Genomic DNA, 113783 nt, shown 5'->3' with positions numbered 1-113783 from the left:
GAAGAAGCGGAAGCTGACGTGGCCTATTATCAGGCGCTGGCGGCAGAGAAACGCCGTGAGGCAGGCCGCCGTAACCAGTTAGGTATTCAGGCTATGTCCCGCGAAGAGATCGACCAGTCCAATAACGTGCTGCAAACCGTGCTGCACCAGATGGCCAAAGCGCAAGCGACGCGCGATCTGGCAAAGCTCGATCTGGAGCGCACCGTGATCCGCGCGCCAGCCGATGGCTGGGTCACTAACCTTAATGTCTATGCCGGTGAATTTATCACCCGTGGCTCAACGGCCGTGGCGCTGGTTAAACAGAACTCCTTCTACGTGCTCGCTTATATGGAAGAGACCAAACTGGAAGGCGTACGTCCGGGTTATCGTGCTGAAATTACACCGCTTGGCAGTAACCGCGTCTTTAAAGGTACCGTCGACAGCGTCGCGGCAGGGGTGACCAACGCCAGCAGTTCTAAGGATGCAAAAGGGATGGCGACAGTGGACTCCAACCTGGAATGGGTGCGTCTGGCTCAGCGTGTGCCGGTGCGTATCCATCTGGACGAACAGCAGGGGAATGTGTGGCCTGCGGGTACCACGGCGACGGTGGTGATTACCGGCGCTAAAGACCGGGATGCCAGCCAGGAGTCGATCTTCCGTAAAATTGCCCACCGTCTGCGCGAGTTTGGCTAATCGCTATGGGTATCTTCTCCATCGCCAACCAACACATTCGCTTCGCCGTGAAGCTGGCGTGTGCCATCGTGCTGGCACTGTTTGTTGGCTTCCACTTCCAGCTTGAAACCCCGCGCTGGGCGGTGCTGACGGCGGCAATTGTCGCGGCTGGTCCGGCATTTGCCGCCGGTGGTGAACCTTACTCTGGTGCGATCCGCTATCGCGGGATGCTGCGTATCATTGGGACGTTTATCGGCTGTTTCGCGGCGCTGACCATTATTATTTTGATGATCCGCACCCCACTGCTGATGCTGATGGTGTGCTGTATCTGGGCGGGCTTCTGCACCTGGGTCTCGTCTCTGGTGAAAGTGGAAAACTCCTACGCCTGGGGACTGGCGGGTTACACCGCGCTGATTATCGTCATTACTATCCAAAGCGAGCCGCTGCTTGCGCCACAGTTCGCCGTGGAGCGTTGCAGTGAGATTGTGATTGGTATTGTTTGCGCGATTGTTGCTGACCTGCTTTTCTCCCCTCGCTCTATCAAGCAAGAGGTGGATCGCGAGCTGGATGCGTTGATTGTGGCCCAGTACCAGCTGATGCAGCTCTGCATCAAGCATGGTGACAGTGAAGAGGTGGATAAGGCCTGGAGCGGTCTGGTACGTCGCACGCAGGCGCTGGAAGGGATGCGCAGTAACCTTAATATAGAGTCTTCGCGCTGGGCCCGGGCGAATCGTCGGCTTAAAGCCCTCAATACGGTCTCCTTAACGCTGATTACCCAGGCGTGCGAAACCTATCTGATCCAGAACACGCGCCCCGAAGCGGTCACCGATACGTTCCGCGAGCTGTTTGCCGAGCCGGTGGAAACCGTGCAGGACGTGCATAAGCAGCTTAAGCGCATGCGGCGGGTCATTGCCTGGACAGGGGAACGCGACACACCAGTGACCATCTACACCTGGGTCGGGTCCGCGACGCGTTACCTGCTGCTGAAACGCGGCGTGGTTAGCAATACCAAAATCAGCGCGACGGAAGAAGAGGTGCTGCAGGGAGAAGTGGTGATTAAGGCGGAATCTGCCGAGCGTCATCACGCGATGGTCAACTTCTGGCGCACGACGCTCGCCTGCATGCTCGGTACGCTGTTCTGGTTGTGGACAGGCTGGACGTCCGGCAGCGGTGCAATGGTGATGATTGCCGTTGTGACTGCCCTGGCGATGCGTCTGCCCAACCCGCGTATGGTCGCCATTGATTTCCTGTATGGCACCATTGCCGCCCTGCCGATAGGCGCGCTCTATTTCCTGGTGATCATCCCGTCCACGCAACAGAGCATGTTGCTGCTTTGCATAAGCCTGGCGGTGATGGCGTTCTTTATTGGCATAGAAGTGCAAAAGCGCCGTCTGGGATCGTTGGGGGCGCTGGCCAGTACGATTAACATCATTGTGCTGGATAACCCGATGACCTTCCATTTCAGCCAGTTCCTCGACAGCGCATTGGGTCAGCTGGTGGGGTGTTTCCTGGCAATGATGGTTATTCTGCTGGTGCGCGATAACTCACAGGCAAGAACGGGCCGTGTATTGTTGAACCAGTTTGTTTCCGCTGCCGTGTCGTCGATGACCACCAATACCGCACGCCGCAAAGAAAACCACTTACCGGCGCTCTATCAGCAGCTGTTTTTACTGCTTAATAAGTTCCCGGGTGACATCGCTAAGTTCCGGCTGGCATTAACCATGATCATCGCGCACCAGCGTCTGCGTAACGCGCCTGTGCCGATCAACGACGATCTGTCGGCTTTCCACCGTCAGCTACGCCGCACTGCCGACCATGTACTTTCCGCGACCAGCGATGACAAACGCCGTCGTTACTTTACGCAACTGCTTGAAGAGCTCGATATCTACCAGGAGAAGCTTAAAGTCTGGGAAGCTCCGCCTCAGGTAACCGAGCCAGTAGGGCGGCTGGTGTTTATGCTGCACCGCTACCAGAATGCCCTCACAGATAACTGACTGAAGTAAAAAAGCCGACGCCAAAGCGTCGGTTTTTTTGTGGCTATACTTAATTCCAGCACGTTCTTACATTCAGAAAGGGAGGACACATGACGACTGAGAAGCTTCAGGACCACATCCTTTTTCAGACCGGTTATCTGGTTAATGGCATCTGGAAAACGCTGGACACGACGTTTGATGTACTTAACCCGGCGACCGGCGAGGTCATCGCTAAAGTCGCGAAAGCGGGTAAAGCGGAAACCGAAGCTGCGATTGCCGCAGCCACCAACGCTTTCCCGGCATGGCGAGCCAAAACCGCGAAAGAACGCTCGGCCATCCTTTACCGCTGGTACGAACTGATTATTGAAAATAAAAGCTGGCTCGGGCGGTTAATGACCACCGAGCAGGGCAAGCCTCTGAAAGAAGCGGAAGGAGAGGTGGAGTACGCGGCCAGCTTTATCCAGTGGTTTGCCGAAGAGGCCAAGCGCGCTAACGGGGAAATTATTCCGCCGATCAAACCCGGTTCCCGCATTCTGGCAACCCGCGAGCCCATTGGTGTGGTCGCGGCGATTACACCATGGAACTTCCCGATGGCGATGCTCACCCGTAAATTAGGCCCGGCGCTTGCTGCGGGCTGTACCGGGGTGATCAAACCGGCCAATAACACGCCGCTCAGTGCTTTTGCGCTGCTTACCCTGGCTAAACAGGCCGGTGTGCCCGACGGTGTTCTCAACGCCGTGGCCGGGAATACCCATGAAATCAGCGATGCGATCATGGCCAGCCGGGACGTGCGTAAAATCTCCTTTACCGGTTCGACCTCCGTCGGCAAAACGCTGGTGCGTAACGCCGCAGACACCATGAAAAAAGTCTCAATGGAGCTGGGGGGAAATGCCCCATATATCGTTTTTGAGGATGCGGATATCGACGCAGCGGTTAAGGGTGCTATCGCCAACAAATTCCGCAATGCCGGGCAGGTCTGCGTGAGCGTTAACCGTTTCTATATTCAGGAAACCGTCTACGACAAGTTTGTGAATAAACTTGCCGATGCGGTAAAGGCGCTGAAGGTGGGGAATGGTCTTGAAGAGGGGGTTGTCGTCGGACCGCTGATTGAACCTGCTGCGGTCAACAAGGTGCGTGAGCATGTCGACGATGCCGTTGCCCGCGGGGCAACCGTGCTGGCAGGGGGGAAACCCCATTCGCTTGGCGGGAATTTCTGGATGCCAACCGTACTGGGTGACTGCCATGAAGGCATGAAGCTGGCAGAAGAAGAGACGTTTGGACCGGTTGCGGCGTGCTTCCGTTTCACTTCAGAAGATGAGGTCATCCAGCGTGCCAACAACACGCCTTATGGCCTGGCGGCTTACTTCTACACCCAAAACCTTTCACGCGTTTTCCGTGTTTCTCAGGCCATCGAGAGCGGGATGATTGGCATTAACGAGTGCGCCGTCTCTACGGAACTGGGGCCTTTTGGCGGGGTAAAAGAGTCAGGCCTTGGACGCGAGGGCTCCGTGCTGGGGCTGGAAGAGTATCTGGAAGTCAAAACCCTGCATATTGGGGGATTATAATAGACAGGGCGGCAACTGCTGCTCGCCTGGACTGGGTGGCTGGCAATGAAAACCTATACGTTTGATTTTGACGAGATCGACAGTCAGGAAGACTTCTATCGTGAATTTATCCGCGTGTTTGATCTTGAACGGGAAAGCGTGACGAATCTGGATACCCTGTGGGACGTGGTGACCGGCAGTCTGTTGCCACTCCCGCTGGAGATTGAGTTCATTCATTTACCCGATAAGCTGCGCAGACGTTTTGGCGCACTGATATTACTGTTCGATGAAGCGGAAGAAGAGCTGGAAGGGCAACTGCGTTTTAACGCGCGCCATTGAATGACATAAAAAAAGCCCCTGACCAGCAGGTCAGGGGCAAGTCGTATGATGAAATACGACGAGGGTTTATTTATACAGTTCTGCCGTAGCATGCCAGTGGTCACCCTGATTCAGTTCGGTGACACGATAGCTGCTGGCACCTGCTTTTTCAGCTTTTGCGGCCAGTTCGTGACGAATATCCATTGGTGAACCAGTGACAGACGTTACGGATACACTGCCCATAGGCTGCAGATTTTGTGCCTGGTCGGCATTCACTTGCTGTACGGCTGCACTTGCGCCGAAAGAGAGAACTGAGGCCAGACCGAGGGTTGCGATGATCAATTTGGTTTTCATAGTCTTTACTCCTGAATAGGGTTGTTGCTCAACGGCGAGAAGGGTTAAACAGCTATTTTTATGCCTGGTGCCGTTGAGTGGAGATTTATGTCTTCAGTTATTGCTAAAACTTATTTGTACAGCTCAGCAGTAGCGTGCCAGTGGTCACCTGAACGAGCTTCAATGATGCGGTAGGATGATGCACCCTGTTCTTCCGCTTTCTTGTTCAGCATCTCATGCATGTCCATCGGGGACGTACCGATTGCACCGACAGAAACCGTACCGATTGCCTGGCGGGATTGCGCCTGGTCAGCATTGATTGAATCAGCAGCGAAAGCACCGAATGACAGGACAGACAGGACGCTCAGCGCCGCTACAGTAGTTTTAATGTTCATGATTTTTACCTCGTCGAATTTTTTCGTGGGGTCTTGTTTCGTGACCCTCATCACAAAATCAAGTATACACTAATAACCAAAAAAATTAATACCAGACTAATTGTTACTATTGTTATTACGTGTTAACCCGTTCGTTTTTTATAACCAAATTGCATAATATTGGCTATTTATCGTCCACTTCGTGCAGTTATATCTAATAAAATCATATTGATATCAGCTTTTGATTTTTTGTGCGATTTTTTGATTTAGCATTCACTGGGTGAATGTTAATGGGTGGTAAAAAGCATTATTTGTCAAAGTCAGGGCAGTGGAATCGAGTGGGAAACGCAGCGGGAGCAGAACGATCCCCGCAGCGGTGCTGCGGGGAGGGGGGATTAGAGTTCCTGTTCGAACAGAACCAGAATTGCCTCGTAGAGGTCTTTGACGGAGAAACCATTTGCCGGGGTGGTAAAGATGGTGTCGTCCCCAGCGATTGTACCGAGAATACCTTCCGCTTTACCTAAGGAATCCAGCAGGCGAGCAATCAACTGCGCAGCGCCAGGGCTGGTGTGGATCACTACGACGGCGTCGTTATAGTCGATATCCAGAACCAAATTCTTCAGCGGGCTGGAGGTCGTCGGCACGCCAAGTTCAGCTGGCAGGCAATAGACCATCTCCATTTTGGCGTTACGGGTACGCACCGCGCCAAATTTGGTTAACATGCGGGAGACTTTCGACTGATTGATGTTATCGAAACCTTGTTCCTGTAACGCCTGAACAATTTCTCCCTGAGAACTGAATTTCTCTTCTTTGAGTAGCGCTTTAAACGCCTTTACTAATTCTTCTTGCTTAGACGAGCTTCGCATAAGTCACCCGGAATATGACGATAGAAACAACATTATTATGCATGTGGATGAATTTTTATGCAAATTATCTACCGGGAGGTAGTCTGAAATAATGTTATGAAAGGGAGTGATTTTATCAGATTTCGTTATCAGAAAACATGCCTGGGTCACGCCACGCAAATAAGCTTAAAAGTAAATTAAATGTTATCAAAATGATGTTGTTTTGGTGGCGGGGCAGGGTGTATTGTAACCACCTCTTAATTCGTTGCCGTCTGTCGTCAGATAGTCTTCTGGTGAGAGATAAAGCCGCGTGACCTCAAATTCTTTAGCTACGAAAATTGTAATTATTTACTCGCTGAATTATGGTCGCCGCAACGGAGTTACAGATACTTAAGTTAACCATAATAAGGAGTTTAGGATGAAAGTCGCAGTCCTCGGCGCTGCTGGTGGTATCGGCCAGGCGCTTGCCCTACTACTGAAAACTCAACTGCCTTCAGGCTCAGAACTCTCCCTGTACGATATTGCTCCGGTAACCCCAGGTGTGGCGGTTGACCTGAGCCACATCCCGACAGCTGTGAAAATCAAAGGCTTCTCCGGTGAAGATGCGCGTCCTGCTCTGCAGGGTGCCGACGTGGTGCTGATTTCTGCAGGCGTGGCGCGTAAGCCCGGTATGGATCGTTCAGACCTGTTCAATGTCAACGCTGGCATCGTGAAAAACCTGGTGCAGCAGATCGCTGAAATCTGCCCGAAAGCGTGCATCGGTATCATCACTAACCCGGTGAACACCACTGTTGCTATCGCGGCAGAAGTGCTGAAGAAAGCCGGTGTTTACGATAAAAACAAACTGTTCGGCGTGACCACGCTGGATATTATCCGTTCCAACACCTTTGTTGCTGAGCTGAAAGGCAAACAGCCAACAGAAGTGGAAGTTCCGGTTATTGGTGGCCACTCAGGCGTCACCATTCTGCCTCTGCTGTCGCAGATCCCTGGCGTTAGCTTCACCGAGCAGGAAGTGGCTGACCTGACCAAACGTATCCAGAACGCGGGCACCGAAGTGGTGGAAGCGAAGGCGGGTGGCGGTTCTGCAACTCTGTCTATGGGCCAGGCGGCTGCACGTTTCGGTCTGTCACTGGTTCGCGCTCTGCAGGGTGAGAAAGGCGTTGTTGAATGCGCTTACGTTGAAGGCGACGGCGAACACGCTCGCTTCTTCTCTCAACCGCTGCTGCTGGGTAAAAATGGTATCGAAGAACGTCAGCCTATCGGCAAACTGAGCGCGTTTGAACAACACGCGATGGAAGGCATGCTGGATACCCTGAAGAAAGATATCACCCTGGGCGAAGAGTTCGTTAACAAGTAAAACGAACCGTCTCTCGTAGGCCGGGTAAGCGTTAGCGCCACCCGGCAAAAAAAACCGAAGCACTCACTGGCTTCGGTTTTTTTATGGCTGTCAGTTTGTTGCCGGGTATTCCTGAACCGTCACCTGCAGCGTGAGTTTCTTATCATTGCGCATGACTTCAACAGGGATAATAGAGCCCGGTCGGATCTCTGCGACCTGGTCCATGGTCTCCAGTGCCGAGACCGCTGGCGTACCATTAACTGACACAATGACATCGTTAACCTGAATTCCCGCGTTGTCTGCCGGGCCGCCAGGTGATACCTCGTTGACCACGATGCCCTGAATCTGATCAATACCGCCGCCCTGGTTATGCATTGGTGCAATTTCACGGCCACCTATTCCGATATAACCACGGATCACCCGTCCATCACGGATCAGTTTATCCATAATTTTGGTCGCCAACTGGAACGGAATGGCAAAGCCGATCCCTTCCGGTGTCTCGCCGTCGTTGCTCTTGTCGAACGAGAGGGTATTGATACCCATCAGCTCACCCAGTGAGTTAACCAGCGCACCGCCGGAGTTACCGCGGTTGATCGACGCATCGGTTTGCAGGAAGTTCTGCCGCCCGGAGGGGTTGAGGCCAATACGACCCGTCGCACTGATAATTCCCTGGGTAATCGTCTGGCCCAGGTTATAAGGGTTACCGATAGCCAGGACGACATCGCCAATGTGAGGGGTACGTTTACGATTAATGGGAATGATCGGCAAACCTCCCGTGGCGTTGATTTTCAGGACGGCCAGGTCGGTCAGGCTGTCAGACCCCACGAGTAATGCCTCAAACACGCGGCCATCCTGCAGGGCAACGATAATCTGGTCGGCATCGTTAATCACGTGCTTGTTGGTAATAATGTAGCCGCGCTCGTCCATAATCACCCCGGAGCCGAGGGTGCGGATCTCCAGTTGGTTATGGGTTGAGCTATTAAGGCCGCGGTTATAGACATTAACCACGGCAGGTGCTGCACGGCGAACGGCCTGGTTGTAGGTGGCCGGCGTTTCATCCGTACTGTCGAACTGGGGAGCCGTCAGTTTATTAAACTGACGTAAAGACGGCATTGCCGCCAGCAGCAGGCCAGCGACAATCAAACCGATGACAATTGAACGTAAGAGCTTTAAAAGCATGATGCGCGTGTCGTTAAAAAAGGGACGATTTGCAGCATAACATGAGTTATCCGGACATCACACGCAGCGGTGATGTCCGGCATCGCAAATGCTTAGCGCAACAGAATATAGATAGATTCATTGCCACGCATAACCTGCAGGGCAATAACCGCCGGTTTACTTTCCAGCACCTTGCGCAGCTCGGCAATGGATTGCACGCGATTACGGTTTACGCCAATGATGACATCATCCTGATGTAATCCTGCTTGCGCGGCAGGGCTGCTCTTCTCAACGGTGTCGATGCTAATGCCCTTCGTTCCGTCTTTCAACTGCCCATCGCTTAACGTTGCCCCTTGCAGCGCTGGGGCGATAAGCTCCGCACTGGCAGATGACGAGGTACTCTTATCCAGCGTGACTTCAACGTCCAGTGGCTTGCCGTCACGAATCAGGCCCAGCTTCACTTTGGCGCCAGGTTCTGTCGTGGCAATGCGTGAACGTAGCTCTGCGAAGCTGCTCAACGGCTTGTCATTCAGGCTGACGATCACATCGCCCGATTTCACGCCGGCTTTTGCCGAACCGGAGTTTGGCAGGACTTCACTCACAAATGCGCCCCGCTGCACGTTGATGTTGAACGCTTTGGCGATATCCGCGCTCATCTCCATTCCCTTGATCCCCAACAGCCCGCGCTTGATTTCACCGAACTGGATCAGCTGCTGGGCAAGCGTTTTGGCCATGTTACTGGGGATGGCAAAACCAATTCCAATGCTGCCGCCGCCAGGGGCCAGAATAGCCGTGTTAATCCCAATCAGCTCGCCATTCAGGTTGAGCAATGCCCCGCCGGAGTTCCCACGGTTGATGGAGGCATCCGTCTGAATAAAGTTTTCCAGCCCCTCCAGATTCAGGCCGCTACGTCCCAGCGCCGAGACGATCCCGGAGGTGGCGGTCTGCCCTAAACCAAAGGGGTTACCCACGGCAACGGCAAAATCACCGACACGCAGTTTGTCGGAGTCCGCAATGGTAATCTGAGTCAGGTTGCTCGGGTTCAGCACCTGCAACAGCGCGATATCGCTCTGGTCATCGCCGCCAATCAGTTTGGCATCAAATTCACGTCCATCATTAAGCTGTACGCTGATTTTATCGGCCTGGCTGATGACATGGTTGTTGGTCAGAATATAGCCTTTGGCCGCATCAATAATGACGCCTGAACCCAGACCTTCAAAAGGCTGAGCCTGCTGGTCGGGAGCTTCATCGCCAAAATATTTTTTCAGTTCTTCCGGTACGCGTTGGCTTTGTACAGCCGTACCCTCAACCTGTACGCTGACGACCGCAGGCAACACTTTTTCCAGCATCGGTGCGAGGCTTGGAATGGCTGCCTGACCGGGCACCTGAGAGGGGATGGCGGCAAGGGCAGGGAAGGACGCCGAGAGAGATAACCCGACACTTAACGCGATAGCGCTCAACAGCTGGTTTTTTTTCTTCATCGATGTTGACTCTCGTAACCTGGAATAAAGGAAAAACGGCCCCAAAAACACGTTGATGTTATTGAATTTTAAACCGCTGAACAATGAGGTGCTTAACTAAATGATAGCTGGGGTCATGAAGAAAGGACGGGCGCAATCGCTGCGCCCGTAAAATAAATTCAGGTTGTGCGATTAATCGCGTTTTACACCGCCACGCAGCAGGCCTGACGCGCCATCTGAATAGTCACGAGGCATCTGGACGGGCGCCTGATCGTTACCGGCTTCAGAGTCTGCCAGACGGTTGCGGAACGGATTGGTTTCCGCGGTCATTTCCGGCAGCAGGCTGCTGGAGCTTTTTGCCATATGTTGATACAGCTGACGATAGTCGGTCGCCATGTTGTCCAGCAGCTCGGCGCTACGGGCAAAGTGGCTGACCAGCTCTTCACGATACTCTTCCAGTTCCGCTTTGTTCTTTTCCAGTTCGTACTGCAGTGACTGCTGCTGACGCAATTTGCGATTACCGAAACGCATGGCCACAGCACCGATGACGATGCCGACGACTAAACCGATTAGCGCATATTCCCAGGTCATGAACTTCTCCCGTTGTCTTGTTGTTCCGTAGGGTGTTGGCTCGGCTCCTGCCTGTGCCTGATAATGCCACTATAACCGCTATTTCTGTAGAAGTGGAATCCTGACGTATCATCGCGTAGTGTAGAACGGCCTTTTTTTCATCAGTCACGGCTGCTGGTGAGGTTTAATTGAAGGAATAACAATAAGATTATGCAAAACCTGTCCCCTGCATCGCGTTATCAACTGGCCCTTAACGACGGCACTCATCAAGCTGATGACGTTCAACGTGAGGCGGTAAGCCGTCTGGAGATGATTTATCAGGAACTCACGGCAAAACCCGCTGAAGTCGAACAGAATGGTGGGCTAAAGGCGGCATTTGGGCGGTTGCTCGGTAAAAAAGCACCACAGGCTCATGCTCCTGTACGCGGCTTATATATGTGGGGCGGCGTAGGGCGCGGAAAAACCTGGCTGATGGATCTGTTTTATCTGAGTCTGCCGGGCGAACGTAAGCAGCGTCTGCATTTCCATCGTTTTATGCTGCGGGTTCATGAAGAGCTAACTGCACTGCAGGGCAAAAGCGATCCGCTTGAGATTGTGGCCGACAGGTTTAAGGCGGAAACGGACGTGCTTTGCTTTGACGAATTTTTTGTTTCTGACATCACCGATGCCATGCTGCTGGGCGGCCTGATGAAAGCGCTGTTTGCACGCGGGATTACGCTGGTTGCCACATCGAACATCCCGCCGGACGAGCTGTACCGCAACGGTCTGCAGCGCGCACGTTTCCTGCCTGCCATCGACGCCATCAAGCAGTATTGTGACATTATGAATGTGGATGCCGGGGTGGATTACCGGCTGCGTACGTTGACCCAGGCGCACCTGTGGCTCTCACCGCTGAACGCCGAGACAACCCATCAAATGGATAAACTCTGGCTGGCGCTGGCGGGGGCAAAACGTGAAAACGCTCCGGAGCTTGAGATTAACCACCGCCCGTTGCCCACGCTTGGCGTAGAGAATCAAACGCTGGCCGTCTCCTTCACAACACTTTGTGTGGATGCCCGCAGCCAGCACGACTATATTGCGCTTTCACGCCTGTTCCATACCGTGATGGTGCTGGACGTTCCGGTCATGACGCGGCTGATGGAGAGCGAAGCACGACGCTTCATTGCGCTGGTGGATGAATTTTATGAGCGGCACGTCAAGCTGGTGATTAGCGCTGAGGTACCTTTATATGAGATCTACCAGGGAGAGCGGCTGAAGTTCGAGTTCCAGCGTTGCCTCTCGCGTCTGCAGGAGATGCAGAGCGAGGAATACCTCAAGCTTGAGCATATGCCATAAATGCCAGCCTCTCCCTGTGGGAGAGGAACTGGGGGAGGGCACCAGACCGCGCAATACCTCCCCCCGAAAAACCCATTCCAAATCACATTTAAGGGTCGATCTTTGACCTCAACTTCTCTATAATCTTGCGACCCCACGTTACGAGAAGGTTTTTTTCCCGAAACTTTCTATGTGTCGGCATGTGCTATTCGAAGGGGTAGGTTTGCCGGACTTTGTCGTGTGAACCTCAACTGACTAAACGTTTGGGTGTTCACCAACGTGTAACTTATTATTTGGGTAAGCTTTTAATGAAAACTTTTACAGCTAAACCAGAAACCGTACAGCGCGACTGGTATGTTGTTGACGCGACCGGTAAAACTCTGGGCCGTCTGGCTACTGAACTGGCTCGTCGCCTGCGCGGTAAGCATAAAGCGGAATACACTCCGCACGTTGATACCGGTGATTACATCATCGTTCTGAACGCTGATAAAGTTGCTGTAACCGGCAACAAGCGTACTGACAAAATGTACTACCACCACACCGGCCACATCGGTGGTATCAAAGAAGCGACCTTTGAAGAGATGATTGCTCGCCGTCCTGAGCGTGTGATTGAAATCGCGGTTAAAGGCATGCTGCCAAAAGGCCCGCTGGGTCGTGCTATGTTCCGTAAACTGAAAGTTTACGCAGGTAACGAGCACAACCACGCGGCACAGCAACCGCAAGTTCTTGACATCTAATCGGGATTATAGGCAATGGCTGAAAATCAATACTACGGCACTGGTCGCCGCAAAAGTTCCGCAGCTCGCGTTTTCATCAAACCGGGCAGTGGTAAAATCGTAATCAACCAGCGTTCTCTGGAACAATACTTCGGTCGCGAAACTGCCCGCATGGTAGTTCGCCAGCCGCTGGAACTGGTTGACATGGTAGAAAAACTGGATCTGTACATCACCGTTAAAGGTGGTGGTATCTCCGGTCAGGCAGGTGCGATCCGTCACGGTATCACCCGCGCTCTGATGGAGTACGACGAATCCCTGCGTTCTGAACTGCGTAAAGCTGGCTTCGTTACTCGTGACGCTCGTCAGGTTGAACGTAAGAAAGTGGGTCTGCGTAAAGCACGTCGTCGTCCACAGTTCTCCAAACGTTAATCATTTTCTGCTTACGCAGAACGATTGGCGAAAAACCCGCTTCGGCGGGTTTTTTTATGGATAATGTGCAGGTTATCCACAATATAAATTCATATATCTCCTCTTTTTCCACATTTCCAGAATCCCCTCACCACAAAGCCATCAAAATCTGGTAAACTATCATCCAATTTTCTGCCCAAATATCGGTGAATACTCGATTTTTGTTCGATTCTTGAACAATGTGTTTTCTCTGGGATGGGCGATACAACATCTGGCTGGCCCCTGTTGGGCCGGTAGCAGTAAAAATTCTGAATATACCTGGAGGTTTTCATGGCTGTCGCTGCCAACAAACGTTCGGTAATGACGCTGTTTTCTGGTCCTACTGACATTTATAGCCATCAGGTTCGTATCGTGCTGGCCGAGAAGGGTGTCAGTTTTGAGATCGAGCATGTGGAAAAGGATAACCCACCTCAGGATCTGATCGATCTCAACCCGAGCCAAAGCGTACCGACGCTGGTGGATCGCGAGCTGACCCTGTGGGAATCCCGTATCATTATGGAATATCTGGATGAGCGTTTCCCACATCCGCCGTTGATGCCGGTTTACCCTGTCGCGCGTGGTGAAAGCCGCCTGTACATGCAGCGTATCGAGAAAGACTGGTACTCGCTGATGAACGTTATCGTTAGCGGTTCCTCTTCTGAAGCCGACGCAGCACGTAAGCAACTGCGTGAAGAGCTGCTGGCAATTGCCCCTGTGTTTGGTCAGAAGCCATTCTTCCTGAGCGATGAGTTCAGCCTGGTGGATTGCTATCTGGCACCGCTGCTGTGGCGTCTGCCGACTCTGGGCGTAGAGTTCAGCGGTCCGGGTGCGAAAGAGCTGAAGGGTTACATGACTCGCGTATTTGAACGTGATTCATTCCTGGCATCGTTAACTGAACCTGAACGTGAAATGCGTCTTGGCCGAGGCTAATGACTGTGGAAATGTCACAACTTACCCCACGCCGTCCGTATCTGCTGCGCGCCTTCTATGAATGGCTGCTGGATAACCAGCTCACGCCGCACCTGGTTGTGGATGTGACGTTGCCGGGCGTGCTGGTTCCTATGGAATATGCGCGTGACGGACAGATCGTGCTGAACATCGCGCCGCGCGCGGTGGGCAACCTGGAACTGGCCAACGACGAAGTGCGCTTTAATGCGCGCTTTGGCGGTGTGCCGCGTCAGGTGTCCGTTCCTCTGGCTGCGGTACTGGCGATCTACGCGCGTGAAAACGGCGCAGGCACGATGTTTGAGCCGGAAGCAGCATACGACGAGGATGTTGCCAGCCTGAATGATGACAACGCATCCGATGAGCGCGAAAGCGACACGGTGATGTCGCTTATTGATGGCGATAAACCCGATCATCATGACGACAATGATCCTGATGACGATCCGCCTCCGCGCGGTGGTCGTCCGGCTCTTCGCGTCGTCAAATAAAAAAACAGGCCCAATCGGGCCTGTTTTTTTACACTTCCAGGTAGTTCAGTATACCGTCTGCCGCCTTACGACCCTCGGCAATCGCGGTGACCACCAGGTCAGAACCGCGAACGATATCGCCACCGGCGAAGATTTTCGGATTGCTGGTCTGGAAAGCATTGTCGCTGCCTTCAGGTGCAATGACGCGGCCCTGAGAGTCCAGCTCCACGCTGTGCTTCGCCAGCCACTCCATGCTGTGAGGGCGGAAACCGAACGCCATCACGACGGCATCGGCCGGGATCACATGCTCAGAACCGGCTACGATCTCGGCGCGACGACGGCCTTTCGCATCCGGCGCACCCATCTCAGTACGCGCCATCTTCACGCCGCTCACTTTACCGTTGGCATTCACTTCGATACCCAGAGGCTGGATGTTGAACTGGAACTCCACGCCCTCTTCACGCGCGTTTTTCACTTCGCGTTTAGAGCCCGGCATGTTCTCTTCGTCACGACGGTAGGCGCAGATCACGTGCGCGGCATTCTGACGAATAGAGGTACGCACGCAGTCCATCGCCGTATCACCACCGCCCAGTACGACAACGCGTTTGCCTTCCATGCTGACGAACGGCTCATCGGCGGTTTCGCCGTAGCCCATGATCTGCTTGGTGTTAGCAATCAGGAACGGCAGAGCGTCGTAAACGCCCGGCGCGTCTTCGTTCTCCAGACCACCGCGCATGGACTGATAGGTGCCCACGCCCAGGAATACGGCATCGTAATCTTTCAGCAGATCGTCGAGCTGCACATCGCGGCCTACTTCCACATTCAGTTTGAACTCGATACCCATGCCGGTAAAGATTTCACGACGACGGGTCATGACCTCTTTTTCCAGCTTGAAGGCCGGGATACCGAAGGTCAGCAGACCGCCGATCTCCGGATGACGGTCAAAGACTACCGCCTTCACGCCGTTGCGGGTCAGCACGTCCGCACAGGCCAGGCCCGCCGGGCCCGCGCCGATGATTGCCACGCGCTTGTCGGTTTGCTTCACGCCGGTCATATCCGGACGCCAGCCCATCTCAAACGCTTTATCGTTGATATAACGCTCAATGTTACCGATGGTCACTGCGCCAAACTCGTCGTTCAGCGTACAGGAGCCTTCACACAGACGGTCCTGAGGACACACGCGGCCGCACACTTCCGGCAGGGTGTTAGTCTGGTGAGACAGCTCGGCGGCTTCAAAGATACGCCCCTCGTTGGCCAGCTTCAGCCAGTTCGGGATGTAGTTATGTACCGGACATTTCCATTCGCAGTAAGGGTTACCGCAGGACAGGCAGCGGTCTGCCTGTGCTTTGGCCTGGCCTTCTGAAAACGGCTCATAGATTTCGACAAATACAATTTTACGGATTTTCAGCGGTTTCTTTGGCGGATCAACACGCTGCAGGTCGATAAACTGGTATACGTTCTGACTCATCTGAATTCCTTACTGCGCCTGCACACGCAGCTCTGCTGAGCTACGACTACGGTGACCCAACAGTGCTTTAACATCGCTGGACTTCGGTTTAACCAGCGCGAATTTCGCAGAGAACGCCGGCCAGTTCGCCAGGATCTCTTCGCCGCGCGAAGAACCGGTATGCTGCACGTGTTCGGTAATCAGACCGCGCAGGTGTTCTTCGTGGATAGCCAGCGTGTCAACGTCCAGCACTTCCACCAGCTCCGGGTTCACGCGTTTGCGGAACTCACCGTCTTCATCCAGGACGTACGCAAAACCACCTGTCATGCCTGCGCCGAAGTTCACGCCGGTTTTACCCAGAACGCAAACAATCCCGCCCGTCATGTATTCACAGCCGTTATCGCCAATGCCTTCCACCACGGTGATTGCACCGGAGTTACGCACCGCAAAACGCTCGCCCGCACGGCCCGCTGCAAACAGACGACCGCCGGTCGCGCCGTACAGACAGGTGTTTCCGATGATGCTGGCTTCGTGGCTGCGGAAAGCTGAACCGACAGGCGGACGCACCGCCAGCAGACCACCCGCCATGCCTTTACCGACGTAGTCGTTGGCATCGCCGGTCAGATACAGCTCAACGCCGCCTGCGTTCCACACGCCGAAGCTCTGGCCCGCAGTACCGCTGAAGTGCGCGGTAATCGGATCAGCAGCCAGCCCCTGGTCACCGTGCGTCTGCGCGATGTAACCGGAGAGGGAGGCACCCACGGAACGGTCGGTGTTGCGAATATCAAACCAGAACGTTTTGCTCTGCTTGTCGTCAACATACGGTTTCGCCTGCTGCAGCAGTTGCGCGTTCAGCACGCCGTTATCAAACGGCGGGTTGTTCTCGGTGCAGTAGACCGCTTTGCCAGGATGCGGCTGCGCGGTTTCCAGCAGCTTGCTCAACTCCAGCTTCTGCTGCTTGGCGGTGAAGCCTTCCAGCTCTTTCAGCAGGTCGGTACGGCCGATCAGGTCTACCAGACGCTTCACGCCCAGCTGTGCCATCAGCTCGCGGGTTTCGCGGGCGATGAACTCAAAGTAGTTGGTCACTTTGAACGGCAGACCGTGATAGTGGTTCTTACGCAGTTTCTCGTCCTGGGTTGCAACGCCGGTTGCGCAGTTGTTCAGGTGGCAAATACGCAGGTATTTACAGCCGAGTGCAACCATTGGACCGGTGCCAAAGCCGAAACTTTCCGCACCCAGAATCGCCGCCTTGATGATGTCGAGGCCGGTTTTCAGACCGCCATCTACCTGCAGACGGATCTTGTGACGCAGACCGTTAGCCACCAGCGCTTGCTGAGTTTCCACCAGCCCCAGCTCCCATGGACAACCCGCATATTTCACGGAGGAGAGTGGGCTTGCACCGGTACCACCGTCATAACCGGCGATGGTGATGAGATCCGCATAGGCTTTTGCTACGCCCGTTGCGATGGTACCGACGCCCGGCTCAGAAACCAGCTTCACGGAGATCATCGCTTTCGGGTTGACCTGTTTCAGGTCGAAAATCAGCTGCGCCAAATCCTCGATAGAGTAGATATCGTGGTGTGGTGGCGGAGAGATCAACGTCACGCCCGGTACGGAGTAGCGCAGTTTGGCGATATACGGCGTGACTTTATCACCCGGTAACTGACCGCCTTCGCCCGGTTTTGCACCCTGAGCGACTTTAATCTGGATAACGTCGGCGTTGACCAGGTACGCTGGCGTGACGCCAAAGCGACCGGATGCCACCTGCTTGATACGGGACACTTTGTTGGTGCCGTAACGGGCAGGATCTTCGCCGCCTTCGCCGGAGTTCGAGTTTCCGCCGATGCTGTTCATGGCTTCAGCCAGCGCTTCATGGGCTTCCGGACTGAGAGCACCGATAGACATTGCTGCAGTATCAAAGCGTTTGAACAGCTCAGTGGCTGGCTCAACGTCATCAATACTGACTGCATCATCCCCTGGATTCAGTGCCAGCAGATCGCGCAGCGTCGCTGCCGGACGGCTGTTTACCAGCTCAGCATATTGCTGATAATCACTGTATTCGCCGCTCTGAACCGCCTGCTGCAGCGTGCGCACCACGTCCGGGTTATAGGCGTGGTATTCGCCACCGTGAACGTATTTCAGCAGACCGCCTTGATCCAATGGCTTACGTGCCAGCCAGGCGCGTTTCGACAGGTTTACCAGATCCTGCTGGAAGTCAGCAAAACCGGCACCGCCGATGCGGCTGACCACGCCCTGGAAGCAGAGGTTGGCGACCTCGTCATGCAGGCCGACCGCTTCAAACAGCTTCGAGCAGCGGTAGGAGGCAATGGTCGAGATGCCCATTTTGGACATGATCTTGTACAGACCTTTGTTGATGCCGTTACGGTAGTTCAGCATCACTGCACGGTAGTCTTTGTCGATCGCGCGGGTATCGACCAGACGAGCCAGTGTTTCGTAGGCCAGGTATGGATAAATCGCCGTCGCACCAAAGCCTAACAGCACGGCAAAGTGGTGCGGGTCACGTGCACTTGCGGTTTCAACAATGATGTTGGCGTCGCAGCGCAGGCTCTTCTCTACCAGACGGGTCTGGATAGCACCGACTGCCATTGGTGCAGGCACCGGCAGGCGATTCTTCGCGATATTTCGGTCAGACAGCACCAGCAGAACGGTACCGTTACGCACCATCTGTTCGGCTTTGTCACACAGGGCATTCACGGTCTCTTCAAGGCTCGCTTCGGCCACGTCGAAGGTGATATCGAGCGTGTCAGCGCGGTAGTGCTCCTCTTTCATGGTGGTGAGCTGTTTGAAATCGGAGTACAGCAGGATCGGCGATTTAAAGGTCAGGCGGTGCGCCTGGCCTTCGGCCTCGCAGAAGACGTTCATCTCGCGGCCGATGCTGGTCGCCAGCGACATCACGTGGGCTTCACGCAGCGGGTCGATTGGCGGGTTGGTGACCTGCGCAAACTGCTGACGGAAGTAGTCGTAAATGATGCGTGGCTGGCTGGAGAGCACGGCAAACGGGGTATCGTCCCCCATGGAGCCCACGGCTTCCTGGCCGTTTTCACCGAGTACGCGGATGACGGAATCCAGCTCTTCAGCGCTGTAGTTAAACTGTTTCTGGAAGCTTGCGAGGGTGTCGTCGTCCATCTCGCGGTTGCCTACTTCTTCGTCTGGCAGATCTTCAAACGGCACCAGACGACGCACGTTTTTCTCCATCCACTCTTTGTATGGATGGCGGCTTTTCAGGTCGTTATCGGTTTCAGCGGAGTGCAGGATACGCCCACCGCGGGTGTCGATAACCATCAGCTCACCCGGGCCGACGCGGCCCTTCTCGACCACTTCGTCAGGCTGGTAATCCCAGATACCGACTTCAGAGGCGCAGGTGATGAGCTTGTCTTTGGTGATGACGTAGCGCGCAGGACGCAGGCCGTTACGGTCCAGGTTACAGGCAGCAAAACGGCCGTCTGACATAACGATGCCCGCCGGACCATCCCACGGCTCCATATGCATGGAGTTAAAGTCGAAGAACGCGCGCAGCTCCGGATCCATATCCGGGTTGTTCTGCCAGGCAGGCGGCACGAGCAGACGCATGGCGCGAACGATGTCCATCCCGCCCGCCAGCAGCAGTTCCAGCATGTTATCCATGGAGCTGGAGTCCGAGCCGGTTTCGTTTACGAACGGTGCGGCATCGTGCAGGTCAGGGATCAGTGGCGTCTGGAACTTATAGGTACGGGCGCGGGCCCACTGGCGGTTACCGGTGATGGTGTTGATCTCGCCGTTGTGCGCCAGATAGCGGAACGGCTGAGCCAGCGGCCAGCGTGGAACGGTGTTGGTGGAGAAGCGCTGGTGGAACAGGCAAATGGCCGATTCCAGACGCAGATCCGCCAGGTCCAGGTAGAAGCGCGGCAGGTCAGCCGGCATACACAGACCTTTATAGATGTTCACCAGGTTCGAGAGGCTACAGACGTAGAACTCTTTATCGTCCTGGAGACGCTTTTCAATGCGGCGACGGGCAATGAACAGACGGCGTTCCATATCGCGTGGACGCCAGCCCGCAGGCGCGTTAACAAAAATCTGTTCAATACGAGGCAGCGAGGAGAGGGCGATTTCACCGAGCACCCCTTCGTTGGTTGGCACATTGCGCCAGCCGACAATCGACAGGGTTTCACGTTGAAGTTCTTCTTCGACGATGCGGCGTGAGGCGGCAGCTTTTTCAGGATCCTGGTTCAGGAACAGCATACCGACAGCGTAGTTTTTGGCTAAACGCCAGCCGCGTTCTTCCGCAACGATACGGAAGAAACGATCGGGTTTTTGCAGCAGCAGACCGCAACCGTCGCCGGTTTTACCATCAGCAAGGATGGCACCACGGTGCTGCATACGGGCCAGTGCGTGAATGGCAGTACGCACTACCTTGTGGCTAGGTTCGCCTTCTATGTGGGCGATCAGGCCGAAACCACAGTTATCCTTCTCAAGGGATTTATCGTACAACATATCAGTGAACCTCCCCAGGCTCGTCGGGCTTCCCACTGAACTTTACCGTGGCGCACAGGCACAGAAAGAGCATGGCGACGGGGTTTACGTTTCATACGCGGACCTCGCATTCGCCCTCTTTTCATCCTTTCGCGCAGGTAAACAAGTTTGAGGACTTGCTTCAGAGGGAATCTCAATTACTGCATAAATATGATGAGCAGGCCGCTCATCCAGAAAGCTTCCAGCGGATTTCCAACTTATCGGGAATTGGTACACAGGTCAAATGGCAATCTTATTTATACAAAAATGTGCTAAAGAGAGTTTATCTGATTGTAATTAAAGGGTATTTAACTATTTTTACATTGATTGTATGCCCTGACAGGACGCAGCGGAGTGTGATCTGACTCACTATATGAAAGCGGTATTATCAATGTAGCGTGCTGAATAGCAGTTTTATAGCAGAATAATAATCTGACATTGGCTGCAAACCCGCATAAAGCCACTGTTTTTAAGTGGTGGCGCTATAAATGAAAAAAACAATCAGAACATAAGGAAAAGTAATCACGAGAGTTGTGAATGAAATTGCAGTAATCCTGAGTATTTATTCATATAGATAAAGGCCGTCCAGGGCGATTGATCCAGGTCATCGCCGACAGAGGCTAAAAATGGCAGGCTTGTCCCCTTTCTCCGGGACGGTCTATCAGATTATGCAGTTACAGAAATTAGTCAATATGTTTGGTGGGGATCTTTTGCAACGCTATGGGCGAAAGGTTCATAAGCTGACGCTGCATGGCGGCTTTAGCTGCCCGAATCGCGATGGCACCATCGGGCGTGGTGGCTGCACGTTCTGTAACGTTGCGTCGTTTGCTGACGAAGCCCAGCAGCATAAATCTATCGCTGAACAGCTTGCCCATCAGGCGAGCCTGGTGAACCGCGCAAAGCAATATTTGGCCTATTTCCAGGCCTATACCAGCACGTGGGCTGAGGTGCAGGTACTGCGCTCTATGTATCAGCAGGCCGTCAGTCAGGCTAACATCGTTGGGCTGTGCGTGGGCACGCGCCCGGACTGCGTACCGGAGGCGGTGTTGGAGCTGCTCAGCGAGTACAAAGAACAAGGTTACGAGATCTGGCTGGAGCTGGGCTTGCAGACCGCACATGACAAAACGCTGCACCGAATCAATCGCGGCCATGATTTCGCCTGCTACCAGCGCACCACGCGGCTGGCCCGTGAGCGTGGGCTGAAGGTCTGTTCGCACCTGATTGTCGGTTTACCGGGGGAAGGGCGACAGCACGGTCTGGAGACGCTGGAAAAGGTGGTTGAGACCGGCGTGGACGGTATCAAGCTGCACCCGCTGCATATCGTGAAGGGCAGCATTATGGCGAAAGCCTGGGAGGCCGGGCGGTTAAGCGGTATTGAGCTTGAGGACTATACGGTGACGGCGGGGGAGATGATTCGCCACACACCGCCGGAAATTGTCTACCACCGTATTTCGGCCAGCGCTCGCCGTCCAACGCTTCTGGCACCGCTATGGTGTGAGAACCGCTGGACGGGGATGGTAGAAATCGACCGCTATCTACAGGAGAACGGTGTACAGGGTTCGGCGCTTGGCCGCCCGTGGGTTCCCCGTCTACCGGCGACGGCCGCCTAGCAGGCTTCCCAGCATGCCGCGCACTATCTGATTAGTGACCTGTCGCGCGGCGCTTTTCGCCATGGTTTGTACAACGCCATCACGCTTGCCGCCGCGCGGACCGGTGCTGCCGAACAGGATGTCTTTGAGCCCCCCGAGAATACCGTCATCCACGGCGACAGACTGCCCTTTAGCGGCAGGCGCATCCTGCGATTCCGTTGTCGCCTGGACCCCTTTTTGCAGCATCTCGAATGCGGACTCGCGATCCACCTCGTCTTCGTATTTCCCGTACACCGGAGAGTGGTTAATCAGACCGTTACGCTCATCGTCGGTCACCGGCCCCATGCGCGAGCAGGGTGCGATCACCATGGCGCGTTCCACCACGGACGGGCTGCCCTTCGCATCCAGGAACGAGATCAGCGCTTCACCGGTGCCTAACGCCTGAATCGCCGCTTCGGTATCAAAGGCCGGATTGGCGCGCATGGTTTGCGCGGCGGCCTTAACGGCTTTCTGATCTTTCGGCGTAAAGGCGCGTAGGGCGTGCTGCACGCGGTTACCAAGTTGCCCGAGCACGTTGTCCGGAATATCTGACGGATTTTGCGAAACAAACCAGACGCCAACACCTTTGGAACGGATCAGGCGGATAACCTGTTCAATCTTGTCCAGTAGTACCTGTGGGGCATCGTTAAACAGCAAGTGTGCTTCGTCAAAGAAGAACACCAGTTTGGGCTTTTCCAGGTCACCGGCTTCGGGTAGCTGTTCGTAGAGCTCAGAGAGCATCCACAGCAGGCTGGCGGCGTAAAGCTTCGGCATCTGATAGAGCTTCTCAGAACTCAGAATGTTGATGATGCCTTTGCCGTTGCTGTCGGTGCGCATCCAGTCTTTGATATCCAGCATCGGCTCGCCGAAGAAGTGTTCGGCCCCCTGTTGCTCCAGGGTCAGCAACCCACGCTGAATGGCGCCCACCGAGGCGCTGCTGATATTGCCGTACTGGTTCTGGAAGGATTTAGCGTTATCGCCGATGTATTGGGTAATGGCGCGCAGATCTTTGAAATCGAGGAGCAGTAGCCCCTGGTCATCGGCAATACGGAAGATAATATTCAATACGCCGGACTGCACGTCGTTGAGGTTAAGCAGACGGGCCAGCAGCAGCGGGCCGAGATCGGAGACGGTCGCGCGCACCGGGTGGCCTTTCTCACCGAAGATATCCCACACCACCACCGGATTGTTATGCGGCGTCCAGTCCGTGATGCCAATATTCTTCAGCCGTTCGAGCAGTTTTTCAGAGGCCGTCCCTTCCTGAGCGACACCGGTTAAATCGCCTTTCACGTCAGCCATAAAGACCGGTACGCCAATCTCCGAAAGCGACTCCGCCAGCTTTTGCAGAGTCACGGTTTTCCCCGTCCCGGTCGCGCCGGTGATCAAACCGTGGCGGTTCGCCATCGCGGGCAGTAAATACAGCTCTTTTTCCAGCGTCCTGGCAATTAACAATGGTGTACTCATAATGCGCTTCCTCTCTTAGTCCTGGGTGGAGTATAGGCAACCTGGTCGCAATTTGGTTGAGTAAATTCCTGACTTTGCGGCGCATTATCCAGCGCGGACTATGCTTTTGCATACGGTTCACAAAATAGTGGGAAACTATGTCCAGATTCTTCTTTAACGATCGCAAACAGCTGGTCAACGATGCCATTGAAGGCATACTGCTTTCTGCGCCACACGCGAATCTCGTCAAACTTGATATCGATCCGGCCATCAGGATCGTCGCGCGCGGCGACTGGGACAAAAGCCGCGTAGCGGTGATCTCCGGCGGTGGCTCTGGTCATGAGCCTGCACACGCCGGGTTTGTCGGCAAAGGCATGTTGACGGCGGCGGTGTGCGGCGATCTGTTTGCTTCGCCGAGCGTGGATGCGGTACTGAACGCCATTGTGGCGGTAACGGGCGATCGCGGTTGTCTGCTGATCGTCAAAAACTATACCGGCGACCGCCTGAACTTCGGTCTGGCAGCGGAAAAGGCCAAACGCTATGGCCTGAAGGTGGAGATGGTGATTGTTGCCGATGACATCGCGCTGCCGGATAACAAGCAGCCGCGCGGCATTGCCGGTACGGCGCTGGTACATAAGATTGCAGGTTATGCGGCGGAGCACGGGAAATCACTGAGTGAAGTGCGGGATATTGCGCAACAGGCCTGCGATAATCTCTGGAGCCTGGGCGTTGCGATGCAAACCTGTAACCTGCCAGGCAGTGATGATGGAGAAGGGCGAATTAAGCAAGGTCATGTGGAACTGGGGCTCGGTATTCACGGGGAGCCGGGAGCTTCGGTGGTTGATACGCAAAACAGCAAAGCCATTATCGACACGCTGGTAACACCGTTACGCGAGCAGGCGGGAGAGGGGCGCTTTGCAGTGCTGATTAACAATCTTGGCGGCGTGTCGGCGCTGGAGATGGCGCTGCTCACCAAAGAGCTGGCGCACTCGGCTCTGAAAGAGCATATCGCGTACCTGATTGGCCCCGCGCCGCTGGTGAGTGCCCTGGATATGAAGGGCTTTTCCCTGACGTTATTGAAGCTTAACGACCTCTTTGAAAAAGCGCTCCATGAAGAGGTTGAGACGCTGGGCTGGCAAAAACCAGTGGCGTTTGCCCCCTTGCGTGTACAGGAACATAGCGCGCTGCATGACCGCGTGGAATATACCCCATCTGCTAACGCAGAGGTGGGCGAGTATGTCTCCCAGGTAACAACCACGCTGATTAAGCTTGAAAATCGGCTCAATGCACTGGATGCCAAAGTGGGGGATGGCGATACCGGCTCTACCTTTGCGCAAGGAGCGCGAGACATTGCGCAGCGCCTTGAGGAGCACAAACTGCCTCTGGATGATATCCCAACGCTGCTGTTGCTGGTAGGCGAGCGGTTGGCCACGGTGATGGGCGGATCGAGTGGCGTGCTGATGTCGATCTTCTTTACGGCGGCCGGACAAAAGCTGCATGACGGGAAGCCGTTGCCGGAAGCCCTACTGAGTGGGCTGGCGCAGATGAAGCAGTACGGTGGGGCTGATCTTGGCGATCGTACGCTGATCGACGCGCTGCAGCCCGCGCTGGAGGCGTTGCTGAAAGGCGATCTTCACGCGGCGGCGCAGGCTGCGCGGCAGGGTGCCGAAGCGACCGCGAAAATGCAGAAAGCCGGAGCGGGGCGTTCGTCGTATGTGAATAAAGAGAATCTGGATGGAGTAATGGATCCGGGGGCGGTCGCGGTGGCAGAGGTGTTTGCTGCGCTGGCTCGGTAGTGTAGAAATGCCGGGTGGCGGCTACGCCTTACCCGGCCTGCAAACATGATGTCCGCGTGAAAATCAAAAATCCGCTTTCAACACCACGCGATAACGGGCTTTGCCGTCACGCACGTGCTGGATCGCTTCGTTGATTTTTGACATCGGATACAGCTCAGTAGTCGGAGCCACTTTGGTGCGTCCGGCAAACTTCATCAGTTTGCGCAACTCGAATGGCGTACCGGTGGCAGAGCCGGACACGCTGCGATCCCCGCCAATCAAGGTAAACGCCGGAACGGGCAGCGGCTTCATCACGGCACCTACGGTGTGGAAGTTACCGCCGTAGGCCAGCGCTTCAAAATACGGCTGCCAGTCGAGATCGACGTTGACGGTGTTGATGATGAGATCAAACTGGCCTGCCAGCGCGTTCAGCGCATGCGGATCGCGGCTGTTCACTACCTTGTCTGCACCCATCGCCAGCACTTCTTTCTCTTTCGCCGGGTTTGAACTGAACGCTGTGACTTCACAGCCCATCGCGTGCAGCAGTTTGATGGCGATATGCCCCAGTCCGCCAATACCGATGACGCCCACGCGGCTGGTGGCAGTGATATGGTGCATCAGCAGAGGTTTGAAGACGGTAATACCACCACACAGCAATGGACCGGCGGATTCGATATCAATGCTGTCCGGCAGTGGAATGACCCATTGCCAGTCGGCGCGCAGCTTATCGGCAAAACCACCTTTGTTAAGTATGGTAGGAACGGCGCCTTCGAGGCAGTTGATCTGATTACCGCTGATACAGGCATCGCAGTGGCCACAGCTGCGTGCTGTCCAGCCAATGCCCACGCGTTGACCCACTTTCAGTCCTTTGTCCTGCGCGGCGCTACCGAGCGCCACGACGCGGCCAATCACTTCGTGTCCGGCAACCAGCGGGTAGCTGGAGAAGCCCCATTCGTTGTCGATCATCGAGAGATCCGAGTGGCAGATCCCGCAGTAATCAACCTGTACTTCGACGTCTTCTGCTTTTAGTTCGCCCGCATCGTACTCGTAAAGCTCAAGTTCTGCACCCGCCTGCGGTGCGGCGTAGCTTTTTATCTTCGACATCGTGTTTCCCCCGTTGTGGTGTGAACTGAGAGTGTAGAGCATTCAGTTCAGCACCGCTTAACAGAAGAGGGCGGCAATATTATTTACAGATTTTTCAGCATCCTGACTTCGCAATCGACGTGGCCGGTACAACCAAGCGGTGCACCAATATGCTCAAAGCCCAGATGTTCATACAGGCCGATGGCCTCTTTGAGGAAGGCGGTTGTTTCGAGGTAACAGCGCGTAAAACCCTGCTTACGTGCGTGTTCCAGGGCCATCAGTGCCAGCTTTTTCGCCAGTCCTTGCCCGCGTGCAGTTGGGAGGAAATACATTTTCTGTAGTTCGCAGATATCCGGCTCGCTACAACTGAGTGGCGCCACGCCGCCGCCGCCCACAACCAGACCATTTTGCTCGATTACCCAATAGGCATGCCCTGGCTGGCTGTAGAGCTGAAAAAGCTCATCCAGATTTGGGTCTGCAACCGTGTAGCCTTTGTCAGCCGTCAGGCCATATTCGGCAGAAACGGTGCGGATAACGGCGGCAATAGCCGGGTTATCCTGCTCAGTGATCCGACGCATCGTCGTCGCGACGGGGGTAATCACGCTCATAGCATTACTCATTACAAAAATTGACACATAACTGCTGTTAATAGCACCGCAGAAAGGGGAGTGCAAGCGAGGAGTTTTCAGGAAGGTTACCCCTTACGCCCTGAAGCGTAAGGGGTAAAAGCATTACAGGGCGGCAATCACTGCCTGCTGCTCAATCAGTTTGGTCTTCGCATCGGCGAAAGCAACCAGACGCTCACGCTCTTTGGCGATGACCGCTTCCGGCGCGCGGGCCACAAAGCCTTCGTTCGCCAGCTTGCTTTCGATTTTGCCAATTTCCACGTCGACTTTTGCCACTTCTTTCGCCAGACGAGCCAGCTCGGCGTCTTTGTCGATCAGGCCCGCCATCGGGATCAGCAGCTCTGCGCCGTCGATGATTTTAGTCACGGATACCGGACCTTTATCATCTGCAGGCAGCACAGTGATGCTTTCCAGACGCGCCATGGTTTTCAGGAAGGTGTTGTTCTCGGTGACACGACGAACAGCAGCTTCACTGCAACCACGCAGCAGCAATTCCAGCGGTTTACCCGGAGCGATGTTCATTTCTGCACGAATGTTACGTACTGCAACGATCGCCTGTTTCAGCCATTCGGTATCTGCTGACGCAGCGTCATCAACCTTCGCCGCATCGAATTCCGGGAATGGTTGCAGCATGATGGTGTCTGCGTTGATGCCAGCAATCACTTTCACACGCTGCCAGATGGTTTCGGTGATGAATGGAATGACTGGATGCGCAAGACGCAGCAGACCTTCCAGCACGGTAATCAGCGTGTTGCGCGTGCCGCGCAGCTCCGCCTCAGAACCGCCGTTCATCACTGGCTTCGCCAGCTCCAGGTACCAGTCACAGAACTGGTTCCAGGTGAATTCGTACAGGATGCCTGCCGCGATATCGAAGCGGTAGCTGTCCAACGCTTCGCGGAATGCTTTCACCGTCTGGTTGAATTCCGCCAGGATCCAGCGATCCGCCAGAGACAGAGTCATCTCGCCGCCGTTAAAACCGCAATCCTGATCTTCGGTGTTCATCAGCACGAAGCGGCTGGCGTTCCACAGCTTGTTACAGAAGTTACGGTAACCTTCCAGACGCTTCATGTCCCAGTTGATGTCACGGCCAGTAGAAGCCAGTGCCGCCAGGGTGAAACGCAGGGCGTCAGTACCGTGAGGCTCGATCCCGTTCGGGAACTGTTTCTCGGTACGCTTGCGGATTTTCTCAGCCAGCTGCGGCTGCATCATATTACCGGTGCGTTTTTCCAGCAGCTCTTCCAGAGAGATACCGTCAACCATATCCAGCGGGTCAATCACGTTACCCTTGGATTTGGACATCTTCTGGCCTTCGTCGTCACGGATCAGACCGGTCATGTAAACGGTATGGAACGGAACCTGTGGTTTACCGTCTTCATCTTTGATGAAGTGCATGGTCATCATGATCATGCGGGCAATCCAGAAGAAGATGATGTCGAAACCGGAAACCATTACGCTGGTCGGGTGGAACTGACGCAGCGCGTCGGTGTTTTCTGGCCAGCCGAGGGTGGAGAAGGTCCACAGCGCGGAAGAGAACCAGGTATCCAGCACGTCTTCGTCCTGGCGCAGCGCAACGTCAGCGCTCAGGTTATTTTCCTGACGAACCTCGTCTTCCGTGCGGCCAACGTAGACATTGCCTTCGTTGTCGTACCATGCCGGGATGCGGTGACCCCACCACAGCTGACGGGAGATACACCAGTCCTGAATATCACGCATCCAGGAGAAGTACATGTTTTCGTACTGCTTCGGCACGAACTGGATGCTGCCGTTTTCAACCGCTTCAACAGCCGGTTTCGCCAGTACGTCAGCACGCACGTACCACTGGTCGGTCAGCATTGGCTCGATAACCACACCGCCGCGGTCGCCGTACGGCACGGTCAGATCGTGAGGTTTGATCTCTTCCAGCAGGCCGAGTGCGTCAACGGCAGCCACAATCGCCTTACGCGCGGCAAAACGTTCCATTTTCTGGAATTCTGCCGGGATAGCGTTTGAGTAAACGTCAGTTTCTTCGCCTTTGGTATCGTACACTTCTGCGCTTTCACGGATATCACCGTCGAAGGTCAGAATGTTGATCATTGGCAGGGCGTGACGACGACCGACTTCGTAGTCGTTAAAGTCGTGCGCCGGGGTGATTTTCACGCAGCCGGTACCTTTTTCCATGTCGGCGTGTTCGTCGCCCACGATCGGAATACGGCGGTTAACCAGCGGCAGCACCACGAATTTGCCGATCAGATCTTTATAACGTGGATCTTCCGGGTTAACAGCCACGCCGGTATCGCCCAGCAGGGTTTCCGGACGAGTCGTCGCGACCACCAGGTAATCTTTACCATCGGCGGTTTTTGCACCGTCAGCCAGCGGATAGCGGATATGCCACATGGAGCCTTTAGACTCGCGGTTTTCCACTTCCAGGTCAGAAATTGCGGTGCGCAGTTTCGGATCCCAGTTTACCAGGCGTTTGCCACGGTAAATCAGGTCTTCTTTATACAGACGGACGAAGACTTCTTTAACGGCGTTGGACAGGCCTTCATCCATGGTGAAGCGCTCACGCTCCCAGTCCACGGAGTTGCCAAGACGACGCATCTGACGGGTAATGGTGCCGCCAGATTCCGCTTTCCACTGCCAGATTTTGTCGATGAACGCGTCGCGACCGTAGTCGTGGCGAGTTTTACCTTCTTCCGCGGCAATTTTACGTTCAACCACCATCTGGGTCGCGATACCCGCGTGGTCAGTACCCGCTTGCCACAGGGTGTTTTTGCCCTGCATGCGCTGGTAGCGGATCATGGTGTCCATGATGGTCTGCTGGAAAGCATGACCCATATGCAAACTGCCGGTGACGTTCGGCGGCGGGATCATGATGCAGAAGGACTCTTTGCTTTCGTCGCCGTTAGGCTTGAAATAGCCCTGCTGTTCCCAGTGCTCGTAAAGCGGCTGTTCGATATCGCGTGGGTTATATGTCTTTTCCATTATTTCCAGGTTGCCGTATTCAGGTTAAAACCAGCCAGGCGGTACGCTTTATAGCGTTCGCGCGCCAGTTGTTTCAAAGATTCTTCGTAAGGGACAAAGTCTACCACTTCTGTGAAAGCGGTGGCAAAATCTGCAAAATCTATCCGCAGGCTAATCAGAATATCGCGCGCGCTGCTGTTGCGCTTTTGCGGCCAGGCAATTTCGACCGGCGCACCGCCGCGCGGACCTTCGCCAGACAGGTTATGCGGCACGAAACTCTCAGGCGGACGTGCCCACAACGCTTCATCAAGCCGTATAGCCTGCTGTTCATCTTCGCAGGCAATCAAAACGCGCTTGCCTGCTCGCCAACGTTCTGCGGCAATTTCACACACCAGCTGTTCGACGGCGCTGAGGCCATCCTGATGGGTGTCGTTGTCCAGAAGGTAGAACGTTGCATTCTTCATATATGGGGCTTCTTGTCATGGATTTAAATGCAAAGCCGGGTAAGCGTAGTGCCACCCGGCGTTTTACATCACTCGTCGCCGTTAAACCCAGCGCGATTCAGCAGGAACTGCGAGAGTAACGCGACCGGACGACCGGTTGCGCCTTTGGCTTTACCGGAACGCCATGCGGTGCCCGCGATATCCAGGTGTGCCCAGTTGTACTTGCGGGTGAAGCGTGCCAGGAAGCAACCTGCGGTGATAGCACCACCAGGACGGCCGCCGATGTTCGCCATATCCGCAAAGTTAGACTCCAACTGCTCCTGATACTCATCACCCAGCGGCAGACGCCATGCGCGGTCACCAGCTTGTTCCGAGGCACCAATCAGTTCGTGTGCCAGCGGGTTGTGGTTCGACATCAGGCCAGTAATGTGATGGCCCAGCGCGATCACGCAGGCACCGGTCAGAGTAGCCACGTCGATGACCGCTTCAGGTTCGAAACGCTCAACGTAGGTCAGCACGTCACACAGCACCAGACGGCCTTCGGCGTCAGTGTTCAGGACTTCAACCGTCTGGCCAGACATGGTGGTCAGGACGTCACCCGGACGATAAGCGCGACCGCCAGGCATGTTTTCGCAGCCTGCCAGTACGCCAGTGACATTAATCGGCAACTGAAGTTCTGCGACCATACGCATCACGCCGTATACGGCTGCTGCGCCGCACATGTCGTATTTCATCTCGTCCATGCCTTCGGCAGGTTTGATCGAGATACCGCCGGAGTCGAAAGTCAGGCCCTTGCCGACGAGCACGATTGGACGTGCATCTTCGGACGGGTTGCCCTTGTATTCGATGACTGACATCAGGGATTCGTTCTGAGAGCCGTTACCGACGGCCAGATATGAGTGCATCCCCAGCTCTTTCATCTGCTGTTCGCCGATAACGCGGGTGATGACATTCTTGCTGTAGGTATCAGCCAACTGGCGCGCCTGGGATGCCAGATACGCGGCGTTACAGATATTAGGCGGCATGTTACCGAGATCTTTCGCCGCCTTAATGCCAGCCGCAATCGCCAGACCGTGCTGAATAGCGCGTTCGCCGCTGGTCAGTTCGCGACGGGTTGGCACGTTGAAGACCATTTTACGCAGCGGGCGACGCGGCTCGCTTTTATTGGTCTTCAGCTGATCGAAGCTGTACAGGCTCTCTTTTGCTGTTTCGACAGCCTGGCGAACTTTCCAGTAGGTATTACGGCCTTTGACGTGCAGTTCTGTCAGGAAGCAGACAGCTTCCATTGAACCGGTATCATTCAGCGTATTGATCGTTTTCTGAATCACCTGCTTATACTGGCGTTCATCCAGCTCGCGCTCTTTACCACAGCCAATCAGCAGAATGCGCTCGGACAGTACGTTCGGAACATGGTGCAGTAACAGCGTCTGCCCAGGTTTACCTTCCAGTTCGCCACGGCGCAGCAGGGCGCTAATGTAGCCGTCACTGATTTTATCGAGTTGTTCGGCGATCGGGGAGAGTCGGCGTGGTTCAAAGACGCCCACAACGATGCAGGCACTCCGCTGTTTCTCCGGGCTACCGCTTTTTACACTGAACTCCATGCACTACGCTCCTGAATCTTAAAGACAACGGCGGCAGCTACAGATAGAATTGAAAGCTTTCGTAACTCATGTCCGCTGTTGTGGTGACTTCGTGTTAATCTTACGTTATTACGGTTTCGACACGTCAGAAAAAAGTCCTGAAGCGTGAATCCGCCGGGTGTTTTAATCTTAGCGATGATTTCGACGACTCAAGAGAATAAATGACGTTTAAGCCATGAAACAAGCGATTTTCCAGCAAAGAGACGGGTTTTTACGGGCGTATTTAAAGTGATAATCATAAGATATCTGGTGCGGGAGACGCTCAAAAGCCAACTGGCGATCCTCTTCATCCTGCTGCTGATTTTTTTCTGTCAGAAGTTGGTTAAGATCCTCGGTGCGGCCGTTGACGGCGAAATTCCAACGAATCTGGTGCTTTCCCTGCTTGGTTTAGGGATCCCGGAAATGGCGCAGCTTATCCTGCCGCTAAGTCTTTTCCTTGGTCTGCTCATGACGCTTGGTAAGCTCTACACCGAGAGTGAAATCACGGTGATGCATGCCTGTGGTCTGAGCAAAGCCGTGCTGGTGAAGGCCGCGATGATACTGGCGCTGTTCACCGGTATCGTTGCGGCGGTGAATGTAATGTGGGCAGGTCCCATGTCCTCCCGTCATCAGGACGAAGTGCTGGCCGAAGCGAAAGCGAACCCCGGCATGGCGGCATTAGCCCAGGGGCAGTTCCAGCAGGCGACTGACGGTAACTCTGTGCTGTTTATTGAGAGCGTAGACGGCAGTAAATTCAACGACGTATTTCTGGCGCAGCTGCGTACGAAAGGTAACGCACGTCCGTCGGTGGTCGTCGCCGACTCTGGCCAGCTTGCTCAGCGCAAAGATGGTTCGCAAATTGTGACGTTGAATACAGGTACCCGTTTTGAAGGTACCGCGATGCTGCGTGACTTCCGTATCACGGACTTCCAGAACTACCAGGCCATTATTGGTCATCAGGCTGTGGCGCTCGACCCATCGGATACCGAGCAAATGGACATGCGTACGCTGTGGAATACCGATACCGACAGAGCGCGCGCTGAGTTCCACTGGCGAATTACTCTCGTCTTTACGGTGTTTATGATGGCATTGATTGTGGTTCCGCTGAGCGTGGTCAACCCTCGCCAGGGACGTGTGCTCTCCATGCTGCCGGCGATGTTGCTGTACCTGATCTACTTCCTGCTGCAAACCTCGATTCGCTCAAACGGTGCTAAGGGTAAGCTGGATCCCATGGTCTGGACATGGGTCGTCAACAGCTTGTACATCTTACTGGCGCTGGGATTAAACCTGTGGGATACGGTGCCAGTGCGCCGCATACGTGCCCGATTCTCGCGTAAAGGAGCCATCTAATGCAGGCGTTTGGCGTTCTTGATCGCTATATCGGTAAAACCATTTTTACTACCATCATGATGACGTTGTTCATGCTGGTGTCGCTCTCCGGCATTATCAAATTTGTCGATCAGCTGAAAAAAGCCGGGCAGGGGAGCTATGACGCGATGGGCGCGGGGATGTACACCCTGCTCAGCGTGCCGAAAGATGTGCAAATCTTCTTCCCGATGGCAGCACTGTTAGGTGCGCTGCTGGGGCTGGGGATGCTGGCCCAGCGCAGCGAGCTGGTCGTCATGCAGGCATCGGGCTTCACCCGTATGCAGGTTGCGCTGTCGGTAATGAAAACCGCGATCCCTCTGGTGCTGCTGACCATGGCGATTGGCGAGTGGGTGGCACCGCAAGGTGAACAAACGGCGCGTAACTACCGTGCTCAGGCGATGTACGGCGGCTCTCTGCTTTCCACTCAGCAAGGTCTGTGGGCTAAAGACGGAAAAAGCTTCGTCTACATTGAACGCGTAAAAGGCAACGATGAGTTAGGCGGCGTGAGTATCTACACCTTCAACGACCAGCGTCGTTTGCTGTCTGTCAAACACGCCTCATCGGCGAAGTTTGATCCCGAACATAAGCAGTGGCGTTTGTCACAGGTAGATGAGTCTGACCTGACAGACCCGAAACAGATCACCGGTTCTCAGACGGTTTCCGGCACGTGGAAGACGAACCTAACGCCGGATAAGCTCGGTGTTGTGGCTCTGGATCCAGATGCGCTCTCTATCAGCGGTTTACACAACTATGTGAAATACCTGAAGTCGAGCGGCCAGGATGCCGGACGTTATCAGCTCAACATGTGGAGCAAGATCTTCCAGCCAATGTCCGTGGCGGTGATGATGCTGATGGCGCTGTCGTTTATCTTCGGCCCCCTGCGTAGTGTGCCGATGGGTGTACGTGTGGTAACCGGTATCAGCTTTGGCTTTGTATTCTACGTGCTCGACCAGATCTTCGGCCCGCTGACGCTGGTTTACGGCATCCCACCGATTATTGGTGCGTTGCTGCCAAGCGCCAGTTTCCTCCTGATCAGCCTCTGGCTGCTTCTGAAACGCTCCTGATTGACCTCTCCTCGCTTCCGGTTAACCGGGAGCGAGGCTAATCTCCTGTTTCACCCCGCACTTTTTCTCACAACCTTCAACGCCCCGCCGCGAATTTGAGTATTATTGAGCGATAAAGTCGTGAAGGGATCCTCTATGAAGCAAATTCGAATGCTTGCCCAGTACTACGTCGACCTGATGATGAAGCTCGGGCTGGTGCGTTTCTCCATGCTGCTTGCGCTGGCACTGGTCGTTCTGGCCATCGTTGTGCAGATGGCCGTCACCATGGTTTTGCATGGTCAGGTTGAGAGTATCGACGTTATCCGCTCCATCTTCTTTGGCTTGCTCATTACCCCCTGGGCGGTCTACTTCCTCTCCGTGGTGGTTGAACAGCTGGAAGAATCCCGTCAGCGCTTGTCAAAACTGGTCGATAAACTGGAAGAGATGCGCGAGCGCGACCTGAAGCTCAATGTTCAGCTCAAAGATAACATTGCGCAGCTGAACCAGGAGATTTCAGATCGTGAGAAGGCGGAAGCCGAACGTCAGGCCACACTGGAGCAGCTTAAAATCGAAATGAAAGAGCGTGAGGTGACGCAGATCCAGCTTGAGCAGCAATCCTCTTTCCTGCGTTCGTTCCTCGATGCTTCACCGGATCTGGTTTTCTACCGTAACGAAGACAAAGAGTTCTCCGGCTGTAACCGGGCGATGGAGCTGCTGACCGGGAAAAGTGAAAAGCAGCTGATTCACCTGAAACCTCAGGATGTCTATTCTGAGGAGGCGGCGGCCAAGGTCATGGAGACAGATGAAAAAGTCTTCCGCCACAACGTCTCGCTGACCTATGAACAGTGGCTGGATTACCCGGACGGGCGCAAAGCCTGCTTTGAGATCCGTAAAGTGCCTTACTACGACCGTGTCGGGAAACGTCATGGCCTGATGGGCTTTGGTCGCGATATTACCGAGCGTAAGCGCTATCAGGATGCCCTGGAGCGTGCCAGCCGCGATAAGACCACCTTTATCTCCACCATCAGCCACGAACTGCGTACGCCGCTTAATGGCATTGTCGGTCTGAGCCGTATTTTGCTGGATACCGATCTGACCGCGGAGCAGGAAAAATACCTCAAAACGATCCATGTCTCGGCGGTCACGCTGGGGAATATCTTCAATGATATTATCGACATGGATAAGATGGAGCGCCGTAAAGTCCAGCTGGATAACCAGCCGGTTGATTTCACCAGCTTTATGGCCGATCTGGAAAACTTGTCCGGTCTGCAGGCACAGCAGAAGGGGCTGAGTTTTGTGATGGAACCCTCCCTGCCACTGCCGCATAAAGTGGTTACGGATGGTACCCGCCTGCGCCAGATCCTGTGGAACCTTATCAGTAACGCCGTGAAATTTACCCAGAAGGGGCAGGTTGCGGTGCGCATCCGCTATGACGAAGGTGACATGCTGCACTTCGAGGTGGAAGACTCCGGGATTGGTATTCCGCAGGAGGAGCAGGACAAAATTTTCGCGATGTACTACCAGGTGAAAGACAGCAACGGCGGGAAACCTGCCACCGGTACAGGCATTGGCCTGGCGGTATCTAAACGGCTTGCGAAGAGTATGGGCGGGGACATTACGGTAACCAGCCAGGCGGGCAAAGGCTCGACCTTCACGCTGACGGTACATGCGCCAGCGGTGGCTGAAGAGGTTGAGGATACCTTTGAAAACGATGATATGCCGCTGCCCGCGCTGCACGTCCTGTTGGTGGAAGACATCGAGCTGAACGTGATTGTGGCACGCTCGGTGCTGGAAAAACTGGGTAACAGTGTGGACGTGGCAATGACCGGTAAAGCCGCGCTGGAGATGTTTAAACCGGGTGAATATGACCTCGTCTTGCTGGATATTCAACTGCCGGATATGACCGGGCTGGATATCTCGCGTGAACTGACGAGCAAGTATGCCGCTGACGATCTGCCGCCGCTGGTCGCGCTGACGGCGAACGTGCTGAAAGACAAAAAAGAGTACCTCGATGCCGGTATGGATGATGTGCTTAGCAAACCGCTGGCGGTGCCTGCCCTGACCGCCATGATCAAGAAGTTCTGGGATACCCGTGATGAAGAGGAGAGCACCATGACGTCTGTTGATAGCGCAAAAGCCCAAACGATACTCGATACCGCGATGCTGGAGCAGTATATCGATCTGGTTGGTCCAAAACTGATTACCGACGGTCTGGCCGTGTTCGAAAAGATGATGCCTGGCTATCTGAGTGTGCTGGAATCAAACCTGACGGCACGAGACCAGAAAGGCATTGTGGAAGAAGGGCATAAAATCAAAGGTGCGGCCGGCTCGGTTGGCCTGCGTCACCTGCAACAGCTGGGACAACAGATTCAGTCGCCTGATTTACCTGCATGGGAAGATAACGTGGGTGATTGGGTCGAAGAGATGAAACAAGAGTGGCAAAACGATGTTGCGGTACTTAAAGCCTGGGTCGACGCCAGAAAAAAATGACCCCGGCTTAACCGGGGTGCGCGAATACTGCGCCAACACCAGGGAAATCTTGGCTGCGCCTGTTTTTTCAAGTTATTTTCGAATGGGCGCCGCCTGAAAAATTTAGGCCGCACGCAGATAAGATAGCAAATCTTAAATGGTTTGTTACATGAATCAGTGAAATGTGTGAAGCATAGCGTTTTAATCAAAATTATTAATGTGCTTCAGCGAGTTGCAAAGAAGGAACCTGATGATGAAAAAGATTGGTGTCGTGCTGAGCGGATGCGGTGTTTACGACGGTTCAGAGATTCATGAAGCCGTCATCACATTGTTGGCGCTTTCCCGAAACGGAGCTGATGTTGTCTGCTTCGCGCCGGATAAAAGCCAGACTGATGTAATTAATCATTTGACCGGCGAGCCGATGGCGGAAACTCGTAACGTGCTGATTGAAGCGGCACGCATTGTTCGCGGCGATATTCACCCTCTTAATCAGGCTAATGCTTCAGAGCTTGATGGGTTAATTGTGCCAGGCGGGTTTGGCGCAGCGAAAAACCTGAGCAGCTTTGCTTCCCAGGGGGCAGAGTGCCATGTTGATCCGGATTTAAAAGCGCTGTCACGTGCGATGCACGCTGCGGGTAAACCGCAGGGTTTTATCTGTATTGCCCCGGCGATGCTGCCGAAAATTTTTGATTTCCCACTGCGCCTGACCATTGGGACCGACATCGACACTGCTGAAATTGTTGAGGATATGGGCGGCGAACATGTGCCGTGTCCTGTCGATGACATCGTGGTGGACGAAGACAATAAAATTATTACCACACCTGCATACATGCTGGCGCAGAATATTGCTGAAGCAGCCACGGGCATTGAAAAGCTGGTGGACAGAGTGCTGGTGCTTGCTGAATGAGTCGTAAGTTCAGTCCCGGTGCAAGGTTAAAGCGTATCCTGCTGAGAGCTCTGCTCGTACTGGCGGTCTTCTGGGGCGGCGGGATTGCTTTATTCAGCATCGTACCGGTCCCTTTCTCTGCTGTGATGGTTGAGCGCCAGATTGGCGCATGGCTTTCTGGGGATTTCCGCTATGTTGCCCATTCCGACTGGGTAAGCATGGACGAGATTTCACCGTTCATGGGGCTGGCAGTCATCGCGGCAGAGGATCAGAAATTCCCGGAGCACTGGGGGTTCGACGTGGCGGCCATTGAGAAGGCGCTTGCTCATAACGAACGCCACGAAAATCGCGTGCGCGGTGCGTCGACGTTGTCGCAGCAGACGGCCAAAAATCTGTTTTTATGGGAGGGTCGAAGCTGGGTGCGAAAAGGGCTGGAAGCGGGGTTGACCCTGGGGATGGAAACGGTCTGGAGTAAAAGACGCATTCTGACCGTCTATCTCAATATCGCTGAGTTTGGCGACGGCGTATTTGGTGTGGAAGCCGCTGCGCAGCGTTATTTCAATAAGCCTGCAAGCCGTCTAAGTATGTCAGAAGCTGCGCTATTGGCCGCTGTTTTACCTAATCCCATCCGTTTTAAAGCCAGTGCCCCATCAGGCTACGTGCGAAGCCGACAGGCGTGGATTATGCGCCAGATGAATCAACTGGGCGGGGAGGGTTTTATGCAGCGTAATAATCTCATGTAGGGCGGGTAAGCACAGCGCCACCCGCCGAAGGGACGAACGTTAGTCTTCGTCAAAACCGGCGTTAAACAGCGCAATCACCGCCGCCAGCGCTTCCTCTTCCTGGGGGCCGGTGGCTTCTACTTCAATCTGGCGTCCTTTGGCTGAGTCCAGCATCAGCAGTGCGATCACGCTGTTCGCTTCCGCTTCTGTGCCTTCATCATTACGCAGCAGAACTTCTGCATCGAACCCCTGCATCAGCTCAAACAGCTTCATCGCCGGGCGTGCGTGCATGCCCAGCTTATTGGTGATCTCAACAGTTTGTTTTACGGTCATGTTTTACGTTTTTCCAGCGTGCGATGACGGGACTGAACGTTCTTTCCGCGTGAACGGAAATAATCGGCCAGCTGTTCGGCGATGTAGACCGAACGATGTTTACCGCCGGTACAGCCAATCGCCACTGTCAGGTAGCTACGATTGTTTGTTTCCAGCATAGGTAACCATAGCTCAAGGTAGCTTCGCGTCTGGTAGATAAAATTGTGAACTTCTGTGTGTCGGTCGAGGAAGGCCGCGACGGGTTTATCCAGACCTGTCATTGGACGCAGTTTCGGATCCCAGTGCGGGTTCGGCAGGAAACGCACGTCGAAAACATAATCCGCATCAATGGGGATACCGTGCTTAAAGCCGAAGGACTCGAACACCATCGTCAGTTCACGCTCGCGCTTGCCCAACAAACGGGTACGCAGCATTTCCGCCAGCTCATGAACGGACATCTCAGAGGTGTCGACGATCAGGTCAGCACGAGAACGAAGCGGCTCCAGCAGATCGCTCTCTTCGTCGATAGCGCTCTCCAGAGAGAGGTTCTTACTGGAAAGCGGATGCAGACGGCGGGTATCGCTGTAGCGGCGGATCAGGGTATTACGATCTGCATCCAGGAACAGCAACTGAGGTGAGAATTCCTCAGGCAGGTTACTCATCGCCTGCTCAAAAATTTCTGGCGATTCAGGCATATTACGAACGTCGATACTGACGGCGGCAGAGGTTTGTCTTTCCGCAAGCGTCCGAGCCAGATCGGGTAACAACACGACCGGCAGGTTATCTACGCAGTAAAAACCCATGTCTTCCAGCGCGCGCAGAGCAACGGATTTCCCCGACCCTGAACGGCCACTGACAATCATCAGTACCATGTTCCGTTTCTCCTCAGGACAACAGATGTGAAAGCCATCTCCTGGTTATGCATCATCCTGATTGCCTTCTGCTTCAGTGATAATTTGATAGAGCTCTTCATCACTTTGGGCTGAGCGCAGTCGACGGCAAATGGTTTTATCAGCCAGGCGTTTTGCGACCAGAGAAAGCGTATGCAGGTGGGTTTTCGTCTGGTCAGCAGGCACCAGCAGCGCGAAGAGGAGATCGACGGGCTGGTTATCAATGGCATCGAAGGCGATAGGGGTTTCCAGTTGCACAAACACACCGACGGCACGCAAGGTGTCTTCTTCCAGTTTGCCATGCGGGATCGCGATGCCATTGCCGATGCCGGTACTGCCCATCTTTTCACGGGTCAGGATAGCTTCGAACACTACCTGCGGTGGCAGGCCCAGCTGTTTTGCGGCCAGTTCACTGATGATCTCCAGCGCACGCTTTTTGCTCTGGCAGTGAACTGCACTGCGGGTACATTCCTGGTTAAGGACATTGCTCAGTTGAAGAGCGGAATCGTTGTTCATCATAATTTCACCTAAGCGCTAACTGTACAAATGGCCCGTTGTGTTTCACAACAGGCCGTCCTGCACCCGTTAACTGCCCGGACAATTAGTGTTGTTTCAGTTTATCTTTATGTTTATTAAGCTGTCGCGCAAGCTTATCAATCAAGCCGTCGATAGCCGCATACATGTCTTGCCCTTCCGCACTGGCATGGAGTTCACCCCCGTTGACGTGCAGGGTTGCATCCGAGATATGAGTCACTTTCTCCACTTTCAACACAATATAGACCTGATTGATCCTTTCGAAATACTGCTCGAGTTTGGCAAACTTCGCGTTCACGAAGTCGCGTAAAGCCTCAGTAATTTCGACGTTTTGTCCAGTGATGTTGAGCTGCATAGTGTCTTCCTTATCGGTTGTGTCAAACCAGCTGCTTACGCTGGTTGGACGGCGGAATGGATAAAGACTCTCGATACTTCGCAACAGTACGACGTGCCACCATAATACCCTGGTCGGACAGCATGGTGGTTAACTTACTGTCACTCAGTGGCTTCGCGGGGTTCTCCGCGGCGATCAACTTCTTCACCAGTGCGCGAATTGCCGTTGACGACGCTTCACCGCCGCCCTCGGTATTCACATGACTGGAGAAGAAATACTTAAGCTCAAAAATACCGCGTGGACTGTGCAGATACTTCTGCGTGGTGACGCGGGAAATGGTTGATTCATGCATCTCGACGGCCTGGGCAATATCTGCCAGTACCATCGGTTTCATATACTCTTCGCCCTGCTCAAAGAAAGCCTGCTGCTGTTCGACAATACAGCGGCTGACGCGGAGCAGCGTATCATTTCGGCTCTCCAGACTTTTGATCAACCATCGCGCTTCCTGCAGATTGCTACGAATATATTGGTTGTCAGAGTCGTTTCGTGCGCTGGTGCACATGGAGGCATACTGCTGGTTGATTTGCAGGCGAGGGATGCTGTCAGAGTTCAGTTCAACGACCCAGCGGCCATTGTGTTTTCTGACCAGCACATCCGGGATCACGTACTCAGGTTCGCTGGTCTGGATCGACTGTCCGGGGCGTGGATCGAGCGACTGGATCAGATTCACCGCTTCTTTCAGCACCTCTTCTTTCAGGCGCGTGACGCGCATCAGGGTGCGGAAATCGTGGTTAGCCAACAGATCCAGATGATCGCTAATGATAACGCGTGCCTCATCAATCCATGGCGTCTCTTTGCTGAACTGAGAAAGCTGGATCAGCAGGCAGTCGCGTAGATCTTTTGCCGCCACACCGACCGGATCGAAACGCTGGATACGCTTCAGAACCGCTTCAATCTCTTCGAGTTCAATCTCTTCGTCGCCCATGCTTTCCAGAATATCGTCCAGCGTGAGGGTCAAATAGCCCGTGTCGTCAACGGCATCGACAATTGACGTGGCAATCGCGCGGTCGGTATCGGAGAAGGGGGTCAGTTCCACCTGCCACATCAGATAATCCTGTAGCGACTGGGTGGTTTCACCCTGATAGACCGGTAGCTCATCATCCTGGTAGTCTGCACGCGTACCGGAAGGGGTTCCGGCGGTGTAGATTTCATCCCAGCTGGCATCCAGCGGAAGCTCGTCCGGCATCTCTTTTTGTTCGAGTGCATCAGCGGTATCGAGCGCTTCTGTATCCTGCGACTGCTGGGTATCTACCTCGTCATGAAGATCGGTTTGTTCCAGCAGCGGATTGCTGTCCAGCGCCTGCTGGAGCTCCTGCTGGAGTTCTAACGTGGACAGTTGCAACAGGCGAATTGCCTGCTGTAGCTGCGGCGTCATCGCCAGTTGTTGGCTGAGCCTTAATTGCAAACCTTGCTTCATGTTCAGAGCATTTTTCTCCGGTTCGGCGTTACGTTACCTCTACCCTATCAGAGTCTGAAGTCTTCCCCAAGATAGACGCGCTTAACATGATCATCTTCGAGGATCTGCTGCGGCGTACCGTGGGCGATCAGATTGCCCTGGCTCACAATATAGGCGCGTTCACACACGGCCAGCGTTTCACGCACGTTGTGGTCAGTGATCAGTACACCAAGCCCGCTGTCGCGCAGGTGTTCAATGATACGTTTAATGTCGATAACGGAGATTGGGTCAACGCCCGCAAACGGTTCATCCAGAAGGATAAATTTCGGGTTTGCGGCCAGCGCACGCGCGATTTCAACGCGGCGACGTTCACCCCCGGAGAGCGCCTGACCGAGGCTGTCACGCAGGTGCTCAATGTGGAACTCTTCCATCAGCTCGTTGGCACGATCCTGTCGCTGTTCGCTGGTCAGGTCGTTACGAATTTGTAGAACCGCCATCAGGTTATCGTAAACGCTAAGACGACGGAAAATAGAGGCTTCCTGCGGCAGATAGCCGATTCCGCGACGCGCGCGAGCGTGCAACGGCAGAAGACTGATGTCTTCATCGTCAATAACAATGTTGCCGGCATCGCGCGGCACAATGCCAACGACCATGTAGAAGGTTGTGGTTTTACCCGCACCGTTAGGGCCAAGCAGGCCTACAATTTCGCCGGAGTTGACGGTCAGACTGACATCTTCTACGACACGGCGGCCCTTATAGGCCTTCGCGAGATTTTTTGCAGTTAATGTTGCCATAACGAATTAGTTACTCTTCTTCTGTGCCGGGGCCTGGCCTTTACCTTTGTCCTGCAGCTGCGACGGAACCAGCACGGTGGTTACGCGTTTGCCTTTCTCGCTGGAGGCCTGCATTTTTTGCTCTTTCACCAGATAGGTGATCTGGTCGCCGGTAATATTGCTGTCCAGCTGTTCCAGATAGGCATTACCCGTCAGGATGACCAGATCCTTCGCCAGCTCATAGTGCATGTGCGTGGCGTGGCCCTTCACCGGCTTGCCGTTGTCCTGCATCTGGTAGAAGGTTGCCGGGTTGCCGTAGCCATCAATAATCTCTTTGCCCTGCTCACCACCCGGACGGGTAACGACCACTTTGTCGGCGTTGATTTTGATGGTGCCCTGGGTCATGACGACATTACCTGTAAAGGTGACGACGTTACCCTGCATATCAAGAGACTGCGTGTCTGACTCGATATGGATCGGCTGGTCGGTATCGCCCGTTACAGCAAGCGCGGGGAGACTGGTCGCCAGCATCGCACTGGCGATAATTACTTTAAGGCTGAGTTTGTTTGTTTTGAATTTCATAGGAGGTTCTAACCTTTTCAATCAGCTCGGCGTTTTTGCTGCGTAAGTTCCCGCGCATTCTTAAACCGCTGGAATTAAATGTTGTGCCATACAGTGTGACCAGATCCTGCGACGTCACATCCTGGGTCACCAGGTTGATCTGGGCATTATCCGTCGTAATTTTTCGCAGTTGCGAGTCAGGCGTCAGAGCGTTGACTTCAACGTGGCCATATAGATAAAGCATACGGTCATTTGTCAGTTTTGCCCGGTCTGACTTGATTGACCACGTCGGGACTTTGTCCTTATCAAACGTCGTCATGACAGGTTGGGTAAACCACGAAATACCGTCATCTGAAAAATATTCAACATGCTGGGCAATCAGGCGATAGTTCAGTGCCCCTTCCGGGCTGTAGACCACTGTGTCGCTGTGATCGCTTTTATAGGTTGGATCGTTATTGTTGATCACTTCCGTTTGCGTATCGTCGCGATCGGCAATATTCACGCCAATCAATACCAGTGCGACAAGCGAAAGCAGAATGATAACCCAACGTCTGGTTTTACTCATATTGATTGCCCTTTGGCCTCATCAAGCTTGCCTTGCGCCAGCAGAAGCAGATCGCAGACTTCACGTACGGCACCGCGGCCGCCATTGATGTGGGTAACGTAGTCAGCGCGTGGGAGCAACAGCGGATGCGCATCGGCAACAGCGATACTCAGGCCGACCTCAGCCATTACTGGCCAGTCAATCAGGTCATCCCCGACATAAGCCACGTTTTCCGGTGCGATTGCCAGTTTACCCACTAAATCATTGAATGCCGCCATCTTATCGGATTGTCCCTGATACAGATGGGTAATGCCCAGCGTTTCACAGCGATCTTCTACCAGTTTAGCTTTTCGCCCGGTGATGATCGCTACCTCGATACCCGAGGTGAGGGCACAGCGGATACCGTAACCGTCGCGAACGTTAAACGCTTTCAGCTCTTCACCATTATTGCCCATGTAAATCAGGCCATCGGAGAGGACCCCATCCACATCCAGGATGAGCAGGCGAATCTTTTCTGCCTTCGCCATCATATGGGTACTGACCGGACCATAACAGGTTGCAAGGGATGCACCCGCATTACTCATTGTCTTATCCTTCATTACACTACGCCTGCGCGCAGCAGATCATGCATATGTACCACACCCAGCAACTGGTCGCCATCGGCAACCATAACGGAGGTGATATGACGGGACTGCATCAGGTTCAGCACATCCACTGCCAGCGTACCCGGGCGAACGCGGATGCCGCCAGGTGTCATCACATCGGCAATGCCAAGCGTTCGGACATCTACACCCATATCAAACACGCGACGCAGGTCCCCATCGGTGAAGATCCCCTGAATTTTCATCAGATCATCGCACACGACCGTCATACCCAGATTCTTGCGGGTGATTTCCAGCAGCGCATCGCGCAGGGAGGCCGCTTTACTGACGTGAGGGATTTCATCCCCGGTGTGCATAATATCGTTGACCCGCAGAAGCAGCTTGCGCCCAAGCGCACCGCCGGGATGAGAAAGTGCGAAATCTTCAGGGGTAAAACCGCGGGCTTCCAGCAGCGCTACGGCAAGCGCATCACCCATGACCAGTGCAGCGGTGGTGCTGGAGGTCGGAGCCAGGCCCAGAGGGCAGGCTTCTTTGGGAACCTTAACGCACAGGTGAATATCGGCCGCCCGCGCCATGCTACTTTCCGGGCGACTGGTCATGCAAATGAGGGGGACCTGCAGTCGCTTCAGTACCGGGATCAGCGCCAGGATCTCATTGGATTCACCGGAATTTGACAGTGCGATGACGATATCTTGCGGTGTGACCATCCCCAGGTCGCCGTGTGCGGCTTCCCCCGGGTGTACAAAGAAAGAAGAGGTTCCGGTGCTGGCAAACGTCGCGGCCATTTTGCGGCCAATATGACCGGACTTGCCCATCCCCATTACCACGACTTTACCGGCACAGTAGAATATCTTCTCACATGCCAGACTAAAATCCTGATTAATGTACTGATCTAACTGCGCCAGACCTTCACGTTCAATCTCCAGAACGTCTTTGCCTGCTTTCTGAAAGTCAAAACCCGGCTGCAATTCTATTTGCGACATAATGCGTTTCCGTTTACCCAGAGAGAAGAGGCGAGAGCCAGTACAGCATCGCCATCCATACGATAAATCCACCCGTCAACAGCGCGCCTGCGCCTTTGCCGATCTGGCGTTGCCGCCGCCAGCAGAGCAGGGCAAATATCACGCTGACCAGCAACATCACACCGTAATCGCGTGAAAACGCCAGGGGGTTAAAAGGCCCGGGCGTTATCAGGGCCGGCAGGCCCATCACAATCGCGATATTAAAAATGTTGGAACCGATGATATTGCCAATGGCAATGTCATCTTCACCTTTACGTGCTCCCGCAATGGCCGTGGCCAGCTCCGGCAGGCTGGTGCCGATGGCAATGACCGTCAGGCCAATGGTCAGTTCACTGATGGCAAAATAGTTCGCCAGTACTGTCGCGTTGTCGACGACCATGCGCGTTGCCATTGGCATGATGATCAGCGCGACGCCAAGCCAAAGTAGTGCTACAGGCAGCGTGCCCTCCCGCGGGAGTTCGGCAACCTGCTCCCGAGTCAGGCTATCCTGACCCAGCTTTTCAGCCTGGCGGGCGATTTTAACACTATACAGCAGCCAAATGACGGCCAGCGCCAGCAAGAAAATGCCGTCGCTGTAGCTCAGTACGCCATCATAAAATACGCACCCTGCCAGCAGGCTTACGATTAACATTAGCGGCAATTCACGGCGCAGAACATCGGAATGTACGCGAAATGGGTGGAGCAGTGCCGCCAGGCCTAAAATCAGTAATATATTGACGATGTTCGAGCCAATCGCGGTGCCAATAGCCAGGTCTACCTGACCATGCAGCGATGCTGAAACAGAGACGATGATTTCAGGAAGCGACGTTCCAACACTGACAACGGTCATCCCGATGACAACAGGCGGTACGCCAGTCAGACGACACAGGATAGATGCAGCAAACACTAAACGGTCAGCACTGTAGACCACCAAAAGTAAACCAATTATTAACAGTGCTGTTGCTAAAAGCATCAAAAGTCCTTTCTTCAGGTATACTCGTCGGTCCATCGCGCGGGAATGGCTGGACTGCATACTGTCTGAGGCGTAACGAATTCCTAATTTTGACTTTATGCGCCGGAAAAGTAAAACAAATGCCAGCTTTCGCTAACCTCAACGGCTATTATTCTGTAAAAATGCTGAGTTTGGGGCTGATTCAGGCTGCATGCCTTAATGTGAGCAGGGTAAGAAAGGAACAATAAATGAGCCAAACGATGGCGAATTTAGTCGATGTTCGCGGTGTGAGTTTTTCTCGCGCCAACCGATTGATATTTGATGATATTTCGTTGACCGTACCGCGTGGCAAGATCACTGCCATCATGGGGCCGTCCGGGATCGGTAAAACGACCCTGCTGCGCCTCATTGGTGGGCAGATCCCACCTGATAGCGGTGAAATCCTCTTTGATGGCGAAAACATCCCGGAGATGTCGCGCTCGCGCCTGTATACTGTCCGTAAACGCATGAGCATGCTCTTTCAGTCGGGGGCTCTGTTCACCGACATGAACGTCTTTGATAACGTGGCCTATCCGCTGCGCGAGCATACCAGCCTGCCGCCTGAACTGCTGAAAAGCACGGTGATGATGAAGCTTGAAGCCGTCGGTCTGCGAGGGGCTGCAAAACTGATGCCTTCGGAACTGTCCGGTGGGATGGCGCGACGCGCTGCACTGGCGCGAGCCATTGCACTAGAACCTGATTTAATCATGTTCGACGAACCGTTTGTCGGACAGGATCCTATCACGATGGGTGTGCTGGTGAAGCTCATCTCTGAGCTGAACAGCGCGCTCGGCGTTACCTGTATCGTGGTTTCTCACGATGTACCGGAAGTATTGAGCATTGCCGATTACGCCTATATCGTGGCGGACAAAAAGATCGTCGCACACGGTAGCGCCCAGGCGCTGCAGGAAAATTGCGATCCGCGCGTGCGGCAGTTCCTTGACGGTATTGCAGATGGCCCTGTGCCGTTCCGCTACCCGGCGGGCGACTATCGTGACGATTTACTGGGAATAGGGAGTTAAGCCACTCATGCTGTTAAATGCGTTGGCCGCTCTCGGACACCGTGGCATAAAAACCATCAGGACGTTCGGGCGCGCCGGATTGATGTTATTCAACGCGCTGGTCGGCAAGCCGGAATTCCGCAAGCACGCACCGTTGCTGGTGCGTCAGCTCTATAATGTCGGCGTGCTGTCGATGCTCATCATCATTGTTTCCGGGCTGTTTATCGGTATGGTGCTTGGGCTTCAGGGCTACCTTGTTCTGACAACCTACAGTGCAGAAACCAGCCTCGGGATGCTGGTGGCGCTCTCACTGCTGCGTGAACTGGGGCCTGTTGTGGCGGCACTGTTGTTCGCCGGGCGCGCGGGGTCGGCATTAACGGCTGAAATTGGCCTGATGCGTGCGACCGAGCAGCTTTCCAGCATGGAGATGATGGCGGTTGATCCGCTGCGTCGCGTGATCTCGCCGCGTTTCTGGGCTGGGGTGATTTCGTTACCGTTACTGACTATTCTGTTTGTCGCCGTGGGTATCTGGGGCGGCTCGCTGGTTGGCGTCCACTGGAAAGGCATTGATGCCGGTTTCTTCTGGTCTGCCATGCAGGACGCCATTGATCTGCGAATGGATCTGGTCAACTGTCTGATTAAAAGCGTGGTCTTTGCTATTACGGTCACCTGGATTGCATTGTTCAATGGTTACGATGCCATCCCGACGTCGGCGGGCATTAGCCGTGCAACAACGCGTACAGTCGTACATTCGTCGCTGGCCGTACTGGGTCTGGATTTTGTGCTCACCGCACTGATGTTTGGGAATTGAGTTCATGCAAACGAGAAAAAATGAAATTTGGGTCGGCGTGTTCCTGTTACTGGCACTGCTGGCGGCGCTGTTTATCTGCCTGCGAGCGGCGGATATCACATCTGTCCGCACCGAGCCGACATATCGTATTTATGCCACCTTCGATAATATCGGCGGGCTGAAGGCGCGTTCACCGGTACGTATTGGTGGCGTGGTGATCGGCCGTGTGTCGGACATTACGCTTGATGAGAAAACCTATCTCCCACGCGTCGCGATGGATATCGAAGAGCGTTATAACCATATTCCGGACACCAGTTCTCTTTCGATCCGGACTTCCGGCCTGCTGGGTGAACAATATCTGGCGCTTAACGTCGGTTTTGAAGACCCAGAGCTCGGAACGACTATCCTTAAAGACGGCAGTGTTATCCAGGATACGAAGTCCGCAATGGTGCTGGAGGATATGATTGGTCAGTTCCTTTACAACAGTAAAGGGGATGAGAAAAAATCCGATGCTGCCCCTGCGCAGACTGAAGATCACACCAACGTCGCACCGACATCTGGCACGACGAATTAATTTCAGGAGAAGTCATTCATGTTTAAACGACTGTTAATGGTTGCCATGCTGGTCATTGCCCCTCTCACCGCAGCCCACGCTGCGGATCAGAGTAACCCGTACAAACAGATGGACGAAGCGGCCAAGAAGACTTTCGACCGTCTTAAAAACGAGCAACCTAAAATTCGTGCTAATCCTGATTATCTGCGTGATGTTGTCGATCAGGAACTGCTGCCGTATGTGCAGATCAAATATGCAGGTGCGCTGGTGCTGGGACGTTATTACAAAGATGCGACCCCCGCGCAGCGTGATGCTTACTTTGCCGCGTTCCGTGAATACCTGAAACAGGCTTATGGCCAGGCGCTGGCGATGTACCATGGTCAGACCTATCAGATTGCGCCTGAGCAGCCGCTGGGCGATGCGACCATCGTACCTATCCGCGTGACCATCAACGATCCTAACGGCCGTCCGCCGGTTCGTCTGGATTTCCAGTGGCGTAAAAACAGCCAGACGGGGCACTGGCAGGCGTATGACATGATTGCCGAAGGGGTAAGCATGATCACCACCAAACAGAACGAGTGGAGCGACCTGCTGCGTACCAAAGGTATTGATGGCCTTACCGCGCAGCTGCAGTCTATTTCTCGTCAGAAAATTACACTGGATGAGAAGAAGTAATGTCTCAGCAACTCAGCTGGTCGCGTGAAGGCGAGACATTAAAGCTGTCCGGTGAACTTGATCAGGATCTGCTGAACCCATTGTGGGACAAACGTCATGAAGCGATGCAGGGTGTGACGCTCATCGACTTAACCGAGGTCACACGGGTTGATACAGCAGGTATTGCGCTGCTCGCCCATCTGGTTGCCGTGGGGAAAAAGCAGGGGCAAAGCGTCAAGCTTCACGGCGCGAGTGATAATGTCGTTACCCTCGCGCAGCTCTACAATCTCCCTCACGACGTGCTGCCTCGTTAGTATTTTCAGTGCGTTACTTCTGAAAGCCCTGACAGTTTCATCGTCGGGGCTTTTTGCTTGTTTAAGACGACGTCACTTTGCTCTAAGATGTTGGGCTTGTTTTCACTATCAGATGATTAAGAGCCCATGGAAAATCATGAAATCCAGACAGTGCTGATGAATGCACTCTCCCTTCAGGAAGCCCACGTCACTGGCGATGGCAGTCACTTCCAGGTTATTGCTGTGGGTGAGATGTTCGACGGTATGAGCCGTGTGAAGAAGCAGCAGGCTGTGTACGCGCCGCTGATGGAATATATTGCGGATAACCGCATCCACGCCCTGTCGATTAAAGCGTTCACCCCGCAAGAGTGGGCACGCGATCGCAAACTAAACGGTTTTTGAGCTGAGGGCGACAGGCCCGCAGCACGGTTGAATTTATAAGAGAACACACAATGGATAAATTTCGTGTACAGGGGCCAACGCGTCTCCAGGGCGAAGTCACAATTTCTGGCGCGAAAAACGCCGCTCTGCCAATCCTCTTTGCTGCGCTGCTCGCGGAAGAGCCGGTAGAAATTCAGAACGTACCAAAGCTGAAAGATATCGACACCACCATGAAGCTGCTCACCCAGTTGGGAACCAAAGTTGAGCGTAATGGTTCCGTCTGGATCGATGCCAGCAATGTGAACAACTTCTCTGCGCCGTACGATCTGGTGAAAACCATGCGTGCGTCCATCTGGGCGCTTGGCCCGCTGGTGGCGCGTTTTGGACAGGGGCAGGTTTCACTGCCGGGCGGCTGTGCAATCGGCGCACGCCCGGTTGACCTGCATATCTTTGGTCTGGAGAAACTGGGCGCAGAGATCAAACTGGAAGAAGGTTACGTTAAAGCGTCCGTGAATGGTCGCCTGAAAGGCGCGCACATTGTCATGGACAAAGTGAGCGTAGGCGCAACGGTCACCATTATGTCTGCGGCAACGCTGGCAGAAGGGACCACCATTATTGAAAATGCCGCGCGCGAACCGGAAATTGTGGATACCGCAAACTTCCTCGTCGCGCTGGGTGCGAAGATCTCCGGTCAGGGTACCGACCGTATCACCATCGAAGGCGTTGAGCGTCTGGGTGGCGGTGTCTATCGCGTTCTGCCGGACCGTATCGAAACCGGTACCTTCCTGGTCGCTGCGGCGATCTCTGGCGGTAAGATTGTTTGTCGTAACGCTCAGCCGGATACGCTGGATGCGGTGCTGGCGAAGCTGCGCGATGCGGGTGCTGATATTGAGATCGGTGAAGACTGGATCAGCCTCGACATGCATGGTCAGCGTCCAAAAGCGGTGAATGTGCGTACTGCACCACATCCGGCGTTCCCGACGGACATGCAGGCTCAGTTCACGTTGCTAAACCTGGTGGCTGAAGGTACTGGCTTCATCACTGAAACCATTTTCGAGAACCGCTTTATGCACGTACCGGAGCTGATCCGTATGGGTGCACGTGCTGAGATCGAAAGTAATACCGTGATTTGCCATGGCGTTGAGAAGCTGTCCGGTGCTCAGGTGATGGCAACCGATTTGCGTGCGTCCGCAAGCCTGGTGCTGGCGGGGTGTATCGCGGAAGGTACGACGGTTGTGGATCGTATTTACCACATCGATCGTGGCTATGAGCGTATCGAAGATAAACTGCGCGCGCTGGGTGCCAATATCGAGCGTGTGAAGGGCGAGTAATCGTTCCGGCAGCCCCCTGCCAGCAATGACCGGGGGGTTGCTGTTCCTGTCAAAAATCGCATTATTCCTGCGGTTTTTTCTTTGCTTTTTTCTGGCGAATCATGCGCGATCTGTCGATAAATTCATGGGTAATGGGATCGTGGTAACGCGAGGGCCAGATCACCCACGGATGCGTATCCAGCGCCGTTGCGATAATTAATTCTCCCTTTGGCCAGGGACGAGTCAGGGCGTTTGCCAGGGTAGAAGAACTCAGGCCATTGCGGCGAGATTCAGCTGCCAGTGAAGTGCCTTTTTTGCGCAGTGCCGCAATGATATCTGCCGTGTGCCAGTCGATAAATTTCGTATCCATAACGCTGTCCTTAAGTTCGGATTTACTCACGCCGTTTCTTCTGAAACGACAGGCTTACTATACCCATTTCAAACTCTTGTTCTAAAAAGTTCGCGTTACTGGAAGGGATATTCAGAATAAGGCATGGCTTTATTCATGCGGCCTTTAAACCGATGAATTTACATGGACACGGAATTTACAGGTGTGTGCTGGAATCTCCCCGCGATGGCCGCAGGGAGATGCAGGAGGGATTAACGGTCTCGCTGAACGGCGATGTGGGCCAGCGCAATCAGTGCATCGCGCCATGGGCTGTCGGGAATGACCTGAAGAGCTTCGATGGCTTTGTCGGCTTCTTCTTCCGCACGTTGGCGTGTCCATTCCAGCGATCCGCAGATTGCCATGGTTTCCAGCACAGGTTCCAGCAGATGACGGCCATTTCCCTGCTCAATCGCTTCACGGATCATTTTTGCCTGTTCGGCTGAACCGTTACGCATAGCATGAAGCAGTGGCAGGGTGGGTTTGCCTTCGTTCAGGTCATCACCCACGTTTTTGCCGAGCGTTTCGCCGTCAGCACTGTAGTCCAGCAAATCATCAATTAACTGGAATGCGGTCCCCAGATAACGACCGTAATCCTGCAGGCCTTTTTCCTGTGCTTCGGTACAGTCCGCCAGAATACCGGAGCACTGGGCAGCTGCTTCAAACAGGCGCGCGGTTTTGCTGTAAATCACGCGCATGTAGTTTTCTTCGGTGATGTCAGGGTCGTTGACGTTCATCAGCTGCAGCACTTCGCCTTCAGCGATCACGTTAACGGCCTCAGACATCACTTCCAGTACTTTCAGAGAGCCCAGGCTGGTCATCATCTGGAAGGCGCGGGTATAGATAAAATCCCCCACCAGAACGCTGGCTGCGTTTCCGAATGCAGCGTTTGCCGTGGCTTTACCACGACGCATATCCGATTCATCCACAACGTCGTCATGCAGAAGCGTCGCCGTGTGAATAAATTCGATAAGTGCTGCGATAGTCACGTGGGCATTTCCCTGATAGCCAACGGCTCTGGCAGCCAGAATAGCAATCATCGGGCGAATGCGTTTACCGCCGCCGCTGACGATGTAATAGCCCAACTGATTGATCAGTTGAACATCAGAGTTGAGTTGCTCCAGGATTGCTGCATTCACACCCGCCATATCTTGCGCGGTTAACTCGTTGATTTTTTCTAAATTCATCGCAAAAGCCGGGCTTTTTATCCTGTTGATCCCATCTTCAATGGGGTAACGAAGGGTTTCGGTTTATCAATAGTAGTGCTGATTGTACTGAAAAAACGGCTCAGATAAACGTTACCGTACGTGTTGTGTTTTTTTTCTTCATGTATTGACGGTAGCACTTGTCAAAGGCTCGCGTTTTGCGTAATATTCGCGCCCTATTGTGAATATTTATAGCGCACTCTGATTCATACGAGGACGTGCGCGGAAGCGGAGTTTATATGTACGCGGTTTTCCAAAGTGGTGGTAAACAACACCGAGTAAGCGAAGGTCAGACCGTTCGCCTGGAAAAGCTGGACATCGCAACTGGCGAATCTGTTGAATTCGCTGAAGTTCTGATGATCGCAAACGGTGAAGAAGTCAAAATCGGCGTTCCTTTCGTTGATGGCGGCGTTATCAAAGCTGAAGTTGTTGCACACGGTCGTGGCGAGAAAGTTAAAATCGTTAAGTTTCGTCGTCGTAAGCACTACCGTAAGCAGCAGGGCCACCGTCAGTGGTTCACTGATGTGAAAATTACTGGCATCAGCGCCTAAGACCTGAGGAGAGATTTAAATGGCACATAAAAAGGCTGGCGGCTCCACACGTAACGGTCGCGATTCAGAAGCTAAACGCCTGGGCGTTAAGCGTTTCGGTGGCGAATCCGTTCTGGCGGGTAGCATCATCGTTCGTCAACGTGGTACCAAATTCCACGCTGGCAACAACGTAGGTTGCGGTCGTGACCACACTCTGTTTGCTAAAGCAGACGGTAAAGTGAAATTTGAAGTTAAAGGCCCGAACAACCGTAAATACATCAGCATCGTTGCTGAGTAAGGTTTTCTCGGTCCGGTAACGGATTAAAGCCCCGCACCCTGTTGCGGGGCTTTTTACATTGGAAACCCGGTAATTTTTTCTGTAGGGAAAACGGGCATGAAGCAGCAGGCCGGCATCGGTATTCTTTTGGCGCTCACCACCGCAATGTGCTGGGGTGCCCTGCCAATTGCAATGAAGCAGGTACTGGAAGTGATGGAGCCGCCTACGGTGGTCTTTTATCGCTTTCTGATGGCAAGCATCGGTCTCGGGGCCATCCTGGCTGTCAAAGGTAAGCTTCCTCCCTTGCGGCTCTTCCGTAAACCGCGCTGGCTGGTATTGCTGGCTATCGCGACGGGCGGTCTGTTCGGTAACTTCATCCTGTTCAGCTCTTCCCTGCAATATCTCAGCCCCACGGCGTCGCAGGTGATTGGTCAGCTTTCACCGGTGGGCATGATGGTCGCCAGCGTCTTTATCCTCAAGGAGAAGATGCGCGGTACGCAGATTGTCGGGGCGAGCATGCTGCTATGCGGTCTGGTGATGTTCTTCAACACCAGTCTGATAGAGATTTTTACCCGGCTGACGGATTACACCTGGGGTGTGATCTTCGGCGTAGGAGCAGCAGCGGTCTGGGTGAGTTATGGCGTCGCGCAAAAGGTGTTATTGCGACGTCTGGCCTCACAGCAGATCCTCTTTTTGCTGTACACTTTGTGTACAATAGCATTGCTGCCATTAGCAAAGCCGGGTGTGATTGCCCAGCTTAGCGACTGGCAACTGGCGTGTCTCATTTTTTGTGGACTGAATACGCTGGTCGGTTATGGCGCGCTGGCCGAAGCGATGGCGCGCTGGCAGGCAGCACAGGTGAGCGCGTTAATCACGCTGACTCCGCTGTTTACGCTGTTATTTTCAGATTTGTTATCAATGGCCTGGCCCGATGTCTTCGTCAGACCGATGCTCAACTTGTTGGGTTATCTCGGTGCGTTTGTCGTGGTTGCGGGCGCGATGTATTCCGCCATTGGTCATCGTCTTTGGGGACGTTGGCGCAAAAATGAAGCGGTTGTAGTAGTCCCCCGCTCAGGCGAATGAGTTACGGAGAGTAAAATGAAGTTTGTTGATGAAGCGACGATCCTGGTCGTGGCTGGTGATGGCGGCAACGGTTGCGTGAGCTTCCGCCGTGAAAAATATATCCCACGTGGTGGCCCTGATGGCGGTGACGGCGGGGATGGTGGTGACGTTTGGCTGGAGGCGGATGAGAACCTCAACACGCTGATCGACTACCGTTTCGAAAAATCATTCCGCGCTGAACGTGGCCAGAATGGCCAGAGCCGTGACTGTACCGGTAAACGCGGTAAAGATGTCACTATTAAGGTTCCTGTCGGTACGCGTGTTATCGACCAGGGTACCGGTGAGACCATGGGTGACATGACCAAACACGGTCAGCGTCTGATGGTCGCAAAAGGTGGCTGGCACGGTCTGGGTAACAGCCGTTTTAAATCTTCTGTTAACCGTACTCCACGTCAGAAAACGATGGGGACGCCTGGCGATAAGCGCGATCTGCAACTGGAGCTGATGCTTCTGGCAGACGTGGGCATGCTGGGTATGCCAAATGCCGGTAAATCGACGTTTATTCGCGCCGTGTCTGCCGCGAAACCTAAAGTGGCGGACTATCCGTTTACCACACTGGTACCAAGCCTGGGCGTTGTCCGCATGGATAACGAGAAGAGCTTTGTGGTTGCCGATATTCCGGGCCTGATTGAAGGTGCTGCTGAAGGTGCCGGTCTGGGTATCCGCTTCCTGAAACACCTTGAGCGCTGCCGCGTATTGCTGCACCTCATTGATATCGATCCTATCGACGGTTCCGATCCGGTTGAAAACGCCCGAATCATCATCGGCGAGCTGGAAAAATACAGCGAAAAACTGGCGAATAAACCACGCTGGTTGGTCTTCAACAAAATTGACCTGATGGACAAAGCCGAAGCGGAAGCGAAAGCTAAAGCGATTGCTGAAGCGATGGGTTGGGAAGAGAAATACTACCTGATCTCTGCAGCAAGCCAGGTTGGCGTGAAAGACCTCTGCTGGGATGTGATGACCTTTATCATCGAGAACCCAATTGTTCAGGCCGAAGAAGCGAAACAGCCTGAAAAAGTCGAATTCATGTGGGATGACTACCACCGTCAACAGCTCGAAGAGCTGGAAGCGGAAGAGGAAGAAGACTGGGATGATGACTGGGATGAAGACGACGAAGAAGGCGTCGAGTTCATCTACAAACACTAATATCAGTTCAAAGCCCCTCGTTCGAGGGGCTTTTTTTATTCCAGCGTTGAGGGCAACCAACAGCTGGCGATTAAACCGCCCTCAGCACCGTTATCAAGCGTCAGCTTGCCACGGTGGAGTTGCACGATGCGCTGAACAATACTCAGCCCCAGACCGCTACCACCGAAACGCTGATCAAGACGGCGGAACGGTTCAGTGATTGATTGTCGGTGCGCTTCAGCAATACCCGGTCCCTGGTCGATAACGCTGACCTGGGTACCCCCCTCGACCTCGTTTAATGACACTTTAATGGTTGTTCCTGACGGGCTGTAACGACCGGCATTCTCCAGCAGGTTACGCAGCATCAGACGCAGAAGCACGGCGTCTCCCTGAACCGTGAGCGCACTTTTAGCAGGCCATATCACGGTATGTTCTTTGGCTTCATGCTCAAGGCTGAGTGGGGTGATGATATTGTCTGTCCAGTTCACCGTTTCGTAATGGCCGCTGGCCATTGCTTGCCCGGCTCGGGCCAGCATCAGCAGTTGCTCAACGGTGTGCATGAGTTGGTCAATACGGCTAATTAACGTCGCGGCCTGAGGAGAACCAGATTGCGCCATGAGTTCCAGATGGAGTCTGATACCGGCAAGGGGCGTCCGCAGTTCGTGTGCGGCATCTGCGGTGAAAAGACGCTCCTGTTGGATGGTATTATCCAGCCGGGCGAGCAACTGATTCAGCGAGGTGGTGACGGCACCAATTTCTTCCATGTCGGAATACATTGGAAGCGGCGTTAAGTTATCTGCCGAACGGTTAGCCAGGCTGGCACGCAGTTTATTCAGGGGTTGGGTTATCCAGGTCACTGCCCAGAAAGAGAAAAGCAGCGTAAAGCCAACCATCACCAGAGAAGGGACCAGCAGAGAGGCAATCGCTTCACGGATCTCTTTTTCAACGTGATTATTCCGCGCTTTTGCCGACAACGTCTCACTGACCAGAAAACCAATCTGTTCACGGCTTTCATGCCACAGCCAGATCACGCTTATCAGTTGGAAAAATAACAGAATGACCGCCAGCAGCACCATCAATCGCCGACGCATGCTGTTCATTTCTGACTCTCCAGGCGGTAGCCAACGCCACGGACGGTTTTGATCCGGTCCTTGCCAAGCTTACGACGCAGGTTGTGAATGTGGACTTCAAGGGTATTGGACCCCGGATCGTCCTGCCAGGAGTAGATATCCTGTTGCAGGGTTTCTCTGTGTACCGTTTGCCCGCTGCGCATAATCAGGCGCGTCAGCAAAGCAAACTCTTTTGGTGTCACCTCAATCGGCTGGGACTGACGTAGTACCTGCTGGGTTTGCAGATTCAGCGTAATATCGCCATCAGTCAGTAAGTTATCGCTATGACCCTGATAACGGCGTATTAACGCCCGGACGCGGGCCTGAAGCTCTGCCAGTGCAAAAGGCTTCACCAGGTAATCATCTGCGCCAGCATCGAGGCCAGTGATACGATCTTCAATGGCATCGCGTGCTGTCAGGATCAACACTGGATTAGCGATCCCGCGGCGTCGCCACTGACTGAGCAGCGTGGCACCGTCTTTATCAGGTAAGCCCAAATCGAGGATCACCAGACTGTATTCGCCGCTCTGGATCAGAGCATCCGCCTCTGCCGCTGTGCCAGCACAGTCGAGGGCATACCCTTCATTGGCCAGCCCCAGCGCCAGCCCTTCCTGTAATAACAGATCGTCTTCAACTATAAGTAGTTTCATCGCTAGTTATTCTGGTAGATGTCCTTATAAAGCCTGCTTTCGAATCGAACAAGCGGAATACGACGATTGCGCTGGTCGGTTGGTTCGACGGCATAGCCGGAAAGATACTGCACGAATGCCATGCGTTGTCCGCTGGCGGTGGTGATGAAGCCTGCAAGGTTGTAAACCCCCTGCAATGAACCTGTCTTAGCGGATACTTTACCATCCACACCGGCTGCGTGAAGCCCGGCGCGGTACTGCAGCGTGCCATCCTGCCCGGCAAGTGGCAGCATAGAAATAAAGTTTAGCTCAGTGTCATGTTGTGCAATGTACTGAAGCACTTGCATCATGCTGGCCGGGGAGATCAAATTATGGCGTGATAACCCGGAGCCATCGACGGCGATGGTATTACCCAGGTCGATCCCTGCCTGTTGTCGCAGGATCTGACGAACAGCATCTGAACCCGCGCGCCAGGTACCTGGCACGCCAAAGCGCGCGTGACCAATCATGCGGAACACGGTGTCGGCAATCATGTTGTCAGACTTTTTCAGCATAATTCGCAGCAAATCGTGCAGCGGTGGCGACTGTTTGCTGGCGATGACCGTGCCGGGTTGATTGACCTGCGTCTGACGAAGCAGCGTGCCGGAGTATGTTATTCCCGCTTGTTTCAGCTCATCTTTCAGAATGGCACCCGCATAGCTTGCCCCATCCTGTATCGCAAAGGCCAGCGGCAGCGGATCGGCGCGCTGCGTGAGGCAGCCCGTCAGCGTGAAGCGGTTAAGATCGCCTGGTACCACGTCCAGTTCGCAATACTGCGCATCCGGTGAGCCCTTGGCCAGCGTGCGTACCTGACTAAACATGGTGACCGGGTAGTAGGACGCCACGCGGATAAACGCTAAATCATCTGGCTTTGGTGCGCTGTAAAGCGAAACAGAGAAACAGTTACGGTCAACAATCGCGGCGGCGGGCGGGGCGCTAAAGCACTGCGTCATGTCGTTCCACGGCCAACCTGGAGCCTTATCGTGGCTGGCAAAAATGGAGGTGTCGATCAGCACATTGCCATCAATCTTCTGCACACCCGATTTTTTCAGCACCGCAACCATATTGCGGATATCCTGGCGTTTAAATGTCGGGTCACCCCCGAAACGGGCGATAAGATCGCCTTTCAGTTCACCGCCCACGACGTTGCCTTTGGTCTCAAGGGTGGTGGTAAAACGAAAATCAGGCCCGAGCTGAAGCAGGGCGGCGAGCGCAGTGATCACCTTCTGGGTACTGGCGGGCAGCGCCATTTGTTGACTGTGGTAGTCAATTTCTGGCGTCGGCGCTCCGACCTTCTGCACCATCAATGCAAGGTTGGCACCTGCGGGCAGTTGATTAATATACTCATCAACATTCGCAGCCTGAACGCTGAACGTTATACTGGTAGTCAATCCGATGATAAAACTGGAAAATCGCATAATCTCGCGCTAACAACCCGAAAACAAACCGTCATACTACGGTGCATAGCACTGCAAAGTAAACGATGACCCATAGTGAACTTCGGGGTAAAATGCGTATCAAATTGAAAATTGCTGCTGACCTGGGGCCTGACCCCGGGTCGGTTTTCTTTTTGCTTCTGGCCTGCTAATGCGGCTGGGGCAGGGAACACTGCTCCCAACAGGAATGTTTAAGAGGTATAACAAATGCAAGCTATTCCGATGACCTTACGTGGTGCCGAAAAACTGCGCGAAGAGCTGGATTTCCTGAAATCCGTTCGCCGCCCTGAAATTATCGCCGCTATCGCGGAAGCGCGTGAGCATGGCGACCTGAAGGAGAATGCTGAATATCATGCGGCGCGTGAACAGCAGGGCTTTTGCGAAGGGCGTATTAAAGATATCGAAGCCAAGCTGTCTAATGCGCAGGTTATCGACATCACAAAAATGCCAAATAATGGCCGCGTGATCTTCGGCTCAAGCGTTACTGTGCTGAACCTGGACAGCGACGAAGAGCAGACTTACCGCATCGTGGGCGATGATGAAGCCGATTTTAAACAGAACCTGATTTCGGTGAACTCGCCAATTGCTCGCGGCCTGATTGGCAAAGAGCAGGATGATGTTGTGACTATCCGCACCCCAGGTGGTGAAGTGGAGTACGAAATTATCAAGGTCGAGTACCTGTAATTCGCCTCTCTGCTAAGATGTTGATACATTGTAAAGAAAAGAAAAAGGCCGCGTAGCGGCCTTTTATCAACTCAAGGAGCGTGGCATTTTGCTCACTTGCTGACAGAAATCCCTCGTTTTACACAGTAAATGTGTTCGATTCAGGATATCCTTAGCGTGGCAGCGAGATTTTACGCTCTTTAGATGGGCGGTAGAGCACCAGCGTTTTACCGATGACCTGTACATTACAGGCGCCGGTTTCGCGCACGATGGCTTCCACGATCAGGTTTTTAGTGTCTCTGTCTTCAGAGGCGATTTTCACCTTGATCAGCTCGTGGTGTTCCAGCGCTTGTTCAATCTCGGCAAGCACCCCTTCGGTCAAACCATTGTTGCCAAGCATGACTACAGGCTTGAGCGGATGTGCCAGACCTTTAAGGTGCTGTTTTTGTTTAGTACTCAGATTCATCGTATATTTTTGCTTACGTTGGGATTGAAAACGGTTCATTCTACCGCCATCTCCCTTATATCGCCAAATAGCTGCGTAGAAATTTACGTCACAGGCAAGCAACGATGAACCAGGACGGAAATGTTAAATGACAGGTAAAAAGCGTTCTGCCAGCTCCAGCCGCTGGCTTCAGGAACACTTTAGCGATAAATATGTTCAACAGGCGCAGAAAAAGGGGTTGCGATCCCGCGCCTGGTTTAAACTTGATGAAATACAGCAAAGTGACAAACTTTTTAAGCCGGGGATGACGGTTGTTGACCTCGGTGCGGCACCTGGCGGATGGTCCCAGTATGCGGTAACGCAGATCGGCGGAACCGGCCGAATCATCGCGTGCGATCTTTTACCAATGGATCCCATCGTCGGTGTCGACTTCCTTCAGGGCGATTTTCGTGATGAATTAGTGCTGAAAGCGTTACTTGATCGTGTTGGTGATAGTAAGGTCCAGGTTGTCATGTCGGATATGGCACCAAATATGTGTGGAACACCGGCGGTGGATATCCCCCGCGCCATGTATCTGGTGGAGCTAGCGTTAGAAATGTGTCGTGATGTACTAGCGCCTGGTGGTAGTTTTGTTGTGAAGGTGTTTCAGGGCGAAGGTTTCGAGGAGTATCTTAAGGAAATTCGCTCCCTGTTTGCGAAGGTCAAAGTTCGTAAACCGGACTCTTCCCGGGCGCGTTCCCGTGAAGTGTATATTGTAGCGACCGGGCGAAAATGATAACCGGTGGATTTCAGGCGAAAGTTTGAATGAAACTGGATATAGAGTATCCTGACGCTGTTTTTAACACAGTTGTAATGTGAGGTTAATCCCTTGAGTGACATGGCGAAAAACCTAATTCTCTGGCTGGTCATTGCCGTTGTGCTGATGTCAGTATTCCAGAGCTTTGGGCCCAGCGAGTCGAATGGCCGCAAGGTGGATTATTCTACCTTCCTGCAGGAGGTCAATCAGGACCAGGTTCGCGAAGCGCGTATCAACGGACGTGAGATCAACGTTACCAAGAAAGATAGTAACCGTTACACGACTTACATCCCGGTGAACGATCCTAAGCTGCTTGATAACCTTCTGACTAAAAACGTCAAGGTGGTAGGTGAGCCGCCAGAAGAACCAAGCCTGCTGGCTTCTATCTTCATTTCCTGGTTCCCGATGCTGCTTCTTATCGGCGTTTGGATCTTCTTTATGCGTCAGATGCAGGGCGGCGGTGGCAAAGGTGCCATGTCGTTCGGTAAGAGCAAGGCGCGTATGCTGACGGAAGACCAGATCAAGACCACGTTCGCTGATGTTGCCGGGTGCGACGAAGCGAAAGAAGAGGTCGGTGAACTGGTTGAATACCTGCGCGAGCCGAGCCGTTTCCAGAAACTGGGCGGTAAGATCCCGAAAGGCGTCCTGATGGTTGGCCCTCCGGGTACCGGTAAAACCCTGCTGGCGAAAGCTATCGCGGGTGAAGCGAAGGTGCCGTTCTTTACCATTTCGGGTTCTGACTTCGTAGAAATGTTCGTGGGTGTCGGTGCATCTCGTGTGCGTGACATGTTTGAGCAGGCTAAGAAGGCGGCACCGTGCATTATCTTCATCGATGAAATCGACGCCGTTGGCCGCCAGCGTGGCGCGGGTCTGGGTGGCGGTCACGATGAACGTGAACAAACGCTGAACCAGATGCTGGTTGAGATGGACGGTTTCGAAGGTAACGAAGGTATCATCGTTATCGCGGCGACTAACCGTCCTGACGTACTTGACCCTGCGCTGCTGCGTCCAGGCCGTTTCGACCGTCAGGTTGTGGTGGGTCTGCCAGATGTTCGCGGTCGTGAACAGATTCTGAAAGTCCATATGCGTCGCGTACCGCTGGCGCCAGATATCGACGCGGCAATTATTGCGCGCGGTACCCCGGGCTTCTCCGGTGCGGACCTGGCTAACCTGGTCAACGAAGCAGCACTGTTTGCCGCTCGCGGTAACAAGCGTGTTGTGTCGATGGTGGAGTTCGAGAAAGCGAAAGACAAAATCATGATGGGTGCGGAACGTCGCTCCATGGTGATGACCGAAGCGCAGAAAGAGTCCACGGCGTACCACGAAGCGGGTCACGCGATTATCGGCCGCCTGGTACCGGAACACGATCCGGTGCATAAAGTAACGATTATTCCGCGCGGTCGAGCGCTGGGTGTGACCTTCTTCCTGCCTGAAGGTGACGCGATCAGTGCCAGCCGTCAGAAACTGGAAAGTCAGATTTCTACCCTGTACGGCGGTCGTCTGGCGGAAGAGATTATCTACGGTGCGGAACATGTTTCTACCGGTGCGTCTAACGACATTAAAGTCGCGACAAACCTGGCGCGTAACATGGTGACTCAGTGGGGCTTCTCTGACAAACTCGGTCCACTGCTGTATGCAGAGGAAGAGGGTGAAGTATTCCTGGGTCGTTCTGTGGCAAAAGCGAAACATATGTCCGATGAGACTGCACGTATCATCGACCAGGAAGTGAAAGCGCTGATTGAACGTAACTACGGTCGCGCACGTCAGATCCTGAACGACAATATGGACATTCTGCATTCGATGAAAGATGCGCTCATGAAATATGAGACCATTGATGCTCCGCAGATTGACGACCTGATGGCCCGCCGCGAAGTGCGTCCGCCAGCAGGCTGGGAAGACCCAGGTGCTTCCAACAATTCTGACAACAATGGCACCCCGCGTGCGCCGCGTCCGGTTGATGAACCGCGTACGCCAAACCCGGGCAACACCATGTCAGAACAGTTGGGCGATAAGTAAGTCACTGCTGTTGAAGCGTTTGTCTGTACCTCAAACCCTGGAGCTTGCTCCGGGGTTTTTCTTTTCTGTTTAACCTTGAAAATACCAGGGATTTTGCCATGAAACTATTCGCTCAGGACTCGCATCTCGACCTCTCACATCCCCATGTGATGGGGATCCTGAATGTTACCCCTGATTCCTTCTCCGACGGTGGTACGCATAACACGCTCATCGAGGCGGTTAAGCACGCAAATTTAATGATCAATGCAGGTGCAACGATCATTGACGTTGGCGGCGAATCGACGCGTCCTGGTGCGGCGGACGTTTCTGTGGAAGAAGAGCTGGCGCGCGTAGTACCGGTGGTGGAAGCGATAGCACAGCGATTTGAGGTCTGGATCTCTGTTGATACATCCAAGCCAGAAGTGATTCGTGAAGTGGCGAGAGTAGGTGCTCACATTATCAATGATATCCGTTCGCTTACCGAACCTGGCGCACTTGAAGCCGCTGCGGAAACCGGCTTGCCGGTTTGCCTGATGCATATGCAAGGGCAACCGAGAACCATGCAGGAAGCGCCAAAGTATGATGATGTGTATGCCGATGTGAATCGCTTCTTTATTGAGCATATTGCTCGCTGCGAACGTGCAGGTATCGCAAAAGAGAAATTGCTGCTCGACCCGGGGTTCGGTTTCGGTAAAAATCTCTCCCACAATTATGCATTGCTTGCGCGCTTATCGGAATTTCATCACTTTAACCTGCCGCTGCTGGTGGGGATGTCGAGAAAGTCGATGATTGGTCAGTTACTGAATGTGGGGCCAGGGGAACGCCTGAGTGGTAGTCTGGCCTGCGCGGTGATTGCGGCGATGCAAGGTGCGCACATTATCCGTGTCCATGACGTCAAAGAAACAGTAGAAGCCATGCGTGTGGTGGAAGCCACACTGGCAGCGAAGGAAAACAAACGCTATGAGTAATCGTAAATATTTTGGTACCGATGGTATCCGTGGGCGTGTAGGCGATGCTCCAATCACTCCTGATTTTGTCCTGAAGCTTGGCTGGGCTGCTGGCAAGGTACTGGCGCGTCATGGCTCCCGTAAGATCATTATCGGTAAAGACACCCGTATTTCGGGCTATATGCTGGAATCCGCGCTGGAAGCTGGTCTTGCGGCTGCCGGGCTATCCGCTTCCTTTACTGGCCCAATGCCAACACCTGCAGTCGCGTACCTGACGCGTACTTTCCGTGCAGAAGCGGGGATTGTTATTTCGGCGTCACACAACCCGTTCTATGACAACGGTATCAAGTTCTTCTCCATTGATGGCACCAAGTTGCCGGATGAAGTGGAAGAGGCCATCGAAGCCGAAATGGAAAAAGAGATCACCTGTGTCGATTCCGCAGAACTGGGTAAAGCTAACCGTATCGTCGATGCGGCGGGTCGTTATATCGAATTCTGCAAAGGGACATTCCCGAACGAGCTGAGTCTGGCACATCTCAAAATTGTGGTGGACTGCGCAAACGGTGCGACCTACCACATTGCCCCGAATGTCTTTCGTGAATTGGGCGCAAAAGTGATTACCATTGGGTGTGAGCCGGATGGTCTGAACATTAACGAGCAGGTCGGAGCGACAGACGTTCGTGCCCTGCAGGCGCGTGTGCTGGCGGAAAAAGCCGATCTGGGTATTGCGCTGGACGGCGACGGTGACCGCGTGATCATGGTCGACCACGAAGGCAATAAGGTCGATGGTGACCAGATCCTGTATATCATCGCGCGTGAAGGTTTGCGTCAGGGTCAGTTGCGCGGCGGCGCAGTCGGTACCTTAATGAGTAACATGGGCCTGGAACTGGCACTTAAACAGCTTGGTATTCCGTTTGTTCGTGCGAAAGTTGGCGACCGCTATGTGCTGGAAAAACTGCAGGAGAAGGGCTGGCGAATTGGCGCAGAGAACTCCGGTCACGTGATTCTGCTCGACAAAACCACCACCGGTGACGGTATTGTCGCCGCACTGCAGGTGGTTGCTGCCATGGCGCGCAACCATATGAGCCTGCACGATCTCTGCAGCGGTATGAAAATGTTCCCACAGATCCTGGTGAACGTGCGGTTTACCGCCGGTAAAGGCGATCCGTTGGAAAATGATAACGTGAAAGCGGTGATGGCTGATGTTGAAGCTGCCCTGGGCAACCGTGGACGCGTACTGTTGCGTAAGTCTGGTACTGAACCACTGATTCGCGTCATGGTGGAAGGTGAAGACGAAGCGCAGGTTAATGAATTTGCGCACCGTATCGCGGATGCCGTAAAAGCTGCATAATCTTGCACGCTAAATGTTTAAAAAGGCGGCTTTTGTCGCCTTTGTTTTGAGCAATTAATGGCTTTTTGCTGTTTTTTTCCGCAGTTGATACAATGCGTCAAAAATGCCCTTGCGAAGGTCATTCGCTTTGGTTAGTATTCACACCCGCTTCAGTGGGAAACAAAAATCCTGCTAATTGGTCGAAGCATTGGTATGCGGCAAATCCGCAAGGAACAGGTTGATTATGTACGAAGCTCTTTTAGTTGTTTTCCTTATTGTAGCCATCGCTCTCGTAGCGCTGATTATGCTGCAGCAAGGTAAAGGCGCTGATATGGGAGCCTCCTTCGGAGCAGGCGCTTCCGGTACGCTGTTCGGTTCAAGTGGTTCTGCGAACTTCATGACCCGCACAACGGCGATTCTGGCTACGCTGTTCTTCATCATCAGTCTGGTACTTGGCAATATCAACAGCAACAAGACCAGCAAAGGAAGCGAGTGGGAAAATCTGAGCGCGCCAGCAAAAACTGAGCAAACTCAACCAGCTGCTCCGGCTAAGCCGACCAGCGATATCCCGCACTAAGTATTCTGTACCGAGGTGGTGGAATTGGTAGACACGCTACCTTGAGGTGGTAGTGCCCTAACGGGCTTGTGGGTTCGAGTCCCATCCTCGGTACCAATATTCCAGAAAAAAGACGTCGAAAGACGTCTTTTTTTTCGTCTGTGGATTAACAGACATAAAAAAGGCGTCCATCGGACGCCTTTTGCATTTCTTGTCAGCGATTACTTCTTATCGCTGTGCTCCAGGTTTTCAACCTGTGGCAGACCATTACCGGAACTGGCAGAGAGCAGGCCATTCTCAACATAGTTAAACAGCTTCGCACGGGTATCGGTGATGTCCAGGTTACGCATGGTTAACTGGCCAATACGATCGTCCGGAGAGAACACAGATTCCCCTTTCTCCATGGTCAGACGTTCTGCTTTGTAAGTCAGGTTGTCAGACACGGTGTTCAGGATGGAGTAGTCGTTACCGCGACGCAGTTCCAGCGTAACTTCACCAGTGATTGCACTTGCAACCCAACGTTGCAGGGAATCACGCAGCATCAGTGCCTGCGGATCGAACCAGCGGCCCTGATACAGCAGTTTACCCAGTTGACGGCCATGAGAGTGATACTGCTCAATGGTATCTTCGTTGTGAATACCGGTCAGCAGACGCTCGTATGCGATATGCAGCAGCGCCATCCCCGGAGCTTCATAGATGCCACGGCTTTTCGCTTCAATGATACGGTTTTCAATCTGATCGCTCATGCCCAGACCGTGACGACCACCGATACGGTTTGCTTCCAGCATCAGCTCAACATCGTCAGAGAAGGTTTTGCCGTTCAGCGCAACCGGATGACCACGTTCGAAACGCACGGTCACTTCTTCCGCCTGGATTTTGACGTTTTCGTCCCAGAACTTCACACCCATGATTGGGTTAACGATCTTCACGCTGGAATTCAGGAACTCCAGGTCTTTCGCTTCGTGCGTCGCACCCAGCATGTTTGAGTCGGTGGAATAGGCTTTCTCGACTGACATCTTGTAGTCAAAACCACATGCGATCATGAATTCGGACATCTCATGACGGCCACCCAGCTCGTCGATGAAGTCAGTATCCAGCCACGGCTTGTAGATCTGCAGTTCAGCGTTCGTCAGCAGACCATAACGATAGAAACGTTCGATATCGTTGCCTTTATAGGTGCTACCGTCACCCCAGATGTTCACACCATCTTCTTTCATGGCCGCAACCAGCATCGTTCCGGTCACAGCGCGGCCCAGTGGAGTGGTGTTGAAATAGGTCAGGCCGCCGGTGGTATTATGGAACGCACCGCACTGAATAGCCGCGATACCTTCAGCGACCAGTTGCTTACGGCAGTCAATCAGACGTGCGTTCTCTGCGCCATATTCCATGGCACGACGAGGGATCGCATCATAATCTTCCTCATCTGGCTGACCGAGGTTCGCAGTATATGCATACGGAACCGCTCCCTTCTGACGCATCCACAGCAGTGCAGCGCTGGTATCCAGGCCGCCTGAGAAAGCGATGCCAATACGTTGTCCTACCGGAAGATGCTTGAGAATCGTCGTCATATAATAAAACCCTGCTTGATTGACTGATTAGAGACCGCTTTCGCTATCTGTGCATTTTTATGCAAGATAAGTGAGTATTCATTTAATCATCTTTTGTCGATGACCGAAAGAGACTCCTGCGTTTTTTGTAAAAATTTTGGTCTGATTGCTCTGACTGAAGTCGCCTTGACAGGTGGGGTCAACTATCAATATACTGAACGCCGATTTTACGTCCCGTCTTCGGTACCAAATCCCAGCATTATTTGCAAATTCTGTCCAAAACGCGTAGAATTTGCCACGTTTCAGGCGCGGGGTGGAGCAGCCTGGTAGCTCGTCGGGCTCATAACCCGAAGGTCGTCGGTTCAAATCCGGCCCCCGCAACCACTTTCCCATAAAGTTCTTTTTCAAATATACTGTGAAGACTTAGAGCCTTCGTAGCTGGATTTGAAAAAATTCTTTCGGAGAGTGCTCCAGGCCACAGTTGTGGCTATAGGGTTCAGTTATCTAAAGCCCCGATTTATCGGGGTTTTTTGTTATCTGACTACAGAATAACTGGGCTTTACGCCCTTTTTTTATGTCTTGGGGGTGGGCTTGTCCACATTAGAGCAAAAATTAACAGAGATGATTACTGCACCGGTCGAAGCACTGGGCTACGAACTGGTCGGCATCGAATTCGTTCGCGGCCGTACATCGACGCTGCGCATCTATATTGATAGTGAAGATGGCATCAATGTTGATGATTGTGCTGATGTTAGCCACCAGGTGAGTGCGGTTCTTGATGTTGAAGACCCGATTACCGTTGCGTACAACCTGGAAGTTTCCTCACCTGGCCTCGATCGCCCGATGTTCACGGCCGAACACTATGTGCGTTTTACCGGTGAAGAAGTGGCTCTCGTTCTGCGTATGGCCGTACAGAACCGCCGTAAATGGCAGGGAATTATCAAAGCCGTTGATGGTGAAATGATCACGGTAACAGTCGAAGGCAAAGATGAAGTGTTCGCGCTGAGTAATATCCAGAAGGCGAACCTGGTTCCCCACTTTTAACAGTCTGGATTGAGGTGAAAAGCCCGCGATGAACAAAGAAATTTTGGCTGTTGTTGAAGCCGTCTCCAATGAGAAATCACTGCCGCGTGAGAAGATTTTCGAAGCGCTGGAAAGTGCACTGGCTACAGCAACCAAGAAAAAATACGAGCAAGAGATCGATGTTCGCGTAGAAATCGATCGTAAAAGCGGTGACTTCGATACATTCCGTCGTTGGGTAATCGTTGAAGAAGTGACCCAGCCGACCAAAGAGATCACCCTGGAAGCGGCACGTTTTGAAGACGAAAGTCTGAACGTGGGTGAATACGTTGAAGATCAGATTGAATCTGTGACTTTCGACCGTATCACGACCCAAACCGCGAAACAGGTTATCGTGCAGAAAGTGCGTGAAGCCGAGCGCGCGCTGGTTGTTGACCAGTTCCGCGATCAGGAAGGCGAAATCATTACTGGCGTGGTGAAGAAAGTGAACCGCGACAACATCTCTCTGGAAATCAAATCCGAAGGGATGCCGGGTAACGCTGAAGCGGTAATTCTGCGTGAAGATATGCTGCCGCGTGAAAACTTCCGTCCAGGTGACCGTATTCGCGGTGTTCTGTATGCCGTGCGTCCTGAAGCGCGTGGTGCACAGCTGTTCGTGACCCGTTCTAAACCAGAAATGCTGGTTGAACTGTTCCGTATCGAAGTACCGGAAATCGGCGAAGAAGTTATCGAGATTAAAGCAGCGGCTCGCGATCCGGGCTCTCGTGCGAAAATTGCGGTGAAAACCAACGACAAGCGTATCGACCCAGTCGGTGCTTGCGTCGGTATGCGTGGTGCGCGTGTTCAGGCTGTCTCTACTGAGCTTGGCGGCGAGCGTATTGATATCGTTCTGTGGGACGATAACCCGGCGCAGTTCGTGATCAACGCAATGGCTCCAGCTGATGTGGCGTCTATCGTTGTTGACGAAGATAAACACACCATGGATATCGCTGTTGAAGCGGGCAACCTGGCTCAGGCAATCGGCCGTAATGGTCAGAACGTTCGCCTGGCGTCACAGCTGAGCGGCTGGGAACTCAACGTCATGACCGTTGATGACCTGCAGGCTAAGCATCAGGCTGAAGCCCACGCGGCGATCGATACCTTCACGAAGTACCTGGATATTGACGAAGATTTCGCCACTGTTCTGGTTGAAGAAGGTTTCTCTACGCTGGAAGAACTGGCCTATGTGCCAATGAAAGAGCTGCTGGAAATTGACGGTCTGGATGAGCCAACCGTTGAAGCCCTGCGTGAACGCGCTAAAAACGCACTGACCACCCTGGCACTGGCTCAGGAAGAAAGCCTTGGCGATAAGAAGCCGGCTGATGACCTGCTGAATCTGGAAGGTCTTGATCGTGCGATTGCGTTCAAGCTGGCTGCCCGTGGTGTTTGTACGCTGGAAGATCTCGCTGAGCAAGGCGTTGATGACCTGGCTGATATCGAAGGTTTAACCGACGAGAAAGCCGGCGAGCTCATCATGGCCGCACGTAATATTTGCTGGTTCGGCGACGAAGCGTAATAAACTGTAGCAGGAAGGAACAGCATGACTGATGTAACTGTAAAATCGCTGGCTGCTGAGATTCAGACCTCCGTGGACCGCCTGGTACAGCAATTTGCTGATGCAGGGATCCCGAAGTCCGCTGATGACTCGGTGACCGCGCAAGAAAAACAAACCTTGTTAACGCATCTGAACCGTGAACACGGTTCGACGCCTGACAAGTTAACGCTGCAACGCAAAACGCGTAGCACGTTAAACATCCCAGGTACCGGCGGCAAAAGCAAATCGGTACAAATTGAAGTCCGCAAGACGCGCACCTTTGTAAAACGTGATCCGCAAGAGGCAGAACGCCTTGCCGCGGAAGAGCAGGCACAGCGTGAAGCGGAAGAACAAGCTCAGCGTGAGGCGGAAGCAACCGCTAAACGTGAAGCAGAATTAAAAGCTGAACGTGAGGCCGCAGAAAAAGCGAAACGCGACGCAAGTGATAAAGTGAAGCGTGACGCTGCGGAAAAAGACAAAGTGAGCAATCAACAGACAGACGAAATGACCAAAACCGCCCAGGCTGAAAAAGCCCGCCGTGAAAATGAAGCTGCCGAGCTGAAGCGTAAAGCGGAAGAAGAAGCCCGTCGTAAGCTGGAAGAAGAAGCACGTCGTGTGGCTGAAGAAGCACGTCGTATGGCAGAAGAAAACGAGAAGAACGGTGTTGATACCGCTGAGCAGTCTGAAGATACCAGCGACTATCACGTGACCACTTCTCAGCACGCACGTCAGGCTGAAGATGATAACGACCGTGAAGTTGAAGGCGGTCGTGGTCGTGGTCGCAATGCGAAAGCAGCGCGTCCGGCGAAAAAAGGCAATAAACACGCCGAGTCTAAAGCTGACCGTGAAGAAGCGCGTGCAGCGGTACGTGGTGGTAAAGGTGGCAAACAGCGTAAAGGTTCTTCTCTGCAGCAGGGCTTCCAGAAGCCAGCTCAGGCCGTTAACCGTGACGTTGTGATTGGCGAAACCATCACCGTTGGCGATCTGGCGAACAAGATGGCAGTTAAAGGCTCTCAGGTCATCAAAGCGATGATGAAGCTGGGCGCAATGGCGACCATCAACCAGGTTATCGACCAGGAAACCGCACAGCTGGTTGCCGAAGAGATGGGCCACAAAGTTATCCTGCGTCGTGAAAACGAGCTGGAAGAAGCGGTAATGAGCGACCGTGACACCGGTGCAGCGGCTGAACCGCGTGCGCCAGTGGTGACCATCATGGGTCACGTTGACCACGGTAAAACCTCTCTGCTCGACTACATTCGTTCTACGAAAGTGGCCTCCGGTGAAGCGGGTGGTATTACCCAGCACATCGGTGCTTACCACGTAGAAACTGACAACGGTATGATCACCTTCCTGGATACCCCAGGCCACGCCGCGTTTACCTCAATGCGTGCTCGTGGTGCTCAGGCGACAGATATCGTTGTTCTGGTTGTTGCTGCTGACGATGGCGTTATGCCACAGACTATCGAAGCTATCCAGCACGCGAAAGCGGCGGGTGTGCCGGTCGTGGTTGCAGTGAACAAGATCGATAAGCCAGAAGCGGATCCGGATCGTGTTAAAAACGAACTGTCCCAGTACGGCATCATGCCAGAAGAGTGGGGCGGTGAAAGCCAGTTCGTACACGTGTCTGCGAAAGCAGGTACTGGTATCGACGAGCTGCTGGACGCGATCCTGCTGCAGGCTGAAGTTCTGGAACTGAAAGCGATCCGTAACGGTATGGCGAGCGGCGCTGTTATCGAATCCTTCCTGGATAAAGGCCGTGGCCCTGTAGCTACCGTTCTGGTTCGCGAAGGTACGCTGCATAAAGGCGATATCGTCCTGTGTGGTTTCGAATACGGTCGTGTTCGTGCGATGCGTAACGAACTGGGTCAGGAGGTCCTGGAAGCAGGTCCGTCCATTCCAGTGGAAATCCTGGGTCTGTCCGGTGTTCCGGCTGCCGGTGATGAAGTGACCGTTGTGCGTGACGAGAAGAAAGCGCGTGAAGTTGCACTGTATCGTCAGGGCAAATTCCGTGAAGTTAAACTGGCTCGTCAGCAGAAATCTAAACTCGAGAACATGTTTGCCAACATGACCGAGGGCGAAGTTCACGAAGTGAACGTTGTTCTGAAAGCCGACGTTCAGGGTTCTGTGGAAGCGATCTCCGACTCCTTGCTGAAACTGTCCACCGACGAAGTTAAAGTGAAGATCATCGGTTCTGGTGTAGGTGGTATCACCGAAACTGACGCAACCCTGGCTGCAGCGTCCAACGCCATCCTGGTTGGCTTCAACGTGCGTGCTGATGCTTCTGCTCGCCGCGTGATCGAAGCGGAAAGCCTGGATCTGCGTTACTACTCCGTCATCTATAACCTGATCGACGAAGTGAAAGCTGCGATGAGCGGTATGCTGTCTCCTGAGCTGAAACAGCAGATCATCGGTCTGGCTGAAGTACGTGACGTGTTCAAATCACCGAAATTCGGTGCGATCGCGGGCTGTATGGTTACCGAAGGTATCATCAAGCGTCACAACCCAATCCGTGTCCTGCGCGACAACGTGGTTATCTATGAAGGCGAGCTGGAATCTCTGCGCCGCTTCAAAGATGACGTGAACGAAGTCCGTAACGGTATGGAATGTGGTATCGGCGTGAAGAACTACAACGACGTTCGCGTTGGCGATATGATCGAAGTGTTCGAGATCATCGAAATTCAGCGTACCATCGCTTAATGACCGATTGTAGGCCGGGATCGCCTCGCGCCACCCGGCAATAATTTAAAAAAGGGGCTTTAGCCCCTTTTTTGTCTGGAGAATTTATTATGGCGAAAGAATTTGGTCGCCCTCAGCGCGTAGCGCAGGAAATGCAGAAAGAGATCGCCCTCATTCTGCAACGTGAAATTAAAGACCCTCGCGTGGGTATGATGACCACCGTGTCTGGCGTAGAAATGTCCCGTGACCTGGCGTATGCCAAAGTGTTCGTGACTTTCCTGAACGATCAGGATGAAGCCGCAGTTAAAAACGGTATCAAAGCCCTTCAGGAAGCCTCTGGTTTCATCCGCTCTCTGCTTGGTAAAGCGATGCGTCTGCGTATCGTGCCTGAGCTGACCTTCTTCTACGACAACTCGCTGGTCGAAGGTATGCGTATGTCTAACCTGGTAACCAGCGTGGTGAAACATGACGACGAACGTCGTGTTAACCCAGCGGACGACAGCAAGGAGGACTAATGAGTCGTCCTCGTCGTCGTGGTCGCGACGTGCATGGTGTGCTGCTGCTGGATAAACCCCAGGGCGCTTCCAGCAACGACGTGCTGCAAAAAGTTAAGCGTATTTTTAACGCCAACCGTGCGGGCCACACGGGTGCGCTGGACCCTCTGGCAACCGGTATGCTGCCGGTTTGCCTGGGGGAGGCGACAAAGTTTTCCCAGTACCTGCTCGACTCCGATAAGCGTTACCGCGTTATCGCCAGACTAGGACAGCGTACGGATACTTCCGACGCGGATGGTCAGGTGGTAGAAGAGCGTCCGGTGACATTCAGCGCGGAACAGCTTGATGCTGCGCTGGAGAGCTTCCGTGGGGACACGATGCAGGTGCCGTCGATGTATTCGGCGCTGAAATATCAGGGAAAAAAACTCTACGAATATGCGCGCCAGGGCATTGAAGTCCCGCGTGAAGCCCGTCCCATAACTGTGTATGAACTGCTGTTTATTCGCCACGAAGGGGATGAGCTGGAGCTGGAAGTACACTGTTCGAAAGGCACCTATATTCGTACCATCATCGACGATCTCGGTGAAAAACTGGGCTGTGGCGCGCATGTTATCTACCTGCGCCGCCTTGCGGTGAGTAAGTATCCAGTAGAGCGGATGGTGACCCTTGAACATCTTCGCGCGTTGGTTGAACAGGCTGAAGCCCAGGGGATTGCTCCGGCAGATTTACTGGATCCATTGCTGATGCCAATGGACAGTCCGGCAGCGGACTTCCCTGTTGTTAATCTTCCTTTAACATCGTCCGTTTACTTTAAGAACGGAAACCCCGTTCGTACGGCTGATGCGCCGCTGGAAGGTCTGGTACGCGTGACTGAAGGTGATGAAGGCAAGTTTATTGGGATGGGCGAAATGGATGGTGAAGGGCGCGTTGCGCCGCGCCGTCTGGTCGTCGAATACCCGGTAGAAGCGTGACGGCGATAACGGCTCACCTTGCGATAAGCTGGGGAGGCGAGTAGAATATTGCCGCTTAACGTCTGGTAAATTGTTTAACAATTTGCGGGGCGTACATTGGATTGCTGAATTAGAGATCGGCATCCTTACATTCTTTATACTTTGGAGTTTTAAAATGTCTCTAAGCGTTGAAGCTAAAGCTAAAATCGTTTCTGAGTTTGGTCGTGGTACTAACGACAGCGGTTCTACCGAAGTTCAGGTTGCACTGCTGACTGCACAGATTAACCACCTGCAGGGTCACTTTGCAGAGCACAAAAAAGATCACCACAGCCGTCGTGGTCTGCTGCGCATGGTTTCTCAGCGTCGTAAACTGCTCGACTACCTGAAACGTAAAGATGTTGCACGCTACACCGCGCTGATCGAGCGTCTGGGTCTGCGTCGCTAAGTCTTGCGAGTTTCAGAAAAGGGGGCCTGATGGCCCCTTTTTTCAACCAGACGGCAGCAATTCACTGGAAACTATTGTATTGTTGCTATAAATGATCTTCATTGCAGAGGTTCGCGCGGCTAATGAGAGGCTTCACCCATGAGGGTGTCGGTTGTCATTAGTCGCGAGGATGCGAAGAAGGTCGGGTTAAATCGACAGCACGCCGTGGGTGTGCTGTCAAACATTTAAGAAAGGACAGAACTTTGCTGAATCCGATCGTTCGTAAATTCCAGTATGGTCAACATACCGTCACGCTGGAAACCGGCATGATGGCACGTCAGGCTACTGCTGCCGTTATGGTAAGCATGGATGACACCGCGGTATTCGTGACCGTAGTGGGCCAGAAAAAAGCAAAACCAGGTCAGGACTTCTTCCCGCTGACCGTTAACTACCAGGAGCGTACTTACGCTGCCGGTAAAATCCCAGGTGGTTTCTTCCGTCGTGAAGGCCGTCCAAGCGAAGGCGAAACCCTGATCGCGCGTCTGATTGACCGTCCAGTTCGCCCGCTGTTCCCGGAAGGTTTCGTGAACGAAGTTCAGGTTATCGCGACCGTTGTTTCCGTTAACCCACAGGTTAACCCGGACATCGTAGCGATGATCGGTGCATCTGCTGCCCTGTCACTGTCTGGTATTCCATTCAATGGCCCAATCGGTGCCGCGCGCGTAGGTTACATCAACGACCAGTACGTACTGAACCCAACTCAGGAAGAGCTGAAAGAAAGTAAGCTGGACCTGGTGGTTGCAGGTACTGAAGCGGCTGTCCTGATGGTTGAATCCGAAGCTGAACTGCTGAGCGAAGACCAGATGCTGGGCGCCGTGGTCTTCGGTCACGATCAGCAGCAGGTTGTTATCCAGAACATCAACGACCTGGTGAAAGAAGCGGGTAAACCACGTTGGGACTGGCAGCCAGAAGCGGCAAACGACGCACTGAATGCACGCGTTGCTGCACTGGCAGAATCTCGTCTGAGCGATGCGTACCGTATCACTGACAAACAGGAGCGTTACGCTCAGGTTGACGTGATCAAATCTGACGTTACCGCTGCCCTGGTTGCTGAAGACGAAACGCTGGACGCTAACGAAATTGGCGAAATCCTGCACGCAATCGAGAAAAACGTTGTTCGTGGCCGCGTTCTGGCTGGTGAGCCGCGTATCGATGGCCGCGAAAAAGACATGATCCGTGGTCTGGACGTTCGTACTGGCGTACTGCCACGTACTCACGGTTCTGCATTGTTCACCCGTGGTGAAACTCAGGCGCTGGTGACGGCAACTCTGGGTACTGCCCGTGATGCACAGATCATCGACGAACTGATGGGCGAGCGTACTGACAGCTTCCTGTTCCACTATAACTTCCCTCCGTACTCCGTAGGTGAAACCGGTATGGTGGGTTCGCCGAAGCGTCGTGAAATTGGTCACGGTCGTCTGGCGAAGCGCGGCGTGCTGGCAGTGATGCCAGACGCAGACAAATTCCCGTACACCGTTCGTGTGGTTTCTGAAATCACCGAATCTAACGGTTCTTCTTCTATGGCTTCCGTGTGTGGTGCCTCTCTGGCGCTGATGGATGCAGGCGTGCCAATCAAAGCCGCTGTTGCGGGTATCGCAATGGGTCTGGTGAAAGAAGGCGACAACTTTGTTGTTCTGTCTGACATTCTGGGCGACGAAGATCACCTGGGCGATATGGACTTCAAAGTAGCGGGTTCCCGCGACGGTATCTCTGCACTGCAGATGGATATCAAAATTGAAGGTATCACCAAAGAGATCATGCAGGTTGCTCTGAACCAGGCTAAAGGTGCGCGTCTGCACATCCTGGGCGTGATGGAACAGGCGATTAACGCACCGCGTGGCGATATTTCTCAGTTCGCTCCGCGTATTCACACCATCAAGATCAATCCAGACAAGATCAAAGATGTTATCGGTAAGGGCGGTTCTGTTATCCGTGCTCTGACCGAAGAAACTGGCACCACCATCGAAATCGAAGATGACGGTACAGTGAAGATTGCTGCAACCGATGGCGAGAAAGCGAAATTCGCTATCCGTCGTATCGAAGAAATCACCGCAGAAATCGAAGTGGGCCGTATCTACGCTGGTAAAGTGACCCGTATCGTTGACTTTGGCGCGTTCGTTGCCATCGGTGGCGGTAAAGAAGGTCTGGTTCACATCTCTCAGATCGCTGACAAGCGCGTTGAGAAAGTGACCGATTACCTGCAGATGGGCCAGGAAGTACCGGTTAAAGTTCTGGAAGTTGACCGCCAGGGCCGTATCCGTCTGAGCATTAAAGAAGCAACCGAGCAGTCTCAGCCAGCTGCTGCGCCAGAAGCACAGGCAGCAGAACAGCAAGGCGAGTAAGTTGCCATTTGCCCTCCGCTTTGCGGAGGGCCTATTATCAGGCAGGACGCCTTGTTAAGCCGCCGGGGGACAGGACGTTCATCCAATAGTTGTCTTCGGGAGTGGGAAATGAAGCCTTTTTTGCGCTGGTGTTTCGTTGCGACAGCTCTAACGCTGGCAGGATGCAGCAACTCTGCCTGGCGTAAGAGCGAAGTCCTCGCAGTGCCATTGCAACCGACTTTGCAGCAGGAAGTGATTCTGGCACGCATGGAACAAATTCTTGCCAGTCGGGCTTTAACCGATGACGAACGCGCACAGCTTTTATATGAGCGCGGAGTGTTGTATGATAGTCTCGGTCTGAGGGCATTGGCGCGAAATGATTTTTCACAAGCGCTGGCAATCCGACCTGATATGCCTGAAGTATTCAATTACTTAGGCATTTATTTAACGCAGGCAGGCAATTTTGATGCTGCCTATGAAGCGTTTGATTCTGTACTTGAGCTTGATCCAACTTACAACTACGCGCACTTGAATCGCGGTATCGCATTATATTACGGCGGTCGTGACAAGTTAGCGCAAGATGATCTGCTGGCGTTTTATCAAGACGATCCTAATGATCCTTTCCGTAGCCTGTGGCTTTACATCGTTGAGCGGAAGCTCGATGAGAAGCAGGCAAAAGAGGCACTGAAACAGCGCTTCGATAAATCGGACAAGGAACAGTGGGGATGGAACATTGTCGAGTTCTACCTGGGCAACATTAGCGAAGCAACGCTGATGGAACGCCTCAAGGCGGACGCAACGGATAACACCTCGCTCGCTGAGCATCTCAGTGAAACCAACTTCTATTTAGGTAAGTACTACCTAAGTCTGGGGGATAAGGACAGCGCTACGGCACTGTTCAAATTAGCGGTTGCTAACAACGTACACAACTTCGTTGAGCACCGTTATGCATTGTTGGAATTATCGCTCTTGGGCCAGGAGCAAGACGACCTGGCAGAATCGGACCAGCAATAGCTGACGACATAAACATCAGCCCGTAATCTTTTGATTGCCATCACCTTAACTGGTGAGGGCGTTGTTGTTCGTCAATACATCTAATTTGAGCCGGTTCACACTTTTCAATGAAAATTGCAGATCATTTTCACGATGAGCTAAGTAGACTGGCCGCCATTGACATTGAGGCACTCGTACTACATGGCTGAATTCGAAACCACTTTTGCAGATCTGGGCCTGAAGGCTCCTATCCTTGAAGCCCTTAACGATCTGGGTTACGAAAAACCATCTCCGATCCAGGCAGAATGTATCCCACATCTGCTCTCTGGTCGTGACGTGCTGGGCATGGCCCAGACTGGTAGCGGTAAAACTGCGGCGTTCTCGCTGCCGCTGCTGAACAACATTGATCCGGACCTGCGTGCACCGCAGATCCTCGTCCTGGCTCCAACCCGTGAACTGGCTGTTCAGGTTGCTGAAGCAATGACGGAATTCTCTAAACATATGCGCGGCGTAAACGTGGTTGCCCTGTACGGTGGCCAGCGTTATGACGTGCAGTTACGCGCCCTGCGCCAGGGCCCACAGATTGTTGTCGGTACGCCGGGCCGTCTGCTGGATCACCTGAAGCGCGGTACTCTGGACCTCTCTAAACTGAGCGGCCTGGTACTGGATGAAGCAGATGAAATGCTGCGTATGGGCTTCATCGAAGACGTAGAAACTATCATGGCGCAGATCCCGGACGGTCATCAGACCGCGCTGTTCTCTGCAACCATGCCAGAAGCGATTCGTCGCATTACCCGCCGCTTCATGAAAGAGCCGCAGGAAGTGCGTATTCAGTCCAGCGTCACCACTCGCCCGGACATCAGCCAGAGCTACTGGTCTGTATACGGCATGCGCAAAAACGAAGCGCTGGTACGTTTCCTCGAAGCGGAAGATTTTGATGCGGCGATTATCTTCGTTCGTACCAAAAACGCGACCCTGGAAGTGGCTGAAGCGCTTGAGCGTAGCGGCTACAACAGCGCAGCGCTGAACGGCGACATGAATCAGGCTCTGCGTGAGCAGACTCTGGAGCGTCTGAAAGACGGTCGTCTGGATATCCTGATTGCAACCGACGTGGCAGCACGTGGTCTGGACGTTGAACGTATCAGCCTGGTTGTTAACTACGACATCCCGATGGACTCCGAGTCTTACGTTCACCGTATCGGCCGTACCGGTCGTGCGGGTCGTGCGGGTCGTGCTCTGCTGTTCGTTGAGAACCGTGAGCGTCGTCTGCTGCGTAACATCGAACGCACCATGAAGCTGACCATTCCAGAAGCTGACCTGCCAAACGCAGAACTGCTGGGCAAACGCCGTCTGGAGAAATTCGCCGCGAAAGTTCAGCAGCAGCTGGAAAGCAGCGATCTGGATCAGTACCGTGCACTGCTGTCGCAGATTCAGCCAACCGCTGAAGGCGAAGAGCTGGATATGGAAACCCTGGCTGCAGCACTGCTGAAAATGGCGCAAGGCGAACGTAGCCTGATCGTGCCACCAGATGCACCAATGCGTCCTAAGCGTGAATTCCGTGACCGTGACGATCGCTTCGAACGTCGTGGCGACCGTAACGATCGTGGCCCACGTGGTGACCGTCCAGAGCGCGGTGGTGAAGACCGTCCACGTCGTGAGCGTCGTGACGCGGGCGACATGGAGCTGTACCGCATTGAAGTGGGCCGTGATGATGGTGTTGAAGTTCGTCACATCGTTGGCGCGATCGCTAACGAAGGCGACATCAGCAGCCGTTACATTGGTAACATCAAGCTGTTCGCATCCCACTCTACCATTGAGCTGCCAAAAGGCATGCCGGGCGAAGTACTGCAGCACTTTACTCGCACCCGCATCCTGAACAAGCCGATGAACATGCAGTTGCTGGGCGATGCACAGCCACGTCCTGACCGTGGCGGCGAACGTCGTGGCGGTGGTCGCGGTTTCGGTGGTGAGCGTCGTGAAGGCGGTCGCAGCGAAGGTCGTGGCGGTGAAGGTCGTCGTTTCTCCGGCGAGCGCCGTGAAAACCGTGGCCCACGTCGTGACGAAGGTTCAAGCCGTCGTCGTGACGCGTAAGCCTTACGCCACTGACGTAAAGTAAAATATACAGCCCCGATAAACGCTATCGGGGCTTTTTTTATTTCTTTTGTACTCCTGTACTGGTACAGTGCTGCACATTAAAATGCATCACCGCATTATTGACTGGAGAAATGGCTGTATGGCGACACTAACCACCACCCAAACGTCACCTTCGCTGCTTGGCGGCGTGGTGATCATCGGCGGAACCATTATTGGGGCCGGGATGTTCTCCCTGCCCGTGGTCATGTCCGGTGCGTGGTTCTTCTGGTCGCTGGCGGCGCTGGTCTTTACCTGGTTCTGTATGCTCCATTCCGGGCTGATGATCCTCGAAGCGAACCTGAACTACCGTATTGGTTCGAGCTTCGACACCATTACCAAAGATCTTTTAGGTAAAGGCTGGAACCTGGTGAACGGCCTCTCCATCGCGTTTGTGCTTTACATCCTGACCTACGCCTATATTTCAGCAAGCGGCTCGATTCTGCATCACACCTTTTCGGAGATGTCGCTGAACGTTCCGGCGCGTCTGGCGGGGCTGTGTTTTGCCCTTGGCGTGGCGTTTATCGTCTGGATGAGTACCAAAGCGGTGAGCCGCATGACGGCGATTGTGCTGGGCGCGAAGGTCATCACCTTCTTCCTGACCTTCGGCAGCCTGCTGGGGCACGTCACTCCCGCTACACTGTTTAACGTTGCCGAAGTGAATACCTCCTATACGCCGTACCTGCTGATGACGCTACCGTTCTGTCTGGCGTCGTTCGGCTACCACGGCAATGTGCCGAGCCTGATGAAGTACTACGGCAAAGATCCGCGTACGATTGTGAAATGCCTGGTCTACGGCACGCTGCTGGCGTTGGGTCTGTATGTGATTTGGCTGCTGGGGACGATGGGTAACATCCCGCGTCCGGAATTTATCGGCATTGCGCAGAAGGGCGGTAACATCGATGTGCTGGTGCAGGCGCTGAGTGGTGTGCTGAACAGCCGTAGTCTGGATCTCTTGCTAGTGGTGTTCTCCAACTTTGCCGTGGCGAGCTCTTTCCTCGGCGTAACGCTGGGCCTGTTTGACTACCTGGCAGATCTGTTTGGCTTTGATGATTCTGCTATGGGGCGCTTCAAAACCGCGCTGCTGACCTTCCTGCCACCGATTGTGGGTGGCCTGCTGTGGCCGAACGGCTTCCTGTACGCCATCGGCTATGCCGGACTGGCGGCAACCATCTGGGCGGCAATTGTGCCGGCGCTGCTGGCGCGAAAATCACGTAAACGCTTCGGTAGCCCTAAATTCCGCGTCTGGGGCGGCAAGCCGATGATTGTGCTGATTCTGGTGTTTGGTGTTGGTAACGCGCTGGTGCACGTGCTGTCGAGCTTTAACCTGTTGCCTGTATATCAGTAAACGCCTCTTTTCACCCTCTCCCACCGGGAGAGGGCCGGAGTAACAAAACACACTTCCCTACATTTCTTCTTTCACCTGCATCGCCAGCTCAAACGAATGCAAACGCGCCTGGTGATCGAAAATCTGGCCGTTAACCATAATCTCATCTGCCTGCGTTTCACGCAGCACCGCTTCAAGCCCGTGCCGCACTTTCGCCTTATCGCCCACCAGAGACATGCTCAGCGCCTGCTGCACGCCATACTGCTCGGAAGCGGACCACAGCTGATGCATATTCTCCACCGGCGGCGGGAGTTGACCCGTCTCGCCGCGGCGCAGCTTCACAAACGCCTGCTGCATGGAGGTGAACAGGAATTCCGCGTCGCGATTGCTGTCGGCGGCAATGATGTTGATACACACCATCGCGTACGGTTTTTCCAGACGTTCAGATGGTTTGAAGTTCGTGCGGTAGAGATGCAGCGCCTGATGCAGCATATCCGGCGCGAAGTGTGAGGCAAACGCAAATGGCAGCCCCAGCTGTGCGGCAAGCTGTGCGCTGTAGAGGCTTGAGCCCAGCAACCACACCGGGATCTTCTCGCCGTAGCCCGGAACCGGGCGCACGTGTGGGTTCGGGTCCCGCGCATCGAACCAGTCCACCAGTTCCGCCACATCGCGTGGGAAGTTGTCGATATCCCCACTCATATGGCGACGTAGCGCGCGCATGGTCGGTTGATCGCTGCCCGGCGCACGGCCAAGCCCTAAATCAATGCGCCCTGGATAGAGGGTATTGAGCGTACCAAACTGCTCGGCAATCACCAGGGGCGCATGGTTCGGCAGCATGACTCCACCGGATCCGAGATGCAGCGTGGTGGTGTTCGCCGCCAGATAGCCAATCAGTACTGATGTCGCGGCACTGGCGATACCCACCATATTGTGGTGTTCCGCCAGCCAGTAGCGGTGATAGCCACGTTTTTCGGCAAGAAGAGCAAGATCCAGAGAGTGGGAAAAGGCCTCGCCCGCTGAGGAGCCTTGTGGTATCGGCGCCAGATCCAGCACCGAAAACGGAATGGTTTTATCAGTCATAACAGCTCACTTTGTCGACGGTGAATCTTTTAATAGTGCATTAAAAATTAATAACCGTTGTTAACAAAGTGAGCCTTTACACTTTATCGCTATGCCTGCAGTTCCAGCCCGGCGAGGCGCTTCCAGTAACCGTTGCAGTCGCTGTTAGCGGTCAGCGGCAGCGGAGATGTCCCGTTTTCATTGGCGCGGAAGGCGTCCAGCATTGCGAACACGCTGGTATCCAGTGGCGACAGTCGCACCATGTCTACCAGCCCGTTCATCGATGCCAGCTCATTGCCCAGGTTATAGACATAACCGCTCATGGTCTGAATACCGTTCAGAACAAATACCTGCTGATTCTCCTGAGACAGCATGCTGCGCCCGTTCGGGTACTTGATGCAGCAGGTTTCGCACTCGTCTTTCGGGCGATCTTCCGAGCGCGCGGTAAAGCAACGGGCAGAGTAGGCCAGCGGCAGGTGGCCGTAACTGAGCACTTCCACTTCAAACTGATTGCGAATGCCTAACTCTTCGCACTGAGTCAGCAGGTTTACCAGCCAGTCGCGGGAGAGTTCTACCGGCATGCACCAGCGCGTCATCCCCTGTTTGAGCAGCAGACGCAGGGTGACGGCGTTATAGCAGTTCAGCGCATGACCCGCGACAAACGGCAACTTGCGTTCAGCGCACATGTTCACCACGCCCAGATCGCTCGCTTCCAGCAGGAACTCGCCGTTCTCAACATAACGCTTCAGTTCTCCCAGTTCGGAAGAGGCTTGTACCAGTGCGAGCGTTGAAAGCACCACCTGTTTGCCGCTTCCGGCCAGGTTTTTTGCCATATCCAGCCAGTCGCCGACCTTAGTGGCGCGGCGTTTGCTGCACACGGCTTCACCGAGATAAATCACATCGGCACTGCTGGTGGCGGCCTGTTGGTAAAAATCTTCCAGCGTTTCTTTTGACCAGTAGTAGAGCACCGGCCCTAATGAATATTTCATGGTTATCTCACTGCCATTTACGGTGATACGCGCCAAGCGTGGTTTGCGTGCCTTCGGACATCGAGCCGAGCGTCTCCATCCAGGCCGGTTGTGGGGCGTAGTTCTGCGGATCGGCCATGCAGCGGTCGATGGCCTGACGCCAGACTTTCGCCACCTGGCTCACGTACGCCGGGCTGCGCTGGCGACCTTCGATTTTTACCGAGGCAATATTGGCCGCCAGCAGTTCCGGCAGCAGTTCCAGCGTGTTGAGGCTGGTGGGTTCTTCCAGCGCGTGGTAACGCTCGCCATCGACCAGATAGCGACCTTTACACAGCGTCGGATAGCCAGCGTTTTCACCATCCTGATAGCGGTCGATCAATACTTCATTCAGACGAGACTCCAGCCCCTGCGGCGTTTGCTGCCAGCGAACAAATCGGGCAGGGGAGCAGGCCCCGACGGTATTCGGCGATTCACCGGTTAAATAAGAGGAAAGATAGCAACGGCCTTCAGCCATGATGCACAGGCTACCAAAAGCAAAAACTTCCAGCGGCACTGGCGTGACGCGCGCGAGTTGCTTAACCTGATGAATAGAGAGCACGCGCGGCAACACCACGCGGGCCACGTCAAAGTGTTGATGGTAAAAACGTACGGCCTCTTCGTTAGTGGCAGATGCCTGAACAGAGACGTGGCGCTCAATATGGGGATAGCGTTCTGCCGCATACTCAAGCATAGCGAGGTCGGCCAGGATTAGCGCATCCGCACCCAGTTGTGCCGCCATATCCACCGCACGCTGCCAGCGGGCATAGCCATCAGGATGGGCAAAAGTATTGATGGCGATATGCAGTTTGCGGCGGTGCTGGTGAACGAAGTTAACGGCTTCCTGAAGCTTTTTCTCCGTAAAGTTGAGGCCAGCAAAATGGCGGGCGTTGGTGTCATCTTTAAGCCCGATGTAGACCGCATCGGCCCCATTTTCGATGGCCGCCTTAAGCGCCGGCAGGTTTCCGGCTGGGCAGAGCAGCTCCATAATTTATCCTGATGTAGTCGATCGCAAAATTGTTAACGAGCTGGGATTTTAATTAACCCATACGCGACAATTTTTGATTTAAGGCAGCTAATGGCGTATTGATGGCACCAATAATGAGGTACGGCGGACGACGGTTTGTTGATTTACGCCGCTATGTTGCGCTTCGGATATGGCAAAATAGCAGGACTATAGATATGAGGGAGTAAAGCTCGTGCTGGATAAACTGCGTTCACGTCTCGTACAATTTGGTCCATCAATGCTGAGCGTGCCGGTCAAGCTGGCACCGTTCGCGCTTAAACGCCAGGTGCTGGAGCAGGTCCTGAGCTGGCAGTTCCGCCAGGCGCTGCAGGACGGCGAGCTGGAGTTCCTGGAAGGCCGCTGGCTAAGCATTGAAGTGCGTGACATCGGGCTACGCTGGTTTACCTCCGTTGAGAATGACCAGCTGATCGTACGTGAATCCGCTGACGCGGATGTGAGCTTTAGCGCCAACGCCAGCGATCTGCTGATGATTGCCGCGCGTAAGCAAGATCCGGATACGCTCTTCTTCCAGCGTCGTCTGGTCATTGAAGGCGATACGGAGCTGGGCCTGTACGTTAAGAATTTAATGGATGCCATTGAGCTGGAGCAGATGCCAAAAGCGCTGCGTGTCATGTTGATGCAAATGGCAGATTTCGTTGAGGCTGGGCTGAAGAGCCCGCCGGAAAGCAAACACACTTCAGTAGGTGAGCCATGCTGATTCGAGTTGAAATTGGGATTGATGCGCCGGGGATCGATGCGTTGTTACGCCGTTCTTTTGAGAGCGATGCCGAGGCCCAACTGGTCCACGATCTCCGTGAAGACGGCCTGATTACGCTGGGGCTGGTTGCTACCGATGACGAAGGTCAGGTGGTCGGCTATGTGGCCTTCAGTCCGGTCATCGTTCAGGGCGAAGATCTTCAGTGGGTGGGAATGGCACCGCTGGCGGTAGATGAAAACTATCGCGGGCAAGGGCTGGCACGTCAGCTGGTCTATGAAGGGCTGGATTCGCTCAATGAGTTCGGTTATGCAGCCGTTGTCACGCTGGGCGATCCGGCGTTCTATGGACGATTGGGCTTTGAGCAGGCCGCGCATTACGATCTGCGCTGCCGCTGGCCGGGTACGGAATCTGCTTTCCAGGTCCATCGTCTGGCGGACGACGCGCTCAACGGGGTCAATGGCCTGGTCGAGTACCACGACCATTTCAATCGCTTTTAATCAGGTGCTCGCGTAGCGCCTCAAACGAGCCGTCTCCGCTCACGAGGCGCTCTTTCTGGCGCTTCGTCAATTGCTTAATACGGTATTCCAGTCTTAGCGCCAGCGATCTGTCACCAACAGGTGCTGAAAAGGCGAGTTGTAGTTCTCCTTTCCCCCGCAGTGCTTTTGCCCCTTTTCCCGTTTGATGTTGTAAAAAACGCCGCGCCACATCGGTAGTGATCCCGGTGTAGAGTGCGTTATCAGCGGTTCGGACAAGATAGAGAAACCAGCACACGGTAAACAGATTCAGTATGTTAAGGTGAACGCACCATAGCATGAGAGAGAATGAAAATGGAAACACTGGCCACCATTAACCGCTGGCTGGCGAAACAGCATGTCGTCACCTGGTGCGTGTACAGCGAGGGTGAGATGTGGTGCGCAAACGCGTTTTACTACTACGATCCGGAGCGTGTGGCCTTTTATATCATGAGTGAAGATAAGACACGTCATGCGCAGATGACTGGCCAGCAGGCGGAGGTCGCGGGCACGGTGAATGGCCAGCCTAAAACGGTCGCATTGATCCGTGGGGTGCAGTTTAAAGGGGAAATCCGTCGTCTGGACGGAGAAGAGAGCGACGCGCGTCGTAAGCTTTACACGCGCCGCTTTCCGGTTGCCGCTGCGCTAAAAGCCCCGGTATGGGAAATCCGCCTTGATGAGCTGAAATTTACCGACAACACGCTGGGCTTTGGCAAGAAGCTGCACTGGCTACGCGCCGAGCAGGCGTAGCGCTTCGCGGTTAAATGCCGGAAGATCGTCCGGGGTTCGGCTGGTGATCAGCTGGTCTTTGTCGTTGACCACTTCCTGATCGTAAAACTCGGCTCCCGCATTTTTCAGATCGATAACGATCGGTTTCACAGCCGTGAGCTTACGTCCGCGTACAACCTCAGCGCTGATGAGCAGTTGCGGGCCGTGGCAGATGGCAAAGACCGGTTTGCCGGTAGAGACAAAGTCCCGTGTAAAGGTCACGAAGCGTTCGTCGCCGCGCAGGGAATCCGGTGAATGGCCGCCGGGTAACAGCAAGGCGTCAAAATCTGACGGGCTAACGTTATCGATAGTCTCGTCGATGGTCACGCTGGCCTCACCCTTATGGCCTTTCACCGTTTTGCCCGCTTCTTTCTCAATGGTGATGACCTCATGTCCCGCCTTGCGGAACGCCTCGGCTGGAGAGGTGAATTCTGAATCTTCAAACTCGTCGGTAATCAAGACTGCGATTTTTTTGCCCATGCTTCCTCCGTTGTTTTGGCTTCAGACTGATTTTTCTCCGCTTGTGGTAAATACTTACCTGTAACAGACTTCTAAGTGTGGTCGACGACGCTGAGTTCGCAAACGGACAATTCTGTAAAGGGGATACGATGAGTCAGGTATTGATTACCGGGTCTACCGGGCTAGTGGGCGATCATCTGCTGCGGCTGCTGATTCAGGATCGCCGCGTGAACTACATCGCCGCTCCGACGCGTCGACCGCTGGCGGACATCTCCGGCGTCTTTAATCCGCATGATCCTCAGCTGACGGATGCGCTGGCGCAGGTGCACGACCCGATTGATATCGCGTTTTGCTGTCTGGGCACCACGCTGCGGGAAGCGGGGAGCAAAGAGGCATTTATCCACGCCGACTATACGCTGGTGGTGGACACCGCGCTTACGGCGAAAAAGCTGGGGGCCAGACATTTTCTGGTGGTCAGCGCGCTGGGCGCCAGTGCCGGATCGCCTTTTTTCTACAACAACGTGAAGGGCAAAATGGAGGACGCGCTGATTGCGCAGAGATGGGATTACCTGACGATTGTTCGCCCCTCCATGTTGCTGGGACACCGCGACGAACGGCGTTTTAATGAGTCTATTTTCGCACCGCTATTTCGCATTCTTCCGGGGAACTGGAAATCCATTGAGGCGCAGGATGTCGCGCGTGCGATGCTGAAAGAGGCACTTTCGCCTTCGAAGGAAGGGGTGAACATTATCCCTTCGGCAAAACTGCGTGAAATCGCGCAGGGCGAGGCGTAAACTCCCCCGGCTAATTACCTACTACTCTCCGGGGAATGCTATGACTGGTCAGTCTTCATCTCAGGCGGCAACACCTGTTCAATGGTGGAAGCCCGCGCTCTTCTTTCTTGTGGTCATTATCGGCCTCTGGTATGTGAAATGGCAGCCCTACTACGGCAAAGCCTTCACCGCCGCCGAAACGCACAGTATCGGTAAATCTATTCTCGCTCAGGCTGATGCCAGCCCGCTGCAGGCGGCGTGGGATTACGCCATGGTCTACTTCCTTGCCGTCTGGAAAGCCGCCGTTTTAGGCGTCATTCTGGGGTCACTGATTCAGGTACTTATTCCGCGGAACTGGCTGGTGAAAACCCTTGGGCAGTCGCGTTTTCAGGGCACGCTGCTGGGGACTATTTTCTCTCTGCCGGGCATGATGTGCTCCTGCTGTGCGGCTCCTGTTACCGCGGGGATGCGTCGCCAGCGTGTCTCGATGGGCGGCGCGCTGGCTTTCTGGATGGGTAACCCGCTGTTAAACCCAGCGACGCTGGTGTTTATGGGTTTTGTTCTGGGATGGTATTTTGCGTTCATCCGTCTGGTGGCTGGATTGCTGACGGTGCTGGTGGTCGCGACGCTGGTACAAAAATGGGTGAAAGATAATGCCGTTGAACCGGCGTCAGTTGAGCTGAACGTCAGCGAGCCTCAGGGGAGTTTCTTCATGCGCTGGGGTCAGGCGTTATGGCAGCTTTTCTGGAGCACCATCCCGGTCTATATCCTTGCGGTACTGGTTCTGGGGGCTGCGCGCGTCTGGCTTTTCCCACATGCGGATGGCGCTATCGACAACACGCTGATGTGGGTCATTGCGATGGCCGTTGCAGGCTGCCTGTTTGTGATCCCAACGGCGGCTGAGATCCCGATTGTGCAGACCATGATGCTGGCTGGCATGGGTACTGCACCGGCGCTGGCGCTGCTCATCACACTGCCTGCGATTAGCCTGCCGTCGCTTATCATGCTGCGTAAATCATTCCCGGCCAAAGCGCTGTGGCTGACTGCGGGGCTGGTGGCGTTGAGTGGGGTGGTAGTGGGGTGTTTTGCGTTGGTTTAAGGCAAAAAAATACCCGGCATTGCCGGGTATTGTTTGTTACTTGATATAAGTAAATGCGGTGGTGACGTGTTTCACGCCGCTCACCCGGCTGGCGATATCAGCCGCGGCTTTTCCTTCACGGTCGGTTACCAGACCCAGCAGGAACACTTCACCGTTTTCCGTCGTCACTTTCACGTTGGAAGATTTCACCTGGTCAGAACCCAGCAGTTGGGAACGCACTTTGGTGGTGATCCAGGTGTCAGACGATGCGGTGCCCAGGCTGACAGGCTGTCCCTGGCGCACTTCGTTGAAGACTTCTGTCGTACCTTCTACACCCATCGCAATCTGTTTGGCGCGGGAGGCGAGTTCCATGTTAGGGGCCTGGCCTGCAAGCAGCACTTTGCCCTGATAAGCCGTCACATTGATGCGCGCTTCTTTCTTAATCTGTTCGTCTTTCGACAGCGCACTGTTGACGCGCAGCTCAAGCGTACCGTCATCCACCTGCGTCCCGACAGAACGCGGATCGGTTGCCGCTTTGGTGCCTACAGCAGCAGTACCCACGACAGCCGCAGCGATACATCCCTGAAGCAGTAATGCAGACATAAGGACTGCGAGGGTCGATAAAGCCTTCATAAGAACTCCTTAATCATCCTGGTGAGGGAAAAGCGTGTTATCGATCAGGTCGCATAAGCAATTTACCGTCAGCATATGCATTTCCTGAATACGCGCGCTACGGTGAGAAGGAATGCGGATTTCCACATCCTGCGGCCCCAGCAGACCCGCCAGCTCACCACCGTCATAGCCGGTTAAAGCTACGATAGTCATGTCCCGGGTTACGGCGGCTTCAACGGCTTTAACAATGTCCCGGCTGTTGCCGCGTGTGGATATTGCCAGCAGTACATCTCCGGCATGGCCGAGGGCTCGCACCTGCTTAGCGTAAATTTCGTCATGCAGACGATCGTTAGCAATCGCTGTTAAGACCACATTATCGGTATTAAGTGCAATGGCAGGTAAACTCGGGCGTTCTGTTTCAAAACGATTGATCATGCTGGCAGCAAAATGCTGTGCGTTGGCGGCTGACGTTCCGTTGCCACAACAGAGGATTTTGTTGCCATTAAGCAGGGATTGCACCAGCGTCATCGCGGCACGGGAGATCGCATCCGGTAGCGCTTCCGCCGCGGCAATCTGAGTCTGGATGCTTTCTGTGAAGCACACTTTAATTCTTTCGAGCACGTTATCCCTTTTAAATCTTAATTATGCGTCTTCGCCAAAAGCGTTTTTAAGCCATTCGATCTCATTTCCGGTGAAGGCTATCACATCGAACCGGCAATCCACAGTATCAAAGCTCCCATTATGGCGGGCAAGCCACAAGTGGGCAGTCTGTAATAATTTATGTTGTTTGGCGAGCGTCACGCTGGCGGCAGCGCCGCCAAAACGGGAGGACTGTCGAAAACGGACTTCTACAAACACAATGACCTGAGCCTCTTTCATGATCAGGTCAATCTCGCCGCCGCGCCCACGGACGTTAGCGGCGATAAAGCGCAGTCCTTTGCCTTCAAGCCAGCGACGCGCCTTTAACTCCCACGCATCGCCGGTCTCTTTACGGCTTAACTGGCCGGGACGATTTGCCCCTGCTGGTATTTGAGCCATGATAACTTCCTGTTGATCACGCAATCCTGAGTAGCGGTCAGATCGCCGGTGTTGCCGTTAAGCTCAAAGCCTGGCACCTGACGCATCTGGGTAAAGTGGTTCGCCAGCGCCCACGCATCGACACCCATCGCATACAAACGCGCCAGAGAGTAGTCGTTACGTACTGCCCCCAGCGCCTGCTGCATCAGTGCCGGATTGCTGCCTGCCAGCATAGGGATTTCGCTGTACTGCAGACCGTCCATTTCCAGACGGAAATCCGGGCCTGCAGTGCCCTGCGCGCTGCGTGAACTCGCGTACAGCGTTGCACTGCTCTGGCTGCCGTTACGCATTGCAATCATCGGTTTGATAAAGGCGATCTCTTGCGGCGTGGCGACAATATAGGCGGCATCCACTTTACCGCCACCGCTGATTTGTGCGTCGGTAGGTGGGGCCGGGATTGTCAGACCGCCAATTGTCACGCCCTGCTGCTGCGGCAGGCTTGCGGTTACCGGGCTACCGTTCAGCGCGATGCCTGCTCCGCCATTTACGCCAGCGCGCAGTTCAGAGACTGAACCGAATTTCTGCTGCAGTACTATACCGCCACCGAGCTTCTGCCATTCATTGGCAAAGGCATTCGCGACGCGATCGCCCAGCGTACTGCGTGGGATGAGCAACAGAGGAGCCTGTTTACCCTGCTCGTGGATATGTCGTGCGGCATCGCGGGCTTCATCTTCAGGGGAAAGTGCGAAGTAGCAGATATTGGCGCGGTTCTGAACCTGCTCAGGCTGATTGAGCGCCAGCACGTTCAGCGTGGTATTGCTCTTCATCAGTTCTTCCACGTTGTTTTTCAACAACGGGCCGACAACGATGCTTGCACCGTCCTGTTGAACCTGCGCCAGAACCTGGTCAAGCGGCTGTGAGCTGGTGTCGTAGATTTTTAGCTCAGCACCCGGGTTGGCGCTGGAGGCTGCCACGGTTTGCGGCTGCGCAGCAGGTTGGGCTGCGGGTTGCGCAGGTTGCTGTTCAGACGGTTGTGCTGTGGCAGCAGGTGCCGGCGCCGCTTGTGTCTCAGCCGGAGCCTGTGTTGCAGGCGCAGGCGCAGTTGCGGCTGCCGGAGGTGTCGTTGGTGCGGTAACCGGGTTTTGCATCGTGCCCTGCGCCGGGGTTTGGGCGGTGGTCAGGTCACTGGTCTCGGCTGCGGACGGGCTGACAACATCGTTCACATTTGCTGCCTGTGCTGCTTGTGCTGGAACGGCACTGCCTGTCACCGGCGTGGTACCGTTTTTCGCCGCTTCAAAACCCTGCTGAATAGTGCGACCAAATACCGCCGCCTGACCGTTTAGCGGCAGAAGCAGGGCGATTTTGCTGGTCGATGCGGGCTTAAAGTTCTGCACGTTTACCAGCTGTGTTGGCAGCATTTTCGCGCCCGGATTCTGCGGGTAGCGGGTTTGCCAGTCAGTAATACCGGCTTTCAGCATCTTCGGATCGTTGCGGTTGTTAAACCACATCTGCTGCAGATCCAGCCAGCCCTGCAGTACGTTCTCATCGGCATTGATGACCAGTGCCTGCGCCTGTTCCTGGGTCATGGAGGCAAGCGCCTGCCAGGTGGCATCAATATTTTTCTGCTTGTCGGCACCGCCGAGCAGCGGTTCCTGGGCAATCAGTGCACGGAGCAGTGTCAGGGAAGGACGACCCTGCTCAGCAGCAATACCTGCCTGCCAGAAGCGAGCCTGCTGATTTTTATCCAGCGCGCTGACGTCGATATCACCCAGGAGCTTTTTCGCGCCATCATAATCTTTCAGTGCGACTTTCAGTTCAGCGGAAAGCAAACTCTGCTCACGGCGTTGGGTGTCGTTAAGATCTTTCGGTAACTGATTGAACAGTTCGGCGGCCTGCTGGGTTTTCCCCTCTTTCAACAGTGCACGAATGGCGAGTAATTGCCAGTTGGTCTTGGTATCATTTGAACTCTGCGACATTTGTTGCAGATAAAAACCAGAATCAGCCTGAGCGGAACCCTGCAGATGTGCAGTGCTCTGGTCAGGTGCCTGGGTGCCACAGCCTGCAAAGATCAGCGCTGCCAGCAGAAGCGGCACGCTGCGAGTGGCTTTTTTTCGAAGAAACGTTAACGGTACCATACTGTATCCAGTGATTTTTTTTACGCAATGCTCAATATTAAATCGGCAATACGGACTAAACAATGAAACAACACGAAACGGCGGATAATTCTCAAGGCCAGCTCTATATTGTACCTACTCCTATCGGGAATTTATCTGATATTACCCAACGTGCGCTTACCGTGTTGCAAGCTGTTGATTTGATTGCTGCTGAAGATACCCGGCACACCGGTTTACTGCTTCAACATTTCGCGATCACCGCCCGTTTGTTTGCCCTGCACGATCACAATGAGCAACAAAAAGCCGAAACGCTGGTGGCGAAGCTGAAAGAGGGGCAGAACATTGCGTTAGTTTCCGATGCAGGAACCCCGCTGATTAACGACCCTGGTTACCATCTGGTACGTACCTGCCGCGAAGCAGGGATTCGGGTTGTACCTTTGCCGGGCCCCTGCGCCGCCATTGCTGCGCTGAGCGCTGCGGGGTTGCCGTCTGACCGTTTCTGCTATGAAGGCTTCCTGCCTGCCAAATCCAAAGGCCGCCGCGACGTGTTAAAAGACCTGGAAGCGGAACCGCGCACCCTGATTTTCTACGAATCCACGCACCGCCTGCTTGAGAGCCTGGAAGATATGGTGACCGTGTGGGGAGAAGCCCGCTACGTGGTGCTGGCGCGCGAACTGACCAAAACCTGGGAAACGATCCACGGTGCACCGGTGGGTGAACTGCTGGCGTGGGTGAAGGAAGATGAAAACCGCCGTAAAGGTGAAATGGTGCTGATTGTCGAAGGACATAAAGCGCAGGAAGACGCGCTGCCAGCCGACGCGCTGCGTACGCTGGCGCTGCTGCAGGCGGAACTGCCGCTGAAGAAAGCCGCTGCGCTGGCGGCGGAAATTCACGGCGTGAAGAAAAATGCGCTGTATAAGTATGTGCTGGAGCAGCAGGGGGAGTAAACGTATGAGCCGCTACCTGCCTCCATTCGCTATCACGCCATCAATTCTCAATCAGGTTGTTGAGATTGGTGAGTTGCTGGGGCATTGGGCGGCTCATTCCGGAAGGACATCTCCTTTACTGCGTAAAGAGAACCGTATCCGCACTATCCAGGCATCGCTGGCCATTGAACACAACTCGCTGACTACCGGGCAAGTGACGGCAATCATGGATGGCAAGCGAGTGCTCGCGCCTGAAAAAGATATTCAGGAAGTACGCAATGCTATCCTGGCATATGAGAAATTGTCTGAATGGAAGCCATGGAAGCTCAATGACTTACTCAATGCACACCGGTTATTAATGACTGGTCTGGTCGATCTCCCTGGAAAGCTCAGGAATGGAGACGTAGGGGTATACCGTGGAAACAAGTTAGTCCACATGGCTCCTCCTGCCTCCCAGATGAACAGTCTGATCGACGATCTTCTTTCCTGGCTTAAGCAAACTGATCTCCACCCGCTTATTGCCAGTTCGGTATTTCATTACGAGTTTGAGTTTATTCATCCCTTTTCAGATGGAAATGGCCGCATGGGGCGGCTGTGGCAAACGTTGATCTTAAGCCAGTGGCGTGCGGAACTGGCATGGCTACCCGTCGAGACACTCATCCATTTTCAGCAGGCGCGCTATTACCAGATATTAGGACAATGCGATCGGGCCAGTGATTGCACGGCATTCGTGGAGTTTATGCTGCAAAATATGGCTGAAGCTTTGCGGGAAGGCATAGGTATGTCGTCAGTATTGTCGGAAGAATTGTCGGAAAAGGAAAATACTATCCTTGAGCTTCTTACCGTTCAACCGCAAATGACTGCGGTAATGTTGGCATCTGTTTTGGGCGTAACTTCCCGCACTGCGGAACGTTATCTCCGTTCTTTGCAATCAAAAGGTAAATTAAAACGCGTGGGGGCAAGGAAAGGGGGAAGATGGCAGGTCATAGCTTAACCTGCCAACTGAACACTTTTTATTTTTCTGGTAATGCTTCAAATACCAGCGTTTCCAGCGGTTGCAGCGTAATCACCACCGCGTTTTTGTACGCCTCCGGTACGGTTGAATTACGTCCATACACTGCCTTCAGACTAAACTGCGACGCGTTTCCTGTCGGGACTTCGAAATCTCTCGTCAAATCCAGGTAGTAGCTTTGCGGCTTATCCGACGGGTTACGTAAGCCGAGAATCGCTTTATTCTTACTCCAGGATGCCCAACCGTAAACCTGCAGCGCAGTTGGGTCACCGCCAATCCAGTGCGTATCCGCCAGCACGCTGGCGTTATCCCGCGACCATTTCGCCGCCTGCGCCAGGGTATCCCACTTCGCCTTATTCAGCATTGAAGGGGTGATGTAGAGCTCCTGCAACTGCGTGCCGGTGGCAAAGTAACTCCAGACCTGGTCGGCAAAATCGCTGTCCGTTTGCACTTTCTCCAGCCCGTAATAGGCGTTTTCTGCACTGACGATCCCGTGATACATCAGCGAGTTTAGTGGGAACAGAGGGCCTTTGCGCACAATGGAACGGTACGTTTCAGCGTCGCGGTAAGTCATCCACTGCTGTACCGGCGTACCAGGGCCATAAAGGTTTATGTCATCACCCTGACGCCAGATGGAGTCAGCGTAGAACAGCCAGGATGGACTGGCATTGGTTCCGGTCGTCAGGTTGATAAACAGGTTCGGATTGGCGTTGCGCATGTTATGCAGCAGTGCAATAGAGGCGTCAAAATCCGAGGCGAACGGGCTGCCTTTGATATGCGAATTGGCGTTGCCCATTCCGTCCAGCTTAAACGAGGTAATATGCTCGTTTTTTATCAGCTTACTAATCTGCTCATTAAAGTTTTTAAAGTAGTTCGGGCCTGACAGCGCCAGCTTCCCGTCTACCGTTTCGAAACCATACTCTTTTGCATGTGAGACGCGAGTATCGCGCGGTTTGTTATATCCGCCCCACGGCGAGAGCCACAGGCCAACGGAGCTGCGCAGGCTGTCAGCTTTCTCTCGTACCTTGCCAAAACCGTTGCTAAATGCCGGGCCAAACAGCCAGCGCCCTGTAAGATCATCCCAGCCATCGTCAAGCAGGAAAGCATCCAGCGCTACGCCCCGCCCGGTGATAAATTCTTTGTTCCATTCGTCCATACGCCCCAGCACATCCTGCTCGGAGTAAGGGGTAAAGAAGCCGATGTCCATCCAGCTGTTGTAGTGTAGATAAGGCTTATACGGATGCGGGCGGACGGCATCAATAAACTGGTTTACGCTACGTCGCAGCTGGCTGGTTTCCGGGAAGGTACCGAAGTAGGTGGTATAGCTGACTGGCGTTGCCGGCTGAATGGGCGTTTTCAGCTCCACATTGAGGTTGGTCGTCGCTTCATAGGCGTAAGTATTAACGATGGGTTTATCCGGCAGGATAAAGAACGAGTCTGCGATAATCGGCGAGCTGTTAATTGCCCCGTCTACATAAGGTGCCTGAGACTGCTTTTTGGTTGGGAAGAAGGTGATTTTCGCCACTTCACGAGGCTGCCCGACGGCTGCGATGGTGTAGTCGATGCTGGCGTATTTCCCCTTCACCAGGTTCAGCTTCACCGTGACGTTAAAGTCCGGATGGGTGAAGTCGATGACAATTCCGTTGTCCTGCTTTTCGACATGCTTGATCTTAAAATCCGCCGTGTGGATTTTTTTCTCATCTGGCAGCGTCAGAAAGAACAGCTCCTGCGGTGTCAGAGGATGGTTGGCCCTGGTATCTTTAACCACGACCGTCGAGTTTGCGTCATCAAATGACAGGGCAATATTGTCGTTATTAAGGCTGTAGTTTGCTGCCATCGCGCCATGAGAAACACACAGGGCAAGCATTGAGAGGGAGAGGATTTTTTTCATCAGGGTAAGATCCTTTTCAATCAGGCTTCTGCCGGCAGCAGCAAGCGATTTGCCGAGCCACAAACGGTAATTTTGCTTCTGACCACCTCTTTCATGGCATCCATGCCGACCCGCATATAGAAGCGTGGATCGTTACCTTGCGGGTTGTCGGCAAACCAGGCTTTGACGGCGTCAGAAAAGGCGATTTTCAGCTCGGTTGCCACGTTGACTTTGCACACGCCCAGCTCAATGGTGCGGCGAACATACTCATCCGGTACATCGCTCGCGCCATGCAGCACCAGCGGTACGGTGACCACTTCGCGAATTTCGGCCAGTCGCTGGAAGTCGATTTTGGGTCGTTTGGTATAGAGGCCGTGCGCGGTGCCGATGGCCACTGCAAGGCTATCGACGCCGGTCAGCTCAACAAAGCGCTTCGCTTCTTGTGGGTCGGTGAGAAATGCGCTTTCGGCGTCGACGCTCATGTCATCTTCCACGCCACCCAAACGCCCCAATTCTGCCTCGACGCTACAGTCGTTGAGATGGCAAAAATCGACCACGGATTTCACCAGCTTCACGTTCTGCTCAAATGGATAATGGCTTCCGTCGATCATTGCGCTGCGTACACCGGCATTCACTTTGCGGCGAATATCGTCCAGTGATTCGTGGTGATCGAGATGCAGCGCCAGCGGCATGTCATAAGTGACGGAATAAGCGCTGCACAAGGCGTAGATCTCTTCGAGCGCAATGTGTTTAAACGTCCCGGGCGTGCCCGCAAGGATCACCGGCGATCGCATTTCGCTACACACTTCGAGGATCGCCTGGATCGTCTCTGCGTTATGGATATTGAACGCCGGCACGGCGTAGCCTTTTGCCTGGGCGTCCTGCAGAAGATATTTAGTCGAGATAATGCTCATGATGAGATCCTCTTAAGCCTGCCACGGATGAATAACAACGCCCTGAACCACACGGTTGACCGTGCCGCTGGCGGATGGTGTATCGGGGGTGTTGCCTACGCTGAGCGACTGGGAAAGTGCAAAGACCTGGGCATACATCAGGAAGCAGAACGCCTGTTCCATATCGATAAACGAACGAGAAGGCGGTAGCAGGATGTGCGGACCCGCTTCAATAACCGGATCCGTTTCAGCGGCGATAGCCACCACGCGCAGGGCCTGGCGATCGCGACGCAGTTCGGCCAGCAGATCGAGATCGTACTGACGCGTATACGGATGGCTGGAGACAAACACCACCACCAGCGTTTCATGATCCACCAGCGACTTCGGCCCATGACGGAAACCGGTAGGAGAGTCGTAGAATGCTGCCAGTTTGCCCGCCGTCAGTTCCAGCACCTTCAGCGCTGACTCACGCGCGGCACCCTGCAGGCCACCGCTTCCCAGGTAGACGATCCTCTTCCATGGCGCATTGCCAAAGACATCCTGGCTGAAATCGCCGAGCGACGTCAGGATCGCCTGGCAGCGATCGGCTACGTCGCGGAAGGTCTGGCTGTTGATCGTCTCCGGGGCGAAAACCGCCAGACAGCTTGCCATCATGGTGGTGATACTGCTGGTCATCGCGAAGCCGCGATCGTGCGTTTCGGCTGGCATTAGCAGGGCAAAGGCGTTATCGCTGTTGACGGCGTTCTGGTACAGACTGCCTGCTTCATTGCAGGTGATCGACAGGTGGTAGCATTCCGGCACAAACTGATTGGCCAGTTCTACAGCCGCCACGCTTTCCGGGCTGTTGCCGGAGCGGGCAAACGAAATCAGCAGCAAGGGATGCGCAGGGCTGAAGTAATCCATTGGGTTCGTCACCAGGTCAGTTGTGGGTACGGCGGTGAAGTTTTTCCCGGTGTGGCTGGCAAGCCATGGCGCAATAATGTCGCCGATAAAGGCAGATGTGCCCGCCCCTGTCAGGACGATCCGCAGATCAGATTTGCGCAGCAGCGGAGTCAGAAAACCGTCGATAGACGAACGCAGGCTATCAATGTTGCTGAGCGATCGGATCCAGCTCGCTGGTTGCTGACGGATCTCTTCTTCGGTCCAGGTGCCAGTTGTGGCGGTAGTGATTTGTGGCATAACTCAGTCCTTAGTCGTGTGAATTCCACATCAGACGCTGGCAAATATGTCGCTATCTTTCGTTTCGTTTCACTTGTTCACTTGAGCAGTTAAATAAAATTTATAGAAAAGAAATCGAAAGTTCAATGAAAGAAAAGAAATAAAACGAAAAGTGTGATCGCAAAAGAAAAGGCAATGAAGAAGGAAAGGAAAAGAAAGGCCTTACGATCGCGTGTCGTAAGGCCAACAGGAGACACAATGAAAGGGCTAAAGGGGAAGAGCCTGGCCCTGAATCCAGATCCGCTGGAGGTGTAAACCACCGTCCAGCGCGATGAGCGTGGCGTGTTTGCCTGATGCTAACGACCCGAGCTGGTTATCAATACCCAGCAGCCTTGCAGGGTGCAGCGAGGCCATATGGATCGCGTCTTCAGCGGTGATGCCTGCGTGCTCCACCATATTGCGGACGGCGGCATCCAGCGAGAGCGTACTCCCCGCTAGGCCACCGGTGGCGGTACGCACGACACCATTTTGCATGCAGACCTCTTCACCGCACAGGGTGTAGTCCCCGTCAGGCATACCAGCAGCCTGCATTGCATCGGTGATCAGCACCACGCGGTCTTTCGCGCAGCAGAAGCACAGACGCATGGCTCCAGGGTGGACATGGTGACCATCGGCAATCAGCTCCAGCCATGCACGTTTGTCTGTCAGCCCAGCGCCAACCATGCCGGGTTCCCTGTGATGTAACCCCGTCATACCGTTGTAGCAGTGGACCAACCCATCTGCGCCCGCGTTAAACGCCGACAGGGTTTGATCGTAAGTGGCGGCGCTATGGCCCAGCATCACGCGTAAACCGTGCTGTTTAAGGTGGCGAATCGCCTGTAATGCGCCAGGTTTTTCCGGCGCAAGCGCCACCACGCGCAGCGTGTTTTGCGAAACCTCAATCAGTGCGTTCAGCTCAGTGATATCCAGCTCCCGAAAAAGCTCCGGCGGGTGCGCCCCTTTGTTTTGCGGCGTAAAGTACGGACCTTCAAGATAGCTACCCAGAACCTGCGCGCCGGGACCGCCGGAGCGAGTGCGCCGGGCGATACGCATAAGTGCGCCGTGTATGGCCTCCAGCGGCGCGGTGACGGTGGTGGGCAGAAATGCGCCCACGCCTTCACGCGCTTTATGTATCGCCAGAGTATCCAGTATGTCGGGTGCGTCATCCATGACATCCACACCCGCACCGCCGTGAACGTGCGTATCAATATAGGCCGGGCAAAGTAGCTCAGCATCGCGCGGCGCAATGCCCACGGGAATTGGCTCAATCGCCGTGATGATCCCACTTTCAATACGTAGCTGGTGGTCTTCAAGCCAGCCCCGTTCGGTGAGCACGCGGCGAGCGCGTAACAGCTGGCTCATATGCCTTCCTCAGCGGGCGCTTCCTCTCGGCAGCGCCCCAGCTCGTCTACCAGGCTTGTCAGCCCACGATGTCCGCACTCCAGCGCCTGCAATCGAAATGCTTCGCTGCTTAAACCGTCGCGCTCCAGCACCATCTCCAGCAGCAGCTGCAGGTTCGTGCCCGTTATCACTTCACTGCCGGGCCTTTGCATAGCGAGCGTTGACGCTACGCGGAACGGCGTACCGCCCAGCAGGTCGGTGAGAAATACAATATCTTGCTCTGCATTGAGCTCGCTCACCGCCTGCTCAAGCTGGGTGGTCAGCCGCGCCGTGGTGGAGGTCTCCGGAAAATCAATGGCGATAAACTGCGGTTGCTCGCCGAGGATCTGCTTCATCGCCTGCTCAAGCCCACTGGCAAAACCGCCGTGACCCGTCAAAATAATGCCTAACATCGTAACCTCTTTGCTTTTACAGGAAGTGACAGAATTTACCGACAACACCGAGCACCACGGTGATACCAATCAGACGCAGTGGGCTCCAGCCACGGCGTACCAGCCAGAACATCGTCAGGGTATAGACCAGTGGCAGGAAGGCAGGCATCAGCTTGTCGATAACGTCGGCCTGCAGTTTGACGACGGCATCACCGGCCTTGATTTCGAGCGTGGTATTAAGGCGGACATAGGTTGCCACCAGCGCGCCAATCACCGTCATCCCGACAATAGAGGCCGCGTGACCAACCTTTTTGGTATTGGCCTTAATCAGCGGGATCGCTGCGACGCCCATCCGGTAGGCGTAATGCGCCAGACCAAAACGCAGGCCCAGATGCACCACGTTAAACAGCACGATAAAGACCACGGCGCCCAGAATGGAACCCTGCAACGCCAGGCTTGCGCCAATCCCACCGCATATGGGCAGCAAAGTTAGCCAGAACATGGCGTCACCAATGCCGCCGAGTGGTGCGCCCACGGCAATTTTGGTGCTCTGGATGCTGTTCACATCCTGCTTGGAGCGCTCCATGGCCAGGATGATGCCGATAACGAAGGTCACCAGGAACGGATGGGTGTTGAAGAAGCCCATGTGACCTTTCATGGCACGCGCCAGATCCCGCTTATTGGTGTGGATCTTTTTCAGCGCAGGCAGTAAGCCATACAGCCAGCCGGAGGCCTGCATACGTTCGTAGTTAAACGAGGCCTGCAGCAGCATGGAACGCCAGGCTACGCGGTTAATGTCCTTTCTCGTCAGCTCGGCACCGATACTTTGGTCTTCGTAGACGTTCTCATTCACGCCAGTGAGCAGGGTCTCTTCGCTTTCAGAAACGCCAGGCAAAGTTGTTTGATTAGATGCCATCTTCGAATTCCTCTTTCCGGGACGCAGGTGCTGTCGGTTCAGGTGTTTTACGCATCAGGTCGATAAGTGCCATTGCCAGGGCAGCAGCGGCAATCGCCAGTACCGGAAGCTTGAGCCAGGCTGCGGCCACAAAACCGATAATGAAGTAAGGGATGTAGACGTTTTTCATCATGATCTTCAGCAGCACGGCAAAACCGATAGCTGGCATGATGCCGCCCGCGACGCCAAGACCATCAATCAACCGTGCTGGCAGAACATCAATGGCGGTTTTCGCGTGTTCTGCACCGAAGTAAATTGGCAGGAAAGCACACAGGAAGTAGAAGATACCGAGGGCCAGCAGTGCCAGATAGTTGACCCGTTCAATACCGTGAGTATCCGCATTGGCCGCCATGCGATCGCAGCGCGACATCACGCCAGACATCACCGAGAAGAGGAACGTGATCCCCATCTGTACCGCAACGGCAAACGGGACGGCGACGCCAACGGCAACTTCCGGCTTCACGCCCGTGCTGATAGCAAACGCTGTGCCTACAATCGTGCCGATAATCACGTTTGGTGGCTGTGCGCCTGCCAGCGGTGCCAGTCCCATCCAGACCAGTTCTAACGTCCCGCCGGTCAAAATACCGGTGTGTAGATCGCCCAGAATCAGGCCAACCAACGGCCCGAGTACCACCGGGCGGTGCATATGTGTTAAGCCGTTAAACATATCCAGGCCGGCGATAAAGGCGAGAACGCCCAACGCCAGTGCCTGCAACAGACTGATTTCCATTGTGAATCCCTCAGAGCAGTTTAAAGAGATCCAAAGCAGTTTCTGTTGGAACGCCCTGAACGAAGCATTCCACTCCGGCAGATTTCAGACCGTTGAACGCAGTGATATCGTTTGCGTCGACAGAGACCGTTTTGGCAATTTGTTGTTTGCCATTGGCATAGTGCATGTTGCCTACATTGATACGGGTGACAGGTACGCCGCCCTCCACCAGCGTCAGAAAATCAGCGGGTGATTTACAGACCAGCAGAATTTTCTGGCGGTCGGCAGCGCGGTGAATGTTGTCGATCACTTTTTGCAGCGACCAGAAGCGCACGGCGATCCCTTCCGCGAGCACCATTTCCATCAGGTTCTGTTGAACCGGATCCTCAGCGACCTCATCGTTAGCGACCAGCACCAGGTTTGCCCCCGCAAACCCCACCCACTGCACACCCACCTGACCGTGGATTAACCGTTCGTCGATGCGGCATAAGACAATGTTTGGCATAGCGTTTTCCTCTTTTTAATTATGCGTGTTGAGTCGTTACGCCTTCGCAGGCGGCGTGGTACTGCTGAAGTATGTCCTGAATGTGGTCGAGGATGAGCTCCCGTGGCGTTGACTTGAGAGCGCCCTCGCGAACTTTGCTGTACTGCAACGGCAGGTACTGGCTGATCAGCGGCAGAGGAATGGGCTCGTCAGCCAGATTGCGTACCAGTCGCTCAAAGGCATCGTCAATCTGGCTGTCTGGCCAGTAATAGCGGACGCGGTCAGAGTAGCTATAGCCGCGCGCCAGGCGTCGTGCATTGCCGTCACCGTGGTAATGGCTTTGCCAGTATTCCGGGCGATCGAGCATCACGTTTTCCAGTACGTGACGCAGGCCAGAACTGGCTTTGGCAGGCAGCAGTTCTTCTTCAATGGCGGCCAGTGAAAACAACGCTTCTCGCAGAGCGAAGGTCAAAGCTGGGCCGACTTTCAGGATCGCGAAGTGATCTTTTACCAGCTGGCGAAGTGCTTGCGGCCTCTGGTAATCGGTGGAGTGCGCTTCAAACACCAGCGTGTCGTACGCTTTCACCATTTTGCTCAGCGCGACGGCCTTGTGCGGTTGGTAGTCACACACATGGGCATGGTCAAACTCAACGCCAGGCTGAACGACCAGGCCAACAATGCGCGGCCAGATAGCGTTTAAACCTTCTTTCTCGAAAGCGTGACGGTGTGCTTCCAGCGTGGCGCGTGCCGCTTCCGGTGTTGTGACGGCGAGTTCATTCAGGGTTTCATGCGCCCCACCGGGAACAGGCACTTCAGTGCCGATGACGTAGACCAGGTCAGACACGCCAAACTGTTCACGACAGGTCTCTTCGGCAATTTTCGCCAGACGCGCGGCGCGCCCGGCGACGATCGCGTCGGTCAGGGGAACGGGATCGTCTTCGCATGACATACTGCAGTCGAGGTGGATCTTTTTGAACCCGGCAGCAACATAGCTTTTGATCAGATCGTCGGCATTTGCCATCGCCTGTTCCGCAGGTAGATTTTGCCAGCGGTTGGGCCCCAGATGATCCCCGCCGAGGATCAACAGTGAAGTCGGGAAATTAAGGGATTCCGCAAGCTGACAAACAAACCCGTAAAAATCAGCGGGCGTCATGCCGGTATAGCCACCAAACTGATCCACCTGGTTGGAGGTGGCCTCAATTAATATCGGCGTCTGATGCGAGTGGGCGTAACGAATTGCAGCTTCAAGTACCAGTGGATGTGCGGAACAGACGGCATAAATCCCGTTTGAATTCCCCCGTTTATGTTGTTCCACCATTTCTGTCAGATGTTTCACTTTCCTCTCCATTTCGGATGGTGATGGTAGTCATCTTTCGTTTTGTTTCATTTAATCCTGCATCATGGTGGTATAAAAATAAAACGAAAGATAATGGTTTTCCGATCTGTTTCACAAAAGAAACACAATGAAAGGTTTCAGCGCCGGGTGAGCTTGCCCCTGGTCGTCAGACGGGGCTTGCATTCCCGTAAAAGAAAGGCCTTAATAGGCAAAACGAAATGAAACGAAAGTTTATTGATTAAGGAGCTCGCATGAGCAGCACCGATTCATCCGCAGAAAAGCGCATCACCGGCACCAGTGAAAGGCGAGAGCAAATTATTCAGCGGTTGCGGGCGCAGGGAAGCGTGCAGGTTAACGATCTTTCTCATTTATATGGTGTTTCGACGGTGACGATCCGCAACGACCTGGCCTTCCTTGAGAAGCAGGGCATTGCCGTACGTGCTTACGGCGGTGCACTGATTTGTGAAGGTCATGCACAAGGCGTTGAACCCTCAGTGGAAGATAAAAGTTCGCTGAATACGGCCGTTAAGCGCAGTATCGCGCAGGCGGCCGCTGGGCTGGTGAAGCCAGGACACCGTATCATTCTGGATTCCGGTACCACGACGTTTGAAATCGCCCGTATGCTGCGCCAGCATACGGACGTGATTGCTATGACCAACGGCATGAATGTCGCGAACGCGTTGCTGGAAGCAGAAGGGGTGGAATTGCTGATGACCGGTGGGCATTTACGCCGTCAGTCGCAATCTTTCTATGGCGACCAGGCGGAGCAATCATTACAGAATTACCATTTTGACATGCTGTTCCTGGGCGTCGACGCCATCGATCTCGATCGCGGCGTAAGCACGCATAACGAAGATGAAGCCCGTCTGAATCGCAAAATGTGCGAAGTGGCAGAGCGCATTATCGTCGTGACTGACTCCAGCAAGTTTAACCGCTCAAGCCTGCATAAAATCATTGATACCCAACGCATTGATATGATTATTGTCGACGAAGGTATTCCGGCTGAAAGTCTGGAAGGGTTACGCAAGATTGGGATAGACGTGGTGTTGGTTAAGGAATAATTGTGACCCTCTCCCGATGGGGGAGAGGGTCGATGTTAATCAGGTCACGGGCGCCGGGTTAAACACCGCCAGCTGATTATGTAATCCCCATTGGTCAGAGAAGGTTTTCTTGCGACCGCTCGCCACATCCAGAATAAAGTGGAACAGTTTCCAGCCCACCTCTTCAATGCTCTCTTCCCCGGTGGCGATAGTGCCCGCGTTGATATCCATTAAGTCATACCAGCGGTTTGCAAGCTCCGTGCGGGTTGCCATCTTGATCACCGGAACCGCCATCAGGCCGTACGGCGTGCCGCGTCCGGTGGTAAAGACCTGCACTGTAATACCTGACGCGACTTGTTGCGTGCCGCAAACAAAATCGCTGGCCGGGGTTGCCGCGTAAATCAGGCCGCGTCGGGTTGGACGCTGGCCCGGCGAAAGGACTTCAACAATGGCGCTCTGGCCGGATTTCGCAATTGAGCCGAGGGCTTTTTCCACCACGTTCGCCAGGCCGCCTTTTTTGTTCCCCGGAGAGGGGTTGGCGCTACGGTCGGTTTTGCCCATATCGAGATAGTTATCGTACCAGGCCATCTCCTCAAGCAGACGCTTACCTACCTCTTCATTGATAGCGCGAGGGGTAAGCAGATGGATAGCGTCACGCACTTCAGTCACTTCGGAGAACATCACCGTGGCACCACAGCGAACAAACAGATCGGACGCGTAGCCTACCGCCGGGTTGGCGGTCACGCCGGAGAACGCATCGCTGCCGCCGCACTGCGTTCCTACCACCAGCTCCGAGGCCGGGCAGGTTTCACGCTGGCGTTTGTTCAGCTTATCGAGATGGCGTTCTGCCACCTGAACAATATCGTCGACCATCGATCTAAAACCGACGTGGTGCTCGTCCTGCAAACGCACGATACTGGCATCGCTGACCGGGATAGCTTTCACGTCCTCAGTCCCCTGCAGCAGGCGTTCAGGTTGAAGCTTTTCACAGCCGAGGCCAATGACCATCACCTCGCCGCCGAAGTTCGGGTTCAGGGCGATATTGTGAATGGTACGGACAGGCACAACGGCCGCCGGTGCATTGATGGCCACACCGCAGCCATAAAGGTGATTCAGGCCGACCACGCCATCCACGTTCGGGTATTTCGGCAGCAGGTCGCGTTCAATAATTTTCACCACATAATCCACCACGCCTGCCACACAGTGCACGCTGGTGGTAATGCCGAGCAGATTTTTGGTACCGACGCTACCGTCGGCATTGCGATAACCGTCGAAGGTATAGCCTTCCAGTGGAGGGAGTGGTTCAGGCACGCGGGTTGCCAGCGGGAGTGTGTTCAGGGGCGGTGCTTTTGGCAACGCGACCAGCGACTCTTCAATCCAGCTACCCTGAGGAATGGCGCGAACGGCGTAACCAATCACCTCTCCGTAACGCACAATTTCACCGTGAGCGGGGATATCCACAAGCGCGACTTTATGTCCCTGCGGAATATGCTTAATCAACTCCAGCCCGTCCGGGAAACGGGTTCCCGCTTTTAAGCCATTGTCGTTGACAATAATCGCCACATTATCGGTATCGTGGACTTTTATATAAAACGCCCTCGGCGACGCTTGTCGAATTTCAATATCGGCCATTGTTCAGTATTCTCCAGCAAGAGTCTGATAATAAATGCAGCCAATTTTCTTATGGCAGAAATAAAGCATGTCAGGAGATAAGGAACGAGAATGTGATCTCGATCGCCACAGAACCCGTAATGCCTGATTCTGTGCATCAGCGCGCAGTGATTCGTGCAAATGCTCAAAATATTATCAAAACGGATAACAATACTTGAGCATTAAAACAATGTGTCGCGGTGATGTGCGGATTATACTGAATGACGATTTTATAACGCCGGAATTAAGTCAGAAAATAAATATAACGCTGGCAATAAATATACGGAATAAGGCTGCGGAATTTAAAAGGTAAACGCGATGAATAACGATATTTTCCCAAATAAGTTTAAAGCGTCCCTCGCGGCGCATCAGATCCAGATTGGTTGCTGGTCCGCGCTGGCAAATCCCATCAGCACCGAAGTGCTGGGCCTGGCCGGTTTCGACTGGCTGGTACTGGACGGTGAGCATGCGCCGAACGATATCAATACTTTTATTCCGCAGTTGATGGCACTCAAAGGTAGCCAGAGCGCGCCGGTGGTGCGTGTGCCAACCAACGAACCGGTGATCATCAAACGTCTGCTGGATATCGGTTTCTACAACTTCCTGATCCCGTTTGTGGAAACGGAAGAAGAGGCGGCGCGGGCCGTGGCCTCAACGCGCTATCCCCCGGAAGGGATCCGCGGTGTATCCGTTTCGCATCGCGCCAATATGTTTGGCACCGTGCCGGACTACTTCGCGCAGTCCAATAACAACATCAGCATCCTGGTACAGATTGAGAGCCAGCAGGGTGTTGATAACGTCGACGCCATTGCTGCCACACACGGCGTCGACGGCATCTTTGTTGGTCCGAGTGACCTGGCTGCGGCGTTGGGACACCTGGGTAATGCGGGTCACCCGGACGTTCAGCATGCCATTCAACACATCTTTGCCCGCGCCAAAGCCCATGGCAAACCGTGCGGCATTCTGGCACCGGTTGAAGCTGACGCTCGTCGTTATCTGGAATGGGGCGCCACCTTTGTGGCTGTCGGCAGTGACCTCGGCGTATTCCGATCAGCCACGCAGAAATTAGCGGACGCTTTTAAAAAATAACCATCATTGAGGAAACAGATTATGACGCTGAAAGTCGGTTTTATTGGCCTGGGGATCATGGGTAAGCCAATGAGTAAGAACCTCATCAAAGCGGGTTACTCACTGGTGGTTTCAGACCATAATCCGCAAGCTGTGGCTGAGGTCATTGCTGCGGGTGCCGAAACGGCCGCCACAGCCAGAGCCATTGCTGAGCAGTGCGATGTCATCATCACCATGCTGCCAAACTCTCCACATGTAAAAGAGGTCGCTCTGGGTGAGAATGGCATTATCGACGGTGCGAAGCCAGGTCTTGTACTGATTGATATGAGCTCTATTGCCCCCCTCGCAAGCCGTGAAATCAGCGAGGCGTTGAAAGCGAAAGGCGTCGATATGCTGGATGCACCGGTCAGCGGCGGTGAACCGAAAGCGATCGACGGCACGCTGTCGGTGATGGTCGGCGGCGATAAAGCGATCTTCGATAAATACTACGATCTGATGAAAGCGATGGCTGGCTCTGTGGTGCACACCGGTAACATCGGGGCGGGTAACGTGACCAAGCTGGCGAATCAGGTGATTGTGGCGCTGAATATCGCTGCGATGTCCGAAGCGCTGACGCTGGCAACTAAAGCGGGCGTCAACCCGGACCTGGTCTACCAGGCAATCCGTGGCGGTCTGGCGGGGAGTACCGTGCTAGATGCCAAAGCACCGATGGTGATGGATCGTAACTTCAAACCTGGTTTCCGCATCGACCTGCATATTAAAGATCTGGCAAACGCGCTGGATACGTCTCACGGTGTTGGGGCGCAACTGCCGCTGACCGCCGCCGTGATGGAAATGATGCAGGCCCTGCGTGCCGATGGCATGGGGACGGCCGACCACAGTGCCATTGCGTGCTACTACGAAAAACTGGCGAAGGTAGAAGTCGCCCGTTAATAACATCTTGCCCACACCTGAGGGTGACAGCGGCGCGCAAACCCTCTATACTGCGCGCCGAAGCTGACCAGACAGTCGCCGCTTCGTCGTCGTCCCCTTCGGGGGAGACGGGCGGAGGGGAGGAAAGTCCGGGCTCCATAGGGCAGGGTGCCAGGTAACGCCTGGGGGGGAAACCCACGACCAGTGCAACAGAGAGCAAACCGCCGATGGCCCGCGCAAGCGGGATCAGGTAAGGGTGAAAGGGTGCGGTAAGAGCGCACCGCGCGGCTGGTAACAGTCCGTGGCACGGTAAACTCCACCCGGAGCAAGGCCAAATAGGGGTTCACATGGTACGGCCCGTACTGAACCCGGGTAGGCTGCTTGAGCCAGTGAGCGATTGCTGGCCTAGATGAATGACTGTCCACGACAGAACCCGGCTTATCGGTCAGCTTCAACTTCTTCTAAAACAATACGTTGGTGTGTCTCAGGCTTTCTAAGGAAAAACTGTGACACAGACTGTGATACAAAAGAGACACACCAACGGCTGTTCCATCCCGAATACTCTAAAGCGTGGCAACCGCTACTGCCTTCATTTCCGACTACCTTCAGGCGGTTTTTTTCGCGTGTCTCTGGGCTGCGATTCAGCCAGCAGAGCAAGGTTTATATCTTCCCGTCTCTCTATGTTCATTTCTTTTGTAAAATCGTCCAAGATGGAGCCAGCCCGACTATTGGACATAGTGCAAAAAATGAAGAAATTAGAACAAAAAGACATTGATGACTATTTACTAAGCATTCAGGCAGCTTTTTACGCCGCAGCAAAAAGATTCCCTCAAAAGTGCGTAGTACTTTATGAAAGTCAGGATCTCTGACTGATGAAAAATGGAATGCGATAGATTTTGGGCAATTGCTTGATTTTACTTTCAAACAAGACACTGGTCCGTTGTCAATGGATTCAGTTATCGAACAACTTGGTAGCCAGTTTGAAGGAGTGTCTGACAATTATCACCGCATTCGGGATTTCAGGCGTTCGAGTCACACGTATTCTGGACAGTATTGCACTGTTTCGAGGCTATTCGGCGACGATAAGAACGGATCAGGGGCCGGAGTTCACTTGCCGCGCACTGGAACAATGGGCCTTTGAGCATGATGTTGAGTTACGCTTAATCCAGCCGGGCAAACCAACACAGAACGGATTTATTGAGAGCTTTAACGGACAATTTCGCGATGAATGTCTGAATGAGCACTGGTTCAGCGATATCGTTCACGCCAGGAAAATCATTAACGACTGGCGGCAGGATTATAACGAGTGTAGTCCATATTCGGGGTCAGGGTCACCTTGGCGGCGTTAAGAGATAAAGAGATCACTCATTGGCTCACCGAAGTCGATTAAACCTTCGCAGTTCTAGCCCAGTCAGATAACAGAGATTTGGAAGAAAGCTAAAACTGGTTGTGCAACGCACTTATCAGATGTTACGAAACGGGATTTCACTTAAGTCGAATACTTGTTGCGCCTGTGGTTATTGTTTGTAAAATGACCTCTGTGATTATTTCTATAGCAAGTAGAGGGACTTATGAAGCAGTACACCAACGAGATCACACCTGAAATTCGTGAAGTCCAATCAAAACCGCCTTACGACGAAGAGCTTTTGTCACTCTGCGATGACAAAGCCCGGAAAGAACTTGAGGAAATTAATAAACAGCATTTAAGCCGCCCGTTAGCCCACATTTTCCGGTTTGCAGTCGTTGGGAGTCTGACCCGTCTCGGTGGAGTCATTCGCCATGCTTCAGGCGGTGCGACTACCGGAGGGTTACAAGTTGCTCGGGTAGGTGACAAGGTTGTATATGCTGATGGCAGCGAGGCCACGATTATTTCCGGTGCTGGCAAGGCCCGAATCATGCAGGGCGCATCCGCTGCACTCGTTGGGAGTATGCTCGATAACGGAGACGAAATAATCTCTACCCCACAATCATGCAGCAAACTGGTTTTTCGTGAAGGCCGCGAATTTCCGGATGGATTCTTGACCATGCCAGGGAGTAAGCACTGATGGGGGTTAAGGGATACTATTTATTCAGAGGCGATAAGACACGATGTGGTGGCGTTATCACTGAAGGATGGACCGACCACCAGCACTTTGACAGAGATATGTCCTGCGAAGGGCATAAAGTTACTTGTGGTAAACATCCTGGGCTTTACCGTATCTGCGGTGGGCTTGATGATGACATACATGGTAAAAGGATTGCCGGAACACTGCATAGTTATAGTTCGTGTCCCTGTAAATCTAAATTCCTCAATTCAAACTGGGATGATGATTATGAACTTGAGAGCCAGTCAACAACAGCCAAAGACAATTTTCACAAGGTAGAGTTTCCTGTTCTGCCTGGCCCGATTGAGTCAGAACCAGATCAGCACGCCCAAGTAGCGAAAAAGAAAACAGGCATCGACGCTGGTTTTACCATTATCCCTTACGGTGGTACGACAGAAGCCTGGCAGCGACTGCTATTCACTGAGAACCCGCCAGCAGGGGTAAAGGAACTATTCGCTACACTTAACGGCCCGGATGAAAGATACAAAGCCGGTTCTATTATGCTGGTGGTTGACCCTGATAAGCAGGACAGCGAGCAAATTGCCCACATGCAGGCCGCGAAAGCGCGAGTTGATGCTGACCTGCCCCCACGATTAGATACAACACTCAGTTAGTAACGTCGGAATCTTCATTCTCAGAATGACCCTTTCTCCAGCCCGCTGCAAATTCAGACGGTGTCTGATAATTCAGCGTGGAGTGCGGGCGGCATTCGTTATAATCCTGCCGCCAGTCATTAATAATTTTCCTGGCATGAACGATATCGCTGAACCAGTGCTCATTCAAACATTCATCGCGAAATCGTCCGTTAAAGCTCTCAATAAATCCGTTCTGCGTTGGCTTGCCCGGCTGGATTAAGCGCAACTCAACACCATGCTCAAAGGCCCATTGATCCAGTGCACGGCAAGTGAACTCCGGCCCCTGGTCAGTTCTTATCGTCGCCGGATAGCCTCGAAACAGTGCAATGCTGTCCAGAATACGCGTGACCTGAACGCCTGAAATCCCAAAGGCAACAGTGACCGTCAGGCATTCCTTTGTGAAATCATCGACGCAGGTAAGACACTTGATCCTGCGACCGGTGGAAAGTGCGTCCATGACGAAATCCATCGACCAGGTCAGATTGGGCGCCGCCGGACGGAGCAGCGGCAGACGTTCTGTTGCCAGCCCTTTACGACGTCTTCTGCGTTTTACGCCCAGGCCACTGAGGTGATAAAGCCGGTACACGCGCTTATGATTAACATGAAGCCCTTCACGGCGCAGCAACTGCCAAATACGACGGTAGCCAAAACGCCTGCGCTCCAGTGCCAGCTCAGTGATGCGCCCTGATAAATGCGCATCAGCAGCCGGACGGTGAGCCTCATAGCGGCAGGTCGACAGGGATAAACCTGTAAGCCTGCAGGCACGACGTTGCGACAGACCGGTCGCATCACACATCAACATCACGGCTTCCCGCTTCTGGTCTGTCGTCAGTACTTTCGCCCAAGAGCCACCTGAAGCGCCTCTTTATCCAGCATGGCTTCGGCAAGCAGCTTCTTGAGTCTGGCGTTCTCTTCCTCAAGCGACTTCAGGCGCTTAACTTCAGGCACCGCCATACCGCCATACTTCTTACGCCAGGTGTAAAACGTGGCATCGGAAATGGCATGCTTGCGGCAGAGTTCACGGGCGGGTACCCCAGCTTCGGCTTCGCGGAGAATACTGATGATCTGTTCGTCGGAAAAACGCTTCTTCATGGGGATGTCCTCATGTGGCTTATGAAGACATTACTAACATCGGGGTGTACTAATCAACGGGGAGCAGGTCAGTGGAGGGATAGCATACGGAACTGATAAAGCTCTAAGCCAATTGTCCGGGGCTACTGGCGAGTTCATTGGGGAAAAACTTGGTCTTTATGAGGCAACCAGCAATGATTGATATAAAAATGATTTTTATAATAATTATGCTTATAGGCTTATCATTCTTGATAGCCAGCGTTATAGCCTCACTGCTGAACAGGAAGAGATTTAAGGAGGTCTGCCAGCTATACAAAGAGAAGTTTGGCAGTCTTCCCGATGCCGTATTACTGTTCGAAAACGTTAACTCGCTTTACTTCAAGGGCGCATACGGCATAAAAACACAGTTCATAATCATGCCGCTATTATGGAATAAAAGCTCAATACTGACCAAAAATGATGATAAAGATTTCATCCGGGGACTACCGAAACGGATTATCAGACCATTTTATGTAGAGGCAATTCTTGGTCTGATTAGTATAGTTTTTTTTGTCATTGCTGGGATTTTGATGCTGGCGATAAAACGCGGTTGGGTGTGAAAGGCGCGTCCATTGTAGGGCTTTACTATTGCATATGGGAGCGATAAAGCCACATCTGCGTTCGGTGGCTTCGTTGGTGAATCTCTATATGAGGTTATAAGCAATGACCATTAATGATCTACTTAGTGCCAAGGCAACAGTAATCATCGGAGCACTTGCTTTCGGCTTCGGTATAGCCAGTATCATAGCCTCAGTTCTGAACAGGGATAGATTTAAAGAGATCTGCATCCTGTACAAAGAAAAATACGGTAGTCTGCCCGATGCTGTATTGCTGTTCGAGAACGTCAACACGCTTTATGTCAAAGTAGCATACAGCACAAAAGTGAGTTTTATATACATGCCGCTGTTGTGGAATAAAAGCTCAATCCTGACCAAAAACGATGACAAGGACTTTATACGTGGGCTACCAAAACGGCTTATTGGCCCGTTCTACGTGGAGATATACTTGGCGGTTGTCAGTCTGTTGTTTTTTATCATTGGTGTGTTGCAAATGTTAGCAATTAGGCATGGCTGGGTGTGAAAAGTGCTTCATTCGATGAATTTGCACTGTAACACAAACAGCGATACAGTCTGCGGCACACGACAACCCCAGCGCTGTAGATGCCTGACGTATGGTTGAACGAAGCCGCCTTATCGGTCAGCTTCAACTTCTTTTAAAACCCCGCTTCGGCGGGGTTTTTGCTTTCAGTACCACCCTGCTCATGTTTACAAATGACATCAATTCTCAAAATTGCGACGCTAAGCACATTTCACTATTTTATTGGTTAATAACTCAATCCTGGCTCGGTAGAGGATCGAAATCACAAAATTTCACGCTAAGAAATGCTGAATTCTCAGTGTTATGGGTTTGTTATGAATATTGTCATTATGATCTCTAATGTTTTCTGATTTGATATGCGTATTTAGAAATC

The 113783-nt window shown here is 53.8% G+C and carries 110 protein-coding genes, 2 tRNA genes, 1 other RNA gene and 2 pseudogenes (1 of these 115 only partly in view); 63 read left to right on the top strand and 52 right to left on the bottom strand.

The genetic code is table 11. From position 1 onward, the window contains the following. From aaeA to ACLHV8_RS20005, 4 genes are all read left to right on the top strand, one after another. Positions 1-672 carry the 3' portion of a p-hydroxybenzoic acid efflux pump subunit AaeA gene (gene aaeA, locus ACLHV8_RS20020; RefSeq protein ID WP_208594183.1) on the top strand. It extends 261 nt beyond the left edge of the window, so only the last 672 of its 933 coding nucleotides appear in the window; its start codon lies off the left edge, out of view; the stop codon is at positions 670-672. 5 nt (positions 673-677) lie between these two features. After that, positions 678-2645, top strand: coding sequence for a p-hydroxybenzoic acid efflux pump subunit AaeB (aaeB, locus tag ACLHV8_RS20015; RefSeq protein ID WP_129324200.1), 1968 nt, complete (start codon positions 678-680; stop codon positions 2643-2645). A gap of 89 nt (positions 2646-2734) precedes the next feature. After that, positions 2735-4189 carry an NAD-dependent succinate-semialdehyde dehydrogenase gene (locus ACLHV8_RS20010; RefSeq protein ID WP_049007551.1) on the top strand — a complete coding sequence of 485 codons (1455 nt, stop codon included), beginning with the start codon at positions 2735-2737 and terminating at the stop codon, positions 4187-4189. A gap of 45 nt (positions 4190-4234) precedes the next feature. Continuing rightward, positions 4235-4507 carry a barstar family protein gene (locus tag ACLHV8_RS20005; protein ID WP_008502839.1) on the top strand — a complete coding sequence of 91 codons (273 nt, stop codon included), beginning with the start codon at positions 4235-4237 and terminating at the stop codon, positions 4505-4507. 66 nt (positions 4508-4573) lie between these two features. On the opposite strand, the gene yhcN (ACLHV8_RS20000) is transcribed toward ACLHV8_RS20005, so the two are convergent. From yhcN (ACLHV8_RS20000) to argR, 3 genes are all read right to left on the bottom strand, one after another. Beyond that, positions 4574-4840, bottom strand: coding sequence for a peroxide/acid stress response protein YhcN (gene yhcN, locus ACLHV8_RS20000; RefSeq protein WP_024906332.1), 267 nt, complete (start codon positions 4838-4840; stop codon positions 4574-4576). A gap of 110 nt (positions 4841-4950) precedes the next feature. Continuing rightward, positions 4951-5214: a peroxide/acid stress response protein YhcN gene (yhcN, locus tag ACLHV8_RS19995; RefSeq protein ID WP_032666799.1), complete on the bottom strand. Its 264-nt coding sequence runs from the start codon at positions 5212-5214 to the stop codon at positions 4951-4953. Between the two features lie 374 nt (positions 5215-5588). Continuing rightward, entirely contained in the window at positions 5589-6059 is a 471-nt protein-coding gene (gene argR, locus ACLHV8_RS19990; protein ID WP_003860428.1) for a transcriptional regulator ArgR, read from the bottom strand. Between the two features lie 397 nt (positions 6060-6456). Between argR and mdh the strand changes: the two genes are divergently transcribed. Beyond that, a complete protein-coding gene (mdh, locus tag ACLHV8_RS19985) occupies positions 6457-7395 on the top strand; it encodes a malate dehydrogenase (RefSeq protein ID WP_028017006.1) in 939 nt (312 codons plus the stop codon). 90 nt (positions 7396-7485) lie between these two features. On the opposite strand, the gene degS is transcribed toward mdh, so the two are convergent. The 3 genes from degS to zapG all read right to left on the bottom strand — a co-directional run bounded on the left by degS (position 7486) and on the right by zapG (position 10583). Beyond that, positions 7486-8553: an outer membrane-stress sensor serine endopeptidase DegS gene (gene degS, locus ACLHV8_RS19980; protein ID WP_028017007.1), complete on the bottom strand. Its 1068-nt coding sequence runs from the start codon at positions 8551-8553 to the stop codon at positions 7486-7488. 92 nt (positions 8554-8645) lie between these two features. After that, the gene (degQ, locus tag ACLHV8_RS19975) at positions 8646-10013 is read right to left on the bottom strand and encodes a serine endoprotease DegQ (RefSeq protein ID WP_128348201.1); all 1368 of its coding nucleotides are present in this window, start codon (positions 10011-10013) and stop codon (positions 8646-8648) included. A gap of 171 nt (positions 10014-10184) precedes the next feature. Further along, on the bottom strand, positions 10185-10583 hold the full coding sequence (zapG, locus tag ACLHV8_RS19970) for a Z-ring associated protein ZapG (RefSeq protein WP_008502832.1): 399 nt from the start codon (positions 10581-10583) through the stop codon (positions 10185-10187). A gap of 189 nt (positions 10584-10772) precedes the next feature. Between zapG and zapE the strand changes: the two genes are divergently transcribed. From zapE to sspB, 5 genes are all read left to right on the top strand, one after another. Then, a complete protein-coding gene (gene zapE, locus ACLHV8_RS19965) occupies positions 10773-11897 on the top strand; it encodes a cell division protein ZapE (RefSeq protein WP_049007554.1) in 1125 nt (374 codons plus the stop codon). A gap of 287 nt (positions 11898-12184) precedes the next feature. Next, the gene (rplM, locus tag ACLHV8_RS19960; RefSeq protein ID WP_003860434.1) at positions 12185-12613 is read left to right on the top strand and encodes a 50S ribosomal protein L13; all 429 of its coding nucleotides are present in this window, start codon (positions 12185-12187) and stop codon (positions 12611-12613) included. A gap of 15 nt (positions 12614-12628) precedes the next feature. Further along, positions 12629-13021: a 30S ribosomal protein S9 gene (gene rpsI / locus ACLHV8_RS19955; protein ID WP_003860436.1), complete on the top strand. Its 393-nt coding sequence runs from the start codon at positions 12629-12631 to the stop codon at positions 13019-13021. A gap of 309 nt (positions 13022-13330) precedes the next feature. Further along, entirely contained in the window at positions 13331-13969 is a 639-nt protein-coding gene (gene sspA, locus ACLHV8_RS19950; protein WP_028017010.1) for a stringent starvation protein SspA, read from the top strand. Between the two features lie 5 nt (positions 13970-13974). Then, the gene (gene sspB / locus ACLHV8_RS19945; protein WP_024906337.1) at positions 13975-14472 is read left to right on the top strand and encodes a ClpXP protease specificity-enhancing factor; all 498 of its coding nucleotides are present in this window, start codon (positions 13975-13977) and stop codon (positions 14470-14472) included. 28 nt (positions 14473-14500) lie between these two features. Here the strand turns inward: sspB and gltD are convergent, their stop codons facing one another. Both gltD and gltB read right to left on the bottom strand, forming a co-directional pair. Continuing rightward, positions 14501-15919, bottom strand: a complete 1419-nt coding sequence (gene gltD / locus ACLHV8_RS19940) for a glutamate synthase subunit GltD (protein ID WP_410377015.1) — start codon at positions 15917-15919, stop codon at positions 14501-14503. Between the two features lie 9 nt (positions 15920-15928). Then, complete coding sequence (gene gltB / locus ACLHV8_RS19935; protein WP_032666800.1) at positions 15929-20389, bottom strand: glutamate synthase large subunit; 4461 nt, start codon at positions 20387-20389, stop codon at positions 15929-15931. A gap of 686 nt (positions 20390-21075) precedes the next feature. Between gltB and ACLHV8_RS19930 the strand changes: the two genes are divergently transcribed. After that, positions 21076-22017, top strand: a complete 942-nt coding sequence (locus ACLHV8_RS19930; RefSeq protein WP_128348209.1) for a TIGR01212 family radical SAM protein — start codon at positions 21076-21078, stop codon at positions 22015-22017. Here ACLHV8_RS19930 and ACLHV8_RS19925 read toward each other — a convergent pair. Then, positions 21997-23499 (bottom strand): helicase HerA-like C-terminal domain-containing protein, encoded by a 1503-nt coding sequence (locus ACLHV8_RS19925; protein ID WP_128348198.1) that lies wholly within the window; start codon positions 23497-23499, stop codon positions 21997-21999. The two genes, ACLHV8_RS19930 and ACLHV8_RS19925, sit on opposite strands and share 21 nt — an antisense overlap. Before the next feature lie 137 nt (positions 23500-23636). Here ACLHV8_RS19925 and ACLHV8_RS19920 point away from each other — a divergent pair, with 137 nt between their 5' ends. Beyond that, positions 23637-25274, top strand: coding sequence for a dihydroxyacetone kinase subunit DhaK (locus ACLHV8_RS19920; protein ID WP_129324195.1), 1638 nt, complete (start codon positions 23637-23639; stop codon positions 25272-25274). A gap of 63 nt (positions 25275-25337) precedes the next feature. Here ACLHV8_RS19920 and ACLHV8_RS19915 read toward each other — a convergent pair whose 3' ends face one another. The 5 genes from ACLHV8_RS19915 to pepA all read right to left on the bottom strand — a co-directional run bounded on the left by ACLHV8_RS19915 (position 25338) and on the right by pepA (position 31946). Then, positions 25338-26357 carry an NAD(P)-dependent alcohol dehydrogenase gene (locus ACLHV8_RS19915; protein ID WP_028017016.1) on the bottom strand — a complete coding sequence of 340 codons (1020 nt, stop codon included), beginning with the start codon at positions 26355-26357 and terminating at the stop codon, positions 25338-25340. Positions 26358-26440: 83 nt separating this feature from the next. After that, positions 26441-26944 carry a GNAT family N-acetyltransferase gene (locus ACLHV8_RS19910; protein WP_208594182.1) on the bottom strand — a complete coding sequence of 168 codons (504 nt, stop codon included), beginning with the start codon at positions 26942-26944 and terminating at the stop codon, positions 26441-26443. A gap of 123 nt (positions 26945-27067) precedes the next feature. Further along, positions 27068-29923, bottom strand: a complete 2856-nt coding sequence (locus tag ACLHV8_RS19905; protein WP_049007561.1) for a valine--tRNA ligase — start codon at positions 29921-29923, stop codon at positions 27068-27070. Further along, positions 29923-30366: a DNA polymerase III subunit chi gene (gene holC / locus ACLHV8_RS19900; RefSeq protein ID WP_008502815.1), complete on the bottom strand. Its 444-nt coding sequence runs from the start codon at positions 30364-30366 to the stop codon at positions 29923-29925. The genes ACLHV8_RS19905 and holC overlap by 1 nt, the downstream gene beginning before the upstream one ends. Before the next feature lie 68 nt (positions 30367-30434). Further along, positions 30435-31946: a leucyl aminopeptidase gene (gene pepA / locus ACLHV8_RS19895; protein WP_028017019.1), complete on the bottom strand. Its 1512-nt coding sequence runs from the start codon at positions 31944-31946 to the stop codon at positions 30435-30437. A 267-nt stretch (positions 31947-32213) separates the two neighbouring features. Here pepA and lptF point away from each other — a divergent pair, with 267 nt between their 5' ends. From lptF to mtgA, 5 genes are all read left to right on the top strand, one after another. Continuing rightward, positions 32214-33314: an LPS export ABC transporter permease LptF gene (gene lptF / locus ACLHV8_RS19890; RefSeq protein ID WP_028017020.1), complete on the top strand. Its 1101-nt coding sequence runs from the start codon at positions 32214-32216 to the stop codon at positions 33312-33314. Further along, positions 33314-34396, top strand: a complete 1083-nt coding sequence (gene lptG / locus ACLHV8_RS19885; RefSeq protein WP_208594181.1) for an LPS export ABC transporter permease LptG — start codon at positions 33314-33316, stop codon at positions 34394-34396. The genes lptF and lptG overlap by 1 nt, the downstream gene beginning before the upstream one ends. A gap of 135 nt (positions 34397-34531) precedes the next feature. After that, the gene (arcB, locus tag ACLHV8_RS19880) at positions 34532-36865 is read left to right on the top strand and encodes an aerobic respiration two-component sensor histidine kinase ArcB (protein WP_028017022.1); all 2334 of its coding nucleotides are present in this window, start codon (positions 34532-34534) and stop codon (positions 36863-36865) included. 232 nt (positions 36866-37097) lie between these two features. After that, positions 37098-37751, top strand: a complete 654-nt coding sequence (elbB, locus tag ACLHV8_RS19875; RefSeq protein WP_049007570.1) for an isoprenoid biosynthesis glyoxalase ElbB — start codon at positions 37098-37100, stop codon at positions 37749-37751. Then, the gene (gene mtgA / locus ACLHV8_RS19870) at positions 37748-38473 is read left to right on the top strand and encodes a monofunctional biosynthetic peptidoglycan transglycosylase (protein ID WP_049007563.1); all 726 of its coding nucleotides are present in this window, start codon (positions 37748-37750) and stop codon (positions 38471-38473) included. The genes elbB and mtgA overlap by 4 nt, the downstream gene beginning before the upstream one ends. A 39-nt stretch (positions 38474-38512) precedes the next feature. On the opposite strand, the gene npr is transcribed toward mtgA, so the two are convergent. From npr to ACLHV8_RS19815, 11 genes are all read right to left on the bottom strand, one after another. After that, positions 38513-38785: a PTS phosphocarrier protein NPr gene (gene npr, locus ACLHV8_RS19865; RefSeq protein WP_003861872.1), complete on the bottom strand. Its 273-nt coding sequence runs from the start codon at positions 38783-38785 to the stop codon at positions 38513-38515. Then, complete coding sequence (rapZ, locus tag ACLHV8_RS19860) at positions 38782-39636, bottom strand: RNase adapter RapZ (protein WP_028017025.1); 855 nt, start codon at positions 39634-39636, stop codon at positions 38782-38784. Before rapZ ends, npr begins: the two co-directional genes overlap by 4 nt. Before the next feature lie 45 nt (positions 39637-39681). Next, entirely contained in the window at positions 39682-40173 is a 492-nt protein-coding gene (gene ptsN / locus ACLHV8_RS19855) for a PTS IIA-like nitrogen regulatory protein PtsN (RefSeq protein WP_008501443.1), read from the bottom strand. Between the two features lie 82 nt (positions 40174-40255). Then, positions 40256-40543, bottom strand: a complete 288-nt coding sequence (gene hpf, locus ACLHV8_RS19850) for a ribosome hibernation promoting factor (RefSeq protein ID WP_008501444.1) — start codon at positions 40541-40543, stop codon at positions 40256-40258. 22 nt (positions 40544-40565) lie between these two features. After that, positions 40566-41999 (bottom strand): RNA polymerase factor sigma-54, encoded by a 1434-nt coding sequence (rpoN, locus tag ACLHV8_RS19845; RefSeq protein WP_208594180.1) that lies wholly within the window; start codon positions 41997-41999, stop codon positions 40566-40568. Between the two features lie 47 nt (positions 42000-42046). Then, positions 42047-42772 (bottom strand): LPS export ABC transporter ATP-binding protein, encoded by a 726-nt coding sequence (lptB, locus tag ACLHV8_RS19840; protein ID WP_025756692.1) that lies wholly within the window; start codon positions 42770-42772, stop codon positions 42047-42049. A 6-nt stretch (positions 42773-42778) separates the two neighbouring features. Next, complete coding sequence (lptA, locus tag ACLHV8_RS19835; RefSeq protein WP_024906352.1) at positions 42779-43333, bottom strand: lipopolysaccharide ABC transporter substrate-binding protein LptA; 555 nt, start codon at positions 43331-43333, stop codon at positions 42779-42781. Continuing rightward, positions 43302-43877, bottom strand: coding sequence for an LPS export ABC transporter periplasmic protein LptC (gene lptC, locus ACLHV8_RS19830; protein WP_028017027.1), 576 nt, complete (start codon positions 43875-43877; stop codon positions 43302-43304). Before lptC ends, lptA begins: the two co-directional genes overlap by 32 nt. Beyond that, the gene (kdsC, locus tag ACLHV8_RS19825; RefSeq protein WP_028017028.1) at positions 43874-44440 is read right to left on the bottom strand and encodes a 3-deoxy-manno-octulosonate-8-phosphatase KdsC; all 567 of its coding nucleotides are present in this window, start codon (positions 44438-44440) and stop codon (positions 43874-43876) included. The genes lptC and kdsC overlap by 4 nt, the downstream gene beginning before the upstream one ends. A gap of 14 nt (positions 44441-44454) precedes the next feature. Further along, positions 44455-45441 (bottom strand): arabinose-5-phosphate isomerase KdsD, encoded by a 987-nt coding sequence (gene kdsD, locus ACLHV8_RS19820; RefSeq protein WP_025756696.1) that lies wholly within the window; start codon positions 45439-45441, stop codon positions 44455-44457. A gap of 13 nt (positions 45442-45454) precedes the next feature. After that, positions 45455-46432, bottom strand: coding sequence for a calcium/sodium antiporter (locus tag ACLHV8_RS19815; RefSeq protein WP_028017029.1), 978 nt, complete (start codon positions 46430-46432; stop codon positions 45455-45457). Positions 46433-46659: 227 nt separating this feature from the next. On the opposite strand from ACLHV8_RS19815, the gene mlaF reads away from it, so the two are divergent. The 7 genes from mlaF (at position 46660) to murA (ending at position 51453) form a co-directional block, all read left to right on the top strand. After that, positions 46660-47472 carry a phospholipid ABC transporter ATP-binding protein MlaF gene (gene mlaF, locus ACLHV8_RS19810; RefSeq protein ID WP_024906354.1) on the top strand — a complete coding sequence of 271 codons (813 nt, stop codon included), beginning with the start codon at positions 46660-46662 and terminating at the stop codon, positions 47470-47472. 7 nt (positions 47473-47479) lie between these two features. Next, a complete protein-coding gene (mlaE, locus tag ACLHV8_RS19805; protein WP_010436044.1) occupies positions 47480-48262 on the top strand; it encodes a lipid asymmetry maintenance ABC transporter permease subunit MlaE in 783 nt (260 codons plus the stop codon). Positions 48263-48266: 4 nt separating this feature from the next. Next, entirely contained in the window at positions 48267-48815 is a 549-nt protein-coding gene (gene mlaD, locus ACLHV8_RS19800) for an outer membrane lipid asymmetry maintenance protein MlaD (RefSeq protein ID WP_049007571.1), read from the top strand. Between the two features lie 18 nt (positions 48816-48833). Beyond that, entirely contained in the window at positions 48834-49469 is a 636-nt protein-coding gene (gene mlaC, locus ACLHV8_RS19795; protein WP_028017031.1) for a phospholipid-binding protein MlaC, read from the top strand. After that, the gene (gene mlaB, locus ACLHV8_RS19790) at positions 49469-49762 is read left to right on the top strand and encodes a lipid asymmetry maintenance protein MlaB (protein WP_049007565.1); all 294 of its coding nucleotides are present in this window, start codon (positions 49469-49471) and stop codon (positions 49760-49762) included. Before mlaC ends, mlaB begins: the two co-directional genes overlap by 1 nt. A gap of 126 nt (positions 49763-49888) precedes the next feature. Next, entirely contained in the window at positions 49889-50143 is a 255-nt protein-coding gene (gene ibaG, locus ACLHV8_RS19785) for a BolA family iron metabolism protein IbaG (protein WP_008501458.1), read from the top strand. A 50-nt stretch (positions 50144-50193) separates the two neighbouring features. Then, a complete protein-coding gene (gene murA / locus ACLHV8_RS19780; protein WP_028017033.1) occupies positions 50194-51453 on the top strand; it encodes a UDP-N-acetylglucosamine 1-carboxyvinyltransferase in 1260 nt (419 codons plus the stop codon). Positions 51454-51514: 61 nt separating this feature from the next. On the opposite strand, the gene sfsB is transcribed toward murA, so the two are convergent. Together sfsB and ispB are read right to left on the bottom strand one after the other, a co-directional pair. Continuing rightward, positions 51515-51802, bottom strand: coding sequence for a DNA-binding transcriptional regulator SfsB (sfsB, locus tag ACLHV8_RS19775; protein ID WP_028017034.1), 288 nt, complete (start codon positions 51800-51802; stop codon positions 51515-51517). Between the two features lie 230 nt (positions 51803-52032). Further along, positions 52033-53004 (bottom strand): octaprenyl diphosphate synthase, encoded by a 972-nt coding sequence (ispB, locus tag ACLHV8_RS19770; protein ID WP_028017035.1) that lies wholly within the window; start codon positions 53002-53004, stop codon positions 52033-52035. Between the two features lie 257 nt (positions 53005-53261). Here ispB and rplU point away from each other — a divergent pair, with 257 nt between their 5' ends. The 4 genes from rplU (at position 53262) to cgtA (ending at position 56100) form a co-directional block, all read left to right on the top strand. Beyond that, complete coding sequence (gene rplU / locus ACLHV8_RS19765; RefSeq protein ID WP_003025032.1) at positions 53262-53573, top strand: 50S ribosomal protein L21; 312 nt, start codon at positions 53262-53264, stop codon at positions 53571-53573. Between the two features lie 19 nt (positions 53574-53592). Beyond that, positions 53593-53850: a 50S ribosomal protein L27 gene (gene rpmA, locus ACLHV8_RS19760; protein WP_004385076.1), complete on the top strand. Its 258-nt coding sequence runs from the start codon at positions 53593-53595 to the stop codon at positions 53848-53850. Between the two features lie 96 nt (positions 53851-53946). Further along, entirely contained in the window at positions 53947-54912 is a 966-nt protein-coding gene (locus ACLHV8_RS19755) for a DMT family transporter (RefSeq protein WP_028017036.1), read from the top strand. 15 nt (positions 54913-54927) lie between these two features. Continuing rightward, positions 54928-56100, top strand: a complete 1173-nt coding sequence (gene cgtA, locus ACLHV8_RS19750) for an Obg family GTPase CgtA (protein ID WP_028017037.1) — start codon at positions 54928-54930, stop codon at positions 56098-56100. A gap of 35 nt (positions 56101-56135) precedes the next feature. On the opposite strand, the gene pmrB is transcribed toward cgtA, so the two are convergent. Genes pmrB through dacB form a run of 3 tightly spaced genes read right to left on the bottom strand, consistent with a single transcriptional unit; the run spans position 56136 to position 59274 of the window. Further along, positions 56136-57179, bottom strand: a complete 1044-nt coding sequence (pmrB, locus tag ACLHV8_RS19745; RefSeq protein WP_028017038.1) for a two-component system sensor histidine kinase PmrB — start codon at positions 57177-57179, stop codon at positions 56136-56138. Further along, a complete protein-coding gene (pmrA, locus tag ACLHV8_RS19740; protein WP_028017039.1) occupies positions 57176-57838 on the bottom strand; it encodes a two-component system response regulator PmrA in 663 nt (220 codons plus the stop codon). Before pmrA ends, pmrB begins: the two co-directional genes overlap by 4 nt. A 2-nt stretch (positions 57839-57840) precedes the next feature. Further along, positions 57841-59274: a serine-type D-Ala-D-Ala carboxypeptidase gene (gene dacB, locus ACLHV8_RS19735; RefSeq protein WP_028017040.1), complete on the bottom strand. Its 1434-nt coding sequence runs from the start codon at positions 59272-59274 to the stop codon at positions 57841-57843. A gap of 225 nt (positions 59275-59499) precedes the next feature. Between dacB and greA the strand changes: the two genes are divergently transcribed. Continuing rightward, on the top strand, positions 59500-59976 hold the full coding sequence (gene greA / locus ACLHV8_RS19730; RefSeq protein WP_028017041.1) for a transcription elongation factor GreA: 477 nt from the start codon (positions 59500-59502) through the stop codon (positions 59974-59976). Positions 59977-60127: 151 nt separating this feature from the next. Here greA and yhbY read toward each other — a convergent pair whose 3' ends face one another. Further along, positions 60128-60421, bottom strand: coding sequence for a ribosome assembly RNA-binding protein YhbY (gene yhbY, locus ACLHV8_RS19725; protein WP_003861814.1), 294 nt, complete (start codon positions 60419-60421; stop codon positions 60128-60130). Between the two features lie 127 nt (positions 60422-60548). Here yhbY and rlmE point away from each other — a divergent pair, with 127 nt between their 5' ends. From rlmE to ACLHV8_RS19695, 6 genes are all read left to right on the top strand, one after another. Continuing rightward, entirely contained in the window at positions 60549-61175 is a 627-nt protein-coding gene (gene rlmE / locus ACLHV8_RS19720; RefSeq protein ID WP_003861812.1) for a 23S rRNA (uridine(2552)-2'-O)-methyltransferase RlmE, read from the top strand. 102 nt (positions 61176-61277) lie between these two features. Then, the gene (ftsH, locus tag ACLHV8_RS19715; protein ID WP_014833437.1) at positions 61278-63212 is read left to right on the top strand and encodes an ATP-dependent zinc metalloprotease FtsH; all 1935 of its coding nucleotides are present in this window, start codon (positions 61278-61280) and stop codon (positions 63210-63212) included. A gap of 98 nt (positions 63213-63310) precedes the next feature. Beyond that, the gene (folP, locus tag ACLHV8_RS19710; protein WP_208594179.1) at positions 63311-64159 is read left to right on the top strand and encodes a dihydropteroate synthase; all 849 of its coding nucleotides are present in this window, start codon (positions 63311-63313) and stop codon (positions 64157-64159) included. Further along, positions 64152-65489: a phosphoglucosamine mutase gene (glmM, locus tag ACLHV8_RS19705; protein ID WP_028017044.1), complete on the top strand. Its 1338-nt coding sequence runs from the start codon at positions 64152-64154 to the stop codon at positions 65487-65489. The genes folP and glmM overlap by 8 nt, the downstream gene beginning before the upstream one ends. A gap of 223 nt (positions 65490-65712) precedes the next feature. Continuing rightward, positions 65713-66045 (top strand): preprotein translocase subunit SecG, encoded by a 333-nt coding sequence (secG, locus tag ACLHV8_RS19700; RefSeq protein ID WP_023309338.1) that lies wholly within the window; start codon positions 65713-65715, stop codon positions 66043-66045. 9 nt (positions 66046-66054) lie between these two features. Then, positions 66055-66141 (top strand) — tRNA-Leu (locus tag ACLHV8_RS19695). Positions 66142-66245: 104 nt separating this feature from the next. Here ACLHV8_RS19695 and argG read toward each other — a convergent pair. Continuing rightward, positions 66246-67592 (bottom strand): argininosuccinate synthase, encoded by a 1347-nt coding sequence (argG, locus tag ACLHV8_RS19690; RefSeq protein WP_028017045.1) that lies wholly within the window; start codon positions 67590-67592, stop codon positions 66246-66248. Positions 67593-67878: 286 nt separating this feature from the next. On the opposite strand from argG, the gene ACLHV8_RS19685 reads away from it, so the two are divergent. The 12 genes from ACLHV8_RS19685 to mtr all read left to right on the top strand — a co-directional run bounded on the left by ACLHV8_RS19685 (position 67879) and on the right by mtr (position 81560). Beyond that, positions 67879-67955: transfer RNA gene (locus tag ACLHV8_RS19685), tRNA-Met, on the top strand. A 207-nt stretch (positions 67956-68162) separates the two neighbouring features. Beyond that, complete coding sequence (gene rimP / locus ACLHV8_RS19680) at positions 68163-68615, top strand: ribosome maturation factor RimP (RefSeq protein ID WP_014833432.1); 453 nt, start codon at positions 68163-68165, stop codon at positions 68613-68615. A 28-nt stretch (positions 68616-68643) separates the two neighbouring features. After that, a complete protein-coding gene (nusA, locus tag ACLHV8_RS19675) occupies positions 68644-70146 on the top strand; it encodes a transcription termination factor NusA (RefSeq protein WP_028017046.1) in 1503 nt (500 codons plus the stop codon). Between the two features lie 24 nt (positions 70147-70170). After that, the gene (gene infB / locus ACLHV8_RS19670; protein ID WP_028017047.1) at positions 70171-72861 is read left to right on the top strand and encodes a translation initiation factor IF-2; all 2691 of its coding nucleotides are present in this window, start codon (positions 70171-70173) and stop codon (positions 72859-72861) included. Between the two features lie 89 nt (positions 72862-72950). Beyond that, positions 72951-73355 (top strand): 30S ribosome-binding factor RbfA, encoded by a 405-nt coding sequence (gene rbfA, locus ACLHV8_RS19665; protein WP_003024988.1) that lies wholly within the window; start codon positions 72951-72953, stop codon positions 73353-73355. Continuing rightward, positions 73355-74305 carry a tRNA pseudouridine(55) synthase TruB gene (gene truB, locus ACLHV8_RS19660; protein WP_208594178.1) on the top strand — a complete coding sequence of 317 codons (951 nt, stop codon included), beginning with the start codon at positions 73355-73357 and terminating at the stop codon, positions 74303-74305. Before rbfA ends, truB begins: the two co-directional genes overlap by 1 nt. A gap of 154 nt (positions 74306-74459) precedes the next feature. Then, positions 74460-74729, top strand: coding sequence for a 30S ribosomal protein S15 (rpsO, locus tag ACLHV8_RS19655; protein WP_003861789.1), 270 nt, complete (start codon positions 74460-74462; stop codon positions 74727-74729). A 242-nt stretch (positions 74730-74971) separates the two neighbouring features. After that, positions 74972-77110 (top strand): polyribonucleotide nucleotidyltransferase, encoded by a 2139-nt coding sequence (gene pnp, locus ACLHV8_RS19650; RefSeq protein WP_208594177.1) that lies wholly within the window; start codon positions 74972-74974, stop codon positions 77108-77110. A 108-nt stretch (positions 77111-77218) separates the two neighbouring features. Beyond that, positions 77219-78103: a lipoprotein NlpI gene (nlpI, locus tag ACLHV8_RS19645; RefSeq protein ID WP_008501476.1), complete on the top strand. Its 885-nt coding sequence runs from the start codon at positions 77219-77221 to the stop codon at positions 78101-78103. Between the two features lie 107 nt (positions 78104-78210). Beyond that, the gene (gene yrbN, locus ACLHV8_RS19640) at positions 78211-78291 is read left to right on the top strand and encodes a protein YrbN (RefSeq protein WP_097533792.1); all 81 of its coding nucleotides are present in this window, start codon (positions 78211-78213) and stop codon (positions 78289-78291) included. Then, positions 78284-80173: a DEAD/DEAH family ATP-dependent RNA helicase gene (locus ACLHV8_RS19635; RefSeq protein ID WP_028017050.1), complete on the top strand. Its 1890-nt coding sequence runs from the start codon at positions 78284-78286 to the stop codon at positions 80171-80173. The genes yrbN and ACLHV8_RS19635 overlap by 8 nt, the downstream gene beginning before the upstream one ends. 142 nt (positions 80174-80315) lie before the next feature. Beyond that, on the top strand, positions 80316-81560 hold the full coding sequence (gene mtr / locus ACLHV8_RS19630; RefSeq protein ID WP_108091080.1) for a tryptophan permease: 1245 nt from the start codon (positions 80316-80318) through the stop codon (positions 81558-81560). A 57-nt stretch (positions 81561-81617) separates the two neighbouring features. Here the strand turns inward: mtr and ACLHV8_RS19625 are convergent, their stop codons facing one another. From ACLHV8_RS19625 to ACLHV8_RS19615, 3 genes are all read right to left on the bottom strand, one after another. Beyond that, positions 81618-82619, bottom strand: coding sequence for a luciferase-like monooxygenase (locus tag ACLHV8_RS19625; protein ID WP_108091079.1), 1002 nt, complete (start codon positions 82617-82619; stop codon positions 81618-81620). Positions 82620-82708: 89 nt separating this feature from the next. Beyond that, complete coding sequence (locus tag ACLHV8_RS19620) at positions 82709-83587, bottom strand: U32 family peptidase (RefSeq protein WP_108091078.1); 879 nt, start codon at positions 83585-83587, stop codon at positions 82709-82711. Positions 83588-83594: 7 nt separating this feature from the next. Then, positions 83595-84590: a peptidase U32 family protein gene (locus tag ACLHV8_RS19615; RefSeq protein WP_028017054.1), complete on the bottom strand. Its 996-nt coding sequence runs from the start codon at positions 84588-84590 to the stop codon at positions 83595-83597. 211 nt (positions 84591-84801) lie between these two features. Between ACLHV8_RS19615 and ACLHV8_RS19610 the strand changes: the two genes are divergently transcribed. Beyond that, positions 84802-85326 (top strand): SCP2 domain-containing protein, encoded by a 525-nt coding sequence (locus tag ACLHV8_RS19610; protein WP_028017055.1) that lies wholly within the window; start codon positions 84802-84804, stop codon positions 85324-85326. Further along, positions 85320-85823, top strand: a complete 504-nt coding sequence (locus tag ACLHV8_RS19605; protein ID WP_028017056.1) for a GNAT family N-acetyltransferase — start codon at positions 85320-85322, stop codon at positions 85821-85823. Before ACLHV8_RS19610 ends, ACLHV8_RS19605 begins: the two co-directional genes overlap by 7 nt. Here the strand turns inward: ACLHV8_RS19605 and ACLHV8_RS19600 are convergent. Beyond that, a complete protein-coding gene (locus tag ACLHV8_RS19600) occupies positions 85810-86139 on the bottom strand; it encodes a GIY-YIG nuclease family protein (protein ID WP_108091077.1) in 330 nt (109 codons plus the stop codon). The two genes, ACLHV8_RS19605 and ACLHV8_RS19600, sit on opposite strands and share 14 nt — an antisense overlap. 14 nt (positions 86140-86153) lie before the next feature. Between ACLHV8_RS19600 and ACLHV8_RS19595 the strand changes: the two genes are divergently transcribed. Continuing rightward, complete coding sequence (locus ACLHV8_RS19595; RefSeq protein ID WP_028017058.1) at positions 86154-86588, top strand: YhbP family protein; 435 nt, start codon at positions 86154-86156, stop codon at positions 86586-86588. Here ACLHV8_RS19595 and ACLHV8_RS19590 read toward each other — a convergent pair. Next, positions 86568-87086, bottom strand: a complete 519-nt coding sequence (locus ACLHV8_RS19590; RefSeq protein ID WP_008501486.1) for a type 1 glutamine amidotransferase domain-containing protein — start codon at positions 87084-87086, stop codon at positions 86568-86570. The genes ACLHV8_RS19595 and ACLHV8_RS19590 overlap by 21 nt on opposite strands. A gap of 128 nt (positions 87087-87214) precedes the next feature. On the opposite strand from ACLHV8_RS19590, the gene ACLHV8_RS19585 reads away from it, so the two are divergent. Together ACLHV8_RS19585 and ACLHV8_RS19580 are read left to right on the top strand one after the other, a co-directional pair. Next, positions 87215-87859, top strand: coding sequence for an NAD(P)H-binding protein (locus ACLHV8_RS19585; RefSeq protein ID WP_208594176.1), 645 nt, complete (start codon positions 87215-87217; stop codon positions 87857-87859). A gap of 40 nt (positions 87860-87899) precedes the next feature. Then, positions 87900-88937, top strand: a complete 1038-nt coding sequence (locus ACLHV8_RS19580) for a permease (RefSeq protein ID WP_049007615.1) — start codon at positions 87900-87902, stop codon at positions 88935-88937. 36 nt (positions 88938-88973) lie between these two features. Here ACLHV8_RS19580 and dolP read toward each other — a convergent pair whose 3' ends face one another. The 4 genes from dolP to ACLHV8_RS19560 are packed head-to-tail and all read right to left on the bottom strand — an operon-like array spanning position 88974 to position 92680. After that, positions 88974-89549, bottom strand: coding sequence for a division/outer membrane stress-associated lipid-binding lipoprotein (dolP, locus tag ACLHV8_RS19575; protein ID WP_028017061.1), 576 nt, complete (start codon positions 89547-89549; stop codon positions 88974-88976). A gap of 9 nt (positions 89550-89558) precedes the next feature. Further along, complete coding sequence (gene diaA / locus ACLHV8_RS19570; RefSeq protein ID WP_003861754.1) at positions 89559-90149, bottom strand: DnaA initiator-associating protein DiaA; 591 nt, start codon at positions 90147-90149, stop codon at positions 89559-89561. A 21-nt stretch (positions 90150-90170) separates the two neighbouring features. Further along, the gene (locus tag ACLHV8_RS19565; protein ID WP_028017062.1) at positions 90171-90566 is read right to left on the bottom strand and encodes a YraN family protein; all 396 of its coding nucleotides are present in this window, start codon (positions 90564-90566) and stop codon (positions 90171-90173) included. Next, positions 90524-92680 (bottom strand): penicillin-binding protein activator, encoded by a 2157-nt coding sequence (locus ACLHV8_RS19560; protein WP_208594175.1) that lies wholly within the window; start codon positions 92678-92680, stop codon positions 90524-90526. Before ACLHV8_RS19560 ends, ACLHV8_RS19565 begins: the two co-directional genes overlap by 43 nt. Before the next feature lie 62 nt (positions 92681-92742). Here ACLHV8_RS19560 and rsmI point away from each other — a divergent pair, with 62 nt between their 5' ends. After that, a complete protein-coding gene (gene rsmI, locus ACLHV8_RS19555; RefSeq protein ID WP_208594174.1) occupies positions 92743-93606 on the top strand; it encodes a 16S rRNA (cytidine(1402)-2'-O)-methyltransferase in 864 nt (287 codons plus the stop codon). Between the two features lie 4 nt (positions 93607-93610). Beyond that, on the top strand, positions 93611-94579 hold the full coding sequence (locus ACLHV8_RS19550; RefSeq protein ID WP_208594173.1) for a Fic family protein: 969 nt from the start codon (positions 93611-93613) through the stop codon (positions 94577-94579). Positions 94580-94598: 19 nt separating this feature from the next. Here the strand turns inward: ACLHV8_RS19550 and ACLHV8_RS19545 are convergent, their stop codons facing one another. The 9 genes from ACLHV8_RS19545 to kbaZ all read right to left on the bottom strand — a co-directional run bounded on the left by ACLHV8_RS19545 (position 94599) and on the right by kbaZ (position 103825). Continuing rightward, the gene (locus ACLHV8_RS19545) at positions 94599-96488 is read right to left on the bottom strand and encodes an enterotoxin (RefSeq protein WP_208594172.1); all 1890 of its coding nucleotides are present in this window, start codon (positions 96486-96488) and stop codon (positions 94599-94601) included. Between the two features lie 20 nt (positions 96489-96508). Next, the gene (kbaY, locus tag ACLHV8_RS19540; RefSeq protein ID WP_028017067.1) at positions 96509-97381 is read right to left on the bottom strand and encodes a tagatose-bisphosphate aldolase subunit KbaY; all 873 of its coding nucleotides are present in this window, start codon (positions 97379-97381) and stop codon (positions 96509-96511) included. Between the two features lie 12 nt (positions 97382-97393). Then, positions 97394-98539, bottom strand: coding sequence for an SIS domain-containing protein (locus ACLHV8_RS19535; protein ID WP_134708508.1), 1146 nt, complete (start codon positions 98537-98539; stop codon positions 97394-97396). 246 nt (positions 98540-98785) lie between these two features. Next, entirely contained in the window at positions 98786-99919 is a 1134-nt protein-coding gene (gene nagA / locus ACLHV8_RS19530; RefSeq protein ID WP_410377014.1) for an N-acetylglucosamine-6-phosphate deacetylase, read from the bottom strand. Continuing rightward, positions 99916-100350: a PTS galactosamine/N-acetylgalactosamine transporter subunit IIA gene (agaF, locus tag ACLHV8_RS19525; protein ID WP_208594170.1), complete on the bottom strand. Its 435-nt coding sequence runs from the start codon at positions 100348-100350 to the stop codon at positions 99916-99918. The genes nagA and agaF overlap by 4 nt, the downstream gene beginning before the upstream one ends. A 16-nt stretch (positions 100351-100366) precedes the next feature. Continuing rightward, the gene (gene agaE, locus ACLHV8_RS19520; RefSeq protein WP_028017071.1) at positions 100367-101245 is read right to left on the bottom strand and encodes a PTS N-acetylgalactosamine transporter subunit IID; all 879 of its coding nucleotides are present in this window, start codon (positions 101243-101245) and stop codon (positions 100367-100369) included. Further along, the gene (gene agaW, locus ACLHV8_RS19515) at positions 101235-102014 is read right to left on the bottom strand and encodes a PTS N-acetylgalactosamine transporter subunit IIC (RefSeq protein WP_129324176.1); all 780 of its coding nucleotides are present in this window, start codon (positions 102012-102014) and stop codon (positions 101235-101237) included. The genes agaE and agaW overlap by 11 nt, the downstream gene beginning before the upstream one ends. A gap of 10 nt (positions 102015-102024) precedes the next feature. Then, positions 102025-102498, bottom strand: a complete 474-nt coding sequence (gene agaV, locus ACLHV8_RS19510) for a PTS N-acetylgalactosamine transporter subunit IIB (protein WP_028017073.1) — start codon at positions 102496-102498, stop codon at positions 102025-102027. Positions 102499-102517: 19 nt separating this feature from the next. Beyond that, positions 102518-103825 carry a tagatose-bisphosphate aldolase subunit KbaZ gene (gene kbaZ / locus ACLHV8_RS19505; protein ID WP_208594169.1) on the bottom strand — a complete coding sequence of 436 codons (1308 nt, stop codon included), beginning with the start codon at positions 103823-103825 and terminating at the stop codon, positions 102518-102520. A 239-nt stretch (positions 103826-104064) separates the two neighbouring features. On the opposite strand from kbaZ, the gene ACLHV8_RS19500 reads away from it, so the two are divergent. Then, on the top strand, positions 104065-104874 hold the full coding sequence (locus ACLHV8_RS19500) for a DeoR family transcriptional regulator (RefSeq protein ID WP_208594168.1): 810 nt from the start codon (positions 104065-104067) through the stop codon (positions 104872-104874). A 39-nt stretch (positions 104875-104913) separates the two neighbouring features. On the opposite strand, the gene garD is transcribed toward ACLHV8_RS19500, so the two are convergent. Then, entirely contained in the window at positions 104914-106485 is a 1572-nt protein-coding gene (gene garD, locus ACLHV8_RS19495) for a galactarate dehydratase (protein ID WP_208594167.1), read from the bottom strand. Between the two features lie 336 nt (positions 106486-106821). Between garD and garL the strand changes: the two genes are divergently transcribed. The 6 genes and pseudogenes from garL to ACLHV8_RS19465 all read left to right on the top strand — a co-directional run. Next, the gene (gene garL / locus ACLHV8_RS19490) at positions 106822-107592 is read left to right on the top strand and encodes a 2-dehydro-3-deoxyglucarate aldolase (RefSeq protein WP_128348175.1); all 771 of its coding nucleotides are present in this window, start codon (positions 106822-106824) and stop codon (positions 107590-107592) included. Positions 107593-107613: 21 nt separating this feature from the next. Beyond that, entirely contained in the window at positions 107614-108504 is an 891-nt protein-coding gene (gene garR, locus ACLHV8_RS19485; protein ID WP_208594166.1) for a 2-hydroxy-3-oxopropionate reductase, read from the top strand. Between the two features lie 59 nt (positions 108505-108563). Next, positions 108564-108940, top strand: an RNA gene (rnpB, locus tag ACLHV8_RS19480) — RNase P RNA component class A. A 526-nt stretch (positions 108941-109466) separates the two neighbouring features. Next, positions 109467-109805: pseudogene (locus ACLHV8_RS19475) on the top strand (integrase core domain-containing protein); the annotation flags it as partial. Between the two features lie 249 nt (positions 109806-110054). After that, a complete protein-coding gene (locus tag ACLHV8_RS19470) occupies positions 110055-110528 on the top strand; it encodes a PAAR domain-containing protein (protein ID WP_208594165.1) in 474 nt (157 codons plus the stop codon). After that, positions 110528-111157, top strand: a pseudogene (locus ACLHV8_RS19465) (PAAR domain-containing protein); the annotation flags it as partial. The gene ACLHV8_RS19470 and the pseudogene ACLHV8_RS19465, both read left to right, overlap by 1 nt. 16 nt (positions 111158-111173) lie before the next feature. Here ACLHV8_RS19465 and ACLHV8_RS19460 read toward each other — a convergent pair. Continuing rightward, positions 111174-112294 (bottom strand): IS3-like element ISSen4 family transposase gene (locus tag ACLHV8_RS19460; protein ID WP_121528277.1). Its coding sequence is split into 2 segments (ribosomal slippage): positions 111174-112036 and positions 112036-112294, totalling 1122 coding nucleotides; the frame shifts between segments, so codons are not numbered across the junction. A gap of 173 nt (positions 112295-112467) precedes the next feature. Between ACLHV8_RS19460 and ACLHV8_RS19455 the strand changes: the two genes are divergently transcribed. Continuing rightward, positions 112468-112872, top strand: coding sequence for a hypothetical protein (locus tag ACLHV8_RS19455; RefSeq protein ID WP_410377013.1), 405 nt, complete (start codon positions 112468-112470; stop codon positions 112870-112872). A gap of 103 nt (positions 112873-112975) precedes the next feature. After that, the gene (locus tag ACLHV8_RS19450) at positions 112976-113392 is read left to right on the top strand and encodes a hypothetical protein (RefSeq protein WP_241697873.1); all 417 of its coding nucleotides are present in this window, start codon (positions 112976-112978) and stop codon (positions 113390-113392) included. Positions 113393-113783 lie beyond the last annotated feature (391 nt).

Origin of the sequence: Enterobacter sp. CPE_E863, assembly GCF_046521465.1 — a bacterium.
GTDB lineage: Bacteria > Pseudomonadota > Gammaproteobacteria > Enterobacterales > Enterobacteriaceae > Enterobacter > Enterobacter adelaidei.
This window is presented reverse-complemented; position numbering and strand designations above follow the sequence as displayed.

Bases quoted from the DNA above. Each gene is read 5' to 3' on its own strand.
- aaeB (WP_129324200.1), top strand. From the start codon at position 678: ATGGGTATCTTCTCCATCGCCAACCAACACATTCGCTTCGCCGTGAAG.
- ACLHV8_RS20010 (WP_049007551.1), top strand. From the start codon at position 2,735: ATGACGACTGAGAAGCTTCAGGACCACATCCTTTTTCAGACCGGTTAT.
- ACLHV8_RS20005 (WP_008502839.1), top strand. From the start codon at position 4,235: ATGAAAACCTATACGTTTGATTTTGACGAGATCGACAGTCAGGAAGAC.
- yhcN (WP_024906332.1), bottom strand. From the start codon at position 4,840: ATGAAAACCAAATTGATCATCGCAACCCTCGGTCTGGCCTCAGTTCTC.
- yhcN (WP_032666799.1), bottom strand. From the start codon at position 5,214: ATGAACATTAAAACTACTGTAGCGGCGCTGAGCGTCCTGTCTGTCCTG.
- argR (WP_003860428.1), bottom strand. From the start codon at position 6,059: ATGCGAAGCTCGTCTAAGCAAGAAGAATTAGTAAAGGCGTTTAAAGCG.
- mdh (WP_028017006.1), top strand. From the start codon at position 6,457: ATGAAAGTCGCAGTCCTCGGCGCTGCTGGTGGTATCGGCCAGGCGCTT.
- degS (WP_028017007.1), bottom strand. From the start codon at position 8,553: ATGCTTTTAAAGCTCTTACGTTCAATTGTCATCGGTTTGATTGTCGCT.
- degQ (WP_128348201.1), bottom strand. From the start codon at position 10,013: ATGAAGAAAAAAAACCAGCTGTTGAGCGCTATCGCGTTAAGTGTCGGG.
- zapG (WP_008502832.1), bottom strand. From the start codon at position 10,583: ATGACCTGGGAATATGCGCTAATCGGTTTAGTCGTCGGCATCGTCATC.
- zapE (WP_049007554.1), top strand. From the start codon at position 10,773: ATGCAAAACCTGTCCCCTGCATCGCGTTATCAACTGGCCCTTAACGAC.
- rplM (WP_003860434.1), top strand. From the start codon at position 12,185: ATGAAAACTTTTACAGCTAAACCAGAAACCGTACAGCGCGACTGGTAT.
- rpsI (WP_003860436.1), top strand. From the start codon at position 12,629: ATGGCTGAAAATCAATACTACGGCACTGGTCGCCGCAAAAGTTCCGCA.
- sspA (WP_028017010.1), top strand. From the start codon at position 13,331: ATGGCTGTCGCTGCCAACAAACGTTCGGTAATGACGCTGTTTTCTGGT.
- gltD (WP_410377015.1), bottom strand. From the start codon at position 15,919: ATGAGTCAGAACGTATACCAGTTTATCGACCTGCAGCGTGTTGATCCG.
- gltB (WP_032666800.1), bottom strand. From the start codon at position 20,389: ATGTTGTACGATAAATCCCTTGAGAAGGATAACTGTGGTTTCGGCCTG.
- ACLHV8_RS19930 (WP_128348209.1), top strand. From the start codon at position 21,076: ATGCAGTTACAGAAATTAGTCAATATGTTTGGTGGGGATCTTTTGCAA.
- ACLHV8_RS19925 (WP_128348198.1), bottom strand. From the start codon at position 23,499: ATGAGTACACCATTGTTAATTGCCAGGACGCTGGAAAAAGAGCTGTAT.
- ACLHV8_RS19920 (WP_129324195.1), top strand. From the start codon at position 23,637: ATGTCCAGATTCTTCTTTAACGATCGCAAACAGCTGGTCAACGATGCC.
- ACLHV8_RS19915 (WP_028017016.1), bottom strand. From the start codon at position 26,357: ATGTCGAAGATAAAAAGCTACGCCGCACCGCAGGCGGGTGCAGAACTT.
- ACLHV8_RS19910 (WP_208594182.1), bottom strand. From the start codon at position 26,944: ATGAGCGTGATTACCCCCGTCGCGACGACGATGCGTCGGATCACTGAG.
- ACLHV8_RS19905 (WP_049007561.1), bottom strand. From the start codon at position 29,923: ATGGAAAAGACATATAACCCACGCGATATCGAACAGCCGCTTTACGAG.
- holC (WP_008502815.1), bottom strand. From the start codon at position 30,366: ATGAAGAATGCAACGTTCTACCTTCTGGACAACGACACCCATCAGGAT.
- pepA (WP_028017019.1), bottom strand. From the start codon at position 31,946: ATGGAGTTCAGTGTAAAAAGCGGTAGCCCGGAGAAACAGCGGAGTGCC.
- lptG (WP_208594181.1), top strand. From the start codon at position 33,314: ATGCAGGCGTTTGGCGTTCTTGATCGCTATATCGGTAAAACCATTTTT.
- arcB (WP_028017022.1), top strand. From the start codon at position 34,532: ATGAAGCAAATTCGAATGCTTGCCCAGTACTACGTCGACCTGATGATG.
- elbB (WP_049007570.1), top strand. From the start codon at position 37,098: ATGAAAAAGATTGGTGTCGTGCTGAGCGGATGCGGTGTTTACGACGGT.
- mtgA (WP_049007563.1), top strand. From the start codon at position 37,748: ATGAGTCGTAAGTTCAGTCCCGGTGCAAGGTTAAAGCGTATCCTGCTG.
- npr (WP_003861872.1), bottom strand. From the start codon at position 38,785: ATGACCGTAAAACAAACTGTTGAGATCACCAATAAGCTGGGCATGCAC.
- rapZ (WP_028017025.1), bottom strand. From the start codon at position 39,636: ATGGTACTGATGATTGTCAGTGGCCGTTCAGGGTCGGGGAAATCCGTT.
- ptsN (WP_008501443.1), bottom strand. From the start codon at position 40,173: ATGATGAACAACGATTCCGCTCTTCAACTGAGCAATGTCCTTAACCAG.
- hpf (WP_008501444.1), bottom strand. From the start codon at position 40,543: ATGCAGCTCAACATCACTGGACAAAACGTCGAAATTACTGAGGCTTTA.
- rpoN (WP_208594180.1), bottom strand. From the start codon at position 41,999: ATGAAGCAAGGTTTGCAATTAAGGCTCAGCCAACAACTGGCGATGACG.
- lptB (WP_025756692.1), bottom strand. From the start codon at position 42,772: ATGGCAACATTAACTGCAAAAAATCTCGCGAAGGCCTATAAGGGCCGC.
- lptA (WP_024906352.1), bottom strand. From the start codon at position 43,333: ATGAAATTCAAAACAAACAAACTCAGCCTTAAAGTAATTATCGCCAGT.
- lptC (WP_028017027.1), bottom strand. From the start codon at position 43,877: ATGAGTAAAACCAGACGTTGGGTTATCATTCTGCTTTCGCTTGTCGCA.
- kdsC (WP_028017028.1), bottom strand. From the start codon at position 44,440: ATGAGTAATGCGGGTGCATCCCTTGCAACCTGTTATGGTCCGGTCAGT.
- kdsD (WP_025756696.1), bottom strand. From the start codon at position 45,441: ATGTCGCAAATAGAATTGCAGCCGGGTTTTGACTTTCAGAAAGCAGGC.
- ACLHV8_RS19815 (WP_028017029.1), bottom strand. From the start codon at position 46,432: ATGCTTTTAGCAACAGCACTGTTAATAATTGGTTTACTTTTGGTGGTC.
- mlaF (WP_024906354.1), top strand. From the start codon at position 46,660: ATGAGCCAAACGATGGCGAATTTAGTCGATGTTCGCGGTGTGAGTTTT.
- mlaE (WP_010436044.1), top strand. From the start codon at position 47,480: ATGCTGTTAAATGCGTTGGCCGCTCTCGGACACCGTGGCATAAAAACC.
- mlaD (WP_049007571.1), top strand. From the start codon at position 48,267: ATGCAAACGAGAAAAAATGAAATTTGGGTCGGCGTGTTCCTGTTACTG.
- mlaC (WP_028017031.1), top strand. From the start codon at position 48,834: ATGTTTAAACGACTGTTAATGGTTGCCATGCTGGTCATTGCCCCTCTC.
- mlaB (WP_049007565.1), top strand. From the start codon at position 49,469: ATGTCTCAGCAACTCAGCTGGTCGCGTGAAGGCGAGACATTAAAGCTG.
- ibaG (WP_008501458.1), top strand. From the start codon at position 49,889: ATGGAAAATCATGAAATCCAGACAGTGCTGATGAATGCACTCTCCCTT.
- murA (WP_028017033.1), top strand. From the start codon at position 50,194: ATGGATAAATTTCGTGTACAGGGGCCAACGCGTCTCCAGGGCGAAGTC.
- sfsB (WP_028017034.1), bottom strand. From the start codon at position 51,802: ATGGATACGAAATTTATCGACTGGCACACGGCAGATATCATTGCGGCA.
- ispB (WP_028017035.1), bottom strand. From the start codon at position 53,004: ATGAATTTAGAAAAAATCAACGAGTTAACCGCGCAAGATATGGCGGGT.
- rplU (WP_003025032.1), top strand. From the start codon at position 53,262: ATGTACGCGGTTTTCCAAAGTGGTGGTAAACAACACCGAGTAAGCGAA.
- rpmA (WP_004385076.1), top strand. From the start codon at position 53,593: ATGGCACATAAAAAGGCTGGCGGCTCCACACGTAACGGTCGCGATTCA.
- ACLHV8_RS19755 (WP_028017036.1), top strand. From the start codon at position 53,947: ATGAAGCAGCAGGCCGGCATCGGTATTCTTTTGGCGCTCACCACCGCA.
- cgtA (WP_028017037.1), top strand. From the start codon at position 54,928: ATGAAGTTTGTTGATGAAGCGACGATCCTGGTCGTGGCTGGTGATGGC.
- pmrB (WP_028017038.1), bottom strand. From the start codon at position 57,179: ATGAACAGCATGCGTCGGCGATTGATGGTGCTGCTGGCGGTCATTCTG.
- pmrA (WP_028017039.1), bottom strand. From the start codon at position 57,838: ATGAAACTACTTATAGTTGAAGACGATCTGTTATTACAGGAAGGGCTG.
- dacB (WP_028017040.1), bottom strand. From the start codon at position 59,274: ATGCGATTTTCCAGTTTTATCATCGGATTGACTACCAGTATAACGTTC.
- greA (WP_028017041.1), top strand. From the start codon at position 59,500: ATGCAAGCTATTCCGATGACCTTACGTGGTGCCGAAAAACTGCGCGAA.
- yhbY (WP_003861814.1), bottom strand. From the start codon at position 60,421: ATGAATCTGAGTACTAAACAAAAACAGCACCTTAAAGGTCTGGCACAT.
- rlmE (WP_003861812.1), top strand. From the start codon at position 60,549: ATGACAGGTAAAAAGCGTTCTGCCAGCTCCAGCCGCTGGCTTCAGGAA.
- ftsH (WP_014833437.1), top strand. From the start codon at position 61,278: ATGGCGAAAAACCTAATTCTCTGGCTGGTCATTGCCGTTGTGCTGATG.
- folP (WP_208594179.1), top strand. From the start codon at position 63,311: ATGAAACTATTCGCTCAGGACTCGCATCTCGACCTCTCACATCCCCAT.
- glmM (WP_028017044.1), top strand. From the start codon at position 64,152: ATGAGTAATCGTAAATATTTTGGTACCGATGGTATCCGTGGGCGTGTA.
- secG (WP_023309338.1), top strand. From the start codon at position 65,713: ATGTACGAAGCTCTTTTAGTTGTTTTCCTTATTGTAGCCATCGCTCTC.
- argG (WP_028017045.1), bottom strand. From the start codon at position 67,592: ATGACGACGATTCTCAAGCATCTTCCGGTAGGACAACGTATTGGCATC.
- nusA (WP_028017046.1), top strand. From the start codon at position 68,644: ATGAACAAAGAAATTTTGGCTGTTGTTGAAGCCGTCTCCAATGAGAAA.
- infB (WP_028017047.1), top strand. From the start codon at position 70,171: ATGACTGATGTAACTGTAAAATCGCTGGCTGCTGAGATTCAGACCTCC.
- rbfA (WP_003024988.1), top strand. From the start codon at position 72,951: ATGGCGAAAGAATTTGGTCGCCCTCAGCGCGTAGCGCAGGAAATGCAG.
- truB (WP_208594178.1), top strand. From the start codon at position 73,355: ATGAGTCGTCCTCGTCGTCGTGGTCGCGACGTGCATGGTGTGCTGCTG.
- rpsO (WP_003861789.1), top strand. From the start codon at position 74,460: ATGTCTCTAAGCGTTGAAGCTAAAGCTAAAATCGTTTCTGAGTTTGGT.
- nlpI (WP_008501476.1), top strand. From the start codon at position 77,219: ATGAAGCCTTTTTTGCGCTGGTGTTTCGTTGCGACAGCTCTAACGCTG.
- yrbN (WP_097533792.1), top strand. From the start codon at position 78,211: ATGAAAATTGCAGATCATTTTCACGATGAGCTAAGTAGACTGGCCGCC.
- ACLHV8_RS19635 (WP_028017050.1), top strand. From the start codon at position 78,284: ATGGCTGAATTCGAAACCACTTTTGCAGATCTGGGCCTGAAGGCTCCT.
- mtr (WP_108091080.1), top strand. From the start codon at position 80,316: ATGGCGACACTAACCACCACCCAAACGTCACCTTCGCTGCTTGGCGGC.
- ACLHV8_RS19625 (WP_108091079.1), bottom strand. From the start codon at position 82,619: ATGACTGATAAAACCATTCCGTTTTCGGTGCTGGATCTGGCGCCGATA.
- ACLHV8_RS19620 (WP_108091078.1), bottom strand. From the start codon at position 83,587: ATGAAATATTCATTAGGGCCGGTGCTCTACTACTGGTCAAAAGAAACG.
- ACLHV8_RS19615 (WP_028017054.1), bottom strand. From the start codon at position 84,590: ATGGAGCTGCTCTGCCCAGCCGGAAACCTGCCGGCGCTTAAGGCGGCC.
- ACLHV8_RS19605 (WP_028017056.1), top strand. From the start codon at position 85,320: ATGCTGATTCGAGTTGAAATTGGGATTGATGCGCCGGGGATCGATGCG.
- ACLHV8_RS19600 (WP_108091077.1), bottom strand. From the start codon at position 86,139: ATGCTATGGTGCGTTCACCTTAACATACTGAATCTGTTTACCGTGTGC.
- ACLHV8_RS19595 (WP_028017058.1), top strand. From the start codon at position 86,154: ATGGAAACACTGGCCACCATTAACCGCTGGCTGGCGAAACAGCATGTC.
- ACLHV8_RS19590 (WP_008501486.1), bottom strand. From the start codon at position 87,086: ATGGGCAAAAAAATCGCAGTCTTGATTACCGACGAGTTTGAAGATTCA.
- ACLHV8_RS19585 (WP_208594176.1), top strand. From the start codon at position 87,215: ATGAGTCAGGTATTGATTACCGGGTCTACCGGGCTAGTGGGCGATCAT.
- ACLHV8_RS19580 (WP_049007615.1), top strand. From the start codon at position 87,900: ATGACTGGTCAGTCTTCATCTCAGGCGGCAACACCTGTTCAATGGTGG.
- dolP (WP_028017061.1), bottom strand. From the start codon at position 89,549: ATGAAGGCTTTATCGACCCTCGCAGTCCTTATGTCTGCATTACTGCTT.
- ACLHV8_RS19565 (WP_028017062.1), bottom strand. From the start codon at position 90,566: ATGGCTCAAATACCAGCAGGGGCAAATCGTCCCGGCCAGTTAAGCCGT.
- ACLHV8_RS19560 (WP_208594175.1), bottom strand. From the start codon at position 92,680: ATGGTACCGTTAACGTTTCTTCGAAAAAAAGCCACTCGCAGCGTGCCG.
- rsmI (WP_208594174.1), top strand. From the start codon at position 92,743: ATGAAACAACACGAAACGGCGGATAATTCTCAAGGCCAGCTCTATATT.
- ACLHV8_RS19550 (WP_208594173.1), top strand. From the start codon at position 93,611: ATGAGCCGCTACCTGCCTCCATTCGCTATCACGCCATCAATTCTCAAT.
- ACLHV8_RS19545 (WP_208594172.1), bottom strand. From the start codon at position 96,488: ATGAAAAAAATCCTCTCCCTCTCAATGCTTGCCCTGTGTGTTTCTCAT.
- kbaY (WP_028017067.1), bottom strand. From the start codon at position 97,381: ATGAGCATTATCTCGACTAAATATCTTCTGCAGGACGCCCAGGCAAAA.
- ACLHV8_RS19535 (WP_134708508.1), bottom strand. From the start codon at position 98,539: ATGCCACAAATCACTACCGCCACAACTGGCACCTGGACCGAAGAAGAG.
- nagA (WP_410377014.1), bottom strand. From the start codon at position 99,919: ATGAGCCAGCTGTTACGCGCTCGCCGCGTGCTCACCGAACGGGGCTGG.
- agaF (WP_208594170.1), bottom strand. From the start codon at position 100,350: ATGTTAGGCATTATTTTGACGGGTCACGGCGGTTTTGCCAGTGGGCTT.
- agaE (WP_028017071.1), bottom strand. From the start codon at position 101,245: ATGGCATCTAATCAAACAACTTTGCCTGGCGTTTCTGAAAGCGAAGAG.
- agaW (WP_129324176.1), bottom strand. From the start codon at position 102,014: ATGGAAATCAGTCTGTTGCAGGCACTGGCGTTGGGCGTTCTCGCCTTT.
- agaV (WP_028017073.1), bottom strand. From the start codon at position 102,498: ATGCCAAACATTGTCTTATGCCGCATCGACGAACGGTTAATCCACGGT.
- kbaZ (WP_208594169.1), bottom strand. From the start codon at position 103,825: ATGGAGAGGAAAGTGAAACATCTGACAGAAATGGTGGAACAACATAAA.
- ACLHV8_RS19500 (WP_208594168.1), top strand. From the start codon at position 104,065: ATGAGCAGCACCGATTCATCCGCAGAAAAGCGCATCACCGGCACCAGT.
- garD (WP_208594167.1), bottom strand. From the start codon at position 106,485: ATGGCCGATATTGAAATTCGACAAGCGTCGCCGAGGGCGTTTTATATA.
- garL (WP_128348175.1), top strand. From the start codon at position 106,822: ATGAATAACGATATTTTCCCAAATAAGTTTAAAGCGTCCCTCGCGGCG.
- garR (WP_208594166.1), top strand. From the start codon at position 107,614: ATGACGCTGAAAGTCGGTTTTATTGGCCTGGGGATCATGGGTAAGCCA.
- ACLHV8_RS19470 (WP_208594165.1), top strand. From the start codon at position 110,055: ATGAAGCAGTACACCAACGAGATCACACCTGAAATTCGTGAAGTCCAA.
- ACLHV8_RS19455 (WP_410377013.1), top strand. From the start codon at position 112,468: ATGATTGATATAAAAATGATTTTTATAATAATTATGCTTATAGGCTTA.
- ACLHV8_RS19450 (WP_241697873.1), top strand. From the start codon at position 112,976: ATGACCATTAATGATCTACTTAGTGCCAAGGCAACAGTAATCATCGGA.